The organism is Streptomyces sp. PL-25 (assembly GCF_058344915.1).
In genome coordinates this window covers 3,420,662-3,535,226 of the sequence record NZ_CP136997.1, presented here as the reverse complement: position 1 = coordinate 3,535,226, position 114,565 = coordinate 3,420,662, and the positions used below count along the sequence as shown (strand labels likewise).

Genomic DNA, 114,565 nt, shown 5'->3' with positions numbered 1-114,565 from the left:
CGGATGTGGCCGCTGCGCCGGTCCTGTCCGGGCATCGCCCTCGATCTGGGCAGCGCCCGCACCCGCGCGTGGGTGGCCGGGCGGGGCCTGGTCCTCGACGTGCCGACGGTGACCTTCCCGGGCACCGGAGCGGCGTACCCGATCCAGCGCGGAACCATCGTCGACACCCCGGGTACCGCCCGTATGCTGGCCCGCCTGCTCGTGCACCGGCTGCCCCGGCTCACCCGCCCGCTGGTCGTGGTCACCGCGCCCGTGCTGGACGGCGTCGCCTTCCGCGCCGAGGCCCGCACCGCCGTCCAGGTGCTGCGCCCGCGCGGGGTGCTGACCGTCCCCGGGGCGCGCGCGGTCGCCCTGGGCGCGGGCGCCGACCTGTCCCGGCCGCTGCTCGTCATCGACATCGGCGCCCAGCTCACCGAGGTGGTGCTGCTGGTCGACGGCGCGGTCGTCGACGCGCGCCGCACCGCGCTCGGCACCGGCGACCTCGACACCGCCGCCCCGGCGGACCTCGCCGAGGCGGTGGCCGCCATGGTGACCGCGATGCTGCGCCAGGACCGTACGACGCTCACCCTCGACGCCCTGCACCGGGGCGCGCTGCTGGCCGGCGGCGGCGCGCTGCGCCCGGACGTCGTCTTCCAGCTCACCGGCCGGCTGCACACGCCCCTCAGGCCGGTGGCGGCGCCGCACACCGCCGCCGTGCGCGGCGCCGCCACCCTGCTGCGCTCGGCCCGCGCCCACCCGTCGGCCGGCGGCCCGCCCGCCCTGCGCGGCGCCCGCTGACCGCCCGCCCCGATCCGCCCGCCCCGATCCGCCGGAGCCGATCCGCCCGAGCCGAGACGACGAGACGAGACGACGAGACGAGAGGAGACCAGGGCTCATGCCCGGCGGCATCCCGCACGCCCAGCCACCGCCCGTGCCCGTCCCCGCGGACCTGCCGCGCGTCCGGTTCTGGCGGCTGCGCCGCAACCCGCTGCGCCGCCGCACCGACCTGCTCCAGGCGTGGATCGGCCTCGGCCTGCTGCTGACGGCCCTGGCCGCCTCGCCCACCGCGATGTTCCTGGCCGGGGACGCCGCCCACCGCCACTACGCGGACACCGCCGCACGCCAGGAGCGGACCCGCAGCCGCACCACCGCCGTCCTCGTCCACGACGCCCCGCGCCACCCGGAGCCCGGCTCCCCCGAGGCGAGGCGGACCCGCTACCGCGTCGAGGTCCGCTTCACCGACCCCGAGGGCCGCTCCCGCCTCGGCCACACCCGCGTACCGCCCGGCCTGCGCGCCGGCAGCGCCGTGCCGATCTGGACGGACCACCACGGCCGCGTCACCGCCGAGCCCCTGACCACCGCCCAGATCCGCAGCAAGTGCATGGGCTGGGCCCTCCTCGCCTCCCTGACCGTCACCGCCCTGACCGCCGCCGCCCACACCACCACCACCCGCCTCCTCCTGCGCCGCAACCTGACCGCCTGGGACGAGGCCTGGGCGGGAACGGGACCGCGGTGGACGGCGTCCAGGTGAGCGAAGGGGCCCAGGAGGGCCGGGAGGAGGCCGTCGGCCGCGGAAAGGGGCCTCTTCCATGACACCGTCACCGCGTCAAGGGCCCATGCGCAATCTTGACGGCCCTTTGACGGCCCCCAAGGTCGCACATCGGCATCGAAGCACCCCCGAACATTGCCGGGAACCGGCAATGCGCCAGGCGGGGATGAGCGGGCATCATGTCGGCGGGGAGCACTACGGACGGTTTCCGGTGCCGGACCCCGGCAGGGGCCGGGCCGGTCCGGGGGCCGTACGGAGGCTGCTCGGGGGACGGGGGACGTCCGGGGGACGTACGGGGCACGGGGGAGACGGGGGTACGGGGGATGCACGGAACGAGGGGGACGGGATCGATGGCCGGGGGGCGCAGGGCCGGCGGGCGGTGCCCGCGGGGGGACGGGGGCGGCGGACGGTTCCGTCCGTTACCCGGAGCCGCCCGGCCGCGTCCGCACGGGGCCCGGCAGCCACATCGGTTCCGATGGCCCGACGGTCCGGATGACCGGCTCATGAACGGGACCGACCCGCGCATGAGCTGACGGACGGCCGGCCGATCCGGCCGGCGCCCGACACCTGACGCTCGGCGCGCGACGTCCCGGAACGGGGCGCCGCAGCGCCGGGCGGCGGCTGCCAGGCGCCGGGCACTCGCCGGGAACGGCCCGCCGCGCACGGCGCGGGGGCCGGAGACCGGCAGCGGAGGCGGACCGCGGGAAACCGGCCGCGGGAACCGCGGGCGGACCCGGAACCGGAGATCGGCCGGACGGCGTCAGAACCGACACCGAGACACCGGATCCGACGACCGGCGGGGCCGCCCGCACGCCACAACTTCTTTGATTCAGGGGACGTTTGCCATGGTTGTCATCGGCTCGCTCGTCGCGGCCTGCCTGATTCTGGTCCTGCTCCTGCTGTTCGTCTTCTCCCAGCTCTTCCGCAAGGTCGAGCAGGGCAAGGCGCTGATCGTCTCCAAGACGCGGAAGGTCGACGTCACCTTCACCGGGCAGGTCGTGCTGCCGGTCCTGCACAAGGCCGAGGTGATGGACATCTCGGTGAAGGCCATCGAGATCACCCGCTCCGGGCGGGACGGCCTGATCTGCCGGGACAACATCCGCGCGGACATCCGGATCTCGTTCTTCGTGAAGGTCAACAAGACCGCCCAGGACGTCATCAAGGTCGCGCAGGCCGTCGGCACCGCCCGCGCCAGCGACCAGAACACGCTCCAGGAGCTGTTCCACGCGAAGTTCTCCGAGGCGCTGAAGACCGTCGGCAAGCAGATGGACTTCACCGACCTCTACACCAAGCGCGAGGAACTGCGGTACCAGATCATCGAGTTGATCGGCGTCGACCTCAACGGGTACCACCTGGAGGACGCGGCGATCGACTACCTGGAGCAGACGCCGCTGTCCCAGCTCGACCCGGCCAACGTGCTGGACGCGCAGGGCATCCGGAAGATCACCGAGCTGACCGCGGTGGAGCACGTGCGCACCAACGAGGCGCAGCGCACCGAGGAGAAGGAGATCACCCGGCAGAACGTCGACGCGCGCGAGGCCATCCTGGAGCTGGAGCGCCGCCAGGCGGACGCCGAGATCAAGCAGAAGCGCGAGATAGAGACCTCCCGCGCCCGCGAGGAGGCCGAGACCGCCCGGGTCATGGAGGAGGAGCGGCTGCGCGCGCAGAGCGCCTTCCTGCGCACCGAGGAGCAGCTCGGCGTGCAGCGCGAGAACCAGGCCCGCGAGGTCGCCGTCGCCGCGAAGAACCGCGAGCGGGTCATCGCCGTGGAGAACGAGCGCATCGAGAAGGACCGGATGCTGGAGGTCATCGCCCGCGAGCGGGAGACCCAGCTGACGAAGATCTCCGCCGACAAGGAGGTCGAGTCGGAGAAGCGGGAGATCGCCGAGGTCGTGCGCGAGCGGGTCGCCGTGGACCGCACGGTCGCCGAGCAGGAGGAGTCCATCAAGAAGCTGCGCGCCGTGGAGGAGGCGGAGCGCGAGCGGCAGGCCGTCATCATCGCCGCCGAGGCGGAGGCGCAGGAGAAGCTGGTCAAGGACATCAAGGCGGCGGAGGCCGCCGAGCAGGCCGCCACGCACCGCGCCGCCGAGTCGCTGACCCTGGCCGAGGCCAGGCTGAAGTCCGCCGACCTGGAGGCCCGCGCCAAGCTGCGGATGGCCGAGGGCATCCAGGCGGAGGCCGCCGCCGAGGGCCTGGCCGCGGTGCAGGTCCGCGACAAGGAGGCCGAGGTCATCGAGAAGGCCGGCCGCGCCGAGGCCGAGGCCACCCAGGCCCGGATGCTCGCCGAGGCCGAGGGCACCCAGGCCCGGATGCGGGCGGAGGCCCAGGGCACCGAGGCGCGGCTGCGGGCCGAGGCCGAGGGCGCCCAGGCCAAGGCGGTCGCCGAGGCGACGGCGATCGGCGAGAAGCTGAAGGCGGAGGCCGCGGGCCTGACCGAGAAGGCCGCCGCGATGGCCGCCCTGGACGACGCCTCGCGCGGGCACGAGGAGTACCGGCTGCGCCTCCAGGCGGAGAAGGAGATCCGGCTGGCCGGGCTCGACGTGCAGCGCCAGGTCGCCGAGGCGCAGGCCACGGTGCTGGCGACCGGCCTGGAGAACGCCGACATCGACATCGTCGGCGGCGAGTCGGTCTTCTTCGACCGGCTGGTCAACGCGGTCTCGCTGGGCAAGGGCATCGACGGCTTCGTCGAGCACTCCGGTACGGCGCAGGCGCTGGCCAAGCCCTACCTGGACGGTTCGGCGAGCATCGCCGACGACCTGGGCCGGATCCTCGGCTCGGTCTCCACGGCCGATGTGCAGAACCTGACCGTCTCGGCGCTGCTGATGAAGCTGATGAACTCCGGCGGCACGCACGCCGGCCAGTTCCAGCAGCTGCTGGACCGCGCGGGTGAACTGGGCCTGGCCGACGCCCCGGTCACCGCCCTCAACGGCGCCGTCAGGGTCTGACGCGCCGGGGCCGCAGCGCCGCCGTACGGGGGTCGGCAGCGCGGCGGCCCCCGAACCCCGGTGACGCGGCGGCCCCTGAACCGCGGTGACGTGGCGGCCCCTGAACCGCGGTGACGTGGCGGCCCCTGCACCTCGGTGACACGGTGGCCTCTGTATCCCGGCGGTGCGGTGGCCCCGGCACCCCGGCGGTGCGGGGCCTCGGCCCCCCGGGCGGCCCTGTAACCAGGCGGCCCGGCGGCCCCGCGTCCCGCTCCCGCTCCCGCTCCCTCGCTCCGCCGCGGCAGGGGGCGGCCCGGCGGCCCCGCACCGCCGCCCCTCGCTTCCGACGCCTTCCCGAACGAAGGGACGCATGTCCATGGCCACCGCCCAGGAGACGGGTTCGTACGACGCCGTGGACAGCGGCACCTACGAGGTGCTGCGCGACCGGCTCACCGCACAGGCCGCCGAGCTGGCCCGCGGCGCCGAGGCGCTCAACGCCCGCCGGGCCGCGGAGTTCGGCGCCACCCGGCTCGACCTCACCGGCACCGGCCGGCTGCGCACCGAGCACCCCGCTGTCCCCCGGGACGTGGTGGCCGTCGGCGAGCGGCTGCTGTTCGGCCGCAACGCCGCGCACGCCGGACCGGACGACGGCACCCGGCCCGAGCCCCGGGTCGGCGACGTCCTCGCCCTGTACGACCGGGAGCTGAACCCGCTGCCCGAGGACGCCGTGCCCGGCCTCCTCGACGACCCGGCGTTCGTCCGGGAGTTCGGCGCCCTGCACCGCTACTACCGGCAGGCCAGGCTGCTGCGGCTGCACCGCGTGGAGGGCCGCCTGCTGGCTGTCTTCCGCACCGGCGAGAAGGCCGACGACATCCGCGTCCTGCGCTGGAACCTGACCGACGACGGACGGGCCGCCTTCCTCGACGCGCGCGGCGAACGCGACCATGTGCTGCCGCCCGCCCACGACTTCACCTGGACCGCGACGACCCGCGAGGACCACCGGCTCGGCCGCCACCCGCACGTCTCGGTCCGCGACGAGCTGTACGTCTCCACCGTCGGCGGCGCCCTCACCGTCAAGACCGAGGACGACACCGAGACCGGCGACGGCATCCACAGCGAGCCCGTCGACGAGCCGCTCCAGGCGCTCGCCGACGCCGACATCGCGTACGCGCGCGTGGGCGCGCTGATCCTGCTGCGGGTCCGTCCCTACAAGGAGGACACCCACCGCCACCTGGTGTTCAACACCCTCACCCGGTCGGTGGTCCGCCTCGACGGCATCGGGCAGGCGTGCCGCCGCCTGCCCGAGGACCAGGGCATCGTCTTCCCCGGCGGCTACTGCCTGGCCACCGGCGCGTACAAGACGTACGAACTCGACACCACGGGCCTGGAGTTCGAGCGCGAGGTGCGCTCTCCCTACGGCGAGGACGTGCTGTACGCCTTCCACGCGCGCGCCGAGGGACGCGGTCTGCTGCTGTCGTACAACACCATCCGCGAGGAGATCGCCACCCCGCTGACCTGCCACGGCTGGGCGCTGTTCGAGGACGGCGCGCTGCTGGCGCTGCGCGCCGACCCGGCCGGGGCGGCGACCGAGCCGGCCCGGGTGCACCCGATCCAGGTGTGGACCTCGCCGTACGTGTCCGACACGCACGCCGCCGCCACCGCGGGCACCGGGCCGCTGGCCCGCGTCGGCAACGCCGACCTGGTGCGCGGCATCTCCGACTGCCTGTCGATCAGCCGTGCGGTCGCGGAGACCAGCCCGACCGTGGAGGTGTACGAGGCGCTGGCCGCCGCCTGTGTGCGCGCCGCCGACACCCACCACTGGCTGGGCGAGGCCGACCTCGGCGAGCTGCGCACCCCGCTGGCGGCGGTACGGGACACCGCCGAGCAGGTGCTGACCGAGTTCCGCACCGTGCAGAGCCTCACCGAGCGGGCCGCACGGGCGCTGGAGGAGGCCGCCGAGCGGATCGCGGCGGTGGTGCGGCGGCTGCGCGGCGAGGCACCGCGCGGCGCCGCCGCCTGGGTGGGCGGCCTGACCGAACTGCGCCGCGCCCAAGGCCATCTGCTCACCCTCAAGGAGATGCGGTACGCCGACACCGCCCGTATCGACGCGCTCGCCGCCGACACCGGCACCGACCTGGCCGCCTTCGGCAAGCGCGCGGTCACCTTCCTCGCCCGCGAGGACGCCTTCGCCGACCACCACCAGGACGTCGAGCGGCTCGCCGCCGACGCCGAGGCCGTCGAGTCGGTGGCCGCCGCGCGCCCGGTCGCCGAGCGGCTCGACGAACTGACCGGCACGCTGGGCACCGTCACCGAGGTCGTGGCGGGCCTGGACATCGCCGACGCCACCGTGCGCACCTCCGTGCTGGAGCGCATCGCCGAGGTGCTGGGCGGGGTCAACCGCGCCCGCGCCCTGCTGGAGGCGCGCCGCCGGGAGCTGGCCGAGCGCGAGGGCCGCGCCGAGTTCGCCGCCGAGTTCGCGCTGCTCGCGCAGGCCGTCACCGGCGCGCTCGCCGCCGCCGACAGCCCCGAGAGCTGCGACGAGCAGCTGTCGGGCATGCTGGTGCGGCTGGAGAACCTGGAGTCGCGGTTCGCGGAGTTCGACGACTTCCTCGGCGAACTGACCGACAAGCGCACCGAGATCCACGACGCGTTCTCCGCCCGCAAGCAGTCCCTGCTGGACGCCCGCGCCCGCCGGGCCGGACAGCTCGCGGCGGCCGCCGACCGGATCCTGGCGACCGTGGCCCGGCGCGCGGCCACGCTCGCCGACGCCGACGAGGTCAGCACCTACTTCGCCTCCGACCCGATGGTCGCCAAGGTCCGCCGCACCGCCGAGGACCTGCGCGCGCTCGGCGACCCGGTGCGGGCGGACGAGCTGGACGGACGGCTGAAGGCCGCCCGCCAGGAGGCGTCCCGCGCGCTGCGCGACCGCACCGACCTGTACACGGACGGCGGCCGGACCATCCGGCTGGGCACCCACCGCTTCTCCGTCACCACCCAGCCCCTCGACCTCACCCTGGTCCCGGACGGCGACGGCCTCGCCTTCGCGCTGACCGGCACGGACTACCGCGCCCCGGTCACCGACCCGCGCCTGGCGGCCGACCGCGCGTACGGGGACCGGCAGCTCCCCTCGGAGTCGCCCGAGGTCTACCGGGGCGAGCACCTGGCCGCCCGGCTGCTGCGCGAGCACGGCCCGGCCGCGCTCGCCGCCGCCGACGACCTGGGCGCCCTGGTGCGCCGGGCCGCCGAGGAGGCGTACGACGAGGGCTACGAGCGGGGCGTCCACGACCACGACGCCACGGTGATCCTCACCGCGCTGCTGCCCGTGCACGAGCGGGCGGGCGTACTGCGCCACGAGCCCGCCGCCCGCGCCGCCGCCCAGCTGTTCTGGGCGCACGGCAGCACGGCGGACGAGCGCGCCGCCTGGACCCGGCGGGCGCTCTCCCTGGCCCGCGCCCGCGACACGTTCGGCCCGGCGGCGGCGGGCGCCGTGGGCGAGCTGGAGGAGGAACTCGCGGGCGCGATCGGGACGTGGACGGCGGGGAGCGCGCTCCGGCTCCCGGGGGCGGCGCCCGCCGGCACCGGCGCTGCCGGGGCCGATGGCGTGAACGGCCCCGCCGCCGTGGCGGGTCCGGACGCGCGGGCCGCCGCCGCGTACCTCGTCGAGGAGCTGACGACCGGACCCGACGGCTTCGTGCTGGCCGCCGCCACCCGCACCCTGCTGGACAAGTTCCGGCACACGGTGGGCGGTTCGGCCTACGACGAGGACCTGGACGCGCTCGGTGACCTCGCCGCGCGGGCCCAGCTCGCCGGGGCGTGGCTCGCGGCGTTCACCGACTCCACCGGAACCGGGGCGACACCCGGTGACCTGGCCGAGGCGGTCGCCGCCGAGCTGTGCCCCGGCCTGCCGCGCCATGACGCGGACGTCTCACCGGTGGCGGTGGCCGAGGGGCTGCTCGGCGCCCATCCGCGCATCGGCGGGCGCCGGCTGGTGCTGCGCCTGGACGAGTTCCTGGCCCGCACCGACCGCTTCGCCCGGGACGACGTGCCCGCCTTCCGCGCCCACCAGCGGCTGCGCACCGAGCTGGTCGCGGCCGAACGCGCCCGGCTGCGCCTGGACGAGCACCGCCCGCGCTCCATGGCGGCCTTCGTCCGCAACCGGCTCGTCGACGAGGTGTACCTGCCGCTGGTCGGCGACAGCCTGGCCCGTCAGCTCGGCACGGCGGGCGAGAGCCGGCGCACCGACACCGGCGGACTGCTGCTGCTCGTCTCCCCGCCCGGCTACGGCAAGACGACGCTGATGGAGTACGTCGCCGACCGCCTCGGCCTGATGATGGTGCGGGTCAGCGGCCCCGCGCTCGGCCACGCGGTCACCTCGCTCGACCCGGCCGAGGCGCCGAACGCCACCGCCCGCCAGGAGATCGAGAAGATCAACTTCGCGCTGGCAGCCGGCAACAACACGCTGCTGCACCTGGACGACATCCAGCACACCTCGCCGGAGCTGCTCCAGAAGTTCATCCCGCTGTGCGACGCCACCCGCCGCGTCGACGGTGTGTGGAACGGCGAGCCGCGCACCTACGACCTGCGCGGCAAGCGGTTCGCGGTGTGTATGACCGGCAACCCGTACACCGAGTCGGGCGAGCGCTTCCGGGTGCCCGACATGCTCGCCAACCGCGCGGACGTGTGGAACCTCGGCGACGTCCTCACCGGCAAGGAGGACGCCTTCGCGCTCAGCTTCCTGGAGAACGCGCTCACCTCCAACCCGGTGCTCGCCCCGCTGGCCGGCCGGGACCGCGCCGACCTGGAGCTGCTGGTCCGGCTGGCCCAGGCGGACCCCGCGGCCCGCGCCGACCGGCTCACCCATGCCTACGCCCCGGCCGAGCTGGAGCAGATCACGGGCGTACTGCGGCATCTGCTCACCGCGCGCGAGACGGTCCTCGCGGTCAACACCGCCTACATCGCCTCCGCCGCTCGCTCGGACGAGACCCGGACCGAGCCGCCGTTCCTGCTCCAGGGCTCCTACCGCACCATGAACAAGATCGCCCAGCGGATCCGCCCCGTCATGAACGCGGCGGAGGCCGGCGCGGTCGTCGAGGACCACTTCACCGCCGAGGCGCAGACCCTCACCAGCGGCGCCGAGGCCAACCTGCTCAAGCTGGCCGAGCTGCGCGGCACCCTCACCCCGGAGCAGGCCGGCCGCTGGGCCGCCCTGAAGACGGCGTACGCCCGCACCCAGGCGCTGGGCGGCCCCGCCGAGGACCCGCTCGTGCGCGCCACGGCCGCCCTCGGGCTGCTGGCGGACCACATGGCCGCGATCGAGGCGGCGCTCACCGGCGGCGGCACGGCGAGGGCCCGCCACGCGGCGGGCCCGGCCGAAGGGGGAGCGGACGGGAGGACTCAGGGCGTCTGAGCGGCGAGCAGCGGCCGCAGCGCCCCCGCCCGCAGCCGCTGCACCAGCGGGGTGCAGTACCGGAAGGCCAGCAGCACCACCAGCACCGAGACCAGGCTGCCGACCAGGGCGCCCACGCCGACGTCGTGCGGATAGTGGGCGCCGACGTACACCCGGGAGACGCCCATCGCCACCGCCGCGAGCAGCGCGACCGCGCCCAGCCACCGGCTGACGATCAGCAGCGCGACCGCGAACGCGAAGGCGACCGTGGTGTGGTTGCTGGGGAAGGCGTAGTCGTCCACCGGCGGGCACGCCTCGATGAGGAAGTCGTGCGGCAGCGCCCGGCAGGGCCGCGGCTCCTCGAAGACGTCCTTGATCCCGGTGTTGGCGGCATAGGCGATGACGACCGCGAACGGCGTCGCCAGCACGGCCGCCATCACCGAGTTCCCCTGCCGACGCGCCCCCCACCAGGCCCCCAGCAGCAACAGCACGAACACCCCCATGCCCACCTCGGAGTACGCGGCGGCTGTCCCGTTCAGCCAGTGGGTGTCGCGGGCGAAGTCGGTGACGGAGGTGTAGAGGCCGCCGTCGATGGACGCGCCGTCGAGCGCCAGGGCGGCCGGGGAGGAACTCGTCATCAGGTGGATCTCCGGGCAGTGTCTCGGTACGGGTGCGCCACGGTGGACACGCGTGGACGCGGGGGTGGACTCCTGGTGAAGTCGGATCGTCCGACAGATGAACGTCTACAGGTTGGTAGACGTTAGCAGCCGCCGGTTCAGTTGCCTGGGGGGTGGGATGAGACGGGGGACACAGCCCCGGTTCCCGTGACGGCACCCGGCTGCCCGAGCTGAATACGGTGGGCCGGTCGCTGGTCGCCGTACCAGCGCGGCCGATCTCGCCGTTGCCCACCCGACCGCCGTCGCTGCCTGAGACCATCGGGCCCATGGGCAAGCACTCCCGTCCCGGACCGCCGAACCAGCCGTCGCGCGCGTTCCCGAGCCCACCCGCCGACGACCGGCTCGCCGCGTACGACAAGCGGCGCCGTCCGCCGCTCGACGTCTGGCGCCGGCACCGCCCATTGCACGGCGGTGGCGGTCATCTCCGCCCGGACGAGCCGCGTGCGCTGGAGGCGTGGAACGGATTCTCGTACGAACCCGCGGGCACCGCCGCGAACCTCGCGGAGGCGCGGCGGTGGGTGACGAGCGGCTGCACGTGACGCTCACGGCGCACGGTGACTCCCACAGATGAACGGATGCAGGCGTTCTGTGGACCGGCCTGGGGAACTGGTCCCCGCGGGCGGTCCGTTCGCGGTCGGGCGAGGCGGCGGGTGCGAGTCGTACCCCACCACATACCGCTTCCGCGGGAGCGGTATGTGGTGCGGGTTCTCGTCGTGGCCGTGCCGCGGTGCGGTCACGGCGCCTTCACCTCCGCCCATACGGACTTGCCGAACGGCGCGGGGGTGACGCCCCAGGCGATGCACAGGGCATCGAGAATGACCAGGCCGCGCCCGCGTTCGCGGTCGTCGGACTCGGGGCGCGGCCGGGGCCTGCGTCGCACAGGGTCCTGTACCTCCACTCGGGTACGGACGTGGTCGGCGTCGAGCGTGAGCCGGATCGAGTCGCCGGGCTCCGTGCCGTACCGGATCGAGTTGGTGACCACTTCGCACGCCACCAGCACGACGGTTTCGACGTACTCCTCGGAGGCATCCGGGAGGTTGGAGGCCATGAACTCCCGTACGAACGCGCGTGCCGAACCGGCTGACCGGGGTTCGCCCTCCACGGTCAGGACGGCGGGTGAACCGATGAGAGGCTTGCAGCGGGCGGGCGGGGTGCCCCGCCGTCGTTCGATCACGCTTCTCCCCTTGTGGACGTTGTGGACGGGCTGCCGGGGTCCGCTCGGCGGACCGGCTGGTTCTCCGACTCAGGCAACATGCGAGGCGGCATCGGCGGTACCGTCGTGAAGGGTGTCGAAGGGTGTCGAAGGGTGTCGCTTTCGCTACCCTCCGTCGCGAAGGGGCTAGGGATGAAGGCGCTGAACGACAAGCTCGCACAGCGGTTGGAACGGTCCGGGATGAGCCGTGGGGAATTAGCCCGCCGTGTGAAATCCAAGGCCATCCAGTGGAATCAACCGCATATTTCACCGGACGCGACGCGCGTTCGGTGCTGGCTCCAAGGCGAGACGCCGCAGGCGCCTGTGCCGGACATCCTCGCAGCGGTGTTCTCGGATCACTTCGGATACCGGATCACGACGTACGACCTCGGCCTCGGCGACAGCGGGTTGGCCGACGCCGGTCTCGTGTACAACTCCAGTTACGCGGCTACGGTGGAAGTCGTCGCAGACCTGGGGAGAGCTGACGTGGATCGACGGAAGTTCCTTGCAGCCGCGCCGTTCGCTGCCGTCGCGGGGGTGGGACCCTCGCGGGACTGGTTGCTGAACACCCTTGACCAGGAACCGGTGGAGGGGCCGCGGGTACGCCTCGAGGACGTGTCCGCGGTGAAGAACATGTTCACGACCTTCCAGCGCATGGACATCTTCCAGGGCGGCGGGTCGGGACGGCTGGTGCTCGCCGACTACATGAACGCGCACGTGTACCCGCTGCTGCGCCGGGCCCACGCCGAGGACGTCCGGCGCGCGCTGTGCGAAGCGGCGGCCGAACAGACGTACCTCCTGGGCTGGATGGCTTACGACAATGGCGAACAGAGCGTCGCTCAGCGGTACTTGATCCAGTCGCTGCGCCTTGCCGAGGAGTCACGCAACCCGGCTCTCGGCGCACATGTGCTCGCGGGTATGGCCGATCAAGCGACGCTGCTCGGGAACCCGTCCGAGGGGCGGCGCCTCGCACAGGCCGGCCGCCAAGGGCTGTCGAGGACCACGTCGGCGGCGTGTCTGGCGGACCTGTGGTGCCTTGAGGCGCGCGCCCTCGCGCTGCTCGGCGAGAAGGCGGCTGCGGCGCACGCGGTCACCCAGTCGGAACGGGCGTACGAACACGTCGACCCCGACGGCGAACCGGACTGGGCGGAGTTCATCGACCCGGCGTACCTTCATGGTGAGCATGCGAACACCTTCCGCGACCTGGGCGACGCCGCGTCGGCGGAGGAACACGCCCGCCGGTCCATCGGCCACGCGCACCTGCAGAAGCGTGCCCGCCGCGGCGCGATGTCCCATGCGGCCCTTGCGGTGTCCCACCTGCAACGACGCGACCTCGAGGCCGCGCATGCCGCAGGTGTGCGGACACTCAAGCTCGCCGGACAGGTCAAGTCGTCGCGGGCCGTCGAGGCGGTCGGGGACCTCCGGCGGCGCATGCGGCCGTTCGGGCAGCACCGCCTCGTCGCGGACTTCACGGAACGGGCACGCGAGCTGGGGGCCGCCGCTTGAGCCCGCCGACCGACGTATCGGCAGGTCTGGTCACCAAGGCAGAGGAGAGCCGCATGACCGACGTTGACGACGCCTCCACCCTGCCCGTGGCGTGGTGGAAGTCCACGTACAGCGACAGCGGGGCACAGTGCGTGGAGTGCGGCATCGTAGGCGCCGAGGCGGTGGCCGTCCGGGACAGCAAGACCCCGCACGGGCCCGCGCTGCTGTTCACGCGCGCGGCCCTGTCGGCATTTGCTGCGGCTGCCGCCACGGACGGGCTCGGCGCCACGGAGTAAGGGAGCCACACACCCCTTACGCATCCGGCCATGAATGATCAGGCGTGGGGCGCGCTGTGTTCGGTGAAAGGCTGAGAAAGGCTTCCAGTTCGGCCACGGCCGTGTTCTCGTCGGTCACGTGGACGGTGGTGATGCCCAGCGCGGCGGCCGGCGGGAGGTTCACCGCGTGGTCGTCCGCGAAGACGCACCGTTCGGCGGGCAACCCGATCCGCTCCAGGGCGAGTCGGTTGCGCCGTGCGCGACCGCGACATCGGGGCCGTCTTCCGCCTGACCCGCCGGCACGGCGTCAGCTACTACCGGATCGGCGCGGCCTGCGGCCTGAGACCCGACCGGGTGTCACGCATCGCAAAGGGCGGTGCCACGGTCACCGCCATCAACACGATCGAGCGCATCGCAGATGGACTCCGTATCCCTGGTGACCTACTGGGGCTTGCTGCGCGACCCTGGGAGAAGGCCTCCTCGACTCATCTTGCGGAGCACGACCAGGGAGACGATCCCATGAACCGCCGTCAGGTGCTGGGCACCGTCGCCGTCGGCCTGACCGGACCGGCGCTCGCCGCTCTCACCGACACCCGCCGATCCCTCGATCTTGCCCTCACCCCTGACACCGCACCCGCCGATCTGGCCGACCTGGAGGCGGCGGCCGAAAAGTACGGCAGCGGCTACCACGGCCAAGCACCCACCGAGTTCCTGGCCGAACTCGCGGCAGACTTCCATGATCTGCGGCCCTACCTGGACAGTCCTCGGTCGGTCGGCACGCGCATACGGGTGTCCCGGGCAGCCGGACAGATGGCAGGCATGGCCGCGATCGTGCTGCACGACCTCGGTGCCCGGCGGGAGGCGCGCGCCTGGTTCGCAACGGCCGCCGTCGCTGCGCGCGAGTCGGGTGACGCCCAGTTGCACGCGTGGGTGCTCGCCCGCGAGGCGATGGTGCCGATCAACTGGGGCGCCCCTGCCGCCGCCGCACGCCTCGCCGAAGAGGCCAGGAAGATCGCAGGTCCCCGGCCGACCGCCGCGGCAACTCTCGCGGCCGCGGTCGCCGCTCGTGCCTACGCCCTGTCGCATCAGCCCGAGGCGGCACGCGCCGCTCTGGCGGACGCAGACCGGTACATGGACCGTCTCGAAGGCGGCGCACGCCGTGACACGTGGCTCACCCACGGCGAGCAGAAACACCACGTCCACCTCAGCCACGCGCTCACCGCCCTCGGTGATACCCGCCGGGCACGCGCCAGTCAGCAGCGGGCCCTGGAGCTGTCGGCGCCGACCAGCACCATGACCCGATCTCTACTCACCATCGATGCCGCGACCTGCGTGCACCAGGACGGCGACACCGAAGAGGCGTGCCAGCGCACGGTGGCCGTCCTGTCCGGTCTCCCGGACGCCTACCGCACCGGCCTCGTCCACCGCCGCGCGCTGGACCTGTACCGCTCGATCCCCGCCCAGCACCACCGCGAGCGCTCCGTAGCCGAACTGCGCAACACTCTCACGACCTGACGTCGCGACTCACCTCGTGGTCTCGCTGCGGCTGTGGCACTGATCGGCGATGACGGCTGTGCCGTGCTGCTTGTTCGAGACCTCGGGCGGCAGGTCGGACAGGTGGTGCACGGTGCCTCCTCTCGGACCGGCCGGGGCCGGTGCCCCGGCCGGGAGGTGCGGTCATCGGACTACTCGAAGCGCAGGTCCGCGATGGCCTCGAGGTCGATGCCGTACCGGTGGTAGACCTTGGTGGTGTTGACGGACGTGAGGTCGGCGCGCTCCAGTCCCAGGGCTTCGGCGGCTTCCCACACCGCCCGCTCGCTGTCGCCCTCGATCTCCAGGTACGGCGGGATGAGCGGCCACTCGTCGATCTCCAGCCGTACTGCTCCGAGTGCGTACGAGGTGCGCCGGTTCTCCTGGTAGCCGCGCGGCGTCAGCCCGGCGAGCCGCAGAAGTTCGGCGGCCTCCTCGAAGTCGCCGACGGTGACCTCGGTCTCGCGGGTCCCGTCTACCTCGTCGGTGGCGGTCTGCTTGACGCACAGCGTGGCTCCGTCCCCGGTGTCACGGAGCCTGACCCACCGTCCGGCGACGGCGGGAACGGTGTCGTACACGTACCGCCGCATCAACCGCCGCCCGGTGGTCTCGACCCCTCCTGCGGCGAGGATGCGGTGTGCGATGTCGGACGGGTCGATGCCGAGTGCCTTCGTCTCGTACTCGATGGCTGCCACAGGTGGTCTCCCACTTCCGCTTCGACGGGGGTGCAGTGCCTTGTGCTCGACGCCGGACGCCACTCGGGGCGGGCCTCATGCGAGCAGGAGGTGTCCGTGGTCGGCCAGGATTTCGCGCACCTCAGGCACGTCTTCGTGCTCCCGCAGGCGGCGGAGGACGACACGGGCGCGCTCCACCGCGCGATCCGAAGACATTGCCCCCGCCATGTCGACGACCCGGCGGCCCTCTTCTGCGGCTTGCTCGGGCTCGTTGGCGTCCGCCAGTGCCACCGCGAGCCATGACCGGTACAAAGCCATTTCGCGAAGGTGCGTGGCGTCGTAGCGCCCCAGTACGTCACGCAGCAGCGGCACGGCGCGCAGCGGGCGGCGCAGCTCGGTGAACACCCGGGCGTCCATGATCTCCAGCTCTTCGCGGCTGACCCAGTAGGCCCAGGCCGGGGCGGCGGGCCCGGTGGAGCCGGCCAGGGCCTCGTGAGCCTCCCCGAGTGCCCGGAGAGCCGGTTGCACCTCCCCGACGCGTGTGCAGGCCCAGGCCACGCGGTCCAGGAACAGCGCGCGCGCGGGCGCAGGCGCGTCCGGCCCGGCCTCCGCCACGGCCGCCCTGGCCAACTCCAGGCCCTCGCGCTCCCGGCCGGTGTTCGACAAGTGGTAGCCGAGGCTCCCCGCCAGGTTGGCCACCAGCGTGCTGTCACCGGCCTGCCGTGCGGCGGAGATGCCGAGCCGGTAGGCGCGTTCCGCGTCCTTCCCGCGGCCGCCGTCCGAGGCGATCCACCCGGCGATCTGCCCCAGCTCACCGATCTGGACAAGAAGCTGCCGACGGGTGTTCTCGGAGTGGTCGGACTCCTTGAACAGCCTTACCACCGAGCGTAATTCGCGGAAGGCGGGCGCGATGAGGTCACCGCCCGACAACACGTCGTCGGCGAGCCGTAGACCGTGCACACGGGCCGCCAGCTCGTCCACCGCGGTGCTACCGATCCGACGTCCGCCCGGGGCTTTCAGGGCCTTCAGTACGTCCCCGTCGGGCACCAGATCCGCAAGAGTCGCCGTCACGCCTGGGAGCGTCGTCCGCGCGCCCCGCGCGTATGCGGCCGCCTGCTCCAACTCATGCGGCGGTACCCCGAGTACGTGCGCGAGGCCGGGCAGCCACACCTCCGGAACGCGGCCTCCGCGCTCCCACCGGGAGACCTCGTTGCGCGTGATCGACTCCGTGCCGAAGGCGGCACACAGCAAGGCGGCGAGTTGCCTCTGCGAACGTCCGGCGTGGTGCCGCAGACCGGCGAGGTACGCGCCGAACTGCTTGCGTCGGTCAGTGCTGATCACGGCGTCTCCCTTCGTATCCAGTGTGGCCCCTCCCTGGCCCCCCGCGTGGCTCCTTCGCGCGATCACGTTCGCCGGTTACCTGAACACGAAGTGTCCCGGCGGCCGTGCGACCGGCCCCGGGACTTGGCCGACCTGAGAGAGCGGACCGACATGCCGCAACCCACAACCCGGACCCGCCCCGCAGGGCACCCCGGCTACAGCGAGACTCTGCCGCGCGAGCCCGAGAGCGCCGCCTTCGCGCGGCGCCTGGTCCGTGTCTCTCTTTCCGTCTGGGGGCTGGACGACCTGACCGAGGACAGTGCCGCGGTCGTCTCCGAGCTGGTGGCCAACGCCGTGCGGCATGCCCGGCGGGGGTCGATCCGGGTGACGGTCGAGCGGCTCGGGGAGGACCGCGTACGCCTCGGCGTCGTGGACTTCTCGCACGAGCGGCCGGTGCGCGGGACGGCGGGGACCGAGGACGAGAGCGGGCGTGGTCTGGCGCTCGTGGAAGGGCTGGCGGCGGACTGGGGGACCGAGCCGCTGCCGTGGGGGAAGCGGGTCTGGGCGGAACTGAAGGGGAGGGGCGGGGTATGAGCGAGCGGGACGTGGGCCATGGGAGGCGCGCGTGGGTGGGAGATCTGGTCCGCGACGAGGAGACGGACCGGCGCGGAGTCGTGACGGATGTGCGGGGCGGTGCCCTGTGGGTGCTCCGGCCGGAGCACGGCGGCGGGCAGTGGACCTCGCGGCGTCCCGAGCGCCTGACCGTGGTGGTGCCGCGCGCGAGGATGCGTGACCGGCTGTAGGGGGCGCGGGGAGCCGGGCGGGTGTCAGGCGGCCGGTGCCGCGCACGCCTCCTGCGGCTGGGCCGGGACGGTCGCTCCTCGCCGTGCGTCCTCCCGCTGCTGCGCCAGTACCGAGTCCACGTACACCGCGATCGCGTCGCGGCTGCGGATCAGGCATGCGATGCGCTGGGTCATGCTGTCGCGTTCGCGGACCAGGGTGGCGATGGTCTCGGGGGTGGCGTCGGCGACCTGGATGGAGCGGGGTTCCTTGAGGCAGGGCAGGATCTGCTTGATGACGCGGGTGGGGAGTCCGGAGTCCAGCAGGCCGCGGATCTGGAGGACGCGGTCCACGCTGCGTTCGCAGTAGTCGCGGTAGCCGTTCGGGGAGCGGTCGGGGACGAGGAGGCCCTGTTCCTCGTAGTAGCGCAGCAGCCTGGCCGGGGTGCCGGTGCGGGCGGACAGCTCTCCGATGCGCATGTGACCCACCTCATACGGAGCCGGATTGACCTTCACATGTATGTGAGGGTTGAACCCTAACAGGCATGTCGATGTCGCAGACGCCGTGCACCGGACGGCCCACGGACGCACCCGGCCCCGCACCCACGTCCACCCGCCCGGACACACCCCCGAGCCCGCCCCCGGACGCGGAGCCGCGCGGGAAGCTCCCCCTGTCCGCGCTGCTCGCCCTCGCCACCGCCGCCTTCATGGCGATCCTCACCGAGGCGCTGCCCGCCGGGGTGCTGCCCGAGATGGCCCGTGACCTCTCCGTCGGCGAGTCCGCCGCCGGGCAGACGCTGACGGTCTACGCCATCGCGACGGGCCTGTCCGCCCTGCCCGTGTCGGCGGCCACGGCCGGCTGGCGCCGCAAGCGCCTGGTGCTGGTGGCCGTGGTGACCTTCGCCGTGGCCAACACGGTCACCGCGCTGTCCTCGCAGTACCTGCTGACCATGGCGTTCCGGCTCGCCGCCGGGGTCGCGGCGGCCGTGGTGTGGGCCGAACTCGTCGGCTACGCCCGCCGCCTGGCGCCCCCGCACCTGGTGGGCCGGGCCATCGCCATCACCATGGCGGGCGTGCCGCTGGCCCTCTCCCTGGGCATCCCGGTCGGCACCTTCCTGGGCGGACTGGTCGGCTGGCGGGCCACGTTCGGGCTGGTCACCGCGGTCTCGGCAGGGCTCGCGGTCTGGATCGCGGTGTCCGTGCCGGACCATCCGGGGCGGCGGCCGGGCAAGCGCGAACCGGTGCTGGGCGCGCTGCGGCTGCCCGGTGTCGTGCCGGTGCTGTTCGTCGTCGCCGCCTATGTGCTGGCGCACAACATCCTCTACACCTACATCGCCGCGTTCCTCGACGCGCGCGGCGCGGGCGGCTCCCGGGACACGGTCCTGCTGGTCCTCGGACTCGCCTCGGTGGTGAGCATCGTCGTCACCGGCGTCCTGGTCGACCGCAGACTGCGCACCCTGACGGTCGCGAGCACCGCCGTGTTCCTGGTGGCCGCCGCGCTGCTGACCGTGCCGGGCGGCGGGCAGGCCCTGGTGTATCCGGCGGTGGTGCTGTGGGGCCTGGGCTGGGGCGGGGTGTCCACGCTGCTCCAGACCGCGGTGACCGCGGCCGGCGGCGACCGCGCGCAGCCCCTGCTGGTCACCACCTGGAACTCGTTCATGGCGGTCGGCGGCGCGGCGGGCGGCGTACTGCTGGACGCGGCCGGGCCGGGCTCCTTCCCGTTGACCGTCCTCGCCCTGCTGGTGCCGGTGCTGCTCGTCGTGGTGGGCGCCCGCAGGCACGGCTTCCCGGCACCACGCGCCTCCCGCTGAGCCGCAGTAGAACCAGTAGAACCAGTAGAACCAGAAGAGAACCAGTAGAGAGCCGGGAGAACCGGAAGAACAGAAGAGGGGCGGGGAGCGGAGGTGCGGCGCCTCCGCTCCCCGCCCCTCGGTGCGGGGCCCGCGCTCAGCGCAGGCGCAGCGCCTCGCGGACCGTGGTGAACAGGTCCGTCTGGTTGGTGACGCCGAGGACGCGGAAGGCCTGCGGGCCCTGCGCGGCGATACGGACCTCGGTGCCGGTGTGCTCCTGCGACTGGCCCGGGGTGTTGGTCGAGTAGTTGACCTTCAGCTGCTGGCCCTCGTCGGTGACCAGGGTGGAGGACAGGCCGGGCGGCATGGCGTCCACCGGGACGATCTGGCTGCTGTGGCCGTGGTCGGCGGTGGTCACCACGAGGGTGTCGGGGTGCTTGGCCGCGTAGTCGCGGGCCACCTTGACCGCGCGGTCGAAGGCCGCGGTCTCACCGATCTGGCCGCACGGGTCGGCGGCGTGGTCCTGCTTGTCGATCGAGGCGCCCTCGATCTGGAGGAAGAAGCCCTTGTCGGAGCGGCCGTGGCCGTGCTTCTGCTTGGCCTCCAGCAGCTGGATCGCCTTGGTGGCGGAGTCGGCCAGGCTCGGAGTGCTCGCGGGACGCGAGCTGTTGGAGGTCACGCACCGCTGCGGGGCCGTACCGCCGACCGCGGCGCCCTTGCCGGTCCACTCCACCGGCACGTTCTCCTTGGCGAACAGGCCGAGGACCGGCTTGCCCGGCCGGGCGGCCTTCAGGGACGCCTTGTCGGTGACGACCTGGTAGCCGAGCTTCTGCGCCTGCTGGGTCACGGTCAGGCCCTTGTACCGGCCCTCGGTGATCTTCTGGTCGAAGCGCTGCTTGCCGCCGCCGAAGAGCACGTCGACCTTGTGGTTGACGGACTGCTCGGCGATGGAGCCGGGGCCGCCGGCCTTGACCGTGTCCTTGGGGCACTTGGCCATGTCGGCCGGGCCCTGGCAGGAGCGGTCGGTGACGTGCGAGGCGAGCACCGCCGGGGTGGCGTCGGTGAGCTCGGCGGTGGTGACGCTGCCGGTCGCGTAGCCGTTCTTCTGCGCCAGCTCCAGGATGGTCGGGACGGCCTTGTCCGAGCCCGGCGTCTTGGAGATGCGGCCGTTGACCGTCTTGTGCCCGGTGGCCCAGCCGGTGCCGCTGGCGGCGGAGTCGGTGACGTAGTCCGGCGTGCCGTCGGCGTGCACCGCGTACGTCGTGTACGCGCCGGTCAGCGGGAACTTGTCCATGTTCAGGCGCCCGTCGGCACCCACCGTGTAGTCCCGGGCGAGGGTGATCTCGGAGTCACCCATGCCGTCGCCGATCAGCAGGATGACGTTCTTCGCCTTGCCGCCCTGGATGGCGTGCTGGGCGTGCTGCTTGCTGTCCGAGGCGCCGGCCACCGTGGTGGCGGTCAGGGCGGCCGCGGTGGTGACGGCCAGCGCGGTGGCGATCGTGAGCTGACGACGGGTGGGTCTGTGCATGGGAGCGACTCCTTGGAAGGTCCGTACCCGGGCGCCCGTACGTCGGGTACGGGCGTCGTACGGCTGCCGACGGAGTGCAGCCCACCAGCCCTTGGTGAACCACTGGGAAAGTCGTGACCCGGTCTTGGTTGCGCGGGCATGACGGCCGTACGCCCCCGAGGGGGGCGCGGCCGACACCTCGTGCGGGCGCGCGCACCGGCGCGCTCAGTCCGTGAGGCCGGGCCCGTCCTCCGGCTCCGCGCCCGCCAGGACGAGCTGCGTGAGCGGGGTGCCGTCGCCCGAGTCGAGCACGACCCGGTACAGGCCGGGCGCCGGTACGGTCACCCGCCCGGCCACGATGTCCTCGTCGCCGTACTCGTCGGCCTCCAGCGCGGCCCGCGTACGGAAGCCGCCCGGCGCGCCCGTCCCCGCGACCTCCTCGACCGTGCACTCCAGCCCCGCCGGGCCGTCCGCGCCGTGCACCCGCACCGTCCAGCGCGCGCCGGGCGCGACCAGGTCCGGCACCCGCAGCCCCAGACCCGCGGCGGCCTGCGGGGGACCCAGGTGCTCGTCCTCCTCCAGGAACGCGGTGACCGCCTCCAGCGCCGCCTCCCCCTTGGCCAGCGCCCCGTGCTGGAGGGCCAGCGGCACCGTGGCCCGGCTCAGCACGGCGGACTCCCGGTGCACCGTCCCGTCACCCGCCACGTCGAAGCGGCGCGGCGCGCCGTCGGCGTCCCGCATCAGCTCGCCGTCGCTGTGCTGCCGGAAGCTGTGCTCGTACGGCTCCACGACCCCCTGGCGCAGCGCCAGCGACTGCACCGTGCGCTGGCTGATGCCGACCACCGCCCGGTGTCCGGGCAGCGTCCGGCCGCGCAGCCGCTCGTGGAACGCCAGCGACTCCTGGGCGAGGTCCTTGTCCCCGCCCAGGTCGGCGATGTCCACGGTGGTCAGCCGCCGTACGTTCAGGCCCTCGTCCAGGCACGGGAACGTCGGCAGCAGGTCGTGCAGGCCCGGCAGGGTCACCGCGAGGTCGCGCAGCCGCCCGTGCGGCAGCGGCACCGGCGTGCCCCGGCCCGTGTTGAGGATCAGCGCGGCGGCGGCCGACCCCTGGAACGGCGTCCCGAGCGTGCACACCCCCCGGGTGTCCCGGGCCAGTTCCTCGCCGTCCGGCCCGTCGCCCAGCGCGGCGTGCACGAGCAGTCCGCCCATGGAGTGGGCGACGAACACCAGCCGTCCCTCGCGCTCGTCGACCCGGTGCCTGCGCGCCTGCGTGTGCGCCGGGTGCGCGCGCCAGCGTTCGAGGTGCGCCCGCGCGGCGGCGGCGAGCAGCCGCGCGTTCACGGCCACCGGCAGCCGCCAGTCGTACGGGAACTCCAGCACCGCCTCGGGCGCGGCCACGCTCCGCGTCACGGCCGCGACCAGATCGGTGTACGGCTCCACCCCGCGCAGCACGGGACTCCAGGCGGGCGTCGTCAGCAGCCGCCGGGCGCGGATGCGGCCGAGCCGCCCCTCGCGCTCGTCCGGCGTCAGGTGCAGCGGCCGCAGCCCCCCGGGCGTGGTCCAGGCGCGCACCAGCCACCCGGTGTTCGCCAGGCCCCACACCACCCGGTCCCGCTCCGCGTCGTACAGCTCGCTGCCCATGATGCCGGGGACGACGACCACCGCGTCCTGCGTCGTGTTGGGTGACAGAGCGGGCAGGCGGTAGGGCCGTTCGGGTGCCGGATACTGCTGCGACGGTTGGCTCATGAGGGAAGAATAGGGAGCATGCAGCGGGGGGCGGGAGCACTTGCGGGGAGCGGTGACACATCGCCGGACGCGCTGCCGGGGCAGGGGCGGGCAAGCGGCCCGGAGGACCGCGGACAGAGCCCCGAGCGCGTCCTGGTGACGGTCGCGGTCCGCGACTACGACGACGGGGACACCGAGTTCACCGAGGGCATCGACGAACAGCTCGCCGTCCTCGACGAGTGGTGGTGCTCGCCCGGCTCCGCCGAGCCCTTCCACAAGGTCCCCCAGCCCGAACTGCGCGAACGCCACGACGTGGAGCGCTTCCTGTACGAGGCCGGGGTGCGCGAGAACCGCGGCAAGGCCCTGGTCCTCTTCATCACCGGCCACGGCAGGATGGGCTCCTCCCGCACCCACTTCCTGCAACTGCCCGGGACGGACCCGAAGCGGCAGCTCGCCACGGCCGTGCGCACCAGCGACCTGGTCGCCGCCGCCCTCGACTCCCACGCCGAGAACGTCCTCGTCATCGTCAACACCTGCTTCGCCCAGGGCGTCGCCGGTGAACTCCTGCCGCTGTTCGGGGAGATCGCCGGGCGCCGCCGCCGGGGTGCCCAACTCGACGTCGTCGCCACCTGCGACCAGGACCAGCTGGTGCAGGTACGGCGCTTCCCCTCGGTGCTGCGCCGCGTCCTCGACCGGCTGCGCACCAGCGCCCAGATCACCCACGAGCGGCTGAGCGTCACCCAGTTGATGACCGAGTTCGAGAACGAGCTGGGCTCCGACCCCGAGCGGCGCAAGCACCGGCTGCACCGGGTCATCGACGGCTCCGGCTCGACCGTCCCCTCGCCCTGCCTGCCCAACCCCGGGTACCGGCCGCCCCGCGAGGTGGTCGCGCCCGCCCGCCGCCCGGTGGCCACGCCCGCCGCCGACATCGACGTATGGCTCGCGCGGGCCAGCGGGCGGCCGCACGCGGACGACCCCGGCTGGTACTTCAGCGGGCGGCGGCGCCTGAACACCGCGCTGGCCGCCTTCCTCGGCCGGCCGGGTGGCGTCCTGCTGCTGACCGGCACCGCCGGGAGCGGCAAGTCGGCGGTGCTGGGCCGGGCGGTGACCCTCAGCGACCCGCTGTTCCGCGCCAACCCGCGCTACCAGGACGCCGTCGGCTCCGCGCCGCCGGAGACCGTACCGGCCGAGGAGGCCGTCTCCGTGGCGGTGCTCGCCCGCCGCCGCACCGCCGCCGACGTCCTCGGGGAACTGCTGCGGGGCCTGGGCGTCGACCCGCCCGCGCCCGGCCCCGCCGACGACCCGGTGGAGCGGTGGACGGCCCTGCTCGACGCCTACCTCGGCGAGCCGGGGGACCCGGTGACCGTGGTGCTGGACGGACTCGACGAGGCCGCCGAGCCCTTCCGGATCGTGCACGGCGTCCTCGCCCCGCTCGGCGCGCACTGCGTGCCCCCGCCCGGCGCGCTCCCGCCCGGCGCCGCCCTCCCCGGACCGCGCCGCTCCGACCCGGGCACCGGCCGCCGCCGCCTCCGGCTGGTCATCGGCGTACGCAGCAGCCGGCCGGCGACCGGCCCGGGGGAACCGGGGGAGGCGGGGGAGGCGGACTCCGTCGTGCCGGGCGCGGTGGCGGAGGCGGCACCGGCTGCCGGACGGCGGGAGACCGGACTGCTCGGCGCGCTGCGCGAGGTCTTCCCCTCGGCGACGGTCCTGCGCACGGACGGACGGGGCAGCCGCGCCGACATCGCCGACTACGTGGAGGCGCTGATCGGTACGGGGACGAGCCCCGGCACGGAGGACGGCGAGGCCGCGGGTCCGGCCGCGGGAACCGCCGGAACGGCCCGCCGGGCGGCGGCCGTGCGCGAGGCCGCCGAGACGGTCGCCGCCGAGGTGTGGCCCTCGTTCCTGGACGCCCGGCTCGCGGGCGAGCAACTGCGGGCCGCCCCCGACCCGGCCGCCCTGGTCGCGAGCCCGCGGTGGCGGGAACTGCTGCACACCGGCACCACCGGGCTGCTCCGCCGCGATCTCCACCTGGCGCGGACGGAGGGACTGCCGCCGGACGTGGCCCTGGCGCTGCTGCGGGCCGGTGCGTTCGCGCTCGGCGCGGGCATCCCCTGGTCCACCGTGTGGCCGGCGGTGGCCGGTGCGCTGCTGGGGCGGCCCGTCGAGGAGCCGGACCGCATGATCGGCATCCTGCTGCGCGGCCGCCTCTCCGGGTATCTGGCCCACGACCACGAGGACGACCGGATCGTGTACCGCCCGGCTCATGAACGCCTGGCCGAGATCCTCCGGAACCAGCGGCAGAACCTCCTGCCGGACCGGGGCGACCCGCCGGCCCCGGCGGACGCGGGGGACGTGAAGGACGCGGCGGACGTGCGGGACGTGCCGGACGTGCGGGACGCGCGGGACGTGAAGAGTCCGTCCGGTCCGCCCGTCCCGCCTGGCCTCCGGGAGCGTACGGGCCCGCGGGCCGCGGCGGAACCGGGCCGGGCCGCCCTCCCGGACCAGACGGCCCGCAGGCGGTCAGGCCGTACCGCACCGGGCCGCCCCACCCCGGTAGTCCCCGGAGTCCCCGGAGCTTCCGGAACCCCCGGAACATGGACCACCCGTGCCGAGGCCCACCGGCTCATCGCCGAGGCGCTGGCCGGGCTGGTCGCCGAGGACGCGACCGTCCCGCCGCACCCCTACCTGAGCCGCCATCTCGCCGCGCACGCCGCACGCGGTGACGTCCTCGACGACGCGCACGTACCGCGCGCCCTGCTGCCCTGGGAGACGAGCGGCAAGGTCCGCACCCTGCTGCGGCAGACCGGCACCGGACAGCGGCAGGAGTGGCTGGAGGCATGGGCCGCCATCGAGCCGTTCCTCGGCGACGCCGATCCGGAGTCCCGGCAGGCCGGCCTGCACCTCGCGCACCACGCGGCGGCCCACCGCCGTGTCCCGCTGTCCGAACTGCCCGCTCAGGAAAGGCACTTGACGGGCTCGTGCCTCACCCCGCTGTGGACCGACTGGACGGCGACGGACAACGTCCTGGCCGTCACCGACACCGTCGTCGAGTCCCTCGCCCACACCGTCACGTCCGACGGCAGACCCCTGCTGGTCACCGGCGACAGCCACGGGACGCTGCGCCGCTGGGAGACGTACGGCGCCCCGGTCGGCGCGCCCGCCCGCACGCAGGGCGGCGCCCTCCAGCACCTGCTGCCGCTCCCTGACGACCTGCTGGTCTCCGGCGGTACGGACGGGACCGTACGGGTGTGGGACAGCACCCGCGGCCGGCTTCTGGGCGAGGCGCTGCGCCGGCCGCACACCTGGGTCAGCGGCCTCACGCTCCTCACCCCGGCGGCAGGGCCGTCCCGCGTCCTCGTCGCCCACAGCGACGGCCGCCTGACGGCCCTCGACCCGGTCACCTTCCACACGGTCGCCACCTCGGACCCGTCCGGCCCCTCGGATCCCTCTGACCCCTCTGACCCCTCGGACCTCGACGACACCGCCGGTTCCACCAGCCCCAGCACTCCTGCGGCCTCCGCACATGCCGATACCGATACCGATGCGGATGCCGAAGCCGAAGCCGATACCGAAGCCGACGTCGACGCGGACGAGACGGCGGCGGAACCGGCCGCCGATCTCCCGGCGCTCGACCCCGCACCGGCGATCCTGGCCGGTGTCCGGCTCGGGCCGGGAGAGGGCATGGCGCTGGCCGTCGCCCAGGGCGGGCGGGTCGGCGTGTGGCGGCCGGGAAAGGGGCTCGTCCCGCTGGGCGAGCACCCGGACGAGGTGCGGGCCGTGGTCGGGCTGCCCGCGCCGAACCGGTTCGCGACCTGCGACGACTCCGGGCACCTCGGCTTCTGGGACGCGGCGGAGGGCGGCGGTGAGGTGACGGCGGGACCGCCGCCCGCGCGGTCGGCCACGGCCCTGGCCGCCGTACCGGTGGACGGGGAGTCCGCCGTGGTCTGCGCCGGGAGCGACCATGTGCTGCGGGTGTGGGACACCGGCACGCGCCGCCCGCTCGGCGGCCCCCTCGAAGGCCACACGGCCACCCCGCTCGCTCTGGCCGCGGTACCGGGCGCCGTCCCGTCCGTCGTCTCCGCCGGCGGCGACCGCACCCTGCGCCGCTGGCTGCTCACGGGCCACGGCAGCCGCCCGGCGCCGGCCGTCCGCCGCTCGGTCGTGGCCGCCGCGCTGCCGGGCCGGGACGTGACCGGCGGGCCGCTCCTCGTCGCGGTGGCCGACGAGGAGGAGGCCACGCTGTGGAACGCGGACACCGGAGGCCATGTGCGGCTGCCCGTCGGCGACTCGGCGGTGACGGCCTTCGCGTGGACCGCGACCGCCGACGGGCCGCTGCTGGTCACCGCGCACAGCGACGCCAGCGTGCAGTTGTGGTCGGTGGGCGCGGGTGCGGGCTCCGACCTCGCCGGTGCGCCGGTGCGCCGGGGCACGCTGGTGAGCCACAGCCTGCCCGTGCAGACGATGGCCGCCTTCCCGGACGGCACCGGACGGACCCTGCTCGCCACCGGCGGCGCGGACGGCTCCGTCCACCTGTGGGACCTCGGGCGGCAGACCCGGCTCGCCTGCTGGGACGACCACCGCCTCAGCGTCCGCGACCTGGCCGTGCTCACCACCGGACACGGTCCGCGCGTCGTCTCGGCCGGCGCGGACGGCACCCTGCGGAGCTGGGATCCCGCCACCGGTCCGGCCGGGCCACCCGTCCACTGCGGGCAGCAGGGCGTCCACGCCGTGGCCGCGGTGCCCGCCGGGCCCGGTGAGCGTCCGCTGCTGGCCTCGGGCGGCGAGGACGGGACCGTACGCCTGTGGGACGCGGAGACGCTGTGCCCCGCCGGCGCGGCACTGGACGCCGCCGACGGCCCGGTCACGGCCCTCGCCTGCTTCCCCGCCCCGGCCGGCCGCCCCCATCTGGCGGCCACCGGCCCCGGCGGCACCGTCCACATCTGGGACGTCACCACCGGCGCCCGGGTCAGGCGCGTCGTCACCGGCAGCCCGCTGGGCGTCCTCCGGGCCCGCCCGGCGGACGGCGACGGCACCCCGCCGGGCCACCCCGTACTGCTCGCGGCCGGAAAGGCGGGCCTCAGCGTCTTCGAACTGGACCTGGGTCCTTACTGAGGCGGCGAAGCCGACACCGGGGACCCCATGACCGTCCGGTCCCGCTCCCTCCCGTCCTGTCCCGCCCTCCAGCCCCGTCCCGCGCCCCGGTCGGCCGGGCGCCCCGAGCCGGGCGTGCGCCCTCCGGATGCCTCAGCGCCTCTCCCGCGCGCCCCCGCGCGCAGGCCGAAAAACGCCCCCCTTCACAGCGGTTGCGGGACAATGATCGCTCGAATGTCCCGTCGGCACATGCACCAACCGGTACCACCCCACCCGGCGGAACACCGGTGGAACACCAGGAGTACGCACTCCGCCGGCCGGGTCTCCCGGACTCCGGCCGTGTCGTCCGCCGGCCAACAGCGGCCCAGCAGCGAGGGTGTATGAACGACACGACCCCGGCGGCGCCCGCCGCCGCCGGAAAGGCACGCGTGTGATGCGGTCGGCCGACGAACCTCCCGTGGCGCTCGTCTCCGCCCCCGAGCGGGGGATGTGGCGCCTGGGCAAGCGCGGGCAGCCGCTGGCGTACAACAGGCTGGAGCCCGAGACGAGCCAGGGCTCCAGCGCCGGCCGTTTCAGCCTGGCCACCTACGGCATGCTCTACTGCGCGAGCGATCTGGCCGGCTGCTACGCGGAGGCGCTGGCGCACTTCCGGGTCCACCCGAAGATGCGCGCCCTCATCGGCGGCGACTGGGACCGCGAACCCAGCACGATGCGCCTCGGACACCTGGCCTCCGGCTGGCGCGAGGACCATGTGCTCGTCCGGCTGCTGCCGCCCGGGGACGCCCGCTTCCTCGATGTGGACGCCGCCGCGACCCGCGAGGTCCTGATGAAGGAACTGCACAGCGAACTGAGCGCGTGGGGCGTGGAGAACGGGCTCACCGACGAGCACATCCACGGCCGTGACCGCAGGATCGCCCGGCAGATCGCCGCCTGGACCGTGGCCCAGCGCAACCGGACCGGGCACCGCCTGGCCCAGGGCATCGCCTACCGCTCCGGCTACGGTGGCCGGCAGTGCTGGGCCGTCCTCCAGGACGTCGACCTCGCCCACGCCGAACGGCGCCCCATCCGCCTGGAGGACCAGGCTCTCCAGGAAGTCGCCACGGAGTACGGCCTGCGCCTGTTCTGACCACCGCGCAGGCGGCCCGCCGCAGCTCCGGCCTGCTCCCGGCCCGCCGGTCAGCTCACCCGCCGACCCGCCGGCCAGCCCGCCCGCCGGGTCGTCACTGTCGGATCATCGGCCCCGTCACCTCCGCCACCCGGCCGCCCCCTGATGGGATGACACTGCCCCCGTCCGGGTCGGCCGAAACCCCCGTCCATCCACCCCGGTTGGCGGCGAAAATCCCCTGGTCACGCCTTTCCGAGCGATCCTGAGTCCGTTTCATGTACTCTGTCCGGGAAGGGCCTGGGTGGGATTTCCAGGGGATTCCCAGGGGGAAAGTGGTGGAGTAGCCGACGGGACAAGGGGTAGACTTGTCCCAAGACACCCATGGGGGGAGCGATGTTGACCAGGCGTCCGTTACCCGCTGACGCGCCACGGCCGACCGTCGAACGGTCGGTCCGCGTGCCCGCGTCCCTGTCCGCGACCGCCGTCACCTCCTCCCGCACGCATGCCTCCCCGCGCCCCGCCGCATCAAGGCTGACGTTCGCGCGTCCTGAGGCAGCGCCACACACCACCCTCCGCCGCGCCGTCCCGGACACCGGACGGTGCGCCGAGGAATCGAGGAGAGCATGAAGACCCTGACCGACCGATCGACCAGGACCGATCCTGGTGGCGAGACCGTCGCCCACGCGGAGATGGTTCAGGCCTCCGCGTCGGCCATCGCGCGTTTCCTCCAGGAGAACTTCGGCCAGCGGCTGACCGCCTTCATCGCCGGTATCGAGGACCCCAAGCAGGTGGGCAAGTGGTGCAGCGAGCAGAACAGCCCGCGCATCGACTCCGAGCTGCGGCTGCGCGCCGCTTATCAGATCTTCCAGATGATCTCCTTCGAGGAGAACTGCCACACCGCCCGCGCCTGGATGATCGGGATGAATCCGCAGCTGGAGGACGACTCCCCGATCCAGGCCATCGCCGAGGACCGGCACAAGGACGCCATGGCGGCGGCCCGTTCCTACATCAAGGGCGATCTCTGACCACGCCGTCCCGGCACCGGTCACCCCGCCCCGCCCGTCTGTACGACGCCCGCCCGTGCTCCGGCCGAACGCCCCCGGAGCGCGGGCGTCGCGCGTAGGGCCACTGCAAGGAGACTGCAAGGAAAGTGCCCGGCGCACCGGGAAACCCCTCGTCGACCGCTGTAGGCCGAGATGAGCGATGGGGGATCGCGTGTCCGTCGGATTCACGAGACCGGCACTGATCGAGCGAGGACACTGGCTCACCGTACGGGACTGCAAGCGGGTGCTGGTGGTCGTCCACACGGTGACGTTCGCACAGCGCCTGAAGGAAGTGTTCGAACTACTGGAGGCCGACCTGCGCGTGCAGGTCGCCTTCACCACCGCACCGCACGCCTTCGGCACCGGGGTCACCCGGTACCTGGAGGCGCAGGGCATCACCACCGTGCCCTGGAAGGAAGCCCGCCGCACCGAGTTCGACCTGGCGCTGGCCGCCGGTTCGCGCGGAGTGCACGAACTGCGCACCCCGGTCGTGCGGATCTCGCACGGCGCCGGGCACATCAAACCGCTCACCGACACCACGTCCCTGGCCCCGGGCGAGCACCGGCCGCCCGGGATGCTCAGCCGCCGGCACCTGCTGCACGAGGGCCGGGTGGTGCCGAGGGCGATCGTCTACGCACACGACCGCGACGTGGCGGAGCTGGCCCGCTCCTGCCCCGAGGCGCTGCCCGTGGCCCATGTGGTGGGCGACCCCTGCGTCGACCGGATCACGGCCGGCCTGCCGCTGCGCGGGCACTACCGCCGCGCACTGGGGGTCGAGGACGGCCAGCGCCTGGTGGTCGTCGCCTCGACCTGGGGGCAGGGCTCCACGTTCGGGCACCTCGACGCGCTGCTGCCGCACCTGGTGAGCCGTCCGCCGGACGACCGCCACCGGATCGCCCTGCTGATCCATCCGAACGTGTTCGCCGGGCACGGCACCTGGCAGGTGCACCGCTGGCTGGCCGGGTGCCGCGACCGGGGCATCGCGGTCGTGCCGCCGGAGGCCGACTGGCAGCCCCTGCTGATCGCCGCCGACTGGATCATCGGGGACCACGGTTCCCTGACGGCCTACGGCACGCTCACCGACGCGACCGTGCTGCTGACGCACGGCCCGCGCCGGGAGGTGTCGGCGTCCTCCCCGGCGGCGCTGCTGGCCGCCGCCGCACCCGTGCTGTCCTCCGCCCGGCCGCTGGCCGAGCAACTGGAGTACGCGGCGCACGAGCGCGGTCCGGGCCAGTACGAGCAGGTGGCCGCCTCGCTGACCTCGGTGCCGGGGCAGTTCCACCGGCGGATGCGTGCCCTGGTCTACCGCCTGCTCGACCTGGGCGAACCGGCCCACCCCCTGCTCGTCGCGCCACCCGCACCGCCGCCCCCACTGCGGCGGTGGGAGGTCTCCGCGGGCCCGGGGGCCGGACGATGAGGCAGCGGACCGGGACGCGCCGACACGGCCGGCGGGAGGCCCGGCCGACCGCACCGGTCACCGAGCCCCCGGCGCCGCCTCCGCCGCCGCGTCCCGGCCCCGGCACGGCCTGGGTCACCGTCTGCTTCGGTGCCCCGGCCCTCACCGCCACCCCGGGCGCCCCGCCCGGCGGTGGCCGCCCTCCCCGGCCCCGGCCGGACGAGGACACCGCGCCCACGCCCACGCCGGCCCGGGACCGGTCACAGGACCGGGACCGAGCGCGGGACCGGGGAGAGCCGGAGGACTGGGGACCCCCGGACGCCTGGGAGCCACCGCACGGCTGGGAACGGCTGCACGCCTGGGAACGGCTGCACGGCTGGAGGCGGCTCGCCGTCCTGCGGCGGCTGACCGCCCTGGGCCGGTGGGACGGTTCGGGGCGGCCGGCCGCTTCCGGTCGCCCGGCCGTTCCGGGTCTGCCCGGTGCCTCGGGGCCCCCTCGGGATGTCCGGGGCGGGCCGGACGTGCCGAGTCCGCCGGGGAGCCCCGGCCCGGCGGGTTGGTCGGCCGTGCTGTGGCGGTCGGACGTGTCCCACGGACGGGCCTTCGTCCGTGCCGACCCACCGGCCCGCGCCCCGGACGGACGGCTCGCGCCGGTGCGCCCGGCCTGCGGTCATCCGCCGTCCGGCGGCCTCGCGTCCGGCGGTCTCCCGTCCGACGGCCTCGCGTGCGATGTGCACCTGCGCGCGGATCCGGACGCACCGGGGCGGCCGGAACTCGCGGAGCACGCCGATGTGCTGGTGAGCCGGGTGCCGCTGCCCGCTCCGGCGGCCCGTGCCCGGGTGGACGACCTGCTGGCCCGTCACCCCGGCTGCCTGGTCGCAGCGGTGCCCGGTGTCGGCACCGGGTACGTGCTCGGCGTACGCGGCGTGTTCGGCGTGCGGGGCAGCCCGGCGGACGGCCCTGGGACCCGGCGCACAGGGCCCGCGCCGTACGGCACGGGACGCCATGAGCCGGGGCCGTACGCCGCCACGGACCTGGCCGCCTCCGTGCTGCACGCGTGGCTGGCGGCGGGCGGGGCGCGGGAGGCCCTGCGCGCCGTCGTCCCGCTGGACCACCCGTGGTCCGCGCGGTACTCCACCGGCGGCGGGTGACGGGAGGACGGCGCGGGGGAGCGACCGGCAGCGGCACCTCTCACAGGTGCCGCAGCCGGTCCTCCAGGCGCTCCGCGTCCGCCGGGTCCAGCCGCCGCGCGAGCTCCAGGGCACCGGCGTACAGACGGGCCGCCCCGGCCGTGTCGCCCTGCGCCTCGGCGGACCGGCCGAGCCATTCCAGACAGCGGCCCTCCCAGTGCTCGGAGCGGGCGTCACCGGACCGGAAGGCGGCGAGGGCGTCCCGCAGCAGCGGGACGCCCTCCGCGTCCCGCCCGTCCCGGCACAGGACGTGCCCGAGCAGGGCCCGTACCCGGGTCGCCTCGTACGTCTCGTCCAGCGCGGTCAGTTCGTCGTGGGCGCGACGCAACTGCTCGGCCGCCTCGGTGAGTTCGCCGAGGGCCAGGGCGGTCTGGCCGAGCCGCCGCCGGGACAGGGCGGCGCCGCGCCGGTAGCCGACGGCCTCCCGCAGCCGCAGTGCCTCCCGGAAGTGGTCGCGGGCCTCGGCCGGGCGGCCCGTCTGCAACCGGATGTGCCCGAGCCCGCTGACCGCCTGGGCCTGCTGGCGTACGTCGCCGTCCTCGACGGCCTTCGCCAGCGCCCACCCGTACCACTCGCCCGCCTCCTCGTACTCCCCGGCGTCCCGCAGGCCGATCGCACCGGAGGTGAGCATCCGGCCCTCGCCCTCCCGCGAACCGCAGCGGCGGGCCGCGTCGAGCCCGAGGCGATGCGCCTCCAGCCACATCGCGGACGGACGGAGACGGAGGAAGAGGGGCCACATCAGGTCGACCAGGCGCCAGCAGCTCGTGTCCCAGCCCGCGTCCGCGCAGTGCCGTACGGCGCCCATCAGGCCGTTGCGGTGCGTGTCGAGCCAGGCGAGCGCCTCCTCGGGGCCCGCCAGGGGGGCGGGGGCGACGCCCGGTGCGTGGACGTCGTGGCCGGGCAGCCGGTGACTGGGGGTCAGGACGAGTTCGGCGGCGCCCGCGGTGACCAGGCACCAGTCGACGTACCGGCGCAGCACGGCGGCCCGGTGGGCGGGGTCCTCGTGCTGCTCGCCGAGGCGGCGGGCGTGCGGCAGGACGAGATCGTGGAAGCGGTGGGTCTCCGGGCCGGTCTCCTCCAGGAGGTTGGCCTCCACCAGGGCGTCCACGGCGGTGTCGACGGCCGTGTCCTCGCCGTCGCTCCCGTCGCTCGTGCCGTTCGCCACGGCCGCCAGCATCGGGAGGTCGTGCCGGTCGGTGGGCAGCAGGCCCATCCGGCGGTAGAGCACGGCCGCGTAGGCGGGCAGCAGGGCGTACGACAGGTCCAGCGCGGTCCGCATCACGGCCTCGCCGTCGATGCGGAGCGAGCCGAGGGCGCCCTGTCCCCGGGAGAGGCTTTCGGCCAGGGCGGCCACCGGACGGTGGGGCCGCAGGGCGAGCTGGGCGGAGGCCAGGCCGACCGTCAGCGGCAGCCGGCCGCAGAGCCGGACCACCTCGTGCGCGGCGGCGCTCTCCCGGGCCACGCGGTCCCCGCCGCCGACCGCGAGCAGTTCGACCGCCGAACGCGTCGGCAGCCCTTCGAGCCGGTGCAGCGACGCCCCGTCGACCCGCAGCCCCGTGAGGCTGTTCCTGCTGGTCACGACGGTGAGCCCGGCCGGGCTGCCGAGCAGCAGCGGGCGTACCTGGGCGGCCGTGAAGGCGTTGTCGAGCAGCACGGCGAGCCGCAGTCCGGCGGTCACGGAGCGCCACAGCGCGGCCCGCTGGGCGGTGCCGACGGGTACCGCGGAGACGCCGAGCGCGACCAGGAAGCCTTCCAGGACCGTGCCGGGGGAGGCGGGCCCGCCGCCGTCCCGGGGGCCGGTCTCCTCGGCGGTGTGGCCACCGAGGTCGGCGTAGAGCTGGCCGTCGGGGAAGCCGTCCGCCTGCTCGTGCAGCCAGCGCACGGCGAGGGTCGTCTTCCCGACCCCGGGCAGGCCGCTGACGACCAGGACCTGCGGGGCCCCGGCCGGGCGGGCGGCACGCAGGGCGTCCAGCGCGCGGCGGTCGTCCTCCCTGCCGACGAAGCTGGCGGTGAGGTACGGGAGTTGGCGCGGTACGGGCGGCCGGGGCGGGGGAGGGGGCGCCGGTGCGGGCTGGTGGAAGTGGATGCCGCCGCTGACGCTGCGGGCCTGCACGACGGGGCCTTCGAGTACGGCGTCGCCGCTGATGACGTTGCTGGTCGGGGCAGGTGATGCGGGGGGCTGCTGTGGGGGCGGGGGCGGGGGTCCGTGGCGCCGTAACCAGTGGGTGAGGGCGTCGCGCGTGGCGGTGTCGCGCAGGGCCAGCGCGGACAGTTCGCCCGCGAGCCGGTGCCAGGCCGCGGCCCGTGCGGCGCGGTCCGAGGGGCCCGCCGCCGGGGCCCCGCGGCCCGCCGTCCGCAGGACATGGAGCAGTTCCTGCCAGGCGGCGGAATCGCGGTCGTCGGCACAGGCGGCCATGGCCGCCGACAGCTCCTCCACTCCGTCCGGTCGTGGAAAACGCATGCAGGCCCCTTTCGGAAGATCGTCTTCACCGCGGCCAAGAAGGGAACAAGAAGAGAAAAGGATGGACCGTTAATCGCTCAATTTCGGTCTCGTTCGGTGGGCATATAGCCATGCATGGCAGGCCCATGACACCCTCGGACGCCCTGGAAGCGCAAGGCCGCCACCCTGGTCGGGGAGGTCGCTGGTGGAGTTCGAGATTCGTCTTTCCGGAGCGGTCGAAGTGCTGGTCGGTGGTCGACGCAGTGATCTCGGATCCATAAAGCCGCGCATAGCGCTCGCGGCGCTGGCCTGGGACGCGGGGCGGACAGTAGGGGTAGACACCCTTATTCACCGTATATGGGACGAGAACCCGCCGGTCAAGGCCCGGGAGACGCTGCACGCCCACATCTCCCGGATCCGCGCCGCCCTGCGCGGTGCCGACGAGGACGCCGCAGTGATCGTCAGCCGGACGAACTCCTATGTGATGCGCGTCGACCCGGACCGCGTCGACCTGCGGCACTACACGAGCTGCGTCGACCAGGCCCGCGCGCTCAAGGGCACCGACGACGAACGGGCGGCGCTCGACCTGCTGGACCGGGCCGACGGGCTCTGGCGCGGTGAACCGCTGGCCGGGATCAGCGGCTCCTGGCCCGGCCATCTGCGCACCACGGTCGCCGAGACACGCCTGGTCGCCGCGATCACCCGGGCCGAGATCCTGGTCGGCGCCGGGCGGTTCACGGACGCCGTGCCGGTGCTGCTGCCCCTGGTGGCGGAACGCCCCGTCGACGAGGCGCTGGTGGAGCTGCTGGCCGTGGCGCTGCACGGCAGCAGCCGTACCGCCGAGGCGGCCAGGCTGCTCCAGCGGACCCGGCAGCGGGTCATCCGCGACAGCGGTCTGGACGCGGGCCGCCGGCTGCACCGCGTCCAGGAGGGGATCCTGGCCGGGACACCGATGGTCGCGCTGCTGCGCGAGGTCGGCGTCACCGGCGGGACGGCGCCCCGGCCGCCGGTGCGGATCCCGGACAACCTGCCGCGCGACGTCCCCTGGGTCGGCCGCCGGGAGGAACTGCACCGCCTGACCGAGGCGCTGTCCGAGGGCACCGGGGACGCGGCGCCCGTGGTCACCGTGGAGTCGATCTCCGGCATGGGCGGCGTCGGCAAGACGGCGCTGGCCGTCCACCTGGCCCACCATGTCCGCCACCGCTATCCGGACGGCGCCGTCTTCGTGCACCTGGGTGGGCACGCCTGCGACCGGGCGGCCGTCGCGCCCCGGCGGGCGCTCACCGAGATCCTGCGGCTGCTCGGGGTGCCCGGTACGGAACTTCCGGAGAGCACGGACGAGTTGACGGCGCTGTGGCGTTCCATGGCCCGGGACCGCCGGATGCTGGTGATTTTCGACGACGCGGCCGACCCCGACCAGGTGCGCCGGCTGCTGCCGGGCGCCTCGCCGACCGCGGTCGTGGTGACGAGCCGCAAACGGCTGCCCGGACTGCCCGGTGTGCGGCCGGTGTCGCTGGGCGTGCTGCCGCCGCAGGATGCGAAGGCGTTGTTCCTGCAACGCCTCGGGCCGCGCGGCGGCACCACGGACCAGGAGGTCACCGACATCGTCCGCATCTGCGGGCATCTCCCGCTGGCCGTCGAGATCGCCGCGAGCCGCCTGCTCGCCCACCCCTCCTGGACCACCACCGACCTGCTGGCCCAGCTCGCCACCGGCGACGGACACCTGGACGAGCTGCGCGACGGCGAGCGCAGTCTCACCCACGTCTTCGACCTGTCCTACGACGCCCTGACCGTGCGGCAGCGGCTGGTCTTCCGCCGGATCGGGCTGCACCTCGGCGCGGAGTTCGGACCGTACGCGGTGGCCGCGCTGACCGGCCTGGACCCTGGCACCGCCGAACGGGTGCTCGAAGAATTACTGGCCCATCATCTGGTCTCCGAGCCTGTGCCGCATCGTTTCACTATGCATGATCTTCTGCGCGGGTATGCGCGTTCGTTGATCGGGACCGATGTGAACGGACCGGAAGAGCAATCAGATTCGATCACCGGACGGCTGGTCGATTTCTATCTCCGCGCGGCGGACGCGGCCGACCGGCTGGCCTATTCCTTCCGCTCCCGCACGGCATTCGCCGGCGCGGGTGACGAGGCCGGGCGGCCCGCGATTCCGGAATTTTCCGGGACCCGGGCGGCCGAGCAGTGGCTGAAGTCCGAGAGCGCGAATCTCCTGGACTCGCTCGACTGGATCGCGGAACACGGGACGCCGCATCAACTCGCTTGCGCAGCACATGTGTTGGCCGGGTTCCTGGACATGCAGGGCCATCTCGCCACGGCCGAGCCGCTGCACCGGCGGGCCGTCGACCACTGGTCCGCCGCAGGCGACAGCGCCGCGCTGGCCCGCGCCCTGCTGGACCTCGGCACGGTCCGCACCCACCGCTCCCGCTTCGAGGAAGCGATAGCGGCGGCCCGCGAGGCCCGCGAACTCGCCCGCTCGCTCAGGGATCCGGAACTGGAGAGCGAGTGCGTGCACCAGATGTCGATCGCCCTGTGGCAGACGGGGCGGTACGCATTGGTTCAGTCGCTCCAGAAGCAGGCGTTGACTTTCCTTACGCAAATCAAAGACTCGATGCGTCTCGCGCGCTGCTACAACATGCTCGGCGTGGCACTTCTCCATTTGGCGGAGCACGACGAAGCGCTTGACTGCTTTCATTCCGCGCTGGATTTCTTCACCGAAGTGGGAGACGAGCGCGGGAAATACAGTGCGTTGAACAATACGGCCGAATTATTGACCAGGACGGGAAATCCGGAGGCGGCCGAGCGCGCTTATCGGGAAGCCATGGGGCTCGCCGCGGGCGTGACCGACCGCAGGGAGCAGGCCACGGTTCGGATGAACCGCGCGAACGTCCTGGTCGTCCTCGGCAGGACGGAAGAGGCTTTTGCCCTCTTCGACGAGATCCTGCCGGTGTTCCGCCAGGTGGGCGACCTGAGGGGCGAGGCCATCGCCCTCAACGGCACCGGCCGCGCGCATCGCTCCGCCGGCCGTCCCGAGCAGGCCATCCCGCTGCATGTCGCCGCGCTGGCGGTGGCCCGGCGCATCCACGCCGTGGGCGAGGAGATCGAGGCGCTGTACGACCTGGCGCGTGCCGAACAGGAAACGGGCCGCGCGGCTCAGGCCGTTGCGCATTACGAGGAGAGCCTCGCGCTGAGCCGCCGGATCGGTGCTCCGGCGGAGGAGGGGCGGGCCGCGCAGGCGCTGACTCGGCTGCGTGCGCAGGCGCGTTGACGCTGTGCGTGTGATCCGAAGGTCACGCTAATATGCCGCCACGGCGCCGTACCCATCTCAGTCTCACGATGTCAGGGATTTCCATGCTGGAACTGTCCCGGGCATATGCCAGCAGCAAGGATGAAATGAGAACGACACTCTTTTCGGCGGCCATGCTCACCCTCACCTGCATTGTGTTCGCGATAGCGAACTCGCCGAGCGGTACCTTCCCCGGCGCCTGACGGGCCGAGGCGGCCGGTGCGGGCACCCTCCCTCAGGGTCCCGCACCGGCCGTCCCCCGCTCAAGCCCCCTGCACAGCCCCCTACTTGATCCCCGTCACAATCTGCCGGATCGTCTCCAGCGGCAGCTTCGGGGAGCCGTCGGGGAAGAGGAGGCCATTGGTCTCCTGGGCGGTGTCCATGAACTGGGTGTAGCAGAAGCCCGCAACGACCGGACTGTCGCGCAGCGCCGCGAACAGCTCGCCGAGCAGGGCGGCGTACTGGGTGTCGGAGCTGGTCCGGGTGTAGGAAAAGGAGCCCTCGTCGGCCCGCAGCGAGAGCCCGCCGAACTCGGTGATCATGAGGGGGGCGTCCCCCGCGGCGTACCGGGCGAGCTGGCGCTCGGTGACCGCGAGCACCCGCCCCTGCGGGCCGGGCCCGGCCAGGACCGCGTCGACGGCGGCGGCGTCACCGTAACGCCGGGTGAGTTCGGCGGGGTCGGCGGAGTAGTCGTGCACACCGAGGATGTCGCTGTCGGTGTGCTCCCAGCCCTCGTTGGACAGCACGGGCCGGGTCGGGTCGAGGGCCCGGGTGAGGTGGGCCAGCGCGAGCGAGTAGTGCCGCTGCGCGCTCTCGTGCGGGATGTCGGAGGCGCCCCAGCTCTCGTTGAGCGGCACCCAGGTCACCACGGACGGGTGGCTGCGGTCGCGCCGTACGAGGTCGAGCCACTCGCGGGTGAGCAGTTCCACCGCCTCGGTGCCGAACTCGTAGGCGGCGCCGGTCTCGCCCCACACCAGCAGGCCGAGCCGGTCGGCCCAGTACAGGAAGCGCGGGTCCTCCGCCTTCTGGTGGACGCGGACCGCGTTGAAGCCCATCGCCTTGATCAGCTCGACCTCGCGGCGCAGTTCCTCGGTGCCGGAGTTCGCGATCAGCGTGTCGGTCCGGTACCCCTGGTTGAGGACGGAACGCACGTAGTACGGGCGGTCGTTGAGCAGGAACGCGCCCCGGCCGACCCCGGTGCTGCGCAGGCCGACGTAGCTGTGGACGGTGTCGAGGACGGTGCCGGTGCCGGCGTCGCGCACGGTCATCCGTGCGTCGATCAGCGTGGGCCGCTCCGGGCTCCACAGCAGGTCCTCGCGGTCGATGCCGTTGCGCAGCGCGGGGATCACGACGTCGACACGGCTGCGCGGGGTGCCGGTCTCGGTGGTGCTCCGGGCCAGCACCGCGCCGTCCAGGCTCAGTTCGATCTCGACCGACAGCGGGGCGGCGGGCGTGGCGGCGAGAGTGATCTCGGCGAGGACGCCGCGCGCGGGATCGGGCAGCCAGGCCAGGTCGGTGACGCGCTGGGCGGCCACCGTCTCCGTCCACACGGTCTGCCAGATGCCGGTGGTCCGCTCGTACCAGACGGCGTGCGGCCGGTCCTGCCAGTCCTGCTTGCCGCGCGGCTGCGCCAGGTCGGCGGGGTCGTCCTCGGCGCGCACGACGAGGACGTGCTCGTCGGCGCCGGGCCGCAGCGCGTCGGTCACATCGGCGGTGAACGGGGTCTGCCCTCCGACGTGTTCGGTGACCAGACGGCCGTCGAGCCAGACCTTCGCGCGGTGGTCGACGGCGCCGAAGTGCACCAGCGCGCGCTCGCCGGGACCGGCCGCGAGGACGTCGTGGGAGATACGGCGGCGGTACCAGACCACCCGGTGCGGCGCGGTCTCGCCGATCCCGGAGGCGGGCGCCTCGGGCGGGTACGGGACGGTGATCTCCCGGTCGAACGCGCCGGCCCCGCCCTCGGCGTACCACGCGTCGCGCTCGCCCGCGCCGGTGTCGTCGTACCCGAACTCCCAGACGCCGTCGAGGCTGTGCCACCGCTCCCGCCGCAGGATCGGCCTCGGATACGTCCCGTCCTGCTCGCTCGCCCTCACGAGTCCTCCCTCTGCCTTTTCCGGCATGCCGGTGTCGGCCGATTTCAACGTTTCTATAATCGGAGCCCTGTCATCATGAGTGATCGTTTGCATCGATGCAAGAGCGGGTGGAGTGCGGCGGCACGGTGCCGCCGCCGGTGCGGCAGACTCGGGGGCCGACTCGACGGAAGGAGCCCCTCCATGGCCAGGGTGCGGATGCGGGACGTGGCCGAGCACGCCGGAGTGTCGGTGCGGACGGTCTCGAACGTGGTCAGCGGCTATCCGCACGTCAGCCCGGACACCCGGGCGCGCGTGCAGCGCTCGCTGGACGAGCTGGGCTACCGCATGGACTACATGGCCCGTGGCCTGCGCTCGGGCCGCACCGGGTTCATCGCCCTCGCGGTGCCCTTCCTCGCCGAGCCCTACTTCGCCGAGCTGGCCCAGGCCGTCATCCGGGCCGCCGGCCGGCGCGGGACCACGGTGCTGGTCGAGTCGACGGCGGGCGACCCCGAGGTGGAGCGGCGCATCCTCGACGGCGGTCTGACCAACGTCGCCGACGGCGTGCTGCTGAGCGCCCTGACCCTGCCGGCCGCCGACGTCGCCGCGGCCCGTCCGGACTTTCCGCTGGTCATGCTGGGGGAGCACAGTGTCGGCGACCAGTTCCCGAGGGTCGGCATCGACAATGTGGCCGCCGCCCGAACCGCCGTGGAACACCTGCTGGAGCAGGGCTGTCGGCGCATCGTCGCGCTCGGCCGCAACGGCAGCGAGAACGGCCGCCAGCGCACCGAGGGCTACCGGCAGGCGATGGAGGCGGCCCGGGTGCGCCGGGTGAACTGGCTGGTGGCACCGGTCGAGGACTGGACCAGGGACCAGGGCTACGCCGCCGTACGCGAGCTGCTGGAGGGCGACGGGCCGCTGCCGGACGCGGTGTTCGCGTTCAACGACGCGCTGGCCGTGGGGGCGCTGCGGGCCCTGGACGCCTCCGGGGTGCGGGTGCCCGAGGAGGTCGCGGTGGTCGGCATCGACGACATCCAGGAGTCGGCGTACACCCACCCGCCGCTCACCTCCATCGCCCCTGACCTGGACGTTCTCGCCGAACGCGCGCTCACGCTGCTGGAGGAGCAGGGCGGGCGCCGCACGGGCGGCCCGGCGGGGACGGAGCCCGAGGGCGCCGCGGCCGAGGCGGCAGCCCAGGAGGCGACCCCCTTCCGTCTGGTCGTCCGCGAGTCCTCGCTGCGTCGGCGCGGCCCCGCGGGGGACTGAAGCCGACGCGGGGGCGGGCGGGCACGCGTCGCACCCGCCCGCCCCCGCGGACCGACCTCGTCAGCCGTCACGCAAGGCGACTTTCCGCCGATCTATTGCATCGTTGCAAATCGTGTGCCAAGGTCGCGCCATCGAGTTCACATCGCGTTAACGAGGTGAATACCCCTATGAGCGGAGCGATGGCACGCCGGCGGTTTCTGGCCCTCGGCGGCGGCCTTGCCCTGACCGGAGGGCTCGCGGCGTGCTCCTCCCCGCTCGCGTCCGGTCTGACCGGCTCGCAGCCGGACACCGCGGACGTCATCTTCTGGAACCTCTTCAGCGGCGGCGACGGCGCCAACATGGTGCTGATGGAGGACGCCTTCCGGAAGGCCAGTCCCGGCACCTCGGTCGAGGCGACCGTCCTGGGCTGGGGCAACCCGTACTACACGAAGCTGGCGCTGGCCACGGCGAGCGGCACGCCCCCGGACGTCGGCATCGCCCATCTGTCCCGGCTGCCGCTGCTGGCCGCCGCCGGACTGCTGGAGCCGGTCGAGCGGACCGGGCTGCCCGAGCTGGGCGTCACCGCGGACCGCTTCACCCCGGCGGCCTGGCAGAAGGCCACCGTGGACGGCACGGTGTACGCGGTGCCCCTGGACACCCACCCCTTCGTGCTCTACTACAACGTCGACCTGGCCCGAAAGGCCGGTCTGCTCAACGCCGCCGGTGACGGCCTCGTCCCGCTCAAGGGCAAGGACGACTTCCTGGCCGCGGTGAAGGCGATGAAGGAGACCGCCGGCGCCCAGTACGGCGCGGCGATGTCGATCACCGCCGACCCGTCGACGGCGTGGCGCTGCTTCAGCATGATCTACTCCGGGCTCGCCGGTCCGGTCGTCACCGACTCCGGCACCAGGATCGCCCTGGACGCCGAGGCGGTGCAGGAGACGGTCGCCTTCCTGCAGAGCCTGACCGCCGGCGGCCTGATGCCGAAGAACCTCAACGGCTCCGGCGCCAACGCGCTGTTCAGCACGGGCAAGGCCGGCTTCCTCTTCGACGGCGAGTGGCAGATCCCCTCGTACCGCCTGGTCAAGAGCCTGCGCTTCAACGTCGTGCCGTTCCCGGCGCTGCTCGGGCCCAAGCCGGTGGCGTACGCCGACTCGCACGCGCTGGTCGTGCCGCGCAACGACCGGCGCCCGGCGGCCCGTACCCGCGACGCGGCCCGGTTCGTCAAGAGCCTCCTGGACCACAGCGCCGTCTGGGCCGAGGGCGGCCACATCCCCGCGTGGCTGCCGACCCAGCGCAGCAAGGCGTTCCTCGACCAGTCGCCGCAGCGCAACTACGTGCGGGCCGCCTTCGACGCCCAGTACGACCCCGCCGCCTGGTACACCGGCGCGGGCTCGGACTTCCAGAGCGTGGTGGGCGGCACGGTCATCGAGGCCATCGCGGGGCGGCTCGCGCCCAGGGCGGCGGTGCCGGCCCTGCGCTCGGATCTCAAGCGGTTCACCACGGCCCGACCGCCGGTCACGATGAAGTAGGAGGCAGTCACCCATGACGACCGTCGTCTCGACGCGACCGGCGGCCCCGGCGTCCGCAGCGGGCCAGCGGGCCGACCGGCCGCCCCGGCCCGAACGCCGGGCCGGGCTGCTGCTCACCGCCCCCTTCTTCGTGATCTACCTGCTGTTCCTGGTCGGCCCGCTGCTCGTGGGCGTGGTGCTGAGCTTCTTCAACGCCACCACCGTCAAGAGCGGCCTGGGCGACTGGGTCGGCCTGTCCAACTACCGCGAGGTGGTCACCGACCCGCTGTTCTGGGACGCCCTGTGGCACTCGGTGCTCTTCACCCTGCTGACCACGCCCCCGCTGGTCGTGCTCGCCCTGGTCGCCGCCGTCCTCGCCGCGCGCGTGCGGCGCGGCCGGCTCTTCTACCGGCTGGCGTTCTTCGCGCCGTACGTCGTGCCGTCGTCCGTGGTCGCGCTGATCTTCCTGTGGATGTACACCCCGGAGATCGGACTGATCCCGAAGGTGTTCGGGGCCGTGGGACTGCCGGTGCCCGACTTCATCGGCAGCACCTCGGGCGGCTGGACCGCCGTGACCCTGATGACCCTGTGGTGGACCTTCGGCTTCAACTTCGTCCTGTACACCGCCGCGATCCAGGACGTCCCGCCGGACGTGTACGAGGCGGCCGCGATCGACGGGGCGAGCCCCTGGCAGCAGATCCGGCACATCACCGTGCCGCTGCTGGGCCGGACCACCAGCCTGGTGCTGATCCTCCAGGTCCTCGCCTCGCTGAAGGTGTTCGACCAGATCTACCTGCTGCTGGCCGGCGGTCCCAACCAGTCGACGCGGCCGGTCATCGAGTACATCTACGACACCGGCTTCACCTCCTACCGGGGCGGCTACGGCGCCGCCGCCACCATGGTCTATTTCGTCATCATCGTCGCGATCTCGGCGGCCTGGTACGGGCTGCGCCGCCGCCGTGCGGCCGGCGCCGCGGCCTGAGCGGAGCACCCATGACCACCATCACCCCGCCCCGGCCCACCGCGGCGCAGAGCGCGCCCTCGGTCAACGGCGCGAAGCTCTTCAACCGGCTGTGCGCCGTGTGCCTGACCCTGTTCGCGCTGATCTGGCTGGTGCCCTTCTTCTGGGCGCTCGCCACCTCGCTGCGCTCGGACGGGTCGATCACCGAGCACCCGACGTCGCCGTTCGCCGGCGGCTGGTCCCTGCACGCGTACTCCTACGCCTGGGACAACTACCCGATCGGCTCCTGGTATCTGAACAGCCTGGTCATCTCGGTCCTCGCCGTGGTGTTCACGCTGGCCTTCGGCTCGATGGCGGGCTTCGCGCTGGCCTTCCTGCGCTACCGCGGCCGCGGCGCGGTCGTCGCGCTGGTCGCGGCGGGCCTGATGCTGCCGAGCGAGGCGCTGGTGCTGCCCCAGTTCATCGAGTACCGGTCCTTCCACCTGCTCGGCACGTTCTGGGCGCTGATCCTGCCCTCGGTCGCGGCCCCGCTGTCCGTCTTCGTCTTCCAGTCGTTCTTCCGCGGCATCCCCGTGGCGCTGATCGAGGCCGCCCGCATCGACGGCGCGAGCTGGTGGCGGGTCTACGCGACGGTCTGCATGCCGCTGTGCCGGCCGGCCCTGTCCACGGTCGCCATCCTCACCTTCATCACCTCGTGGAACTCCTTCCTGTGGCCGCTGCTGGTGCTCAACCAGACCAAGTCGCAGACCATCCCGGTGGGCCTGGCCTCCCTGGTCAACAACAGCAACATCCAGTACGCCGAGGTCATGGCCTCCTCCGTGCTCGGCTTCCTGCCGCTGATCGCCGTCTTCCTGGTCTTCCAGCGCCAGATCGTCCAGGGCATCGCGACCACCGGCATCAAGTGACGGCACCGCGCGGCGGGGACGGGTTCACGCCGGGACGGGACGTCCGTCGGCGGGGCGGCCGAGCAGCCGGGTCATGGCCTCGGCGGCCCGCACGGCGGAGGTCCCGCAGCAGTTGTTGAAGAGCACGTGCAGCCGCTCGACCCGTCCGGCCAGGGCGCGCAACCGGGGCAGCCAGGCGCGCAGTTCGGCGTCCTGGTACGCGTACCGGAAGCGGTCCTCCTTGCTCCCGGTGCCCCAGGCGGCGCTGCGGCCGTGGAAGCGCACCACGGACAGCCGGGGCGAGGTGACCGGGGTGACGGGCGGGACGGAGACCGGGAGCGCCTGGGTCATGTCCACGGCGACGGCGGCCATGCCGTGCCGTGCGAGCAGCGCACGCGTGGCCCGCTCCTGCTCGCCCTGCCACCACGCGGGGTGCCGGAACTCCACGGCGAGCGGCCAGCCCGCGGTCCGCTCGGCGGTCCGCTCCAGGAACTCCTCGGCCCGCGCCCCGGGCCGGAACCACGGCGGGAACTGGAACAGCACGGCGCCCAGCCGCCCGGCCTCGCGCAGCGGCTCGGCCCCCGCCGCGAAGCGCGCCCACACCTCGTCCAGCACCCGCGGGTCGCGGGCATCGGCCGGCAGCCCGTCCGGCAGCAGCGCGGCGCGGGTGGGATGGCCGGTGAGCAGCGAGAACGCCTTCACGTCGAACACGAATCCGTCCGGGGTGCGCTCCGCCCACAGCCGGCTGTTCCGCTCGCCGGGCAGGGCGTAGTAGGTGGCGTCGACCTCCACCACGGCGAACCGCCCGGCGTAGTGCCGCAGACGCCCCTCGGCGTCCCGCCGCCCCGGCGGGTACCAGCCGCTCCCGGTCAGCTCCCGGTCCGTCCACGAGCACGTGCCCACAAGGATCTCGCCCATGGGGGCGCGGATACCCGGCGGCGCCGCGCCCAGTCGGACCCGGTGCGCACGGCCGGGTCCGGTACGGGTACGGCGGCCGCGGCGGTCCGGGACGAAGGCGGGCGACGAGCGATGAACGACGAGCGACGAGCGACGAATTGCGAGTGACGAGCGACGAGTCGCGGGTCACGAGCGACGAGTCGCGGGTCACGAGGGACGCGTACGGACGGCAGGGGCCGCCCGGCGGCCGGGAGGGCTTAGGATTCCGGGCCATGGGCCTGACCGTGGACGACGTGGACCGGTTCGAGGCATCCAGGCCGCGCCTGGAGGCCATCGCCTACCGCCTGCTCGGCTCGGCGAGCGAGGCCGAGGACGCCGTGCAGGACACGTTCCTGCGCTGGCAGGCCGCCGACACCGGCCGTGTCGAGGTCCCCGAGGCATGGCTGACCAAGGTCCTCACCAACCTCTGCCTCAACCAGCTCGCCTCCGCCCGCGCCCGCCGCGAGACCTACGTCGGCCAGTGGCTGCCCGAACCGCTGCTCGCCGGTGACCCGATGCTCGGCCCCGCCGACACCGCCGAACAGCGCGACTCCCTCTCGTACGCGGTCCTCGTCCTGCTGGAGCGCCTCTCCCCGGCCGAGCGCGCGGTCTATGTGCTGCGCGAGGCGTTCGGCTACACGCACCGCGAGATCGCGGCGATCCTCGACCTCACCGAGGCCGCCAGCCAGCAGACCTTCCACCGGGCCAGGAAGCATGTCGCGGACGGCAGGCCCCGCGCCGAGATCGACGGCGCCGCCGCCCGGCGGGTCGTCGAGGAGTTCCTGGCCGCGGCCACCAGCGGCCGGACCGAACCGCTGGTCCGGCTGCTCACCCAGGACGCCGTCGCGGTCGGCGACGGCGGCGGGAAGGTGCCGGCGCGGGCCACGGCGTTCGAGGGCGCCCGCGCGGTCGCGACGTTCATGCGCGGCCTGTTCAAGGCCGGCCCGGCCAAGCGCGCCCTGGCCGGCGGCTCGCCGGAGGTGTACATCGGCACCGCCAACGGCGGCCCCGCCGTGGTCGCACTCGTCGACGGGCGGGTCATCGGCGTCATCTGCCTGGAGATCACGGCCGAGGGCATCGCCGCGTTCCGCAGCCAGGTCAACCCCGACAAGCTGGAGCGCGCCACCCGGCAATGGGCGCAGGAGGACCACGAAGCGCCCCTCTTCCGCGCCTACTGACCCCTCCCGAGGGGATGTGAGGTGCTTCACATCCCCTCCCTGTCAGGAAACGGCGGCCCGCCCGGTTCAAGGGGCGAACCCGCTCAAGACAGGAGCATGGAGATGCAGCACCGCATCATCGTCCTCGGCGCCGGATACACCGGAGCCAGCGCCGCCGGACGCCTCGCCAGGCGGCTGCGCCGCGAAGACGTCGCCATCACCCTCGTCAACGCCGAACCCGACTTCGTCGAGCGCGTCCGGCTGCACCAGCTCGCGTCCGGCCAGGACCTCGCGCCCCGCCCGCTGCGGAAGATGTTCGAGGGCACCGGTGTCACCCTGCGGATCGCGCGGGTCACCGGCCTCGACGCCGACCGCCGGACCGTGACCGTCCGCGACCCGGACGGCACCGGCGAGGCCGAGGAACTGACGTACGACACCCTCGTCCACGCCCTCGGCAGTGCCTGGGACGGCCGCGGTGTGCCGGGCGCCGCCGAGCACGCCCACGAGGTCGCCTCCCGCGCCGGGGCCCTCCGGCTGCGGGAACGCCTGGCCGGGCTGGCGGCGGGCGCGCCCGTGGTCGTCGTCGGCGGCGGGCTCACCGGTCTGGAGGCCGCGACCGAGATCGCCGAGGCCCGACCGGACCTCGACGTCGCCCTCGCCGCGCGCGGCGGACTCGGCGAGCCCCTCTCGCCCAAGGCGCGCCGCCATCTGCGGAAGGTCTTCGACGGGCTCGGCATCACCGTGCACGAGCACACCGCCGTCACCGCCGTCGAGGCCGCTCGCGTCCGCACCGGCGACGGCACGCCGATCCCGGCCGAGGTCACCGTCTGGACCGCCGGGTTCGCCGTCCACCCGCTCACCGGGGACACCACCCTGGAGGTCTCCGGCACCGGGCAGATCGTGGTCGACGCGACCATGCGCTCGCTCTCCCACCCGCAGGTCTACGCCATCGGCGACGCGGCCCTCGCGGCGGGCCCCGGCGGCAAGCCGCTGCGCATGTCGTGCGCCACGGGCATCCCCTCGGCGTGGCAGGCCGCCGACGCCATCGCCGCCCGCCTGACCGGCACCAAGCTCCCGAACGTGCCGCTGCGCTACTTCAACCAGTGCGTCTCGCTGGGCCGCAGGCAGGGCCTGATCCAGTACGTCACCGCCGACGACCGCGCGGTCCGGGCGGCCCTGACCGGCCGGACGGCCGCCCTCTACAAGGAGGTCGTCTGCAAGGGAGCCGCCTGGGGCGTCGCCCACCCGACGTTCGGACTCCCGGTCCGCCGCCGCCCGGTCCTGCCCGCGCCCGCCGGGACGGACCCGGCGGCCGGGGCGGAGGCGGCGGTCGAGGCGGGCGCCGCCGCCGAGTCCACGGCCTGAGCGGCGCGAGTCCCCGGCCCGAGCGGCGCGGCGGGGCCGCGCGCGCTCAGCCGGACGGCGGCGCGTCGCGGTCCCCGCCCCGCTCGCGCGTGGCACGGCGGTACTCCGCGTTGATGCGCTGGGCCTCCTCCAGCTGGTCCTCGAGGATGACGATGCGGCAGGCGGCCTCGATGGGGGTGCCCTTGTCGACGAGTTCGCGGGCCCGCGCGGCGATCCGCAACTGGTAGCGGGAGTAGCGGCGGTGGCCGCCCTCGGAACGGAGCGGAGTGATCAGACGGGCCTCGCCGAGTGCGCGCAGGAACCCCGGGGTGGTACCGAGCATCTCGGCGGCCCGCCCGATCGTGTAAGCGGGGTAGTCGTCGTCGTCCAGTCGATCGTTGAGCGGATTGCCTGCTGTCATGTCACCTCGTTGCGCAACGCTTCGAGGGAAATTGAACACCATGCGCCCGCTCCGCCGCCCGGCCAGGTCGGCGGACACCCGTGCGATCCCGGCCGCGGTGGGATCACCGCGGCCGGGTTCAGCGCTGCTGGGCCGTCCGCGGCGACCCGGACGACGACCGCCGTGCCCCGCGGCGCGGCGCCTCACCGGCGGACCGGCCCTGGGCGCCGCCGCCACGGCGGCCGCCCCGCGACGACGCCGGAGCGGAACGTTCCGCCGCCGCGCCCGCAGCAGCGGAACGGGAGGGGGAAGCACCGGAACGGGAGGGGGCGGCGGCGCCCGACGCCGTGCCGGAGTCCGCCGCCGCGCCCGACCGGGACGAGGACCGGCGCGACCGGGAGCGGGAGGAGCGCCCGGACCCGGACGACCCGGACGCACCGGACGTACCGGACGACGACCGGCCGGAGCGGGGACCGGCCTGCGCAGGGACCGGCGCCGTGACGACCACCGGGACACCGGAGGGCTCCTGGGCGCCCGTGATGCGGTGCAGCTCGCTGTCGCCCGCGCGCACCGGGGTGATCCGCGGGGTGATCCCGGCCGCGGCCATCAGCCGGCTCACGTCCCGGCGCTGCCCGGGGGTCACCAGGGTGACGACGCTGCCGGACTCGCCGGCCCGCGCCGTACGCCCGCCGCGGTGCAGGTAGTCCTTGTGGTCGGTGGGCGGATCGACGTTGACGACGAGGTCGAGGTCGTCGACGTGGATCCCGCGGGCCGCGACGTTGGTCGCGACCAGTACGGTCACCTGCCCGCTCTTGAACTGGCCGAGGGTCCGGGTGCGCTGCGGCTGGGACTTGCCGCCGTGCAGCCCGGCCGCGCGGACACCGCTCTTCAGCAGGTGCTTGGTGAGCCGGTCCACCGCGTGCTTGGTGTCCAGGAACATGATCACCCGGCCGTCGCGCGCCGCGATCTCGGTGGTGGTCCGGTGCTTGTCCTCGTCGTGCACGTGCAGCACGTGGTGCTCCATCGTGGTGACGGCACCGGCCGAGGGGTCCACGGAGTGGACCACCGGGTCGTTCAGATAGCGGCGGACCAGCAGGTCGACGTTGCGGTCGAGGGTGGCCGAGAACAGCATGCGCTGCCCGTCCGGGCGCACCTGGTCGAGCAGGGCGGTGACCTGCGGCATGAAGCCCATGTCGGCCATCTGGTCGGCCTCGTCCAGGACGGTGACGGCGACGTCGTCCAGCCGGCAGTCGCCGCGGGTGATGAGGTCCTTGAGCCGCCCCGGGGTCGCGACGACGACCTCGGCCCCGGCCCGCAGCGCACCGGCCTGGCGGCCGATCGACATCCCGCCGACCACGGTGGCGGGCGGCTTGAGGCCCACGGAGCGGGCGTACGGGGTGAGGGCGTCGGTGACCTGCTGGGCCAGCTCGCGGGTGGGCACCAGCACGAGGCCGAGCGGGCGCCGGGGCTCGGCCCGCCGGCCCGCCGTACGGGCCAGCAGCGCGAGTCCGAAGGCGAGGGTCTTGCCGGAACCGGTGCGGCCCCGGCCGAGCACGTCCCGGCCGGCCAGGGAGTTCGGCAGCGTCGCGGCCTGGATCGGGAAGGGCGTGCTCACGCCCTCCCGGCCGAGGGTGGCCAACAGCTCCGGAGGCAGGGCGAGCTCGGCGAACGACTCGACCGCGGGCAGCGCGGGGGTGCGGGTGCGGGGCGGGGCGAAGTCGCCCCGGGCGGCGGCAGGGCGGCGTACGCGGCTCTGGGCGCGGCTCATACGGGAACCTTCCTTGATGCGACACGTATCAAGGAATTCCCGCAGCGGTGGAGCGGCGCGGAGAATCGCGAGAACGGGCCGAAGAGGCGAAGGGTGAAGGGAGAAGGTGACGCAGGGTGAAAGCTGGAAAGGCGCGGGACGGAGGTCGGGAGGAAATGCGGACGGTAAAGCGGTCGGGCACACCTGACACTGCCCAAATCAGTCTCAACACCGCCCGGACGGCAGAAATTCCCGTGCCGCCCCCGGAAACGCAGCGAGCTGGGGCCCGCACCTCACGGTGCGGGCCCCAGCTGCGAAAGTACGCGTCTGCGCGGGTGGGCGTCAGGCGGGAACGATGTTCTCGGCCGTCGGACCCTTCTGGCCCTGACCGATGTCGAACGACACCTTCTGGCCCTCCAGCAGCTCACGGAAGCCGGACGTCGCGATGTTCGAGTAGTGGGCGAAGACGTCGGGGCCGCCGCCGTCCTGCTCGATGAAGCCGAAGCCCTTTTCCGAGTTGAACCACTTCACGGTGCCGGTAGCCATTTGTTTCTCCTTCGGGACGGTGCTCGGAGTTCCGCCCTGTGCGGACTCCGGTCGCCGTGATGATCACCCCGTCGAGAAAACGGTCAGGCAACCACAACTGCAACTGCTGTCGAGACTAGCACGTCCCTCACCTGCCCGCGCGGGGTCCATAATTGCCTTCCGCGCACCGCCCGGGAATACTTCCCGGGCGGCATGGCAATTCCTCACCCGGCCACCACAGATATTGCGCCGCCCCGGCCGCAGGGTCGCGGCGGGAGCGGGGCGGTCACAGAACGCGGACGTCGATCGCGGTGTCCCAGAGCATGTCGCCCATCGGGGCGTCGACGGAGCCCTTGCCGTTCCCGTGATAGAGGAAGAGCTGGTAGCCGACGGGCCGCATGATGTCGGACCGTCCGTCGCCGTCCACGTCACCGGTCGCGATGACCGGCATGTCGGCGGGCCAGGCGTACGGCAGCTTCTTGCGCGCGCCCAGGCCGCCCTTGCCGTCGCCCGGGTAGAGCCACAGGGTGCGTGACCCGTCGCGGGCGAGCAGGTCGGCCCTGCCGTCGCCGGTCATGTCACCCGGTGCGGCGAGCTGGTTCATGGAGTTCCAGCCGCTGGTGCCGATGATCCTGCGGGTGCCGAAGCCGCCCTTGCCGTTGCCCGGGTACAGCCACAGCTTCCCGGTGGTGTCGCGGGCCAGCAGGTCCCGGCGTCCGTCACCGGAGAGATCGCCGGCCGCGCTGATCTCGCGCATGCTGTTCCAGCCGCTGCCCGCCTGGACGCGCTTGCCGAAGGTGGCGTCGCCGCGGCCGGGGTAGAGCCAGAGGTTCCCGGCCTTGTCCCGGGCGTACAGGTCCTCCTTGCCGTCCCCGTCGTAGTCGCCGTGCCGGACCAGCTGGATCATGCTGTTCCAGCCGCTGCCGACGAGCTTGCCCTTGGTCACCGTGTCGGCGTTGCCGATGCCCGACAGGAACCACAGCCGGCCGTCGGCCGCGCGCTCCAGCAGATCGGCGCAGCCGTCGTCGTCCAGGTCGCCGAAGCGGGACACTGCGGGCAGCCCGGCGGGCCGCCGGTACTCCGCCCTGCGGTACCAGTCCATCCAGGGAACGCCCTGGGTGACCTCGTACTCGGTGGTGGCGACCCGGATCGAGCTGATCGTGTTGTCCAGACGGCCGTCGAACGCGCCGTCGCTCAGGTCGACGGGACCGTTGTGCGGGGTGATGAGCAGCATGTCACGGTCGCTGCCGCTGTACTTGGCCCCGGGGAACGCCATGGCGTACATCGAGCTGTTGTTGACCAGCGACGAGGTCGTGTTGTCGAACCCGCGCAGGGTGGGCTGGCTCGACGAGACGATCCTCATCGCGCCCTTGTAGCCGCCGTACTGGAACAGGCACAGCTGACCGGAGGGGCAGCGGGCGGAGTCGTCGGCCGCCGCCTGCGGGGCGGTGGTGACCAGCGCGGCCACGGACGCGGCCAGGGCGACGGCGGCGCCCAGGACGCGCCGGGCGGCGGTGCGCCGGCTCGGCCGGGGCGAGCCCGGGGCTCGTCGGCTCCGGGAAGTGCGAAGCATGGATGGGTCTCCGTTCGGTCAGGAGGTTGCGGGTCCGGGGGCGCGGGGGCGAGAGGGGGCGGGGGACGCGGGAAGTGCGCGAGCAGGGAGCGCCGTCGGAGGTCGGGGCCGGTCAGAACGCCAGGACGTCCGACGGGAGACCGGCGAGGTCCTTCGGGGCCTTGAGGCCGCCGTCGGACGCGCCGGTACCCGGGTACACGCGCAGCGAGTGCGAGCCGGGAGCGTGGGCGACCAGGTCGGGGCGCCCGTCACCGGTGACGTCGCCCACTCCGGCCAGTCCGGTGACCGAGTTCCAGCCGCTCTTGCCGACGAGCCGGCGCGTGCCGAAGGAGCCTCTGCCGTCGCCGGGGTACAACCACAGCCTCCCCGCGGTGTCGCGGGCCACCAGGTCCGCCCGCCGGTCGGCGTTCATGTCGCCCGCGCCGACGAGTGCGTTCATCGCCTTCCAGCCGCTGCCAGTCTTCACGCGCGCGCCGAAGCCGCCCTTGCCGTTGCCCGGAAACGTCCACAGGGTGCCCGTGCCGTCGGCCGCGAGCAGGTCGGCCCTGCCGTCGCCGGTCAGGTCACCGGCAGCGGTGATCTCGCGCATGCTGTTCCAGCCGCTGCCCGCCTGGACGCGCTTGCCGGGGCCCGCTTCGCCGCGTCCGGGGTAGAGCCAGAGGTTCCCGGCCTTGTCCCGGGCGTACAGGTCCTCCTTGCCGTCCCCGTCGTAGTCGCCGTGCCGGACCAGCTGGGCCATGCCGTTCCAGCCGCCGCCGGCCAGCAGGTCCTGGCCCGCGCTGCCGTGGCCGTGCGAGACCCACAACTGGCCGAACTTGTTGCGGGAGACGAGGTCGGCGTACCCGTCGCCGTTCATGTCGCCGAAGGCGCCGAGGGCGGTGGTCGCCGCGGGCCGGTGCCTGGGCGCGTTGTCCCACTGGAAGGCCGGGTAGCGGCTCTCGCTCCCGCAGAACCAGTCGGCCTCGGGCCCCAGGTCGAGGGAGCTGACCGCGTTGTCCAGTTCGGGTGTGGCGCTCTCATCGAAGGAGCCCTGGCTCGGGTACGCGTGGACGGCGCCCTGCCGCGGGTCGAGACCCGGGGCGAGGGTGAAGCACACCGGCCAGTCGGTGTGGTTGGCGTAGGAGCTGATGCGGTTGTCCCATGAGCCGAGGCCCAGCATGCTGCCCTTGACGACCAGCATCCGGCCCTGGCCCAACGGATCGCTGAAGACGCAGAGCTGACCCGACGCGCAGCGGTCGTATCCGCTGGCGGCATGGGCGGGCGCGGCGGTCGCGGTCCCGAGGAGCGCGGCCGCGGCAGCAGCCGTCAGCGCGCCGCGGAGGACGCGCGAAGAAGTCGGACGCACTCGGATCCCCACAATGTGCGCGATGTCCGGGACATGACTGTCCCGGACCTGTGAATGTTATGTGCATGATATAGACCCGGTGTTTGTCTCAAACACACGTGCGCCGGGGGGAGTTCTAACCGCTGCGGCCGGTCAGGCCGTCCTCCCAGCCCAGCGGGAAGGGCTCGCCGGTGGGGGCGGAGGGTTCGCCGCCGGCCTGGTTGAAGGCGGCCAGGGCGTCGATGAGGGCGGTGCGCTGGGCGGGGTCGAGGCGTTCGACGATGGCGGCGATCTCGGTGCGGCGTCGTGCGGTGACGTTCTCGACGGTGCGGCGGCCCTCGTCGGTGAGCTGGAGCAGGGTCTCGCGGCGGTTGACGGGGTTGGGGCGGCGGTCGGCCAGTCCGGTGGCGATGAGCCGGTCGATCATGCGCATGGCGGTGGAAGGCGCCACCTGGAGCAGTTCGGCGAGGGCGACGAGTTTGGTGGCGCCGCGGCTGGAGAGTGCGACCAGCATGCGGAACTGGGGGAGTGTCACCCGGTCCTCGACCTCGGCGAGCGAGCGGGCGGAGACCGCGACCAGCAGCCGGGAGGCGGTCAGCACCGCCCGGGTGACCGTATCGACATCGTCCGTCGTCCCCGCGGGGGTCTCACGCTCCGGCATGCCTCCTTTCTACCGTGGACCCTGCCGAAGACCCTCCCCATGGACGAACACAACCTTTAGACTGTGCAAAGGTACGGGGCTGAAGCATCACCGTAGACGGCCGGGGTCCCCGGCCCCGACCTCATCCGTCCGACCAGCGGAAGGCGCCGATGGCACACCCCAGCTCACCGGAACCGCACCGCCCCCGGCTGCCTTCCGGCCCGCGGCGCCTGGTCGCGCGCGCACCGATCCTTCTGTTCCGCGCGGGGCTCGGGTGGGTGTTCGGCGGGCGGCTGCTCCTGCTGCACCACACCGGCCGCGTCAGCGGACTCGACCGCCGGGTGGTCCTGGAGGTCGTGCACCATGACGCGTCGGGCTGGATCGTCGCGTCGGGTTTCGGGCCGCGGGCCGCCTGGTACCGCAACCTGCGCGCCCAGCCGAAGACCGTCGTCCAGGCAGGCAACCGGCACCACGCCGTCACCGCCCATTTCCTCACGCCCGACGAGGGCGCCGCCATCATGTCCCGCTACGCCGCCCGCACCCCCCGGCTCGCCCGCCGCCTCTGCGCGTTCATGGGCTTCCACGCGGCCGACGACGAGACCCTGTTCCGCGAAGCGGGCCGGGCCATCCCGTTCGTGCACCTGACGGCTGATCCCGGACGCGCGTCTGACCGCTGATCGCGATCCCGCGTCACCGCCCGGGGAGCCGCCGGTAGGTACCGGGTGCGGGGTGCGGGGCGCGGGCTGCGGGGTGCCGGGTGGTGGATCTGAGGGGCCCCGGCCCGGGGCCCCGTCGCCCGTGCGGGTCCGCGGGTGTCACCAGCCGAGCGGGTCCTTGTCGGTCCCCATGAGCCCGGCCGACGCGGACGGAGCCGCGGGCGCGTCGTGGCAGGTGAAACCGAGCCGGGTGAGGGCCCGGCGCATCTCAAAGGTCGTGAAGTCGCGGCGGTTCTGGCGGGTGATCACTTCACCGACCTGCATGACGGGGTAGACCCGGCGGCCGATGGTCACGGACACACCGGTGACGGTCTCGGGGGTGATCCCGCTCATGGACTGCTCGACCTCGCTCTTGAGCAGGTCGAACGGGAAACGGGCGATGACACAGCGCATGGATGCCTCCACAGGGGATGGGGAAGGCCGCCGGGGCGGGCGGCCGTGTGACGGCGGTCGGAAGGGGGCACGGACCCGGACCGGGAACGGTCCGGAGGAGCGGACCGGGCCGGGCCCGTGCGGGGACCGGCGGGCGGTCAGGGGGTGAGCGCGAGGACGCCCAGGGCGTAGCCGTGCTCGTCGACGACGGGGGACGCGTCCAGGGTCCTGCCCCGCATCGTGGCCTCCGCCTCGCTCAGGGACGACCGGGACGGAGTGAACGGCCCGCGGTCGAGCGGGATGTCCCGCAGCCGCGTCCGGTCGCTGAACCACGAACCGCCGCGGTGACCGGCGAGCTGCGCCCGGGTGACCAGCCCCGCGCAGCGCCCGTCCTCGTCCCGCAGGAGCAGATGCTGGACGCGTGCGCCGATGAGCACGGACAGGGCCACGTCGACCGCCATGTGGTCGTCGACCTGCGGCCCGACGGCGTGCATGGCGTCACGGGCGGTCAGGCCGGTGCCGTCGTCGTGGCCGGCCCGCTGGGTGCGCGGCGGAAGCGGGAAGGACGTCAAGGGCTTCTCCTCTTCGACTTCGTCGGACGGGTCGTTCGTCTTCGTCTTCGTCTTCGTCTTCGTTGTTCGTCTTCGTCGTACTCGGTACTCGCGCGTACTCGCGGTACTCGTTGCTCGTTCGTCTTCGTCGTGCCGGGGCGTGCCCGTGCCGCACGGCGCGGTCTACGCGATGTTCCCCCGCGCGGCCCCGCGGACCTGCCCGGAGACCCGGCCGCTCCCGCCCCGCCCGGTACCGCGGCCGCTGCCTCGCGCCCCGCCCGTACCGCGCGCTCCGCCGCGCCCCCTGCGGTGGCGCCCGGCGGACCCCTCGTCCTCGCGCCGGCTCTCGGCCGGTGCGGCGAGGATGACGGGGACGCCGGAGGGGGTCCGGGCGCCGGTGATGCGCTGCAACTCGTCCTCGCCCGGACGGATCCGGGCGGAACGCGGCGCGATACCGGCGTCGGCCATCAGCCGGTCCATCGCGCGCCGCTGGTGCGGGAGGACCAGGGTGACGACGGTGCCGGACTCACCGGCGCGTGCCGTACGTCCGCCGCGGTGCAGGTAGTCCTTGTGGTCGCCGGGCGGGTCGACGTTGACGACGAGGTCGAGGCCCTCGACGTGGATCCCGCGGGCGGCGACGTTGGTGGCGACCAGCGCGGTGACCTGGCCGCCCTTGAACTGGGCGAGCGTCCGGTTGCGCTGCGGCTGGGACTTGCCGCCGTGCAGGGCCGCGGCGCGCACGCCGACGGACAGCAGGTGCTTGGCGAGCCGGTCGGCCGCGTGCTTGGTGTCCAGGAACATGATCACCTGACCCTCGCGGGCGGCGATCTCGGTCGCGGCGGTGTGCTTGTCGGCGTCGTGCACGTGGAGCAGATGGTGCTCCATCGTGGTGACCGCTCCGGCGGACGGGTCGACCGAGTGGACGACGGGGTCGTTCAGGTAGCGGCGGACCAGCAGGTCGATGTTGCGGTCCAGGGTGGCCGAGAACAGCATCCGCTGGCCGCGCGAGGGGACCTGGTCGAGCAGGGCGGTGACCTGCGGCATGAAGCCCATGTCGGCCATCTGGTCGGCCTCGTCCAGCACGGTGACCGCGACCTGGTCCAGCCGGCAGGCGTCCCGTTCGATCAGGTCCTTGAGCCGGCCGGGCGTCGCGACGACGACCTCGGCGCCGCCGCGCAGCACATGCGCCTGGCGGCCGATCGAGACGCCGCCCACCACGGTCGCGAGCCGCAGGCGCAGCGCACGGGCGTACGGGGCGAGCGCGTCGGTGACCTGCTGGGCCAGTTCCCGGGTCGGTACGAGGACCAGCGCGAGCGGCTGGCGGGGCTGGGCCCGCTGTCCGTCCAGCCGGGCCAGCACCGGCAGCCCGAAGGCGAGCGTCTTGCCCGAGCCCGTACGGCCCCGGCCCAGGACGTCCCGGCCGGCCAGCGTGTTCGGCAGCGTGGCCGCCTGGATCGGGAAGGGCACGCTCACGCCCTCGGCGACGAGCGCGGCCGACAGCCCCGCGGGCAGGTCGAGTTCGGCGAACGTCTCGACGGCGGGCAGCGGTTCGGTGAGGGTGACCGGGAGGGCGAACTCCTGGCGGCGCGGGGCGCTGCGGGCACTCTGCCGGGCCGGTCGCCCGGTGCCCGCGCGGGGAGCCTGGCGGCCCGATCCCTGACCGCGGAAGCGACTGCCGGAAGAAGAGCCGGACGAGCCGGACGAGCCGAATGAGCCGGACGAACCGGAAGAGCGAGAAGCACCGGACGTGCCACCGGTGCGGCGGGTGCGGTTCATGGAGGAACCTTCCTCGATGCGGCGTATCGAGGAATTCCGTCCAGCGGCGTCGGCCGCACGAGGATTCGCAAGAATGAGCCGAAGAAAAAGAAGAGCCGGGCCTCGTGGCGCTGAAGGCCGGGACGGCCGGCGGTCCGGGGCGATCCGGACGGGAAAAATCAACGAGCTGGGACCCGCACCCCAAGAGCGCGGGCCCCAGCCACGTGATGCGCGGGCCCTGGGCCCGCGACGATGCGCGTCAGCGTCAGGCGGGAACGATGTTCTCGGCCTGCGGGCCCTTCTGGCCCTGCGTGACGTCGAAGGTAACCTTCTGGCCTTCCTGAAGCTCGCGGAAGCCGGAGGTGGCGATGTTCGAGTAGTGGGCGAACACGTCAGCGCCGCCACCGTCCTGCTCGATGAAGCCGAAGCCCTTTTCCGCGTTGAACCACTTCACGGTGCCAGATGCCATATTGAATCTCCCTTGAGGGGCAGTGCCGGACTCCGCACTTTACGAAGGCCGAGTCGCCGCGATGATCACCCCTCCGGAAAGATCCCGGAAAGCTCTGCAAAGAATGAATCTCTGGCAACCAAAACTGCAACTGCTATCACGCTAACACACGTCCGTTGGCGGCGCCCATGCCTTTTCCGTGGTGTCCGCGAATTCCTGCCATGCCCCGGCGGGTAATCCTGTGCTCGACGCGGCCGGTAATCCTGTGCCGACGGCGGCAGGTTTCCGCGCCGCACGCACCCAGTTTTCCGGCGCGCGGGGAGGCTCGCGCGCGCGGGCCTCTCCCCGCCCTACGGCAACGCCACCTCCGCCCCGCGGCACCGCCGCCCCCGGTCCACGGCCCCGAAGCCGCCGCCCCCGCGCGGAACATAGATCTGTCGACCCCGAAAACCTGCCGCAGCAACAACAGATTTCCGACCCCGGCAGGACGCCCGCACGGTCGAGGGGAGAGGCCACCCCGCCCCTGCCCTGCCTGCGTCTCCCCGGCCCTCAGTTGGCTCTTGGTCCTTGGCCCTTGGCCCTCAGGTGCGCTGCATCACCACGAGCAGCACCACCAGCGCGATCAGCAGCGCACCGGCCACCGACGCCAGGGCGATCTTCGCCGCGCTGTACGGCCGTTCGCCGATGACCTCGCCGGTACGGGCGTTGACCATCACCGGCCACGCCCTGCCCGCGTGGAGATAGGTCAGGAACCAGACGGGCAGCAGCACCAGCTTGTAGGTGAGACCGCTGTAGGAGGTGGACATCGAGTGCACCCGCTGCTCGTCGCCGCCGATGTCCCGCCGGCAGTCCGCGCGGATCACCGGCTCCATCCGCGCCTTCGCCGACTCCAGGCCCGCCTCCGGCTCGACGTCGTAGCGGACGGTGCGGAAGCCCGCCAGGTACTCCTCCTGGTACGGGACCGTCTCCGCCAGCGGCCAGGGCGTCAGCCTGTCCAGTTCCGCCACCGGGACCTGGCCGCTGCCGGGCACCAGCACATCGTCGAAGAACCGCTCGACCGTCCCGGAGGTGTGGTGCCAGCGGGTGTGCCGCACCTTCCGGGTCTGACCCTCGGAGTCCTGCTCCTCCACCCAGTAGTACTCGCCGCGCTCGCCGCTGTAGTGGGTCGTCGTCTGCGCGTCGTACGTCCAGTGCGGGAGGTAGCTGCCCCGGAAACTCTCCGCCTCGGTGACCTTCTTCAGCTCGCCGGGCGCGAACCAGCGGGACCTGGTCCACTTCGCCAGCGCCTCACGGGCCTGCTCGCGGCCCACCCCGAAGGGCAGCACCGCCTCGGGCACCACGCGCTCGGTGCCGGAGGCGTCCGCGACCAGCGGGGTCGCGCAGAACTGGCACTTGTCGCTGAGCGTGTCGCTCTCGGTCACCGCGTGGCAGCCGGGGCAGGTGTACACCTTCACCCGGTCCGGCGCGACCGCCCGGAGGGGCAGCGCGGCCAGCTCCTCGAACGGGTGCTCGGTCACCTGCCGCGGCACCGGCGTGATGCCCTGCTCGTGCCGGCAGTACGGGCAGCGCAGCGCGTACGTCCCGGGCGCGTACTCGCTGACCCCGCCGCACGCCTCGCAGTGGAACGCCCGGTCGGGCGCCGGGACGACGTCCTGATCCGTCAACTCACTTCTCCTTGTGACCTGTTGCCGGAGAATTCCGGCAGGCGTGACGGATCTCAGCCCTGCGGGGGCAGCGGGGGCAGCGGCGGCGGGACGTCGGCGAGCAGCGGCGCCAGTTCCGGGATCTGGTCCGCGGGCTGCCAGGCGGCCTGCCCGTTGCGCCAGACCAGCGTGGTCCGGTTCAGGTTCCCGGCCGCGACCTGCCCGGCCAGCGCGCTCTCGTCGTACGGGCCCTGCTGCTGCCCGCCGACCGCGAGGAACCAGCGCGGCGCGGTGGGCAGCGGCGGCGGGACGCCGGGCCCGGCGGGCTGCGCCGGGGGCGGGGCCGGGGCCACCGGCGCGGCGGGGGCCTGCGCAGCCGCCGTACCGGCCGCGGTGCTCTGCACGATCCGCTGCCCGAGCGCCATGCCGACGCCCAGTCCGAGCGCCTCGCCGCCGGTGCCGGGGTTGGCCGCGGCGATCGGGATGGCGTCGGCCGCCTGGAGCTTGGCGTAGTCGTCGAGGTTGCCGGTGATCGTCATCCGGGAGCGGGTGTCGATCGCCGCCTCGATCTCCGGCGGGACGCTGATGTTCTCGATGTAGAACCGGGGGATGGCGATGCCGGTGGAGGACAGCTCCAGGGTCAGCGCCTCGGCCAGCTGCCGCCCGATGCCGTCCTGCCGCGCGGCCAGGTCCAGCAGCGGTACGCCGGACGAGCCCAGCGCGGAGCCCAGCTTGGAGACGATCAGCTGCCGCAGGTGCTCGCCGACCTCCTCGGTGCGGAACTGCGGGTCGGTGCCCACCAGTTCGCGCAGCAGCGCGGCCGCGTCCACCACCTTGGCCGCGAAGGTGCCGAAGGCACGGACCCGGACCATGCCGAAGTCGGCGTCCCGCAGGATCACCGGATTCTGGGTGCCCCACTTGAAGTCGGTGAACTGCCGGGTGGTGACGAAGTAGACCTCGGCCTTGAACGGTGACTCGAAGCCGTGCTTCCAGCCCTTCAGCGTGGACAGCACCGGCATGTTCTGCGTCGTGAGGGTGTACGTGCCCGGCTGGTACACATCGGCCAGCCGCCCCTCGTTCACGAACACGGCCACCTGCGACTCGCGCACCACGAGCCGCGCGCCCATCTTGATCTCGTTCTCGTACCGCGGAAACCGCCACACGATCGTGTCCCGGCCGTCGTCGGTCCACTCGATGATGTCGATGAACTCACCGCGGATACGGTCCATCAGCCCCACGACAACCCCCCACTCCCCGCGCCTCCCACGACCACCGCCCTCCCCGGCCGGTCCCGGGGCGATGACTGCACGGCGACTGCACGGCGATCAGAGACCAGCCGACAGTATGCCCACCCCCCGAACACAGCAAAAAGGCCCAGGTCTCTGACCTGGCCCTCGACGGACCGGCCGCCCACACCGACCCATGCCCGCTGACAGCACCACGCGGATGGGATCTGTAAGTGCCGCTCGCCGTTCTCCTCGCCGGCCCGACCGGCTCCGGCAAGACCACCGTCGCCCAGGCCCTGGCGGCACGTGGCTTCACGCGGTTGTCCGTGGACGAGGAGGTGCACCGCCTCCACGGCAGGTACGGCGTGGACTACCCCGAGCGCACCTACTTCGAGCGGGAGCGCCCCGTCGTCGAGGCGATCCGGCAGAGGCTGATCAAGGAGGTCCAGGCCGCCCTCTTGTCATCCACCTCCCCGCCGACCGCGACGAGCTGCTGCGTCGCCTCGTGGTGCACTTGGCCGTCCGCTATGCCATTTCCAATGGCATACTGGGAGCGTGACTGATGACGATGTGGACTTCCCGCCCGGCGACGGCCCCGCCAGCGGTATCTCCGTCACCCTGACCGCTGGAACCCTGCACGCAATCCGTGAGCGGGTCGGAAAGCGGGGCGTCTCGGCCTACCTGGAGAAGGCAGCCCAACGGCAGATCGAGCGGGACAGCCTGGGCGAGCTGATCGCGGACTTCGACAAGGTGCACGGCCCGGCCGATCCCGAGGCCGTGGCGGCCAAGCGCGCCCGGCTGACCGGGGGCGATTCACAGGCTGGGACGGCTGCATGAGCGGTGTCCTGGTCCTGGACAGCGAGGGCCTGGCGAAGGCCGTGCAACGCGATCGGGAAATCCACGAGTGGCTTACGGCGGCTCGCGACGCGGACTTGCCCGTGATCACCTCGGCGGCCGTGTTGGTCGAGGTGATCCATCCGAAGATCAACGACGCCGCACTGAAGTGGACCCTGTCCCGCTTGGGCGTCGAGCCCGTAACCCAAGCCGTCGCGCAATCCGCTGCCGCCTTGCTGCGGGCAGCGGGGCTGCACGGCCACAAGTACGCCATCGACGCCATGCTGTGCGCGACCGCCCTCCAGCATCCCGGCCGGGTGACGATCCTGACTTCCGATGTGGAAGACATCGGCCTGCTCACCGCCGAGCATCCGCGCCTGAGTGCCGAGAAGGTCTGAGCCGCGACACCGCGACGCCGCGACGCCATTGGTAAGCCGCGCAAGCAGTTCCTGCGCTCGACCGCCGAGGACCTCGGGTCGGCCCCGATCCTGCCCCCGATCATGTAACTGAGTGGTGCGGTGGGGCGTAGTTATGCGCTCATGGTGCGCCACCCGCCCACTGGTCCAGACAGCAAAGAACCCCCGGATCACTGACCTGGGGGTTTCTCGTGGAGCGGGTGACGAGAATCGAACTCGCGCTCTCAGCTTGGGAAGCTGATGTTCTACCATTAAACTACACCCGCGTAAGACGCCGACGGAGTCGGTGTCCGGTGCTCGCTCACTCTACCCCATCGCTGACCCCCGGCGCCGTCGTGCCGGGGGTCGGTGGTGTTTCGGGTGGGGGCAGGAGGGCACCGGTGGGGCGGAGTTGGGCGTACGGTGGAGGTGTGGGGGAGGGTGCCGGCGGGGCCGGAGTGCCGCCTGGTGGGTCGTCTCCTGCATCCCGTAATGTGGCTTTTGTCGTCAGGTGGCAGAAGGCCAGACGGGGTTCTGGGGAAGGGACTTGAGGGCTTGATGGAGCGCACCGTCGTCCGTTGTGCCGAGGGGCACGTGTTCAGCACCGCTTCGTTCCCGATGCAGCAGGCCGAGCGGCTCGGCCCCGGGCGGCTCGTGCGGTGCCCCCGGTGTGCCCGGCTCCGCAGTGCGGTGCCGGTGCCCGTGCTGCTCGGGAAGCAGTAGAGGGAAAGCAGGAGCGAGCGGCTGAGCCGGGGCGTGGGTCCGTCCGATTGCGGGGGGTCCGCGCCCCTTGCGTATCCTCGGGGAGTGCTTCTCTCAGACAAGGACATCCGGGCCGAGATCGACGCGGGCCGGGTGCGGATCGATCCCTACGACGAATCCATGGTGCAGCCGTCGAGCATCGACGTGCGGCTCGACCGCTACTTCCGGGTGTTCGAGAATCACCGCTACCCCCACATCGACCCCTCGGTCGAGCAGCCGGACCTCACCCGGCTCGTGGAACCGGACGGCGACGAGCCGTTCATCCTGCACCCCGGTGAGTTCGTCCTCGCCAGCACGTACGAGGTCATCGGTCTGCCCGACGACCTCGCCTCCCGGCTGGAGGGGAAGAGCTCGCTCGGGCGGCTCGGGCTGGTGACGCACTCCACCGCCGGGTTCATCGACCCCGGCTTCTCCGGGCACGTGACGCTGGAGCTGTCGAACCTCGCCACCCTGCCGATCAAGCTGTGGCCGGGGATGAAGATCGGGCAGCTGTGCATGTTCCGGCTGACCTCGCCCGCCGAGGCTCCGTACGGCAGTGAGCGCTACGGGTCCCGTTACCAGGGACAGCGCGGTCCGACCGCCTCGCGCTCCTATCTCAACTTCCACCGGACCCAGGTCTGAGCCGAGGGGCACCACCACATGAGCGACGTACGAGAGAACCTCACCTACGAGCGGTTCGGCACCGCTGTCCGCGAACTCGCGCAGACCATCGCCGACGACGGGTTCCGGCCGGACATAGTGCTGAGCATCGCCCGCGGCGGGGTCTTCGTCGCCGGTGGGCTCGCTTACGCCCTGGACTGCAAGAACATCCACCTGGTGAACGTCGAGTTCTACACCGGGGTCGGCACCACGCTCGAGATGCCCGTGATGCTCGCGCCCGTGCCCAACGTGATCGACTTCTCCGACAAGAAGATCCTGATCACCGACGACGTCGCCGACACCGGCAAGACGCTCAAGCTGGTCCGCGACTTCTGCCTCGACACCGTCGCCGAGGTGCGCAGCGCCGTCGTCTACGAGAAGTCCCACTCGCTCGTGAAGTGCGAGTACGTCTGGAAGCGCACCGACGACTGGATCAACTTCCCGTGGAGCGTCTTGCCTCCAGTACATAGGTCGGGCGAAGACCCCAAGGTGAACAAGGAAGCGCTCTAGCGTTTCAACGACTAGTGGCTGGCGCAAGTCCGTAGGGGGAGATGCGAGGCTCACACTTGTCAGAGGTGAGCGGTCCCGGGTTCGCATTGAGACGTTGGGACCGGTCAGGCTTAACCTTGACGACCTCCAAGACCTGAGAACCCTGATCGCTGATAAGACAGGGGAGCCGTTCAGGTGTCAGTTGGTCGATACGACGCCGATGAGGTGTTTGATCTGACGGATGCCAGCGATGCTGGTCTAACCGAAGTCCGTCTCTCAGCAAGGTCAAATTCACTTAACGTGCATCTCACTCCGGACGGTACCGCCGTACTGTGCGAGTCTCGCAGGCAGGATTTGCTAGACCTTGCTGGCGACATCAAACACTTCGTAAACGGGCGCCCTCTTGCTTGGCGGATCGTGTTTCCAGCAGAAGCTGTAATCGCTCTACTGGCACTGTGGGGGGTGGTCGCTTGGGTTTCGCTGTGGTTCGCTATTGCAGACGATAAACCGTTCGGGTATGGGATCCTCGCGGCTTCCAGCGTCATATGGGGCGTGAGTTGACGTGGTGGCTGAATGCAATACTTCCGGATTGCTTCGTAGGTGGATCGGGCCGGTCCGGAATCAGTGGAGAGGCGCTGGATCGCAAGACTCTCGCGGATTACGTACATGCCCACGCGGACCATAGAATAAGAACGCATGTCACGGAATGGGATCGCATTGATGCCATTCTTGCCTTGAAGCGTGCCATGCAGCTACGCGCGTCGGCGCAGCGCGGGCGGAGCGGGCCGAAGGCAGGAGCGGCGCCCGCAGCGGAGCCGGGAAGCGCGCCCGGCGGAGCGGAGCGCAGCCGGGGCTTGATGAGTAAGGACGTCAAGCGGCCACAGTCCCGGAAGGACACGGGGAAGTCCGAGGTCATGAGTACAGATGAGTGGATCCAAATGCATCTGCGTCGAGCCCCTGAGCGTGACGAAGAGTGGGTACGCCGGGCGCTCGTGTTGCAGGGGCGGCTCTGATCGTCAGCGCCAGACTGGTTCGATCAGGCTGGGGTCGAACTTGCGTCGCCCTCGGCCGGCCGGATGGATGATCACAGCGGAGAGGCTGTGCAACACGATCTCTTGTTGGCGTTCGACGGGCAGAGCCAAGAACTCATCGACGGTCACGTTTGTCGTGTCGTTCTTGGCCTCTGCCTGCTTCTGCTCCTTGTAGAAGCGGGCTCGCTCCAACTTCAGCTCGTCGCGCTCTCGCTCCTTGGGGGGGCAAGAGTTGCAAGAGCGTGGTCACGGTGATCTGCTTCGACCTCTCGGCCGCGACGAGCTGGGCAATGTCTTCATTGATCTGCCGCAACTCCGCCTCCCTCGACCATCGTTGGTCGACAGGTACGGCAGTTACTGCGGCTCGCGCGCGTTGTTCCTCAAGAACAAGTTGAGCTATCAGCCTGTCGACCGGATCACCCACGCGTCCGACCTTGCCGCAACCGCCGTTCACCACGGAGCACTGATAGGTGAAGCGTGCAGCCTTTGAGCCCGGTTGCCACTTTTGGTTGATCTGGCCTCGGATCTTGGTCTTGCACAGTCCGCAACGGGCGATCCCTGAGAGCAGGTACTTCCGGGCGAGCGTCTTGCCAGGGTGCTTCCTCTTGCGCTCGGCGACCGCCGCGCACACCGCCTCCCACTCCTCAAGGGCGTTGATCGGCTCCCACTCGCCCATGACGGGCCGACCGTCTTCTCCGTGCAGGATCTCGCCGTGGTAGGTCCGGTATCCGACCAATCGCGGGTTCGTCAGGATGTGTTCGACGTGGTGGTGGGCCATGCGCTTCGTGCCTGCCCGCGGGTTGCCCAAGCCTTGTTCCTGCCACCTGGTCCGGATGGTTCCGATGCGGACGCCGGCCAGGATCTCCCGCTGTGCCTCGCGGATGGCCTTGGCCGCGTCCGGGTCGACCTTGGTCCGGTCGTCCTTCCGCCATCCATACGGTGCCGGTCCGCCGCTGTCCTTGCCCTGCTGGGCCAGCTCCAGGTGCTTGCGCTGGATGCGGCGTGAGGCGTCGTGCGACGACTTGTTGGCGAACGCGACCATGATGCGCGCCATTGTGCGGCCGTCCGGCGTTCCGATGTTGATGTCGTTCGTGACAGTGGCGAACTCCAGGCGCGGGCGCTCGTCGTAGATCTCGATGAGCCGTTCCAGGTCGCGCGGCTGTCTTGCGAGCCGGTCAAGGTCGTACGCCACGATGCCGTCGATCAGGCCGGCTCGGAGGTCCCTCAACATCAACTTGAACTCGTCGCGGACGACGTTGCGCTTGAAGGCGGAGACGTCATTGTCCTCGTAGACCTTCAGGGCCTGCCAGGACCGGAGATCCGCCAGACGCTCGCAGTCCTGTCGCTGTCGTGCGACGCTGAGCGCTTCGCCTTCGTCGTCCCGCGAGATGCGGGTGTAGATCCCCACCCTGCGTGCCACGTCCGGGCCTCTCCTGCCTCCAGAGCAGGCGCCAGACTACTACGTCATGCAGTCAAGTCAGCCTGGAGCGTCGAGCCGCCCGTCGTGCGCCGGGCCGGACAGGTCCTCGACGCCTGAGAGGGCAGACAAGAGGGGGGGGTGGTGTCCGGCGCGGTCGCCGGGTGCCACCCCCTCTCATGTCCGCGGTCTCACGTCTGCGGCCTAGAACGTCCCCAGCTTCACGATCGACAGCAGTGCGATCAGCTGGATCGCCGACGCGCCCAGGGCCTTCGGCCAGGGCAGGTCGTGGGAGCGGCTGACCATCAGGGTCAGCAGGGCGCCGCCCGCGACCCAGGTGGCCCAGCCCAGGAGCTGGACGAAACCGGCGTCGCCGCCGAGGAACATGGCGAAGACCAGGCGCGGCGCGTCCGTGAGGGACATGATCAGCATGGACAAGCCGACCGTGGGCTGCCAGGCGCCGTCGCCGCCGAGCTGGCGGGCCAGGGTGTGGGTGACCACGCCCAGGACGAACGCGCTGACCATCATGGCCACGGCCGTGATCAGGACGATCGGGACCGCGTTGGAGAGGGTGGCGTTGATGGCGTCCGCGCGGGCTCCGTCGAAGCCGAAGACGGCCAGCAGGCCGTAGAGGAACGTCACGACGAGGGCAGGGCCCCACATCGTGTAGTCGCGCATCTGGAGGAACGTCCGGTTCGGCGCGACGACGATCCCGCGCAGCAGGTCCTTCCAGTGCAGACGCGGTCCGATCGGGCCGGCCGGGGCCGAGCCCGCCCGGTACATCTCGCCCTGCGAGTACGGGTCCTCGCCGATCGCGAACGCCTGGGTGCTGCCCGGGTTGTCGGCCGCGTACGGATCGGGTCCCGAGCCCGCGGGACCCGCGCCGTCACCGAAGTACTCCGGCTCGCCGTGACCGCCGTGGCCCCCTTGACCTCCGTACCCGCCATGACCGGCGTGGCCGCCCTGTCTTCCCTGTCCGCCGCGTCCGCCGTGACCGGCGGGGCCTCCGGGGGCGCCGTAGCCGCCGCCGTTCGCCGCGGGCCAGCCGCCGCCCGCGCCGGAGCCGGCGTGCGGGGGACGGCCGTACTGCGGTTGCTGCTGCGGGTACGGCTGTGGCGCCGACGGGTAGCCGTGCGACGGCGCCCGGGGCGGCGTCTGCTGTCCGTACGGGGGTTGTTGAGGGCGCGCTTGCGGGGCCCGGTCGTCCCGGCCGCCGCGTCCGATCCTGAATCCAGCCACGTCGTCGAACGTACCCGCTCCCGGCGAACGGCGTGCGGGGGCCGGGGTGTACGGGCCGGGTTTGCGGCCGAGCTGTGACATCCCCTAGGGGAGGCACCGGACGCCTCTCAGGGGGGCGTCGGGGGCGCACGGAGAGACCCGCGCGGACCCCGCGCCCCCGGCGCGCGGGCGCTGCGCGGGGTGCCGTGGACCGCTTCCGGCCGCCTTCCGTGGGGCGCGGGCGGTCCGGGGTGCGGGAGGGGCAGGATGGAGGTATGAGCGTAGTCAAGATCAACGTACTGACCGTGCCCGCCGAGCAGCGGGAGACGCTGGAGAAGCGGTTCGCCTCGCGGGCGCACGCCGTGGAGAACTCCGACGGGTTCGAGTGGTTCGAGCTGCTGCGGCCCGTCGAGGGGACCGACACCTACCTCGTCTACACCCGGTGGCGGGACGAGGAGTCGTTCAAGGCCTGGATGGAGGGGCCGATGAAGGCCGCGCACCAGGGCGGCGGGGAAGGCGGCGGCGCGGGCGGCGAGCGGCCGCGCCCGGCGGCCTCCGGGTCGACCCTGTGGTCCTTCGAGGTGGTGCAGCAGGCGGCCCCCAGGACCGCCTGAGTCCGGAAGTCCGGAAGTCCGGAGACCGGAAGACCGGAGACCGGCCGGGAATCACTCGACGGACCCCACGACGAAACAGACGACGAAACACACGGCGGCGCCCCCCTGCCTGTGCGGGTCAGGGGGGCGCCGCCGTGTCTGTCCTCTTCGGTGGCGAGCCGTCACTTCACCGGTTCGGGCTCCGGCGCGTTCTCGCTCTCCGCCTCGCCGGCCGGGTCCACCGGCGTCCTGACGGAGTCCAGCAGCAACTGGGCGACGTCGACGACCTGGATGGACTCCTTGGCCTTGCCGTCGTTCTTCTTGCCGTTGACCGAGTCGGTCAGCATGACCAGGCAGAACGGGCAGGCGGTGGAGACGATGTCCGGGTTGAGGGAGAGGGCCTCGTCGACGCGCTCGTTGTTGATGCGCTTGCCGATGCGCTCCTCCATCCACATCCGCGCGCCGCCGGCGCCGCAGCAGAAGCCGCGCTCCTTGTGGCGGTGCATCTCCTCGTTGCGCAGGCCCGGGACGTTGGCGATGATCTCGCGCGGCGGGGTGTAGATCTTGTTGTGGCGGCCCAGGTAGCACGGGTCGTGGTAGGTGATGATGCCCTCGACCGGGGTCACCGGGACCAGCTTGCCCTCGTCGACGAGGTGCTGGAGCAGCTGGGTGTGGTGGATGACCTCGTAGTCGCCGCCGAGCTGCGGGTACTCGTTGCCGAGGGTGTTGAGGCAGTGCGGGCAGGTGGCGACGATCTTCTTGGCCGACTTCGGCTTGCGGGACTCGTCGGTGACCTTGCCGTCGTCGTCCATCTCCTCGCCGAACGCGGCGTTGAGGGACATGACGTTCTCCATGCCCAGTTCCTGGAACAGCGGTTCGTTGCCCAGGCGGCGGGCCGAGTCACCGGTGCACTTCTCGTCGCCGCCCATGATCGCGAACTTGACGCCCGCGATGTGCAGCAGCTCGGCGAAGGCCTTCGTGGTCTTCTTCGCCCGGTCCTCCAGCGCGCCCGCGCAGCCGACCCAGTACAGATACTCGACCTCGGACAGGTCCTCGATGTCCTTGCCGACGACCGGGACCTCGAAGTCGACCTCCTTGAGCCACTCCAGGCGCTGCTTCTTGGCCAGACCCCAGGGGTTGCCCTTCTTCTCCAGGTTCTTGAGCATCGTGCCCGCCTCGGACGGGAACGCGGACTCGATCATCACCTGGTAGCGGCGCATGTCGACGATGTGGTCGACGTGCTCGATGTCGACCGGGCACTGCTCGACGCAGGCGCCGCAGGTGGTGCACGACCACAGGACGTCCGGGTCGATGACGCCGTTCGCCTCGGCGGTGCCGATCAGCGGCCGCTCCGCCTCGGCGAGCGCGGCGGCCGGGACGTCCTTCAGGGCCTCCTCGGACGCCTTCTCCTCGCCCTCCGCGTTCTTGCCGCCACCGGCCAGCAGGTAGGGGGCCTTGGCGTGCGCGTGGTCGCGCAGGGACATGATCAGCAGCTTGGGGGAGAGCGGCTTGCCGGTGTTCCAGGCCGGGCACTGGGACTGGCAGCGACCGCACTCGGTGCAGGTGGAGAAGTCCAGCAGGCCCTTCCAGGAGAAGTGCTCGACCTGGGAGACGCCGAACACGTCGTCCTCACCGGGGTCGGTGAAGTCGATCTCCTTGCCGCCCGAGGTCATCGGCTGGAGCGCGCCCAGGGCCGTACCGCCGTCGGCCTCGCGCTTGAACCAGATGTTCGGGAAGGCCAGGAACCGGTGCCAGGCCACGCCCATGTCCGTCTTCAGGGCGACGGTGATCATCCAGATGAACGACGTGGCGATCTTCAGGCCGGCGAAGAAGTACGTGAGGTTCTGGAGGGTGGAGACGTCCATGCCGCGCAGCCAGGACACCACCGGGTAGGAGATGAAGAACGACGCCTCGTAGCCGCTCACGTGGTGCTGGGCACCCTCCAGGGCGTGCAGCATGAAGATGCAGACGCCGACGATGAGGATGACGGCCTCGACGAAGTACGCCTGGCCGAAGTTGGAGCCGGCGAAGCGGGACTTGCGGCCCGGCTTGTCCGGCCGGCTCAGCTGGCGGATCCCGATGAGGACCAGGATGCCGAGCACGGTCATGGTGCCGATGAACTCGACGAAGACGTTGTACGGCGCCCAGTCGCCGATGACCGGCAGGATCCAGTCGGCCTTGAACAGCTGCCCGATGGCGTTGACGATCGTCAGCAGCAGGGAGAAGAAGCCCACCGCCACGAACCAGTGCGCCACGCCGACGATGCCCCAGCGGTTCATCCGGGTGTGGCCCAGGAACTCCTTGACCACGGTGACGGTGCGCTGTGCGGGGTCGTCGGTCCGGGTCCCGGCGGGTACGGACTGCCCGAGCCGCAGGTAATGGAAGATCTGGAGGACGGCGCGGCCGAACAGTGCCACGCCGACCACGATCAGGACCAGCGACACGATGATCGCGGCGAGTTGCATTGGGGCTCCTGTGAGGCGGCCTCGACATTACTAAGCGGTAACTTATGCAGTCCGTCTGAGACTACCCCCATCCTCCGTCGCAATGTAGCCGGGCGCGGGGTGATCTGGGTCGCTGAGGGTCACCTGAGAGCCGCGCGGGATCGCGCGGGCTGCTCGGGGGCGGTCCGGTGCGGCCGGGGCCTGTTCGGAGGGTACCGAGCGGGGGGCGTGCGAGGTGTGCGCGGGGCGTGCGCGGAGGGGTCTTCGAGGTGCTTCCGGGGGGTCTCCGGGGGTTTTGATTCGGTCAGGTTCGCATCCGATCGTGTTATTCACACCCAAACACCCGATATGCACCTAATTTAAGAACCGTGCTCTACGGGATCGCCACCGCCACCGCCGCCCTGTTCCTCGCCGCCGTGCTCTCCGCCCTGCTGCGGGTGCCCGCGCTGCGGCTCGGGCTGGTAGACCGCCGCAGGCTCCGGCCGGTGCCGCTGCTCGGCGGGGTGGCCGTGGTGGGCAGCACCTGCCTGGTCGCGGCGGCGGGCGGCTGGACGGGCGCCGCGCCGCTGAGCGACGGCGTGGGGAGGCTGCTGGCGGCGGGCGCCGGGGTCGCCGTGCTCGGCCTGGTCGCGGACGTGTGGCGGCTGAAGACCGTGCTGCTGCTGGTGGGAGCGGCCCTGGCGGCGGCGTGCGTGGTGCCGTACGACGAGACCGGGGTGCCGGGCGGGATCGCCGCGGTGGCCTGGATCGCCTGTGTGGCCGTCGCCTTCCGCGGGCTGGACCACGCCGACGGGCTGGCCGGCACCGTGGGGGTGCTGATGGCCTTCGGGGCGGGCGCGTGCGCGGCGGCCGAGGTGATGGACGACCTGGCGGTGCTGCTGAGCGTGCTCGCCGCCGCCCTCACCGGCTTCCTCATGCACAACTGGCATCCCGCGCGGATCGCCTTCGGCGCCTGCGGCTCGCTGTTCACCGGCTTCGTGCTGGCCACCTCCGCGGTGCTCGTCCGTACGGGGTACGAGGCCGGGTCCACCGCCGCCGTGCTGTTCGCGCTCACCGCCACGGTGACCGCCGACGCGGTGCTCGTCGTGCTCTCCCGGCGGCTGGCCGGGCGTGCGGTGGCGCGCCGCGGCCCCGACCACCTCGCCCACCGGCTGCGCAGGCTCGGCCTCACCCCGCCGGGCGCCACGGTCGCGCTCGGCACCCTCACCTTCGCGACGGTGCTGGTCGGCGTCCTGGTGCACGGGGGCTGGCTCACCCCGACGAGCGCCCTGTGGGCGGCGGGCGCGCTGCTGCCGGTCGTCCTCGGGCTGCTGCGCGTACGGGTGTACGGGCCGCGCCGGGGCACCGGGCCGCACACCGGCGTCACCGGCACGCACACCGGCATCACCGGCACGCACAGGACGGGCGCGTACGCGACCGGTGCGTACGCGGCCGGGGCGGGTACCCGCGCCGGGACGGCCACCGGTGCGCGCGCCAGGGCGGGGGCACCGGCAGCCGCGGACGCGGGTGCGCGCGGGCGCGCGGGGAAGGCGGGTGCGGGGGCGGGTGCCGCGCTGGGTTTCCTGCGGGCGCTGGGCGGCGGTGTGCGTGGGAGCGTGCGCGGCCTGCGCGCCTCCGGTGGCACCGGTGGCTCCGGCGGTTCCGGGCGGGCGAGCCGGGGCGGCGGCGGGGCTTCGGCGTCCGGCGCCCGGGGCGCCCGCACGGCCGCGCCCGGTCCGCGCGGTGCCCGTACGGCGGCGGCCGTGGTCCGTGCGCCACGGGCGCCCTCGGCCCCGCGCGCCACGCCGCCCGGAGGGCGCTACGGGCCCAGGAGCGGGGCCCGTCCGGCCTTCGGATATCCGGTTCCTCCGCCTCAGCAGACGGCGTCTCCGCAGGTCAGGGAGGCATTGCGTGTAAGGGATGGATAAGACTTGAGCCTGCTGGACTCAGGTCTGTTGACCCCGGCGCCGTCGTCGTGCACACTTGAGTCCGTTGCACTCAAGTCAGCTGGAGGAACTCACCATGGCACGTGCGGTCGGCATCGACCTGGGCACGACTAACTCCGTCGTCAGCGTTCTGGAGGGCGGCGAGCCCACCGTCATCACCAACGCAGAGGGCGCCAGGACCACGCCGTCCGTCGTCGCCTTCGCGAAGAACGGCGAGGTGCTCGTCGGCGAGGTGGCCAAGCGCCAGGCCGTCACCAACGTCGACAGGACCATCCGGTCGGTCAAGCGCCACATGGGCACCGACTGGAAGATCAACCTGGACGGCAAGGACTTCAACCCGCAGCAGATCAGCGCCTTCGTGCTGCAGAAGCTGAAGCGGGACGCCGAGGCGTACCTGGGCGAGAAGGTGACCGACGCGGTCATCACCGTCCCGGCGTACTTCAACGACGCCGAGCGCCAGGCCACCAAGGAGGCCGGTGAGATCGCGGGCCTCAACGTCCTGCGCATCGTCAACGAGCCGACCGCCGCCGCCCTGGCGTACGGCCTCGACAAGGACGACCAGACGATCCTCGTCTTCGACCTCGGCGGCGGCACCTTCGACGTGTCCCTGCTGGAGATCGGCGACGGCGTCGTCGAGGTGAAGGCCACCAACGGCGACAACCACCTCGGTGGTGACGACTGGGACCAGCGCGTCGTCGACTACCTGGTCAAGCAGTTCCAGTCCGGCCACGGCGTGGACCTGTCCAAGGACAAGATGGCCCTCCAGCGCCTGCGCGAGGCCGCCGAGAAGGCCAAGATCGAGCTGTCCTCGTCCACCGAGACCTCGATCAACCTGCCCTACATCACGGCCTCCGCCGAGGGACCGCTGCACCTGGACGAGAAGCTCACCCGCGCCCAGTTCCAGCAGCTGACCGCGGACCTGCTGGAGCGCTGCAAGACGCCGTTCCACAACGTCATCAAGGACGCCGGCATCTCGATCAACGAGATCGACCACGTCGTCCTGGTCGGCGGCTCCACCCGTATGCCCGCCGTCGCCGAGCTGGTCAAGGAGCTGACCGGCGGCAACGAGGCGAACAAGGGCGTGAACCCGGACGAGGTCGTCGCCATCGGCGCCGCCCTCCAGGCCGGTGTCCTCAAGGGCGAGGTCAAGGACGTCCTGCTGCTCGACGTCACCCCGCTGTCCCTCGGCATCGAGACCAAGGGCGGCATCATGACCAAGCTGATCGAGCGCAACACCACGATCCCGACCAAGCGCTCGGAGATCTTCACCACGGCCGAGGACAACCAGCCGTCGGTGCAGATCCAGGTCTACCAGGGCGAGCGCGAGATCGCGGCCTACAACAAGAAGCTCGGCATGTTCGAGCTGACCGGTCTGCCCCCGGCGCCGCGCGGTGTCCCGCAGATCGAGGTCGCCTTCGACATCGACGCCAACGGCATCATGCACGTGACCGCGAAGGACCTGGGCACGGGCAAGGAGCAGAAGATGACCGTCACCGGCGGCTCCTCGCTGCCGAAGGACGAGGTCGACCGGATGCGCCAGGAGGCCGAGAAGTACGCGGAGGAGGACCACGCCCGCCGCGAGGCCGCCGAGACGCGCAACCAGGGCGAGCAGCTCGTCTACCAGACGGAGAAGTTCCTCAAGGACAACGAGGACAAGGTCCCGGCCGAGATCAAGACCGAGGTCGAGGAGTCCGTCGCCGAGCTGAAGGAGAAGCTCAAGGGCGAGGACAGCACCGAGATCCGCACCGCCACGGAGAAGGTCGCCGCCGTCTCCCAGAAGCTCGGCCAGGCGATGTACGCCGACGCCCAGGGCGCGCAGGCCGCCGGCGGTGCCGGTGAGGCCGGTGGCGCCTCCCAGGCGAAGGCCGACGACGACGTGGTGGACGCCGAGATCGTCGACGACGAGCGCAAGGACGGTGCCGCGTGACGGAGGAGACCCCGGGCTTCGACGAGCAGCAGCCCGACGTCCCCTCCGGCGCCACCTCCGACGACGCCGAGCCGAAGGACGCCCCCTCCGCCAAGGAGGAGGGGGCGGCCCCGGCCGGGGACGCCGCTCAGACGGCCGGTCTGACGGCCCAGCTGGACCAGGTCCGTACCGCGCTCAACGAGCGCACCGCGGATCTCCAGCGGCTCCAGGCCGAGTACCAGAACTACCGCCGCAGGGTCGAGCGCGACCGGGTCGCGGTCAAGGAGGTCGCCGTGGCGAACCTCCTGTCCGAACTGCTGCCCGTGCTCGACGACATCGGGCGGGCGCGCGAGCACGGCGAACTGGTGGGCGGGTTCAAGTCCGTCGCCGAGTCGCTGGAGACCGTGGCGGCCAAGATGGGACTCCAGCAGTTCGGCAAGGAGGGCGAGCCCTTCGACCCGACGATCCACGAGGCCCTGATGCACAGCTACGCGCCGGACGTCACCGAGACGACCTGCGTGGCGATCCTCCAGCCCGGGTACCGGTTCGGCGAGCGCACCATCCGCCCCGCGCGGGTGGCGGTGGCCGAGCCCCAGCCGGGCGCGCAGACGGTCAAGGCGGCGGACGAGTCCGGCACGGACACGTCCGACGGCGAGGCCGACGAGAAGGACAGCGGTGGCCCGGACGAGGGCTGACGCTGCGGCAGGCATCGACGCAGGAGAGGAGGGACGTCGGGGTTGAGTACCAAGGACTTCATCGAGAAGGACTTCTACAAGGTCCTCGGCGTCCCCAAGGACGCCACCGAGGCCGAGATCAAGAAGGCGTACCGGAAGCTCGCCCGCGAGTACCACCCGGACGCGAACAAGGGCAACGCCAAGGCCGAGGAGCGCTTCAAGGAGATCTCCGAGGCGAACGACATCCTCGGCGACCCCAAGAAGCGCAAGGAGTACGACGAGGCCCGCGCGCTGTTCGGCGGCGGCGGGTTCCGTCCCGGTCCCGGGGCGGGCGGCGGCTCCTTCAACTTCGACCTGGGCGACCTCTTCGGCGGCGGCGGCCAGGCCGGCGGGACGTCGGGCGGTTTCGGCGGCGGCATCGGTGACGTCTTCGGGGGCCTGTTCAACCGGGGCGGCGCGGGCACCGGACCGCGCACCCAGCCGCGGCGCGGCCAGGACATCGAGTCCGAGGTCACGCTGAGCTTCACGGAGGCCATCGAGGGGGCCACGGTCCCGCTGCGGATGTCCTCGCAGCAGCCGTGCAAGGCCTGTTCGGGCACCGGCGACAAGAACGGCACGCCGCGGGTGTGCCCGACCTGTGTCGGCACCGGACAGGTGGCGCGCGGCTCCGGCGGCGGTTTCTCGCTGACCGACCCGTGCCCGGACTGCAAGGGCCGCGGGCTGATCGCGGAGAACCCGTGCGAGGTCTGCTCCGGCTCCGGGCGCGCCAAGTCGTCCCGGACGATGCAGGTGCGGATCCCGGCCGGGGTCAGCGACGGCCAGCGCATCCGGCTGCGCGGCAAGGGCGCGCCGGGCGAGCGCGGCGGTCCGGCGGGCGACCTGTACGTGGTGGTGCACGTCGGGGAGCACGCGGTCTTCGGGCGCAAGGGCGACAACCTCACCGTCACCGTGCCGGTCACGTTCGACGAGGCCGCGCTCGGCGGCGAGGTGCGGGTGCCCACGCTGGGCGGCCCGCCGGTGACGCTGAAGCTGCCCGAGGGCACGCCCAACGGCCGGACGATGCGCGCCCGCGGCAAGGGCGCGGTCCGCAAGGACGGCACGCGCGGGGACCTGCTGGTCACCGTCGAGGTGAGTGTTCCCAAGGACGTGTCGGGGAAGGCTCGTGACGCGCTGGAGGCGTATCGCGAGGCGACCGCGGGCCAGGACCCGCGGGCCGAGCTGTTCGAGGCCGCGAAGGGAGCATGAGGGAGATGGACGGCCGCCGTCGCAACCCGTACGAACTGACGGAAGACACACCGGTGTACGTCATCTCCGTGGCGGCGCAGCTGTCCGGACTGCACCCGCAGACCCTCCGTCAGTACGACCGGCTGGGCCTGGTGTCCCCGGACCGCACCGCGGGCCGGGGCCGCCGGTACTCCGCCCGTGACATCGAACTGCTCCGCCAGGTGCAGCAGTTGTCGCAGGACGAGGGCATCAACCTGGCCGGCATCAAGCGGATCATCGAACTGGAGAACCAGGTCGCCGCGCTGCAGTCCCGGGTCATGGAGCTGCAGTCGGCCCTGGAGGGAGCGGCGGCCACCATGCGCCAGCGCGAGGCCGCCGTGCACGCCTCCTACCGGCGGGACCTCGTCCCGTACCAGGAGGTGCAGCAGACCAGCGCGCTGGTCGTCTGGCGGCCCAAGCGGCAGCAGTCCCCGGACTGACGCCCGCGGCGCGCAGGCGCCCGCGGCGAAGCCGTCTCCCGTGCGACGCGAAGGGGGCCCGGATCACTCCGGGCCCCCTTCGCTTTGCCGAATGGTCCGGACCAAGTGCCCGTAAAAGGCAAGTTCGGTGCGGATTGCGGTCGTTACCGCAAAGTTTCCGTACAGAAAGCGGAACGTGGTGTTGTCATCTCGTTAGCCGGTTCCGCTTGACGCCGGCGGGGGCCGCCGCGTTGGCTTTTCTGGCACCTGGGCCGCAATGCTGCGCCCTCGTCCGGAAGGCACCAGAAGTGAGTACCTCGATGCGCCGTACCACCCTGGCCGTGGCCGCCGCCACGCTGACGTTGCCGCTGACCGCCTGCGGGGCGTTCGGAGGGACGGGCAGCAGCAAGGCGAGCCCGGCCAAGGGCGACGACGTGACGGTGGGCCTGCTGCTGCCGGAGACGGCGAACACGCGCTACGACCGGTTCGACGCGCCCGCCCTCAAGAAGAAGGTCGCCGAACTGACCCACGGCAAGGGCCGGGTCACCTACGCCAACGCCGGGGCGAGCGCGAGCAGGCAGGCGAGCCAGATGCAGCAGATGATCGACGACAAGGCCGACGTCATCGTGCTGGACGCCGTCGACTCGCACGGCATCGCCGGACAGGTGAAGAAGGCCAAGGCCGCCGGTATCCCGGTCATCGCCTACGACCGGCTCGCCGAGGGCCCGATCGACGCGTACATCTCCTTCGACAACGAACTGGTCGGCGAGGTGCAGGGCCGGGCGCTGCTCCAGGCGCTGGGGTCGGACGCCACCAGTTCCGCCAAGGTCGTCATGATCAACGGCTCGCCCACCGACCCGAACGCCAAGCAGTTCAAGGCGGGCGCCCTGGCCCAGCTGAACGGCAAGGTGACGATCGCCAAGTCCTACGACACCAAGGACTGGAAGGCGGAGATCGCCCGTTCGGAGACGGCCGAGGCGATCGAGGCGCTGGGCAAGCATGGCATCGACGCCGTGTACGCCGCCAACGACGGCATGGCGGGCGGCGCCATCGAGGCGCTCAAGGCCGCGGGCGTGACGAAGCTGCCCCCGGTCGTCGGCCAGGACGCCGAACTCCCCGCGGTCCAGCGCATCGTGAGCGGCGAGCAGTACATGACCGTGTACAAGTCCTATCCGACGGAGGCCGAGAACGCCGCCGAGATGGCCCTCGCCAAGGTGCAGGGCAAGGACATCCAGTTCGACTCGCTGACCCGGGACCGGGTCGACAGCCCGACCACCAAGGGCATTCCGTCGCAGCTGGTCTCCGTGGTCGCGCTGACCAGGACCGACATCAAGGAGACGGTGATCGCCGACGGCGTCTACAAGGTCTCCGACATCTGCACGGCCGGCCACCGGTCGGACTGCACGGCGGCCGGGCTGAAGTGACGGGCCGGGAGTGACCGGACGGCGCCCGCTTCGGAGCGGGGTCCCCCGTACGGGTCGTACCGGAGTGCCGCACCTGCCCCCAGCTTGTTGCAAGGGGTGCCCCGGAGGCCCGTACATACCGGGTGGTAACGGTGTATTCCGCCGCCCGGCCGGAGCGGACCCGTGTTGCACAGGCGGTCCCGGCCGCGCATAGTTGCGCTGCGGAACCACGCGGAAACCGGGGGTGTGATGAGCCATGGCCGGGCACGGGGCGCAGCAGCATCCTCACGGCGCCGACCGACTGTGCGAGGCCGGGGATCGGGTGTATTCCCGGGCCGTACGGCGCGGCCGGGTGCCGCGCGGCGACGCCGATCCGGTGCCCTGCCTGCTTGAACTGGCCCTGCTGCACCCGGATCCGGACGACATGGACTTCCTGGTGCCGACCGCGCCGCAGGAGGTCATGACCCGGCTGCTGCGCGGGATGTACGACGAGGTCAGCGAGAGCCACCGGCGGGTCGGGTCGGCGGTCGCGGCCTTCGAGCGGTACGCGGGCCTCGGCGGCCCGGTGCGGATGCCCGCCGCGGGCGCCGAGGGCGCCGCGATCCGGGTCCTGGACGGACTGGCGCGGATCCAGGCGGCGATGGACGAGGCGACCCAGGTGTGCACCACCGAGGTGCTGACCGTGCAGCCGGGCGGGATCCGCCGGGAGCACGAGCTGTCGGAGGGGCTGCCGCGGGCGCTGGCGCTGCGCGCCCGCGGGGTGCGCATGCGCGACCTGTACACGCATGTGGCCCGGCACGGGCAGGGCCTGCTCAACTACATGGAGCTGATGGGCGAGGCGGTCGAGGCGCGCACCCTGGACGAGGTGATCGACCGGCTGATCCTGTTCGACCGCACGGTGGCCTTCATCCCGGCCAACGCCGATCACACCATGGCCCTGGAGCTGCGCCACCCGGCGCTGGTGGAGTACCTGGTGACGGTCTTCGAGCGGCAGTGGCGGCTGGCGATCCCGCTGTCCGCCGCGCTGCCCGACACCGGGATCGAGGGCATCTCGCACCGGGAGCAGTCGATCGCGGCGCTGCTGGCCGACGGGCACCAGGACGCGGTCATCGCCGAGCGCCTGGGCATCAGCGTGCGCACCTGCCGGGCGCACATCGCCCGGCTGTCGGAGACGCTGGGCGCGGCCAGCCGTACGCAGCTGGGCGTGCGGATCGCCCAGGCGGGCCTGGACGGGCCGCCGCGCGCGGTGGGGGCGGCCGTGGTCAGGGTTCCCGGGGCTCGGGGTCCAGGATCCCCGACCGCCCGATGAGATAGCCGAGCTGGGCCCGGCTCTCGCTGCCCAGGGTGGCGGCGAGCTTGGCTATGTGGACGCGCGCGGTGCGGACGTTCATGCCGAGCCGGTCGGCGATCACCGAGTCGGTGTGGCCCTCGACGAGCAGGCCCGCGATGGCCCGCTGGCGGGCGGTGATGCCGCCCGGGGAGGGCTGCTGGACGGCCGTGGGGTACATCGGGGTGGCCAGCCGCCAGAACCGCTCGAACGTGGTGACGAAGTACGAGACCAGCGCGGGGTGGCGGACCTCCAGGGCGAGGGTGCCGTCCGGGTTGGCGGGGACGTAGGCGACGGTGCGGTCGATGACGACGAGCCGGTCGGTGACCTCGTCCAGGGAGCGGGCCTCGACGTCGCCGTCGAGCTGCTCGTAGCGGGCGTGGGCGAGCGGGAGGTGGCGGTGGGTGTGCTGGTAGAGGGTGCGGATGCGGCCGCCGCGGTCGAGCAGGTCCTGGTCGCGGACCATGGCGATGGCCTCGGCCGCCTCGGCGCGCTCGTGGCTGACGCGGCGCACCGGCGGCTGGACGCACAGGCTCTCGCGGGAGGCGGCGGCCATCGTCTCGGTGATGGCCCGGTTGATCCGCTCGGTGCCGCTGAGCAGCCGTATGGAGGCGCTGTCGGCGGGGCGCGCGGGGCGGTCGTCGATGCGCATCAGGGGCGCGAAGCTCTCGGCGAGGCGCTCCTCCCGGCGGCGTTCGTCGGCGATGCGTTCGGCGGTGGCGCGCAGCAGCCGGTGCAGCGCGGTGGCCGGGGCGACCGGCTCCAGCCGGCCGGGGTCGTCGACCGCGGGGTGCAGCAGGCCGAAGTCGACCAGGCAGGGGGCCTCGTCCGCGGCCTCGGCGGGCAGCCGCCCGTCCCGCAGGGCGCGTTCGTACAGCGTCGTGCCCGCGGAGCACAGCTCGGCGGCGCCGTGCTCCGGGTGCGGTGCCGGGCTCACTGGGTTTCCTCCCGTCTCTTTCAGTGTCCCTGCTCCAGGATCCCGGACTGCGCGATCAGGTAGCCGAGCTGGGCCCGGCTGCCGCTGCCCAGGGCGGTGGCCAGTTTGGCGATGTGGGCCCGGCAGGTGCGCACGTTCATGCCGAGCCTGCGGGCGATGGCCTCGTCGACATGGCCCTCGACGAGGAGCTTGGCGATGGAGTGCTGGATCTCGGTGATGCCGTCGGGGGCGGTCTCGTAGGGGGTGCCGGCGCTGAGCGGGACGGCGCGGCTCCACATGAACTCGAAGACCTTGATCAGGTAGCGGACCAGGCCGGGGTGGCGCAGTTCCAGGGCGACCTGCTGGTCGTCGCGGGTGGGGATGAACGCGACCGACTCGTCGCAGACGATCAGCCGTTCCACCAGTTCGTCGATCGAGCGGTACTCGACCTTGCCGTCGGCGAGCTGGGCGGCGTAGGCCAGCTTCTCCTGGCTGTAACGTGCGGTGTGCTGGTACAGGGTGCGGATGCGGACGCCGCGCTCGATCAGCGGGCGGTCGCGTTCCAGGCCGCGCAGCACGCTGCGCTCCGAGACGCGGTCGCTGGGCTGGACGGTGAGCATCTCGGTGCGGCACTGGGCGGTGGCCAGGTTGAGCGCCGTGTTGATCCGCTCGCCGCCCTCCAGCACCGTGATCGAGTCACCGCCGGAGGTGGTCTGCGCGCTCAGCGCCATGAACGGCTCAAAGGCGTCTGCGAGGTCGCTCGCCGCGCGGCGGCGTTCGGTGATCTCGCGTTCGATGGGGTTGAGCCGCTGGGCGAGGGCGAGCGCCGGGGGTACCGGACGCAGCCAGTCGGGGTCGTCCGGATCGGGATGGAGCAGGGCGAACTCCATCAGACAGGGAGCCGGTTCCGCGTCCGTTCGGGTGATACGTCCCGCGCGCAGAGCGGCCGCGTAGAGGCGGCTGCCGTCCCCGCACAGCTCGTTCATCGCATGGGGATGTGTCGGATTTATGTGATTCGTTGTCAAATCTCCACCCCCCAGGGTCCTGAACATGCAGGAACATGATGCACCGATTGTGTGGCCATGACGTGCCCGAATGAGCCATCGTCGTACGTGACGGGGGAAAAGGGGACCTTCAAGTGAGGACGAAGCCGATTATGGGTAACAGACTGCTTCGCTCGGTGCTTGTCGCCGCCTTCTCCGCCGTTGTGGCCCTCGGCGCGCTGAGTGGCATCCACAGTGCGAAGAGTGATGTTCAGGCGAACAGCACCTGGCCGTCGGTGGCGGTGAACTCCGCCACCACCGGTGAGCGCGCCGCTGCTGCAGATGGAGCCGGGAGTTGATGTGACCACACCACCCGACGACCGTTCCTTCCGCCGTGAAATGGCCACCGCCTACCGCTCCGGCTGGCACTTCATCGACCTGGTCACCGCCATCCCCCACAGCGGTGACTCGCTGATGGTGACCGTCTTCGGAGAACCGGTCGTCGTCACGCGGGACGAGGACGGGGACGTACGGGCCTACCGGTGCCTGCGGCGTCCTCGGGGGGCGCCGCAGCCCGTACGGTGTGCCATCCGCTACGGAATGATCTTCGTGAATCTGGACCAGCGGGATCACCGGCAGGTGGCGCCGGAGCCCGCCGACATCAGGACCATCTCAGCCACCCCCCGCAGTGCCTGACGCGATTCCCCCGTCGTAACAGATCGCTCAGGCGCTTCCCCCCGCAGCGGCGTCACCGTGACCTGAACACGGTGACGCCGCTGCAGTTTCGGGACGATTCCTCCGGATACCGCCGCCTTGATGCTCTGGCCGGAAACAGCCGCTCGGGGCGCGCGGGCTCAGCCGCGGCCCAGCGCCCGGGTCAGTTCGATCTCGATCACCACGCGCTGCGGGTTCGGCCGCGGCGCCCGCCGGTAGCGCTCCGTGTAGCGGCGCTCCGCCTCCGCGACCCGCTCCGGCTCCGTCCGGACGCGGGCCCGCCCCTCCAGCGTGGCCCATCGCCTGCCGTCCACCTGGCACACCGCCGCCACCGCCCCCTCCTCGCCGGCCGCCAGCACATTGCGCGCCTTGGTGCTGGTGCTGCTGGTGATCACCCGTGCCAGCCGCGCCTCGGGGTCGTATGTCACGCCGACCGGCACGACGTGCGGGGTCCCGTCCGGGCGCAGGGTGGTCAGGGTGCACACATGCCGCTCGCGCCAGAAGCTGAGGTACGGCGCGTCGGGAACCCCCGGGTCGAGGGCGTACGTCGTGGTGGCCATGGCAAAAATGTAGGCGCCCGGCCTTGAGTGGAATAGACTCAACTTTGTGCACGTTGATTGAGTCAGTACTGGGAGACGTGGCAGACCGCTGACGCCGAGGAGGAGAGAAGCGACCGTGGACGCCGAGCTGACCAACAGGAGCCGGGACGCCATTCAGGCGGCCGGGAACCGGGCCGTGACCGGGGGGAACCCGGATCTGACCCCTGCCCACCTGCTGCTCGCGCTGCTGGAGGGCAAGGACAACGAGAACATCATCGACCTGTTGTCGGCCGTCGACGCCGACCAGGCGTCGGTCCGCGCGGGCGCCGAGCGGGTGCTCGCGTCGCTGCCCAGTGTGACCGGGTCCACCGTCGCGCCGCCGCAGCCGAACCGCGAGCTGCTGGCCGTGATCGCGGACGCGCAGAACCGGGCGCGGGACCTGGGCGACGACTACCTGTCCACCGAGCACCTGCTGCTCGGCATCGCCGCGAAGGGCGGCGCGGCCGGCGAGGTGCTCACCGGGCAGGGCGCGAGCGCGAAGAAACTGCAAGAGGCGTTCCAGAAGGCGAGGGGAGGGCGCCGGGTGACCACACCCGACCCCGAGGGCCAGTACAAGGCCCTGGAGAAGTTCGGCACCGACTTCACGGCGGCGGCCCGCGAGGGCAAGCTGGACCCGGTCATCGGCCGGGACCAGGAGATCCGCCGGGTCGTCCAGGTGCTGTCACGGCGTACGAAGAACAACCCGGTCCTCATCGGTGAGCCCGGCGTCGGCAAGACCGCCGTCGTGGAGGGGCTCGCCCAGCGGATCGTCAAGGGTGACGTGCCCGAGTCCCTGAAGGACAAGCGGCTGGTCTCCCTGGACCTCGGGGCGATGGTCGCGGGCGCGAAGTACCGCGGCGAGTTCGAGGAGCGGCTGAAGACGGTCCTGGCCGAGATCAAGGACTCCGACGGCCAGATCATCACCTTCATCGACGAGCTGCACACCGTCGTCGGCGCGGGCGCCGGCGGCGACTCCGCGATGGACGCGGGCAACATGCTCAAGCCGATGCTGGCCCGCGGCGAGCTGCGCATGGTCGGCGCGACCACGCTCGACGAGTACCGCGAGCGGATCGAGAAGGACCCGGCCCTGGAGCGCCGCTTCCAGCAGGTGCTGGTCGCCGAGCCCAGCGTCGAGGACTCCATCGCCATCCTGCGCGGGCTCAAGGGCCGCTACGAGGCCCACCACAAGGTGCAGATCAACGACTCCGCGCTGGTGGCCGCCGCGACCCTGTCCGACCGGTACATCACCTCCCGCTTCCTGCCCGACAAGGCCATCGACCTGGTCGACGAGGCCGCCTCCCGGCTCCGTATGGAGATCGACTCCTCGCCGGTCGAGATCGACGAGCTCCAGCGCGCCGTCGACCGGCTGCGGATGGAGGAGCTGGCGCTCGACAAGGAGACCGACGCGGCCTCCCGCGAGCGGCTGGAGAAGCTGCGCCGCGACCTCGCCGACAAGGAGGAGGAGCTGCGCGGCCTGACCGCCCGCTGGGAGAAGGAGAAGCAGTCCCTCAACCGGGTCGGTGAGCTGAAGGAGAAGCTGGACGACCTGCGCGGGCAGGCCGAGCGCGCCCAGCGCGACGGCGACTTCGACACCGCCTCCAAGCTGCTGTACGCCGAGATCCCGGAGCTGGAGAAGGAACTGGAGGCCGCCTCGCGCGCCGAGGAGGAGGCCGCCAAGGACACCATGGTCAAGGAGGAGGTCGGCCCCGACGACATCGCCGACGTGGTCGCCTCCTGGACCGGTATCCCGGCCGGCCGGCTGCTGGAGGGCGAGACCCAGAAGCTGCTGCGCATGGAGGACGAGATCGGCAGGCGGCTGATCGGTCAGGGCGAGGCCGTGCGCGCCGTCTCCGACGCGGTGCGGCGCAGCCGCGCGGGCATCGCGGACCCGGACCGGCCCACCGGCTCGTTCCTCTTCCTCGGCCCCACCGGCGTCGGCAAGACCGAGCTGGCCAAGGCGCTGGCGGACTTCCTCTTCGACGACGAGCGGGCCATGGTCCGCATCGACATGTCGGAGTACAGCGAGAAGCACAGCGTGGCCCGGCTGGTCGGCGCCCCGCCCGGATACGTGGGGTACGAGGAGGGCGGCCAGCTCACCGAGGCGGTACGGCGCCGCCCGTACAGCGTGGTCCTGCTGGACGAGGTGGAGAAGGCGCACCCGGAGGTCTTCGACATCCTGCTCCAGGTGCTCGACGACGGGCGGCTCACCGACGGCCAGGGCCGCACGGTCGACTTCCGCAACGTCATCCTGGTGCTGACCTCCAACCTGGGCAGCCAGTTCCTGGTCGACCCGGTCACCAGCGAGGCGGAGAAGAAGGAACAGGTCCTGGAGGTGGTCCGGACCTCCTTCAAGCCGGAGTTCCTCAACCGCCTGGACGACCTCGTGGTCTTCTCCGCGCTGACCAAGGAGGAGCTGAGCCGGATCGCGAAGCTGGCCATCGACCGGCTGGCCAAGCGGCTGGCGGAGCGGCGCCTGACGCTCGACGTCACGCCCGAGGCCCTGACCTGGCTCGCCGACGAGGGCATGGACCCGGCCTACGGTGCCCGGCCGCTGCGCCGCCTGGTGCAGACCGCCATCGGCGACCGGCTGGCCCGGGAGATCCTGTCCGGCGAGATCAAGGACGGCGACACGGTCCGGGTGGACCGGTTCGGTGAGGGGCTGCTGGTGGGACCGGCGACGGGCAAGACGCTGTAGGCACCGGCGCGGGATCCGGCCGCCGAGCCTGCTCGGAGGGTGCGCGGATCCCGCTCAGACGGTGAACGCCGTGAAGGTGACGAGAGCCCGGTCCGGGCCCTCGTACACCACCTCCACCTGGACGGCGGCGGCGCCGAAACCGGGAGCGGCGCTGCCGGGGACCCGCCCGGCGTGGTTCCCGTCGCCCTCGGTGAGGTCCAGGTCGAGGCAGAGGTCAGCGGGGCCCGCGGAGTCCGCGGAGTCCGTGGAGTCCGTGGAGTCCGGGACGCAGGACGCCGTCCCGGACTCCGGCGCGTCCGGGTAGGTGGCGCGCAGCCAGCCGCGTACGTCGCGGCGCGGCATCCGGAACACGGCCTCGTACTCGGTGTCCAGCCAGGTCCGTACGGTGCACCGGGCGTCGTGGGCGCCGGCCGGGAGCCTCGCGCCGCCGAAGGCGAGCGCCTCGGCGCAGTCCGCCTGCCGGGGGTCGCCGGGCTCGTCCCGCGCCTCGCCCGCCGCTGCCGCGACGAGAACACCCAGGGCCGCCAGGGCCATCACGATCGGCACCGCGAGGACCGCCGCGACCGGCCACCACAGGCGCCCGCGCGTTCCGTTCCGTCCCGCCGCCGCGCCGGGTCCGCGTGCCATGCCGTCCCCCGTTCCCCGTACGGTGTCACCCCGTGGGCCGGATCATGTCAGCCCACGGCTGACAGGCCCCGCCGGGGCTTGCCACCCCCCTCCCCGCATGGGGGAGGATGGCAGGATCCGTACGAAGGGAAAAACACGGTGAGCATCGACCCGTCCTCGATTCCGAACTTCGGGGGCCAGCCCGAGCCGCAGCCCCAAGGACCGGCGGGCCCCGTCGTCCCGGATCAGGATCTCGTGAAGCAGCTCCTGGACCAGATGGAACTGAAGCACCTCGTCGACGAAGAGGGTGACCTCGTCGCGCCGTGGGAGCAGTTCCGCACGTACTTCATGTTCCGCGGCGAGGACGACCAGCAGGTCTTCTCGGTGCGGACGTTCTACGACCGGCCGCACAAGATCGACGAGAAGCCGCAGCTCCTGGAGTCCATCGACGACTGGAACCGGCGCACCCTGTGGCCCAAGGTCTACACCCACACCCACGACGACGGCACCGTCCGCCTCATCGGCGAGGCGCAGATGCTGATCGGCATGGGCGTCAGCATCGAGCACTTCGTCTCCTCGACGGTCAGCTGGGTGCGGGCCGCGCTGGAGTTCGACCGCTGGCTCATCGAGCAGCTCGGCCTTGAGGGCGAGTCCGGCGAGGCCGCCCAGCCCGAGGAGGGCGACGGAGAGGCGTGACCACCGCCTCTCCTTCGGCGAACGAGAGCCCGGCCGGGGCGCGGACCGTCACCGACGGACGCGCCGGGGCCGGGCTCTCGCCGTGTGCGGCGGGGACCGGGTCCGCGCACCGCTCGTCCACAGGCTGTGGAGAACCCGCGTCCGCGCGGGGCCGGCGGGAAGGGGCTCAGCCCGCGAGCTTCCTGAGCCTTTCCGCGGCCTCCTGGAGGACCGGGACCTGCTTGCAGAAGGCGAAGCGGACGAAGGGTGCGCCCTCGTCGCGGTGGTCGTAGAAGACGGCGTTCGGGATGGCGACCACGCCGGCGCGCTCCGGCAGGGCGCGGCAGAAGGCGAAGCCGTCGCTCTCGCCGAGCGGACGGATGTCGGTGGTGACGAAGTAGGTGCCCGCGGGCCGGAACACCGTGAAGCCCGCCTTGGTGAGCCCGGCCGTCAGGACGTCCCGGCGGGCCAGCATCTCGGCGCGGAAGCCGGTGAAGAACGACTCGGGCAGGGCCAGCGCCTCGGCGATCGCGTACTGGAAGGGGCCCGAGGCCACGTACGTCAGGAACTGCTTGGCCGAGCGCACCGCCGTGACCAGGCCGGGCGCCGCGGTGATCCAGCCGACCTTCCAGCCGGTGAACGAAAACGTCTTTCCGGCTGATCCGATCGTGACCGTGCGCTCGCGCATGCCGGGGAGGGTGGCGAGCGGGATGTGGACGGCGTCGTCGTAGACCAGGTGTTCGTACACCTCGTCGGTGATCACGAGCAGATCGCGTTCCACGGCGAGTTCGGCGACGGCCGTCAGCTCCTCGCGGGTGAGGACCGTGCCGGTGGGGTTGTGCGGGGTGTTGATCAGCAGCAGCCGGGTGCGGTCGGTGACCGCGGCGCGCAGTTCGTCGAGGTCCAGCCGGAACGCGCCGTCGTGCGGGCGCAGCGTCACCGGCACGCGGCGCCCGCCCGCCATGGCGATGCAGGCCGCGTAGGAGTCGTAGTACGGCTCCAGGGCGACCACCTCGTCACCGGGCTCCAGCAGCCCCAGCAGCGCCGCCGCGATGGCCTCGGTGGCGCCCGCCGTGACCAGCACCTCGGTGTCCGGGTCGTAGGAGAGGCCGTAGCGGCGCAGCTGGTGGGCGGCGACGGCGGTGCGCAGCTCCGGGACGCCGGGGCCGGGCGGGTACTGGTTGCCGCGGCCGTCGCGCAGCGCCCGCACGGCGGCCTCGCGGATCTCCTCGGGGCCGTCGGTGTCGGGGAACCCCTGCCCCAGGTTGATGGAGCCGGTCGCGGCGGCCAGGGCGGACATCTCGGCGAAGACGGTCGTCCCGAACTCGGCGAGCCGGCGGTTGAGCAGGGGGCGTGCGCTGGAGGTCATGCCGGCCATCCTGCGCCCAAGCTCTGGACTTCCTCAAGTGTGCTTTGGGCCGGGCGGTGGCCGGGCATCTCCCGGGCACGCAGGGAGCGGAACGCCCACGGGGGGCCGTTTCGGGGGACCGCGGGCGCCGCCCGCGGGATCGGAAGGGAGCGTGGAGCCCATGGGGGGTGCGGTGATTCTGGTACTGGTCGCGGCGGTGTTCGGCGCGGTCCTGGTCGGGGCCGTGCGCCGGGGCCGCGGGCGCGGGCGGAGGGTCGCGCTGTCCAAGGGGCGGCGCGTACGGCGCGGGGTGAGCGGGGGCGGCGCCGGGGGAGCGGGGTGGTGGGCGTCCTCGGACGGCGGCTCCGGCGGGGACTCGTCCTCCGGGCACCACTCGGGCGGCCATCACTCGGGCGGTCACTCGGGTGGCCACCACTCCTGCGGGGGCCACTCCTCGTGCGGCGGCGGGTCCTCGTGCGGCGGGGGTTCGTCCTGCGGTGGCGGGTGCGGGGGCGGCTGACGCGCGCCGCCGGAACGGGAGAAGGACCGCGCCTCGGCGCGCGCCCTGTGCGCGCCGAGGCGTACGCCGTGGTTGAACAGTTGAGCAGGTAGGCCCTCTGAGGGATGGAAACCCTCCGAAGTTGGGTAAAAAGGCTGTGGCGGCACCGCCGTTCATGGTTCGCTCTACTCGCCGACGCAGCCCCCAGGACATCCTGCTCACACCTCTTCCGAACTGGTTTCTGGACCGGTTTCCGAACTGGTTCCGAACCGGGGTGGCCGGGCCGACCTCCTCGTGTCGACCGGGGTGCGCCGGGCCCCAAGCCTTCTTTCTTCTGCGTGCTAGCGGAGCCGATCCATGCTCACGACCCTGAACACCTCCTACACCGATACGAGCGCCGCCGACCTCGCCTGGGCCCTGGGGCGCGAACCACTGCCCGCCCTGGCCGTGCTCGACCTCGAAATGGCCGAGGCGAAACTCCAGTTGAGACTTCTCGGCGCCTCCCACCAGGTCCTCCTGGAGGAGGAGCGGGGCGCGTGTTCGGAGACGGTCGCGTGCATCGCGGGCTCCAGCACGCCCCTTCCGCTCGGCGTGGCCAAACGCGTGGGCGACTGGGAGTACGAGTTCGCGGCGCGCGTCGAGGAACTCACGCCCGGCTCGTTCGCGGGCCGCGCCCAGGAGTTGCTAGCCCTCGTCTCCGACCATCCGCACGGACTGGCCGGCGTCTTCCCGGGCAGCCCGCACGCGTTCACCGCGATGCTGGCGCAGCGCCAGGGCGGCCAGGTCCACTGGCGCACCTGGCACGCCTATCCGCAGGACGGCCAGTTGGTGGCGACCCGCACCCGGGTCGGCGCCCGCCGCCGGGCACCGGTTCCGGTCAGGTGAGGGGGTCCGTCAAACGCGGGGGGCAGCCACAACTCCGCTTTCCACACGTATGGGTGACGGTATGTGATGGATCTGTGACGTAACGTCACAGCTGTGATCGAACCGCACGCCCCGGCACCGCCCGGTCCGGCCCCGCCCCCCTCAGCCCTGCCTCCCTCGGCTCTGCCCTCCTCGGCTCTGCCCTCTTCGGCCTCCTCGGCTCCGACCCGCGCGGCTCCGGGCCGCCGTCCTGACCCGTCCCGTCCTGACTCGTCCCGTTCGGACCCGTCCCGTTCGGACTCGCCCCGCCCGAAGCCGCCAGGCGCCACGGCGTCCGGCGCGAAGGCGTCCGCCGTCAAGGCATCCGGTCCGAAGGTGTCCGGCGCCGAGGCATCCGGTCCCAAGGCGTCCGGTCCCAAGGCGTCCGGTCCGAAGGTGTCCCGTCCGGCACCTTCCAGGAACTGCGCCGATCCCGTGTGGCTGCCCGTGCGGCCCGGCACCGGGCGGTTCCTCGTCCTCGCGGGCGTCTTCGTCTGCGCCGCCTGCGGCCTGGTGTACGAACTCGAACTGGTCGCCCTCGCCTCGTACTTGATCGGCGACTCGGTCACCCAGGCGTCCGTCGTGCTGTCCCTCATGGTGTTCGCCATGGGGATCGGCTCGCTCGCCGCGAAGCGGCTGCGCCGGCACGCCGCCGTCGCCTTCGGCGCGATCGAGGCGACGCTCGCTCTCGTCGGCGGCCTGAGCGCCATGGCGCTCTACGCCGTGTTCGCCTGGACCGGCGCCTGGGGCGGCCTGTGGACGAACGGCCCGCGCTGCCTGCTGGTCGCCTTCTCGCTGGCGATCGGGCTGCTGATCGGCGCCGAGGTGCCGCTGCTGATGGAGCTGATCCAGCGGATCCGCCGCCAGGACGCGGGCGGCGCCGTCGCCGACCTGTTCGCCGCCGACTACGTCGGCGCCCTCGTCGGCGGCCTCGCCTTCCCCTTCCTGCTGCTGCCGCTGCTGGGCCAGTTGACCGGCGCGCTGCTCACCGGCGCGGTCAACATCGTGGCCGGGGGCGCCCTCGTGCTCGGACTGTTCCGGCGCGACCTGAGCCGCCGCGCCCGCTGGCTGCTGCTCGCCGTCAACCTCGCCGTGCTCGGGCTGCTGGCCTCGGCCGCCGTCCTGGTCGACGACTTCGAACAGGCGGCGCGGCACGCGGTGTACGGCGACGACGTGCGCGTGGCGGCGCAGAGCGACGTCCAGGAGATCGTCCTCACCGGCGGCACCCGGGGCCGCCCGCTCGACCTGTTCCTCGACGGGCGGCTGCGGGTCGGCGGCCAGGACCAGCGCCGCTACCACGAGGCGCTGGTCCGCCCCGCGATGAGCGGTCCGCACGCGCGCGTGCTGATCCTCGGCGGCGGCGACGGCCTCGCCGCCGCCGAGGTGCTGCGCCACCGGGGCGTCGAGCGGGTGGACCTCGTGGAACTGGACCCGGCCGTCGTCCGCCTCGCCCGCACCGACCCGGCGCTGGCCCGGCTGAACGGCCACGTCTACCGCGACCGGCGCCTCCATGTGACCACGGCCGACGCCTTCGGCTGGCTGCGCGGGGCACCGGCGGCGGCATACGACGTCGTGATCGAGGACCTGCCCGATCCGGGCATCACGGCGAGCACCAAGCTGTACGCGCAGGAGTTCTACGGCCTGGCGCGGCGCACCCTGGCGCCCGGCGGGCGGCTCGCGGTGCACGCCGGGCCCTTCTCCTCCCGTCCGCGCGTCTTCTGGACGGTGGACGCCACGGTGCGCGCCGCCGGGCTGCGGACCGTGCCCTACCGGGTGACCGGCCGCGACTCCGGCTTCGCCGCGGGTCCCGACCGGACCACCGGCGCGGCCCGCGCACCCCGCGACTGGGGCTTCCTGCTGGCCTCGCGCACCGCACCCGTCCTCACCCTGGACCCCGGGGCGCCGCGCGCGAGCACCCTCACCGCCGGCGCTCTGGCCGCCGACGCCCGCGCCGCGGCCCATGCCCGGGTCCCGGATCTGCCTCCCTCGACACTCGTCCACCCGCGGTACGCCGACTGAGGCAACGTTCCTGCGGAACGGGCGGCGACGCGCGGGGGCCGGCGCGCGGGGGCTGTGGAGGCCGTGGGGCCCAAAAGGAGACCCGGGGAGAGACCCGGGAGGAGAGAGGGGAGCGGGCCGGGGGGCGTGGCGGGCCGTCCCCCTCTCCCCCCGGGAGCGGGACGGGCCGCCGTACCCCCAAGCGCCTCCCCCGTCGGACGGCACCCCGCGGTCCCGCGTACGTCCCCGGTACGTCCCGTACGTCCCCCGTACGTCCCGCGTGACGCCGTCGCCGCACGAACCTACGGGCCGCCACGGGCCCCCGCATCCCGCCAGGGGTGGAGGCGCCGTCAACCTGTGCGGTACTCCCGCCGTCCGCCTCCACCTTCCGCGGTACGGCGCAGGGGTGACGCCGCGGCCCGTGCACGGGGTCTACGCTCCGGCGATGCGGATCCACCCCCGCGCGGTCGACGGCCTGACGGCCCTGGTGGCGACGGCCGTGGCGGGCCTGCTCGGTACCGAGGCCGCCGCCCAGGGGTGGCCGCCGTTCGACCCCGCCGCCTGGGCCCTCGTCGCCCTGGCCAATCTGTCGCTCGCCCTACGCGGCCGGGCCCCGCTCGGCGTTTTCCTCTTCGTTCATCTGTGCTGGATCGCGTATGTGGCGCTCGGCCACTGGCCGGTGGTGGACACGCCCGCCGCCATGGTCGCCCTCTACACGGTGGCCGCCACCCGCCCCGCCCGGACCGCCGCCGTCTGCGCGGTGCTGCTGGGCGGGACCTGGGTCTACGCCGGAGTGGTCAGCCACTCCGACACCATGGCGTCCGTCGTCGGCCAGGCCGTCGGCTATCCGCTCGTCCTGTGGCGGTTCGGCCAGGTCGCCCGCCGGTCCGCCGAGCTGACCGTGCGGCTGCGGGCCGAACAGGTCGAGCGGGCCCGGCGCGAGGTCGCCGGGGAGCGGGTGCGGATCGCGCGCGAACTGCACGACGTGATCGCCCACCACATGGCCGTGATCACCATTCAGGCGGGCCTCGCCCGGTTCGTCCTCGACACCGACACCCGCACCGCCCGCCAGGCACTCAGCACCATCGGCGCGGCGGGCGGCGAGGCTCTGGCCGAGCTGAGACGGATGCTGGGGCTGCTGCGCGCCGAAGGAGCTGAAGGCGTCGGCGGGACCGGCGGAGCCTGCGGCCTCCGGGAAGGCGGCCCCGCCACCGAGCCCGCCCCCGGCCTCGACCGGCTGGAGGAGCTGGTGGAACGGGTCCGGGCCGGGGGCGTGCACGTCGGGGTACGGATCCGGGGCACCCCCCGGCCGTTGCCCCCGGGCGTGCAGCTGTGCGTCTACCGGGTGGTCCAGGAGGCCCTGACGAACGTGCTGAAGCACGCCCCGGGCGCCCGCGCGGACGTCGAACTCGTCTACCGAACCGACGAGTTGGCGGTCTCGGTGACCGATGACGGAGGAAATCGAGCCAGAACGGCCGGGACCGGCGGCCATGGCTTGATCGGTATGCGCGAGCGCGCCAAGCTCTACGACGGGACGATCGCCGTCGGACCGCGGCGCGAGGGGGGATTCGGCGTGCACCTGACCCTTCCGACACCACCGCCGGAACAGGCCGCACGCCGGGGAGGCGCCGTCACGGAATGATCCAAGTGCTGGTGGTGGACGACCAGTTCCTCGTCCGCAGCGGACTGGCCGCGCTGTTGCGCGCCGCCCCCGGGATGGAGGTCGCCGGGGAGGCGGCGGACGGCGCCGAGGCCGTGGCGCTGGCCGCGCGGATCCGCCCGGACGTGATCCTCATGGACATCCGCATGCCCGGCACGACGGGCATCGAGGCGACCCGCAGGATCCTCGCCGAGGCGCAGGGCCCGGCACCGCGCATCCTGATCCTCACCACCTTCGACCTCGACGAGTACGTGTACGACGCCCTGCGGGCCGGCGCGTCGGGCTTCCTGCTGAAGGACGCGGGGCCCGAACGGCTGCTGGCCGCGGTGACCGCCGTGCACGGCGGCGACTCGCTCTTCGCGCCCGGCGTCACCCGGCGCCTGGTGGAGGCGTTCACCCAGCGCCCTGACACCCCGGCCGAGCCGGCCGACCCGCCGTCCCGGCTGGGCGCGCTGACCTCCCGGGAGGTCGAGGTGCTGCGCCTGGTCGCCCGCGGCCTGACCAACACCGAGGCCGCCGACCGCCTCTTCATCAGCGAGGCCACGGTCAAGACGCACCTCAACCGCACGATGACCAAGCTCGGCCTCGCCAGCCGCGCCCAGGCGGTGGTGCTCGCCTACGAGACGGGGCTGGTGCGGCCGGGGAGCGAGACCTGACCGTCGGAGGGTAATCCGGCGCGCCACTGGGTAACCTCGGCTGACATGGAGCACGAGGTGTTCGTTCCGGTTCCGGCCCGGCGGCTGCGGGCGGTGCTCGCCGATCCCGCGCGGGTGGCCCGCGCGGTTCCCGGGCTTCAGCAGGAGGCGGGTGCCGAGCCCGTCGCCGGCCGGCTGAAGGTGCGGATCGGCGGCCACTCCATCACCTACCGGGGCACGCTGCGCGTCCGCCCCCGCGACGACGGCGGGTACGCCGTCGAGGGCGAGGCGACCGAGTCCCGCGGCAGCGGCGCGGTGAAGATCGGGCTCACCCTCGGCCTCCGCGACACCGATGAGGGCACCGCCCTCGTCTTCGGCGGCACCGCCTCCGCCGGGGGCCGGGCCGCCGGCCTGGCCCCGGACGCCGTACGGTCCGCCGCGATCCGGCTGCTGCACCGCTTCGCGCACAATCTGGCGGCGGGCGCCGCCGAGACCGCCCGCTCGCTCGCCACGGAGGATTTCACCCCGGCGGCGACCGGTGACTTCGAGGCCGGTCCGGACGCGGACGACGCCCCGGTGCCCCCGCCCGGCCCGGACGCCGGGGAGGGCATGGACACGGCCGCCGCCGACCGTATCGACCGTACGGAACCCGCCGGACCGTCCGGGCACCGTTCCGTCTTCGACACCGAGGTCCCGCCGTCGTCCCTGGACCCGCTGGCCGACGACGAGGGCACCGAGAACGCTGAGAACGCCAAGAACGCCGAGGACATCAAGGACGCCGATGGCACCGACGTCACCGACGCGTCCGATGTCACCGACGACGACATCGACGGCATCGACCGCATCGACGACACCGACGAGGACGCGGCCGAGGACCTGGGCCAGGATCCCGGCGAGGGCCTGGAGGCGAGCGGGGGCGCGGCGGCAGGCGGCGGGACCGACCAGGGCCTTCCCGCCGTCGGCGGCGGGCTGTCGGCCGACGACGACCTCACCTCGGCCGGCACCCCGCCGGCCGAGGCGGCGCACGCCCGGCGCACGATGATCGGACGCAGCGCGGAGGAGGTGGACCACGCCCCGCCGCGCGGTCGCTACGCCCCCGTGCCCGCCCCCCTCACCGTCTCCGCCAGCTCCACCCTGCGCTGGGCCGCCCCCGCCGCCGCCCTGGTGGTGGCCGGCGCGATCGTCGTGGGCCGGGCACTCAGGCGGCGCCGCTGACCCGGCGTGGCGGGGGCCGCCGTACGGATGCCGCTGCGCCCCCGGTGCGGGCCCGGGGCGGGTCAGGTGCGGGCCCCGGCGCGCGTCGGAGGGGCGGCCGGTAACGGCCGTGTTCCTCCCGACCGGCCCAGTAGCCTCGTCGCGTGAGCGACGACGACATCACGCTGACCGCGGGCGACGCGGAAGCGACCGTACGGCCGGGGCACGGCGCCCGCATCGGCGGACTCCGGGTGGGCGGGCTCGAACTGCTCCGCCAGGGCGACCGGTTCGGCTGTTTCCCGATGGTCCCCTGGTGCGGCCGGATCCGGGAGGGCAGGTTCCGGGACGGCGCCACCGTCCATCAGATGCCGCTCAACTCCCCGCCGCACGCCATCCACGGCACGGCGCGCGACGGCGTCTGGAAGACGGCCCGCGTGTCGGAGAACGAGGCGGTGCTGACGTACGACCTCGGCGACCCGTGGCCCTACCCCGGCCGGATCACCCAGGTGGTCGCGCTGTCCGAGGACGCGCTGACGCTGTCGATGGCCGTGGAGACGTACGACTCGTCGTTCCCGGCGCAGATCGGCTGGCACCCGTGGTTCAACCGCACCCTGGACGGGCAGGACGTGCGCCTCGACTTCACGCCCGCCTGGCAGGAGGAGCGCGGCGGCGACCACCTGCCCACCGGCCGCCGCATCGACCCGCTGCCCGGTCCCTGGGACGACTGCTTCGGCATGCCCGGCGGCGTCGGCGTCACCCTCACCTGGCCCGAGCGGCTGGAGCTGGAGGTGACCAGCCCCGAGGAGTGGGTCGTGGTCTACGACGAGCAGGAGGCCGCGGTGTGCGTGGAGCCGCAGACCGGTCCGCCGGACGGGCTCAACACCTGTCCGCGCCTGGTCACGCCCCTGGAGCCGCTGGAGGCGACGACGACCTGGGCCTGGCGCCGCCTTTAAGCTGGCTGCCATGAGCGACGTTCGCGGCGAGCTGCTGCAGCAGATCAAGGACAAGGCCGTGGTGCACGGCAAGGTGACCCTGTCGTCGGGGAAGGAGGCCGACTACTACGTCGACCTCCGCCGCATCACCCTGGACGGCGTGGCGGCCCCGCTGGTCGGTCAGGTCATGCTCGACCTGACCGCCGACCTGGACTTCGAGGCGGTCGGCGGCCTGACCCTGGGCGCCGACCCGGTGGCCACGGCGATGCTGCACGCCGCCGCCGCGCGCGGCAGGACGCTCGACGCGTTCGTCGTGCGCAAGGCGGGCAAGGCGCACGGCCTCCAGCGCCGGATCGAGGGCACCGAGGTGGCGGGCCGCCGGGTGCTCGCCGTGGAGGACACCTCCACCACCGGCGGTTCGGTGCTGACCGCCGTGGAGGCGCTGCGCGAGGCGGGCGCCGAGGTCGTCGCCGTCGCCACGATCGTGGACCGGGCCACCGGCGCCGCCGAGGCGGTCGCCGAGCAGGCGGGTGTGCCGTACGTGTTCGCGTACTCCAAGGACGACCTGGGCCTGGACTGAGGCGGCTTGGGCCTGGACTGAGACGGCCTGGGCCTGGACTGGGCGGGCTGGGCCTGGACCGAGACGACCTGGGCCTGGGCCCTGGACCGAGACGGGGCCGGGACGCCCGCCGCGACCCCGCGTGACGGTTGTCCACAGGCGGGGCGACCCGGTCATCCACAGGCTGGACAGGGTGTCCGAACCATCCGGCTCCGTCTGCGAAGATGGGGCCGACGATGACGTCACTCCCTAGGTCAGGGCCGTAAGTACGCAGAACGCACCCCGCACATACAAGGAGCGGACAGATGCCCATCGCAACCCCCGAGGTCTACAACGAGATGCTCGACCGGGCGAAGGCAGGCAAGTTCGCCTACCCGGCCATCAACGTGACGTCCTCGCAGACCCTGAACGCGGCCCTGCGCGGTTTCGCCGAGGCGGAGAGCGACGGCATCGTCCAGATCTCCACGGGTGGTGCCGAGTTCCTGGGCGGCCAGTACAGCAAGGACATGGTCACCGGTGCCGTGGCCCTGGCCGAGTACGCGCACATCATCGCCGAGAAGTACCCGGTCAACATCGCGCTGCACACCGACCACTGTCCGAAGGACAAGCTCGACGGGTACGTGCGTCCGCTGCTCGCGCTCTCCAAGAAGCGCGTCGAGGCCGGTCTCGACCCGCTGTTCCAGTCCCACATGTGGGACGGCTCCGCGGAGACCCTCGCCGACAACCTCCAGATCGCGCAGGAGCTGCTGGAGCAGGCCCGCGCCGCCAAGATCATCCTGGAGGTGGAGATCACCCCGACCGGCGGCGAGGAGGACGGTGTCTCCCACGAGATCAACGACTCGCTGTACACCACGGTCGACGACGCGGTCCGCACCGCCGAGGCGCTGGGCCTGGGCGACAAGGGCCGCTACCTGCTGGCCGCCTCCTTCGGCAACGTGCACGGTGTGTACAAGCCGGGCAACGTCGTCCTGCGCCCCGACCTCCTCAAGGAGCTGAACGAGGGCATCGCCGCCAAGTACGGCCGCCCCGCGGGCAGCAAGCCGTTCGACTTCGTCTTCCACGGCGGCTCCGGCTCCACGGAGGACGAGATCCGCACCGCGCTGGAGAACGGCGTGGTCAAGATGAACATCGACACGGACACCCAGTACGCCTTCACCCGTCCGGTCGTCGACCACATGTTCAAGAACTACGACGGCGTCCTCAAGGTCGACGGCGAGGTCGGCTCCAAGAAGACCTACGACCCGCGCACCTGGGGCAAGCTGGCCGAGGCCGGCATGGCCGCGCGCGTGGTGGAGGCCTGCGGCAACCTGCGCTCGACCGGCACCCGGATCAAGTAGCCGACCGGGGCGGCCCGTTCCGCGCACCCGCCCCCGACGCACCAGCGAGCCCGCGCCTCACGGCGCAGGGCTCGCTGTGCGTAGGGGGGTGTCCCGAGGGTGGTGTCCCGGGCGGGTCAGCGCTTCAGCTCGGCGTACGCCTCCGCGCTGCTGTCCTGGAGGAACTGCCGGCACCGCTCCGCCTCGTCGGTCTCCTCGATCTCCCCGGCGGCACGCGCGAGGGCGGCGAGGCAGCGCAGGAAACCGCGGTTGGGGCGGTGGTCCCAGGGGACGGGGCCGTGCCCCTTCCAGCCGGCCCGGCGCAGCTGGTCGAGACCGCGGTGGTAGCCGGTGCGCGCGTACGCGTACGACTCGACGACCCGCCCCTCCTCGAACGCGTCGTCGGCGAGCATCGCCCAGGCCAGCGAGAACGTCGGATGCTTCGCCGCGACCTCGGCCGGCGAGCGGGACTTCTCGCCCAGTAGGCGGTAGGCGTCCTCGTTCTCCGGGAGGTAGGTCGGCTCCGGGCCGCCCAGCAGGTTCTTGTGCGTGGTCATGAAAGCAGTCTGCCACTCGGTGCTCGGCCACCGGGACGCTGCTGCCCGGTGCTCGGCCACCGGGACGCTGCTGCCCGGCGCTCGGCCACCGGGACGCTGCCACCCGGCGCTCGGCCACCGGGGCGCTGCTGCCCGGCCGGGTACGGGGCGCTGTCGTCCGGCCGGTACGGGGAGGCTGCGGGTCGGCCGGTCCGCGTGTGCGGGCGCGCGTGTGTGCGGGTGGGGTCCGCGCTGGTGCCGGACGGGGGCGGACGGTGCCGGACGGGGGCGGGCCGGGTGCCGGACGGGCGGGCCGGGGGCGCCGGCCGGCCTTGCGATCCGGCCTTGCGATCTGTGCCGATGCTGCGCAGGATGCGGGTGGGGACCGGGGCCCCCGTGCCGGCATCGGCAGGGGCGGACCGCTACCCGGAGCACATGCAGGAGACAGCGATGTCCCACCAGGCTCGACCGACCCCACGGCCCGCCGAGGCAGCTGAGCCCGAGACCCCGCATCTCGACTTCGAAGGCACCACGCCCTACGAGGACTACGTCAGGGCGGACGTCCTCACGCACCTCCAGCACACCCTCTCCGACGACCCCGGCGAGATGGTCTTCCTGGTCACCTCCCAGGTCATGGAGCTGTGGTTCACCGTCATCGTCCACGAGTGGGAGACCGCGGCCCGCGCGCTGCGCGCCGACGATGTCCCCACGGCGACCGCCGCGCTGAAGCGGTCCGTACGCGAGCTGGAGGCGCTGAACGCCTCCTGGAAGCCGCTCGGCCAGCTCACCCCCGCCCAGTTCAACAGCTACCGGAGCGCTCTCGGGGAGGGCTCCGGGTTCCAGTCGGCGATGTACCGGCGCATGGAGTTCCTGCTCGGCGAGAAGTCCGCGTCGATGCTCGTCCCGCACCGCGGCGCCCCCCGCGTCCACGCCGAGCTGGAGAAGGCGCTGCACGAGCCGAGCCTGTACGACGAGGTCCTGCGGCTGCTCGCGCGGCGCGGGCATCCGGTCCCGGACGCCGTCCTGCACCGCGACCTCACCCAGCGGTACGAGCCGTCGCCCGAGGTGGAGGCCGTCTGGACGGCGCTCTACGCCGGTGACGAGGCCGATCAGCTCGCCCGCCTCGGCGAGGCGCTGACGGACGTGGCCGAGCTGGTGTGGCGCTGGCGCAACGACCACCTGGTCGCCACCCGGCGCGCGATGGGCGCCAAGTCCGGCACGGGCGGCTCCGCCGGGGTGGCCTGGCTGGAGAAGCGCGCGCAGAAGAACGTCTTTCCCGAGCTGTGGACGGCGAGGTCCCATGTCTGAGATCCGGGTGTCCGAGACCCAGGTGGCTGAGGTTCAGGTGGCTGAGGTTCAGGCGCCGGACGGCGCCCTCGCGGGCAGGGCGGAGAAGCTGGACGCGGCCGACGCGCTGGCCGCCGTGCGGGAGCGGTTCGTCCTGGACGACGTCGTCTACCTCGACGGGAACTCGCTGGGCGCGCTCCCGGCGCACGTACCGGACCGGGTCGCCGACGTCGTCCGCCGCCAGTGGGGCGAGCTGCGCATCCGCTCCTGGGACGAGAGCGGCTGGTGGACCGCGCCCGAACGGATCGGCGACCGGATCGCTCCGCTGGTCGGGGCGGCGCCGGGCCGGATCGTGGTGGGCGACTCGACGAGCGTCAACGTCTTCAAGGCGCTGGTCGCGGCCGTGCGGATGGCCCGCGAGACGAGCGGGGGCGACGGGAGCGGCCAGGCCGGCCAGGCCGGCCAAGGCGACCAGGGCGGCCAGGGCGGCGAGGGGTCCGGGCGGGACGAGATCCTGGTCGACGCGACCACCTTCCCCACGGACGGGTACATCGCGCGGTCCGCGGCCCGGATGACCGGCTGCGAGGTGCGCCCCGTGGCGCCCGCCGAGGTGCCGGGCGCCCTGTCCGACCGGACCGCGGCGGTGCTGCTCAACCACGTCGACTACCGCACCGGCCGCCTGCACGACCTGCCGTCGCTCACGGCCGCCGTGCACGCGGCGGGCGCGTACGCCGTCTGGGATCTGTGCCACAGCGCGGGCGCGCTGCCGGTCGGCCTGGACGAGCACGGCGTCGCCCTGGCGGTGGGCTGCACCTACAAGTACCTGAACGGCGGCCCGGGTTCACCGGCCTTCCTGTACGTCCGCCAGGACCTCCAGGAGCGGTTCGACTCGCCGCTGCCCGGCTGGAACTCGCACGCCGAGCCCTTCGGCATGCGCCCGGAGTACGAACCGGCGCACGGCGCGCTGCGCGGCCGGGTCGGCACGCCCGACATCCTCTCCCTGCTCGCCCTCGAAGCCTCCCTGGAGGTCTGGGACGGGGTGCCGATCGAGGCGGTGCGGGCCAAGTCCCTCGCGCTCACGGACTTCTTCCTGGAGTGCGTCGCGGCGTACGTACCCGCCGGGCGCGTGGAGTGCGTGACCCCGGCGGAGCACGACCTGCGCGGCAGCCAGATCGCCCTGCGCTGCCCCGACGCCGGGCCTGTGATGAAGCGGCTGATCGAACGGGGCGTGGTCGGCGACTTCCGGCGGCCGGACGTCCTCCGCTTCGGCTTCACGCCGCTCTACGTCGGCTTCGGTGACGCGGAGCGCGCGGCGCGGGTGCTGGGGGAGGTGCTGGTGGAGGCATCGGACGAGGGGTAGGCGCGGGCGCCGGCGTCCGGTGAGGTGCGGGCGGCGGGGCGGATCCCCGGCGGTCCTCGGGCGGTGAGGGTGGCGGGACGGACCCCCGGCGGTCCTCGGGCGGTGCGGGCGGCGGGGCGGATCCCCGGCGGTCCTCGGGCGGTGCGCGCGGGGGCCGCTGCCGTCCTCCGCCACCCTCCGCGCGCACCTCACCGAGCGTGACATCCGTGTGTAGGCCCACGTCACCGGCCTGATACCGTCCCGGCCAACGGCCGAACACCATTCCTCGTCCGTCTCAAGTACGTTACGCCGCTGAGAGGTTGGAGCATGCCGGACGCCGCCGCACCCCGCGATGCCGCACAGTCGCAGAACACCGCGGGCGGTGCCGCCGCGGACCGTGCCGGGGCCGCTCGTACGGCGGAGGCGCGTGCCGCGGCGGAGGAGGCGGCCCTCCTGTCCCTCCCGGCCGTGGACCCGGACGCCACCGCCGCGTACGGCGAGCATCCGGACCAGGTGATCGACTTCTACGCCCCGCGTGCGGGAGCCGGTGCGGGCGCGGGTGCGGCTGCGGGGGCGGATTCCGGGGCCGGGGCCGGTGCGGTGCCTGGGGAGGCGCCCGGGTCGGCTCCGCTGGTGGTGGTGCTGCACGGCGGCGCCTGGCGGGCGCCGTACGACCGCCGCCACATCACCCCCTTCGCGGGCTTCCTCGCGCGCCGGGGCTTCGCCGTGGCCAACGTCGAGTACCGGCGCGGCAGCGCGTCCGCCGCGCAGGCCGCGGGCGGGGCGGACGCGGGCCCGGTGGCGGGGCGTTGGCCGGACACGTTCGACGACGTGGCCGCGGCGCTCGACGCGCTGCCCGCACTGGTGCGCGAGGCCCTGCCCCAGGCGGACCCGCGGCGCACGGTGCTGACCGGGCACTCGGCGGGCGGCCAGCTCGCCCTGTGGGCGGCGGCCCGGCACGTCCTGCCCGCCGACGCGCCCTGGCGCACGGACCGCCCCGTCCCGCTGCGCGGCGTGGTCGCCCTCGCGCCGATCGCCGACTTCGAGGTCGCCGGGAAACTCGGCGTGTGCGGCGGGGCCGCGCTCCAACTCCTCGGCGGTGCGGACGGGTTCGCCGCCCGCAGGGCCTACGCCGATCCGTCCCTGCTGCTGCCGACCGGCATCGCGACGACGGTCGTGCAGGGGCGGTCCGACGTGGAGGTGCCGCAAGCGGTCGCGGAGTCGTACACGGAGGCGGCGGCCAAGGCGGGCGAGGTGGTGGGCCTGACCCTGCTGGGGGAGGTCGGCCACTTCCCGCTGATCGACCCGGCGGCGGACGCCTGCGCGGTGGTGGCGGAGGAGATCGCCCAACTGGCCTGGTGAGGCGGCCGGGTGCGGGGGCCGGGCACGTTCGCGGTCCTGGGGCTGGACTGGGGCCGGGGCCGGACCCGGTCATACCCCTAGTACCTGAGAGCTACGGCGAAGGACAGCTCCGTGGCGGGACGCGAGCGACGTCCCCCGATCCGTAATTTCCCTTCCAGGCGAGCCCGGTGAGCGGGCCGGGCGGAGGGGGAGACGGGCCATGGGGCTTGAGCCGGGGCGGGGGCGAGGACAGGGACGGGGGCGGGGGCCGACCCTGGGGCCGGGGCGGGAGCGGTCACCGGATGCGCCGGGGACGGGGCCGGTGGCGGCCTGGCCGGTGGCGGCCTGGCCTTGTGCGGATGACGGGCCCCGTACGGCGGGCGGCACTTGCCCTGCGCCGGAGCCGGAGCCGGAGCCGGAGCGGGGTCCGGGGCACGGGCAGGGGCAGGGGCAGGAGGCGGTGGCCCCGCCCCGCCGGAGGCATCGCGCACAGGGGTGGCGTCGCGCCCTGCTCGCCGTTCTCGTCATCGCGGCGGTGGTCGTGCCCCTGTCGGGGGCGGCCCGCCCGGAGATCCCCGCCCCGGCGCCCGCCGTCCTCGCCGCCCCGACCCGGGCCACACTGGAGGCGGACTACGCGGCCAACCGCGCCAACGCCGCCCAGGCGTCCCGCATGGCCGCCGCCCACGGCGACACGCACCGCGCCGCGGTGGACCGGGAGCTGGCCTCGCCCGCCCGTCGGCTGCTGGCCTTCGACGGACGCGGACCGGGCCTGGCCACCGAGGTACTGGGCGACTTGGCGCACGCCGACCGGGTGGCCGTCCTCGTCCCCGGCTCCGACACCTCGCTCGACACCTGGGCCAGGTTCCGGTCCGGTGCGCTGTCCCTGTACGGCGAGCTGACCCGCCGGGCCCCGGCCGGGACGCACCCGGCGGTCGTCGCCTGGCTCGGCTACCGCACCCCGGCCACCGTCAGCACCACCGTCCTGACCCCCGGCCGCGCCGAGCAGGCGGCCCCGCAGCTGAGGCGGCTGGTGCGGGACCTGCGGACGGTCACGGATGCGCCGGGCCGACCGGCCCGCCTCACCCTGGTGTGCCACTCCTACGGTTCGGTGGTCTGCGGTGCGGCCGCCTCCGGCCTCGACGTCTCCGACATCGCCCTCGTCGGCAGCCCCGGCACGGGCGCCGACTCCGTGGCCGCGCTGCACACCCCGGCCCGGGTGTGGGCGGCCCGCGGCGCCGACGACTGGGTGGCGCATGTGCCCCATGTGCGGGCCGACCTGTTCGGCACGACCGTCGGCCTGGGCCCCGACCCCATGGCCCCGGGCTTCGGCGCCCGGGTCTTCCCGGCCGGGGCGGGAGGCCACAGCGCCTACTTCGCCCCCGGCTCCCCGTCACTGACCAACCTGGCCCGGATCGTGCTGGGCACCCCCGTCGACCGGGGAACTCCCGAGGAGAAGCGGTGACCGACACGACCCGTGCGTCCGGCCCTGCGCCCGCCGTGCGCGCCCGCATGACCCTGCCCGACCGGATACGGGCCGCGGCCCGGCGGACCGACGAGGCCACCCCGCCCCGGCGGGACCGGGCGGTGGACGCGCTGCGCGCGTTCGCGATCCTCGGTGTGGTCGCCGGCCACTGGCTGGTCACGGCCCTGGTCGCGGGCGGCGGCACCGGATCGCACCCGACGCTGCACACCGCGAGCCCCCTCCAGCACATGCCCTGGCTGGCGCCCGTCTCCTGGGCCTTCCAGACCCTCGCCGTGTTCTTCCTGGTCGGCGGCCATGTGGCGACCCGCGGGTATGTCTCGGCGCGCGCCCGGGGGGTCACCTACCCGCGATGGCTGAGCCTGCGGCTGTCCCGGCTGTTCCGGCCGGCCGCCGCGGTCCTGACGGTGTGGGCGCTGGCCGCGGGCGCCCTGCTGCTGACCGGTGCGGACCCGCTCACGGTCCGCGCCCTCGTCAAGCTGGCGCTGTCCCCCATGTGGTTCCTCCTGGTCTTCGCCGCGCTGACGGCCGCGACCCCGCTCGTGACCCGGCTCAACCCGCTGTGGCCGCTGGCCGTCGTCCTCCATGTGGACCTCCTGCGTTTCGGACTCGGCGCGCCCGGCTGGCTCGGCTGGCTGAACCTGCCCGCCGGCTGGCTGGTGCCGTACACCCTGGGCGCGGCATGGACCCGCGGCGAGCTGCACAGCCGCCGCGCGGCCTGGCTGCTGCTGGCCGGTGGCGCGGCGGCGACCGCGCTCCTCGTCGCGGGTGCCGGATACCCGGCGTCGATGGTCGGCGTCCCGGGCGCGGAGGTCTCCAACCTCGACCCGCCGACCCTGGCCGCCGTCACCTTCGGCCTGGCCCAGTGCGGCCTGGCCCTGCTGCTGCGGGAGCGGCTCGGCCGGGCGATGCGCCGCCCGCTGGCCTGGACGGCCGTGGCCGTGGTCAACCTGTCCGCCATGACGATCTTCCTGTGGCACCAGACGGCCCTCATGGCGGTCACGGCCACGGGCCTGTTCGCGGGCCGCCTCCCCGGGCTGCACACCGTCCCCGACGGCCCGGACTGGATCGCGTCCCGCCTGGTCTGGCTCCCGGTCTTCGCCCTGGCGCTCGGTGTCTGCCGGACCGCGTTCCGCGGCTGCGAACAGGGCCCGCGTCGCCCCCGGAACCGGCCGTCCCGGGTGATCCGCGTGCACCGCGGCAGACATCCGGCTTCCCGGCGGGGGCCGCGCCGTGCCTAGGCTGGGCGGCGTGCTGCGACGCCTCCGTACGACGCTGGGCGACCGCCCGTCACCGCTGTCCCCGCCCCTGTCCCGGTACCGGTGGCTGCGGGGGCTGGTCTATCTGGTGGTCCTCTGGCTCGCGCTGTTCCTGCCGCTGGAGGGCGGCCGGGAGATGGCCCACAACTACCGGTTCACCGCGCAGATCGGCTTCGCTGCGGGAGCCGCCCAGGCCACCGCCGTCGTCCTGGCCCTGTGGCGGCCGGCCTTCGCGTGGGCGCTGTCCCTGGGCGCGGCGGTGGCCACCGCCGCCTGGGGACGCGAGTCCCTGCTGCTCGCCTTCCACCTGGAAATGCCGGCCCCCGCCCCGGCCGGCCTGGCACCGGGCGGCGGTCCGAGCTGGCCGTGGACCATACCGGAACTGGCCGCGCACACCGCCGTGCTGCTCCTGTTCGCGCTGCGGCTGCCGGCCCGGCACGCGGTCGCCGCGCTGCTGGTCACCGGGCTGGCGACCTACGGCCTTGAGGGCGTCCTCGGCGCCCAGGGGGTCGTCACCGGCACCGGGATCGCGGCGTTCGCCGTGTTCGCCGTGGCCGTCCTGGTCGGCAGCGCCCTGCGCGGCCTGCGCGAGGCCCGCTCCCAGCTCGTCGAGCAGACCACGATCACGGCCGAGGAGCGGTCCCGGCGCACCCTCCTGGAGGAGCGCAGCCGCATCGCCCGGGAACTGCACGACGTGGTCGCCCACCACATGTCGGTCATCTCCATCCAGGCGCAGGTCGCCCCGCATCTCACCCCGCACCCCTCGGACGAGCTGAAGGAGAACCTCGCCGGCATCCGGCAGAACGCCTTGGAGGCGCTCGCCGAGCTGCGCCGGGTCCTTGGCGTACTGCGTTCCGCCGACCCGGACGATCCCTACGGCCTGGGTGAGTCCGGCACGAGCGCCGCACCCCGGGCCCCGCAGCCCACCCTCGACCGCCTCGGCGCGCTCGTGGAGAACACCCGCACCGCGGGTCTGACCGTCTCCATGGAGGTCACGGACGCCCGGGACGCCGCGGAGCCCTATCCGCCGGGCGTGGAGCTGTCGGCGTACCGGATCGTCCAGGAGGCGCTGAGCAACGTTCTCCGGCACGCGCCGGGCTCGACGGTCCGCGTGGAGGTCGCCCACGACCGCGACGGCCTGCACCTGAGCGTGATCAACTCCCGTCCGCGGCATCCCGTCGCGCCGTCCCCGGGCGCCGGACACGGCCTGCTCGGCATGCGTGAGCGGGCGGGCATGCTGGGCGGGCACGTCACCGCTACCAGGACGCTGCACGGCGGTTTCGCGGTCTCCGCCCACCTGCCCCGTGACGGCACCGCGCCGGACACCACCCCGACCACCCTCCCGACAAGCGCCGTCACCGTGGTCCATTCGGCCCCGGACGGCCTTCCCGCCGTCTGCCTGGAACTGCCCGCCGGGACCGCCGCCCCCGAGGCCGCGCCCGACCCCGGCCCACCGCCCCGGACAGGAGAAGAGAACCCATGAGCAGCGGCAGCATCCGCGTCCTCATCGCCGACGACCAGCAGATGGTCCGGCAGGGCTTCACCGTGCTGCTCAACACCCAGCCGGACATCGAGGTGGTCGGCCAGGCCGTGGACGGGCTCGACGCCGTCGCCCAGGTCGCCGAGTCCGCCCCGGACGTCGTCCTCATGGACATCCGCATGCCCGAGCTGAACGGCATCGAGGCCACCCGCCGCGTCACCGCGGCCACCCCCGGCACGAAGGTGCTGGTGCTCACCACCTTCGACCTCGACGAGTACGTGTACGAGGCGCTGTGCGCGGGCGCTTCCGGGTTCCTCCTCAAGGACGCCTCCGCCGACCAGCTGGCCGAGGCGGTCCGCGTGGTCGCGGCCGGTGACGCGCTGTTGGCGCCGGGCATCACACGCAAGCTGATCGCCGAGTTCTCCCGGATGAACGGCAGACCCCGCGCCCCCCTGAAGGCCCGTGTCGGCGACCTCACCGAGCGGGAGACGGAGGTGCTCACCCTGATCGCCCAGGGCCTGTCCAACGCGGAGATCGCCGAGCACCTCGTCGTCGCCGAGCAGACGGTGAAGACGCATGTCGGCCGCATCCTGGTGAAGCTGGGCCTGCGGGACCGCACCCAGGCGGCCGTGTTCGCGTACGAGTCGGGGCTGGTCCGCCCCTCGGGGTACTGAGCGCGGGACGCGGCGGCCACCGGCGACCGGAACCCGCCGCCGTGGACCGTACGCGCGGGCGCGGACCGTACCCGTAGTACCTGAGAGGGACCCGGCAGGACCCCTCTCCAAGGGGACGACCGCGGCCCTCGCCGCCGCCTACCGTTCTCATCGTGACCGAGACGACTCAGACGCAGACGGCGCCGGACGGCGCGTTCAGCCCGTACAAACCCCGCAGCCCGGAGTACCGTCTCGCGGCCAACGCGCTGCGGGGGCTGCGCCAGGACCTGTTCCACGACGCCTCCGTGTACCGGCCGCTGCCCCGCATGAGGGTCGACGGCCCGCTGACCGGCCGGCTGCCGGGCCGCCTGCGGGAGTACGCGGCCCACACGCCGCACATCCTGGTGGCGGGCATCGGCGTGCTGACCATGATCTCCGCCTGGCTCGGTGCCCAGGGCGGCGTGGGGGCTCCGTTCTACGCGCTGGCGGTCCTGGTCCCGCCGCTGGTGACCCTCGTCCGTCCGGCCCTGGCCTTCTGGCTGGCGCTGGCCGTGACCGCGTTCTCGTCGGTGCTCTCCGGCGGCTACGGCCTGTGGCCCTGGCAGCCGCCCAACTTCATCTCCTACCTGACGGTGCTCACGGTCGTGGCCATACGCACCCGGCCGCGCACGGCGGCCTGGATGTGGCTGATCACCGTGTTCTACACGGTCGCCGCCGAGTCCGTGCTCGGTTACCACTTCAGCAACAACTCGGCGCCCATGCTGCTGGTGTCCGCCCTTCTGCTGCTGGCCGTCACCGTCTGGCACATACGCAGGGACGCCGAGCAGACGGTGAGCGCCCAGCAGACGGTGACCGCGCACGAGCGCTCGCGCCGCACCCTGCTGGAGGAGCGCACCACCATCGCCCGCGAGCTGCACGACGTCGTGGCGCACCACATGTCCGTGGTCGCCATCCAGGCCGAGGCCGCCCCCTACCGGGTCCAGGACCCGCCACCGGAGCTGGAGAAGGCGTTCGCCACCATCCGGGAGAACGCGGTGGCGGCCCTCACCGAGCTGCGCCGGGTCCTCGGTGTCGTCCGCGCCGAGGACTACGAGGCTCCGGAGGCCCCGCAGCCCACCCTCGCCGACCTGGACCTCCTCCTGGAGAACGTGCGAGAGGCCGGTCTGAGCGTGGAGAAGGCCCTGACCGGCGCGGTGCGTGAACTCCCGCCGGGCGTGGAGCTGTCGGCGTACCGGATCGTGCAGGAGGCCCTGAGCAACACCCTGCGGCACGCGCCCGGCGCGAGCGCCCGGGTCGAGGTCGGCTATGTCCTCGGCGGCCTCGGCCTGCGGATCGTCAACGGTCCCGCGCCCGGCGGGTCCCTGGTCAAGCCCTCGCCCGGCAGCGGACACGGCATCACCGGCATGCGGGAGCGCGTCTCCATGCTGAACGGCGAGATGACGGCGGGGCCGGCGGACGGCGGAGGGTACGAGGTGGCGGTGTTCCTGCCGGTGCCCCGGGAGACCGACCGCCCGGCCGGTGACGGGACCGGCGGCGGGACCGGCGACGGGGCCGCGGCGTGACGGCGGACACGGGGAGCGCACCGGGCGCGGCGGCGCCCGCGGGCCCGATCCGGGTACTGATCGCGGACGACCAGATGATGGTGCGGGAGGGTTTCTCGGTCCTGCTCAACGCCATGGCGGACATCGAGGTCGTCGGCGAGGCCGTCAACGGCCGCGAGGCGGTGCGGCGGGTGCGCGAACTGGCGCCGGACGTGGTGCTCATGGACATCCGCATGCCGGAGCTGAACGGCATCGAGGCGACCCGGGAGATAGTCGCCGCCGACGGCACCGCGAAGGTGCTGGTACTGACCACCTTCGACCTCGACGAGTACGTGTACCAGGCGCTCAGGGCAGGGGCCTCCGGCTTCCTGCTCAAGGACGCCTCGGCACGGCAGCTCGCCGACGGGGTGCGGGTGGTGGCGGCCGGCGAGGCGCTGCTCGCCCCCTCGGTCACCCGGCGGCTGATCACGGAGTTCTCCCGGATGTCCGGGCCACCGCGCCCGGCGGGCGGCGTGCAGGCGGCCTACGGTGACCTGACCGAGCGGGAGACGGAGGTGCTGGTGCTGATCGCGCAGGGCCTGTCGAACGCGGAGATGGCCGAGCGGCTGGTGGTCGCCGAGTCCACGATCAAGACCCATGTGAGCCGGGTCCTGGTGAAGCTGGGCCTCAGGGACCGCACCCAGGCGGCGGTGTTCGCCTACGAGGCCCGGCTGGTCACACCGGGCTGAACGGCGAGTTCGCACCATACGTACTTGCCGCGGTCGCCGAACCTGGAGAGGGGATGCCACCCCCACACGTCCGCGCAGGCCAGGACCAGTCCGAGACCCCGGCCGGTCTCCTCGTCGGTGAGGTCCGCCAACCTCTCGGGCACGCCCGGTGGTTCGGGGTCGGCGTCCCACGCCCCGATCCGCAACACGGTGCCCGACCAGCGCACCCGCAGCGCGGCAGGGCCCTTGGTGTGCAGCACGGCGTTGGTGATCAGCTCGGCCGCGAGCAGTTCGGCAACGTCGACGAGACGGATCAGCCCGTGCATGGTGAGGATCAGGCGGAGGGTCCGGCGGCTGATGGTGACGGCGCGGGGGTCGTTGGGGATGTGGAGGGAGTATGCCCAGGGTTCGTTCGCGGACATGGGTCGACTCCGTTCGATGAGGGAGGAGAGAGGGACGGCCCTTGGGGGCGGTGGCATTGCCGCATCCGTCCTGGCAGGGCGGAGCGGTGCGCTTCCGGCGCCCCGGGGTACCGCTGGGTGCTTGTCGCGTCACTGACGGTATTTCCTATCCTTAGGAAAATGCAACCCGTTGCCGTATTCTGGCGCTCAATCGAGGGAAGCTCGAACGGGAGTTGAAAGCCAGGAGGCCCCGTTGCCGCCGAAGAGGCATCTCACCGCTCGACGCCTGCGGCTGGGCGCGGAGCTGCGCAAACTGCGCGAGACCACGGGCATGACGGCCCGCGAGGCCGCAGAGCTGCTGGAGGCGGACGCCGTCCAGATGAGCCAGATCGAGTCCGGCACCGTAGGTGTCAGCGCCAAACGCGTACGCCGTCTTGCGGCCAACTACGCCTGCGACGACTCGGCGCTGATCGAGGCCCTCGTCATGATGGCGACCGATCGCACGAGGGGATGGTGGGAGGAATACCGGGGCGTGTTGCCTCCGGTGTTCCTGGACGGCGCCGAGGCCGAACATCACGCGGCGTTTCTGCGCGAGGTCGTGATCCACTACGTTCCGGGGTTGTTGCAGACCGCCGACTATGCGCGATCCGTGTTCACGTACACCCGCCCCGAGCTGGTCGAGAGCGAAGTGGCCCTGCGCGTGGAGCACCGGATGAAGCGCCGTGCTGTCATCGAGCGGGAGCCTCCGACTTCGTACGAGACGATCGTGCACGAGTTCGCTCTGCGGGTGCATGTGGCCAGCCGCCGGGCGTCGCTTGCTCAACTGCGGTTCATCCTGGACAGGATCGAGGCGAGCCAGGCCACTGTGCGTGTCATTCCGATCGAGCGGGAAGGGTTCGCAGGCGCGGGAGCCTCCATGCTGTATCTGGGAGGACCGGTGCCTCAGCTGGACACAGCGCTACGGGACGCTCCGACCGGGGTGGCGTACATTGATGCGCACCCCCAGCTGGAACAGCTTCGAACGCTCTACCAGAGAGTGCACGGCGCATCATTGGACCCCACGGCATCGCGTGACTTGATCGTCCGTCTGACGAAGGAGTTGTAATGAACTGGCGCAAGTCCACCTACTCCGGCGGTGGTGACGGAGATGCCTGCGTCGAGATCGCCCCGCTGCTCGCGCAGGTGGCCATCCGCGACTCCAAGGCCCCCACACGGGCAACGCTTTCCGTCCCCGCCGCCTCCTTCCTCGCCTTCATCGAAGAGGTGAAGCGCGACGGGCAGGACGGGGCAGGCGGAGTCAGCCGGTGACTCCCGGTGTCACCAGACCGGGTGCGTAGACGATCGCCACCGCGTGGATCCGGCTCCTGCCGGGACCCGGTGCAGGCCCTGGTCAGACCGGGAAGGCGGGGCTAGCGTCCGTGCATGGCTGTTGCTCGCGTACCGTCCGACGTCGGGTTCGACCCCTGGGACCCGGCGTTCGTCGCCGATCCGTACCCCGTCTACGCCGAACTGCGCGCCCGGGGCCGCGTGCTCCACTACGAGCGCACCGACCAGTGGCTGGTCCCGCACCACGCGGACGTGTCGGCGCTGCTGCGGGACCGGAGACTCGGCCGGACCTACCGGCACCGGTTCACGCACGAGGACTTCGGCCGCACCCCGCCCCCGCCGGAGCACGAGCCGTTCCACGTCCTCAACGACCACGGGATGCTCGACCTGGAACCGCCGGACCACACCCGGATCCGGCGGCTGGTGTCGAAGGCGTTCACCCCGCGCACCGTGGAGCGGCTGAAGCCGTACGTCCACGCGCTGGCGGACGACCTGGTCGCCGCGCTCGTGGCGGCGGGCGGCGGCGATCTGCTCACGGATGTGGCCGAGCCGCTGCCGGTGGCGGTGATCGCGGAGATGCTGGGCGTCCCGGAGCCGGACCGGGACCTGCTGCGGCCCTGGTCGGCCGCGATCTGCGGGATGTACGAGCTGAACCCGTCCGAGGAGACGGCGGCGCGGGCGGTGCGCGCCTCGGAGGAGTTCTCGGCGTATCTGCGGGAGCTGATCGCGGCCCGCCGCGCGGAGCCGGGGGACGACCTGATCTCCGGGCTGATCGCGGCGCACGACGAGGGGGACCGGCTGACCGAGCAGGAGATGATCTCCACGGCCGTGCTGCTGCTCAACGCCGGTCACGAGGCCACGGTGAACGCGACGGTCAACGGCTGGTGGGCCCTGTTCCGCAACCCGGACCAGCTGGCGGCGCTGCGCGCGGACCACTCGCTGATCCCGTCCGCCGTCGAGGAGCTGATGCGCTACGACACCCCGTTGCAGCTCTTCGAACGCTGGGTGCTGGACGAGATCGAGATCGGCGGCACCACGATTCCGCGCGGCGCCGAGGTCGCCCTGCTCTTCGGCTCGGCCAACCACGACCCGGCCGTCTTCACCGCTCCCGAACGCCTGGACCTGGCCCGCCGCGACAACCCCCACATCTCCTTCAGCGCCGGCATCCACTACTGCATCGGCGCCCCCCTCGCCCGTATCGAACTGGCCGCCTCCATGGCCTCCCTCCTCACCCGCGCCCCCGCCCTCACCCCGGTGACACGGCCACGGCAGAAGCCGAACTTCGTGATCCGCGGCCTGGAGGCGCTGGAGGTCCGGACGGACGGGGGCGACGGACCGACCGGGTAACCGACGGCCCCCAGCCACCGGCCGCCCCAGACCTCTTTCCGGGCGCACCGCTCTGGGCTCCGATCCGGTTCCGGCCGGCCACGGCCGCCTGAGCCCACGGACGGCGGGAGGGTCACGGAGCCCCCCCACGACGGCCTATGCCCCGGGCGCAGCCCGGTGGCGGTGGTGGGAGCAGGTACAGCGACGCATGAGCAGCAGACCGCCGCTGTGCGGCAACGGAATGTCCTCAGTCCGGCGGCACTCGTGGTGCAGGTCGTTGTAGTCCGGCTGCTGGGCCAGAGCACACTCAGGGGACATGGCCGAGGTGTCCTCAGGTTTCGTGCTCACTACCAGATCCCCCCGCTGCTCATCGAGTCGGGAGCGCGGGCCCGCTCTCGTATGGTCCCTCAGCCGGTCCGCGTCCACCGGACACCGGTCGGAGCCGCACAGACGGGCCAGCGTGGCCTGTGACGTGACCGGCCTTGTCGCGCGGGGTGTCGATGACCGACGCCCCTCCGGCGGTTCCACCTCCGTCGTCATGCACGGCCTCCTCGCTGAACGGCTCGGGCCAGGCGGGCAGCCACATCGACACGCACTCGCCCCAGTTCGATGAGCCGCAACTCAGGGGACGCAGGGTCGACCCGCAAAGACGGGAAGACGATTCCCGCCTCGGCCAGGGCCGCTCTCAAGGTTTCCACTGCTGTGTACGGAGTCATGTCCGGCTTCTTCGTAGGCATGAACGGGACGCTAGAGGCGGTGGGACGGTGGCCGGTACGCTGTTTTCTTGTATTTGCTCGGCGCGTCACGAAGATTTCCGGTGTTTTCTCCTGGGTGCTGCCTCAGCCCATGGAGCCGAGACGGGGTCCCGGCCACGCTGGTGGGATCAACGCCTTTGGAAGGGAGAGCGTCCATGGCTCGTCAGCTCCGCTTCACCGGCACCGACAGCAAGGTCGATGGCTGCCCCGCTCTGCACGCGGACGAGGGCACCGGTGAGATCATCGTTCAGGGAACGCCCGTCACCGCCCCTGAAGACCTCGTGCAGCTCCAGCACTTCGGGCCGGGCGATGCGGCGGTGGCCGTGCCGCGCGAACTGCTCGTGAACTGGGGGCCGAAGGAGCTGGAGCGGGTGCCGGAACTCGTCGACCGGGTCACCTTCCGGCGTCTTTTCGAGACCTTCCAGCACACCGCTTGGCGGCTGGAGACGCGGCGCGGCTACGCGTCGGACCGGCAGGACCCCGATTTCCGAGCCTTCCTGACCACCGGCTCGTCGCCGTGCGACCCCGACGAGCCCTGGTTCATCAACATCAAGGCCCAGACCGAGGCGCGTAAGACGGTCGGCCGAGTGCGCGTCGCGGACAACCCGCCCACCACCGAGCAACTGTTCCTGCTCGACTACGCACGGCACAACGCGGCGGTCGGCGAGGACGTCAGGTACCTGTGGCGCGCGGACGCCGACCGTGCGGCCCTGCCCGCCGAAGACTTCTGGATCTTCGACTCACGGTTGGTCGCGCTGCTGCACTTCGATGACGACGACAACCTCGTGAACATCGAACTGATCAC

At 72.8% G+C, this 114,565-nt stretch carries 96 protein-coding genes, 1 tRNA gene and 1 pseudogene (1 of these 98 only partly in view); 62 read left to right on the top strand and 36 right to left on the bottom strand.

All coding sequences use genetic code 11. The annotated features are described in order from the left end of the window. The first annotated feature begins 3 nt into the window (after nt 1–3). The 4 genes from R4Z62_RS15725 to R4Z62_RS15710 all read left to right on the top strand — a co-directional run bounded on the left by R4Z62_RS15725 (nt 4) and on the right by R4Z62_RS15710 (nt 9,859). A complete protein-coding gene (locus tag R4Z62_RS15725; protein ID WP_064537531.1) occupies nt 4–777 on the top strand; it encodes a rod shape-determining protein in 774 nt (257 codons plus the stop codon). Nucleotides 778–874: 97 nt separating this feature from the next. After that, nucleotides 875–1,510: an Rv1733c family protein gene (locus R4Z62_RS15720; RefSeq protein WP_355476488.1), complete on the top strand. Its 636-nt coding sequence runs from the start codon at nt 875–877 to the stop codon at nt 1,508–1,510. Between the two features lie 863 nt (nt 1,511–2,373). Beyond that, nucleotides 2,374–4,473, top strand: coding sequence for an SPFH domain-containing protein (locus R4Z62_RS15715; protein ID WP_064534261.1), 2,100 nt, complete (start codon nt 2,374–2,376; stop codon nt 4,471–4,473). 355 nt (nt 4,474–4,828) lie between these two features. Continuing rightward, nucleotides 4,829–9,859, top strand: coding sequence for a DNA repair ATPase (locus tag R4Z62_RS15710; protein WP_491520102.1), 5,031 nt, complete (start codon nt 4,829–4,831; stop codon nt 9,857–9,859). Here R4Z62_RS15710 and R4Z62_RS15705 read toward each other — a convergent pair. After that, nucleotides 9,847–10,476: a phosphatase PAP2 family protein gene (locus R4Z62_RS15705; protein ID WP_491520101.1), complete on the bottom strand. Its 630-nt coding sequence runs from the start codon at nt 10,474–10,476 to the stop codon at nt 9,847–9,849. The two genes, R4Z62_RS15710 and R4Z62_RS15705, sit on opposite strands and share 13 nt — an antisense overlap. Nucleotides 10,477–10,781: 305 nt before the next feature. On the opposite strand from R4Z62_RS15705, the gene R4Z62_RS15700 reads away from it, so the two are divergent. Continuing rightward, nucleotides 10,782–11,054, top strand: a complete 273-nt coding sequence (locus R4Z62_RS15700; RefSeq protein ID WP_398335019.1) for a DUF6087 family protein — start codon at nt 10,782–10,784, stop codon at nt 11,052–11,054. Nucleotides 11,055–11,248: 194 nt separating this feature from the next. On the opposite strand, the gene R4Z62_RS15695 is transcribed toward R4Z62_RS15700, so the two are convergent. Beyond that, nucleotides 11,249–11,689, bottom strand: coding sequence for an ATP-binding protein (locus tag R4Z62_RS15695; protein WP_064534265.1), 441 nt, complete (start codon nt 11,687–11,689; stop codon nt 11,249–11,251). Between the two features lie 171 nt (nt 11,690–11,860). Between R4Z62_RS15695 and R4Z62_RS15690 the strand changes: the two genes are divergently transcribed. Next, entirely contained in the window at nt 11,861–13,213 is a 1,353-nt protein-coding gene (locus R4Z62_RS15690) for an NsdA family TPR-like regulatory protein (RefSeq protein ID WP_491520100.1), read from the top strand. Nucleotides 13,214–13,266: 53 nt separating this feature from the next. Continuing rightward, entirely contained in the window at nt 13,267–13,488 is a 222-nt protein-coding gene (locus tag R4Z62_RS15685; RefSeq protein WP_491520099.1) for a DUF397 domain-containing protein, read from the top strand. A 16-nt stretch (nt 13,489–13,504) separates the two neighbouring features. On the opposite strand, the pseudogene R4Z62_RS15680 reads toward R4Z62_RS15685, so the two are convergent. Beyond that, nucleotides 13,505–13,711, bottom strand: a pseudogene (locus R4Z62_RS15680) (HAD family phosphatase); the annotation flags it as partial. An 11-nt stretch (nt 13,712–13,722) separates the two neighbouring features. Between R4Z62_RS15680 and R4Z62_RS15675 the strand changes: the two are divergent. Then, the gene (locus R4Z62_RS15675) at nt 13,723–14,982 is read left to right on the top strand and encodes an NsdA family TPR-like regulatory protein (RefSeq protein WP_491520098.1); all 1,260 of its coding nucleotides are present in this window, start codon (nt 13,723–13,725) and stop codon (nt 14,980–14,982) included. Nucleotides 14,983–15,152: 170 nt separating this feature from the next. On the opposite strand, the gene R4Z62_RS15670 is transcribed toward R4Z62_RS15675, so the two are convergent. After that, entirely contained in the window at nt 15,153–15,692 is a 540-nt protein-coding gene (locus R4Z62_RS15670) for a class IV adenylate cyclase (RefSeq protein ID WP_491520097.1), read from the bottom strand. 75 nt (nt 15,693–15,767) lie between these two features. Next, nucleotides 15,768–17,012: a helix-turn-helix domain-containing protein gene (locus R4Z62_RS15665; RefSeq protein WP_491520096.1), complete on the bottom strand. Its 1,245-nt coding sequence runs from the start codon at nt 17,010–17,012 to the stop codon at nt 15,768–15,770. Between the two features lie 150 nt (nt 17,013–17,162). Between R4Z62_RS15665 and R4Z62_RS15660 the strand changes: the two genes are divergently transcribed. Beyond that, nucleotides 17,163–17,585, top strand: a complete 423-nt coding sequence (locus R4Z62_RS15660) for an ATP-binding protein (RefSeq protein ID WP_491520095.1) — start codon at nt 17,163–17,165, stop codon at nt 17,583–17,585. Beyond that, nucleotides 17,582–17,794, top strand: coding sequence for a hypothetical protein (locus tag R4Z62_RS15655; RefSeq protein ID WP_491520094.1), 213 nt, complete (start codon nt 17,582–17,584; stop codon nt 17,792–17,794). The genes R4Z62_RS15660 and R4Z62_RS15655 overlap by 4 nt, the downstream gene beginning before the upstream one ends. Nucleotides 17,795–17,818: 24 nt before the next feature. Here R4Z62_RS15655 and R4Z62_RS15650 read toward each other — a convergent pair whose 3' ends face one another. Continuing rightward, a complete protein-coding gene (locus tag R4Z62_RS15650) occupies nt 17,819–18,250 on the bottom strand; it encodes a MerR family transcriptional regulator (RefSeq protein WP_491520093.1) in 432 nt (143 codons plus the stop codon). A 65-nt stretch (nt 18,251–18,315) separates the two neighbouring features. Here R4Z62_RS15650 and R4Z62_RS15645 point away from each other — a divergent pair, with 65 nt between their 5' ends. Next, complete coding sequence (locus tag R4Z62_RS15645) at nt 18,316–19,581, top strand: MFS transporter (RefSeq protein ID WP_491520092.1); 1,266 nt, start codon at nt 18,316–18,318, stop codon at nt 19,579–19,581. A gap of 136 nt (nt 19,582–19,717) precedes the next feature. On the opposite strand, the gene R4Z62_RS15640 is transcribed toward R4Z62_RS15645, so the two are convergent. Together R4Z62_RS15640 and R4Z62_RS15635 are read right to left on the bottom strand one after the other, a co-directional pair. Then, a complete protein-coding gene (locus R4Z62_RS15640; RefSeq protein WP_064534269.1) occupies nt 19,718–21,088 on the bottom strand; it encodes an alkaline phosphatase in 1,371 nt (456 codons plus the stop codon). Nucleotides 21,089–21,292: 204 nt separating this feature from the next. Continuing rightward, a complete protein-coding gene (locus R4Z62_RS15635) occupies nt 21,293–22,813 on the bottom strand; it encodes a lipase/acyltransferase domain-containing protein (RefSeq protein ID WP_491520091.1) in 1,521 nt (506 codons plus the stop codon). A gap of 18 nt (nt 22,814–22,831) precedes the next feature. Between R4Z62_RS15635 and R4Z62_RS15630 the strand changes: the two genes are divergently transcribed. The 5 genes from R4Z62_RS15630 to R4Z62_RS15610 all read left to right on the top strand — a co-directional run bounded on the left by R4Z62_RS15630 (nt 22,832) and on the right by R4Z62_RS15610 (nt 32,578). Next, complete coding sequence (locus R4Z62_RS15630) at nt 22,832–27,904, top strand: AAA family ATPase (protein ID WP_491520090.1); 5,073 nt, start codon at nt 22,832–22,834, stop codon at nt 27,902–27,904. 412 nt (nt 27,905–28,316) lie between these two features. Then, nucleotides 28,317–29,009, top strand: coding sequence for an RES domain-containing protein (locus tag R4Z62_RS15625; RefSeq protein WP_064534271.1), 693 nt, complete (start codon nt 28,317–28,319; stop codon nt 29,007–29,009). 602 nt (nt 29,010–29,611) lie between these two features. Continuing rightward, nucleotides 29,612–30,013 carry a hypothetical protein gene (locus R4Z62_RS15620; protein ID WP_064534272.1) on the top strand — a complete coding sequence of 134 codons (402 nt, stop codon included), beginning with the start codon at nt 29,612–29,614 and terminating at the stop codon, nt 30,011–30,013. A gap of 190 nt (nt 30,014–30,203) precedes the next feature. Next, nucleotides 30,204–31,448: a hypothetical protein gene (locus R4Z62_RS15615; protein ID WP_491520089.1), complete on the top strand. Its 1,245-nt coding sequence runs from the start codon at nt 30,204–30,206 to the stop codon at nt 31,446–31,448. 563 nt (nt 31,449–32,011) lie between these two features. Next, nucleotides 32,012–32,578 carry a hypothetical protein gene (locus R4Z62_RS15610; RefSeq protein WP_491520088.1) on the top strand — a complete coding sequence of 189 codons (567 nt, stop codon included), beginning with the start codon at nt 32,012–32,014 and terminating at the stop codon, nt 32,576–32,578. Between the two features lie 40 nt (nt 32,579–32,618). Here the strand turns inward: R4Z62_RS15610 and R4Z62_RS15605 are convergent, their stop codons facing one another. Beyond that, entirely contained in the window at nt 32,619–35,078 is a 2,460-nt protein-coding gene (locus R4Z62_RS15605) for a tetratricopeptide repeat protein (protein ID WP_491520087.1), read from the bottom strand. A gap of 184 nt (nt 35,079–35,262) precedes the next feature. On the opposite strand from R4Z62_RS15605, the gene R4Z62_RS15600 reads away from it, so the two are divergent. Both R4Z62_RS15600 and R4Z62_RS15595 read left to right on the top strand, forming a co-directional pair. Beyond that, nucleotides 35,263–38,334, top strand: coding sequence for an AfsR/SARP family transcriptional regulator (locus R4Z62_RS15600; RefSeq protein WP_491520086.1), 3,072 nt, complete (start codon nt 35,263–35,265; stop codon nt 38,332–38,334). An 83-nt stretch (nt 38,335–38,417) separates the two neighbouring features. Further along, entirely contained in the window at nt 38,418–38,555 is a 138-nt protein-coding gene (locus R4Z62_RS15595; RefSeq protein WP_491520085.1) for a hypothetical protein, read from the top strand. A gap of 81 nt (nt 38,556–38,636) precedes the next feature. Here the strand turns inward: R4Z62_RS15595 and R4Z62_RS15590 are convergent, their stop codons facing one another. Continuing rightward, entirely contained in the window at nt 38,637–40,445 is a 1,809-nt protein-coding gene (locus R4Z62_RS15590) for a glycoside hydrolase family 2 protein (protein WP_491520084.1), read from the bottom strand. Nucleotides 40,446–40,625: 180 nt separating this feature from the next. On the opposite strand from R4Z62_RS15590, the gene R4Z62_RS15585 reads away from it, so the two are divergent. The 4 genes from R4Z62_RS15585 to R4Z62_RS15570 all read left to right on the top strand — a co-directional run bounded on the left by R4Z62_RS15585 (nt 40,626) and on the right by R4Z62_RS15570 (nt 45,043). Further along, the gene (locus tag R4Z62_RS15585) at nt 40,626–41,687 is read left to right on the top strand and encodes a LacI family DNA-binding transcriptional regulator (protein WP_237305389.1); all 1,062 of its coding nucleotides are present in this window, start codon (nt 40,626–40,628) and stop codon (nt 41,685–41,687) included. A 167-nt stretch (nt 41,688–41,854) separates the two neighbouring features. After that, on the top strand, nt 41,855–43,198 hold the full coding sequence (locus tag R4Z62_RS15580; RefSeq protein ID WP_382852302.1) for an extracellular solute-binding protein: 1,344 nt from the start codon (nt 41,855–41,857) through the stop codon (nt 43,196–43,198). 13 nt (nt 43,199–43,211) lie between these two features. Beyond that, nucleotides 43,212–44,159 carry a carbohydrate ABC transporter permease gene (locus R4Z62_RS15575; RefSeq protein ID WP_382852299.1) on the top strand — a complete coding sequence of 316 codons (948 nt, stop codon included), beginning with the start codon at nt 43,212–43,214 and terminating at the stop codon, nt 44,157–44,159. Between the two features lie 11 nt (nt 44,160–44,170). Continuing rightward, nucleotides 44,171–45,043 (top strand): carbohydrate ABC transporter permease, encoded by an 873-nt coding sequence (locus R4Z62_RS15570; protein ID WP_064534281.1) that lies wholly within the window; start codon nt 44,171–44,173, stop codon nt 45,041–45,043. 24 nt (nt 45,044–45,067) lie between these two features. On the opposite strand, the gene R4Z62_RS15565 is transcribed toward R4Z62_RS15570, so the two are convergent. After that, the gene (locus tag R4Z62_RS15565) at nt 45,068–45,940 is read right to left on the bottom strand and encodes a DUF72 domain-containing protein (RefSeq protein WP_491520083.1); all 873 of its coding nucleotides are present in this window, start codon (nt 45,938–45,940) and stop codon (nt 45,068–45,070) included. A gap of 251 nt (nt 45,941–46,191) precedes the next feature. On the opposite strand from R4Z62_RS15565, the gene sigJ reads away from it, so the two are divergent. Then, the gene (sigJ, locus tag R4Z62_RS15560) at nt 46,192–47,136 is read left to right on the top strand and encodes an RNA polymerase sigma factor SigJ (protein ID WP_491520082.1); all 945 of its coding nucleotides are present in this window, start codon (nt 46,192–46,194) and stop codon (nt 47,134–47,136) included. Nucleotides 47,137–47,238: 102 nt separating this feature from the next. Continuing rightward, a complete protein-coding gene (locus R4Z62_RS15555) occupies nt 47,239–48,480 on the top strand; it encodes an NAD(P)/FAD-dependent oxidoreductase (protein WP_491520081.1) in 1,242 nt (413 codons plus the stop codon). Between the two features lie 46 nt (nt 48,481–48,526). Here R4Z62_RS15555 and R4Z62_RS15550 read toward each other — a convergent pair whose 3' ends face one another. From R4Z62_RS15550 to R4Z62_RS15525, 6 genes are all read right to left on the bottom strand, one after another. Beyond that, nucleotides 48,527–48,880 (bottom strand): MerR family transcriptional regulator, encoded by a 354-nt coding sequence (locus tag R4Z62_RS15550; protein ID WP_018569051.1) that lies wholly within the window; start codon nt 48,878–48,880, stop codon nt 48,527–48,529. A 118-nt stretch (nt 48,881–48,998) separates the two neighbouring features. Continuing rightward, on the bottom strand, nt 48,999–50,627 hold the full coding sequence (locus R4Z62_RS15545; RefSeq protein WP_491520080.1) for a DEAD/DEAH box helicase: 1,629 nt from the start codon (nt 50,625–50,627) through the stop codon (nt 48,999–49,001). A 321-nt stretch (nt 50,628–50,948) separates the two neighbouring features. Next, a complete protein-coding gene (locus tag R4Z62_RS15540; protein ID WP_064534285.1) occupies nt 50,949–51,152 on the bottom strand; it encodes a cold-shock protein in 204 nt (67 codons plus the stop codon). Between the two features lie 265 nt (nt 51,153–51,417). Further along, entirely contained in the window at nt 51,418–52,704 is a 1,287-nt protein-coding gene (locus tag R4Z62_RS15535; protein ID WP_491520079.1) for an FG-GAP-like repeat-containing protein, read from the bottom strand. A gap of 112 nt (nt 52,705–52,816) precedes the next feature. Then, nucleotides 52,817–54,049 carry an FG-GAP-like repeat-containing protein gene (locus R4Z62_RS15530; RefSeq protein WP_491520078.1) on the bottom strand — a complete coding sequence of 411 codons (1,233 nt, stop codon included), beginning with the start codon at nt 54,047–54,049 and terminating at the stop codon, nt 52,817–52,819. Nucleotides 54,050–54,164: 115 nt separating this feature from the next. Beyond that, on the bottom strand, nt 54,165–54,689 hold the full coding sequence (locus tag R4Z62_RS15525) for a MarR family winged helix-turn-helix transcriptional regulator (protein ID WP_064534286.1): 525 nt from the start codon (nt 54,687–54,689) through the stop codon (nt 54,165–54,167). A 149-nt stretch (nt 54,690–54,838) separates the two neighbouring features. Between R4Z62_RS15525 and R4Z62_RS15520 the strand changes: the two genes are divergently transcribed. Then, nucleotides 54,839–55,345: a nitroreductase family deazaflavin-dependent oxidoreductase gene (locus R4Z62_RS15520; protein WP_355476445.1), complete on the top strand. Its 507-nt coding sequence runs from the start codon at nt 54,839–54,841 to the stop codon at nt 55,343–55,345. 138 nt (nt 55,346–55,483) lie between these two features. Here the strand turns inward: R4Z62_RS15520 and R4Z62_RS15515 are convergent, their stop codons facing one another. From R4Z62_RS15515 to R4Z62_RS15490, 6 genes are all read right to left on the bottom strand, one after another. Further along, nucleotides 55,484–55,777: an SCO5918 family protein gene (locus R4Z62_RS15515; protein ID WP_064534288.1), complete on the bottom strand. Its 294-nt coding sequence runs from the start codon at nt 55,775–55,777 to the stop codon at nt 55,484–55,486. A gap of 137 nt (nt 55,778–55,914) precedes the next feature. After that, nucleotides 55,915–56,250 (bottom strand): CBS domain-containing protein, encoded by a 336-nt coding sequence (locus R4Z62_RS15510; protein WP_355476691.1) that lies wholly within the window; start codon nt 56,248–56,250, stop codon nt 55,915–55,917. Between the two features lie 240 nt (nt 56,251–56,490). Then, nucleotides 56,491–58,083, bottom strand: a complete 1,593-nt coding sequence (locus tag R4Z62_RS15505; RefSeq protein ID WP_064534289.1) for a DEAD/DEAH box helicase — start codon at nt 58,081–58,083, stop codon at nt 56,491–56,493. Between the two features lie 244 nt (nt 58,084–58,327). Continuing rightward, nucleotides 58,328–58,531: a cold-shock protein gene (locus tag R4Z62_RS15500; protein ID WP_007383480.1), complete on the bottom strand. Its 204-nt coding sequence runs from the start codon at nt 58,529–58,531 to the stop codon at nt 58,328–58,330. 560 nt (nt 58,532–59,091) lie between these two features. Beyond that, a complete protein-coding gene (locus R4Z62_RS15495; protein WP_385490785.1) occupies nt 59,092–60,174 on the bottom strand; it encodes a TFIIB-type zinc ribbon-containing protein in 1,083 nt (360 codons plus the stop codon). 53 nt (nt 60,175–60,227) lie between these two features. Beyond that, nucleotides 60,228–61,382 (bottom strand): SPFH domain-containing protein, encoded by a 1,155-nt coding sequence (locus R4Z62_RS15490; protein WP_491520077.1) that lies wholly within the window; start codon nt 61,380–61,382, stop codon nt 60,228–60,230. Between the two features lie 230 nt (nt 61,383–61,612). On the opposite strand from R4Z62_RS15490, the gene R4Z62_RS15485 reads away from it, so the two are divergent. The 3 genes from R4Z62_RS15485 to R4Z62_RS15475 are packed head-to-tail and all read left to right on the top strand — an operon-like array spanning nt 61,613 to nt 62,611. Further along, nucleotides 61,613–61,942: a P-loop nucleotide/nucleoside kinase family protein gene (locus R4Z62_RS15485; RefSeq protein WP_491520076.1), complete on the top strand. Its 330-nt coding sequence runs from the start codon at nt 61,613–61,615 to the stop codon at nt 61,940–61,942. Beyond that, complete coding sequence (locus R4Z62_RS15480; RefSeq protein ID WP_064534292.1) at nt 61,935–62,216, top strand: hypothetical protein; 282 nt, start codon at nt 61,935–61,937, stop codon at nt 62,214–62,216. The genes R4Z62_RS15485 and R4Z62_RS15480 overlap by 8 nt, the downstream gene beginning before the upstream one ends. Continuing rightward, on the top strand, nt 62,213–62,611 hold the full coding sequence (locus R4Z62_RS15475) for a PIN domain-containing protein (RefSeq protein ID WP_064534293.1): 399 nt from the start codon (nt 62,213–62,215) through the stop codon (nt 62,609–62,611). Before R4Z62_RS15480 ends, R4Z62_RS15475 begins: the two co-directional genes overlap by 4 nt. Nucleotides 62,612–62,821: 210 nt before the next feature. On the opposite strand, the gene R4Z62_RS15470 is transcribed toward R4Z62_RS15475, so the two are convergent. Further along, a tRNA-Gly gene (locus R4Z62_RS15470) sits at nt 62,822–62,895 on the bottom strand. A gap of 520 nt (nt 62,896–63,415) precedes the next feature. On the opposite strand from R4Z62_RS15470, the gene dcd reads away from it, so the two are divergent. Both dcd and R4Z62_RS15460 read left to right on the top strand, forming a co-directional pair. Next, the gene (dcd, locus tag R4Z62_RS15465; protein ID WP_018569038.1) at nt 63,416–63,991 is read left to right on the top strand and encodes a dCTP deaminase; all 576 of its coding nucleotides are present in this window, start codon (nt 63,416–63,418) and stop codon (nt 63,989–63,991) included. Between the two features lie 18 nt (nt 63,992–64,009). Beyond that, nucleotides 64,010–64,519: a phosphoribosyltransferase gene (locus tag R4Z62_RS15460; protein ID WP_064534294.1), complete on the top strand. Its 510-nt coding sequence runs from the start codon at nt 64,010–64,012 to the stop codon at nt 64,517–64,519. A 995-nt stretch (nt 64,520–65,514) separates the two neighbouring features. On the opposite strand, the gene R4Z62_RS15455 is transcribed toward R4Z62_RS15460, so the two are convergent. From R4Z62_RS15455 to R4Z62_RS15445, 3 genes are all read right to left on the bottom strand, one after another. Next, the gene (locus tag R4Z62_RS15455; RefSeq protein WP_491520075.1) at nt 65,515–65,658 is read right to left on the bottom strand and encodes a hypothetical protein; all 144 of its coding nucleotides are present in this window, start codon (nt 65,656–65,658) and stop codon (nt 65,515–65,517) included. Next, nucleotides 65,645–66,949, bottom strand: a complete 1,305-nt coding sequence (locus R4Z62_RS15450) for a recombinase family protein (RefSeq protein ID WP_491520074.1) — start codon at nt 66,947–66,949, stop codon at nt 65,645–65,647. Before R4Z62_RS15450 ends, R4Z62_RS15455 begins: the two co-directional genes overlap by 14 nt. A gap of 201 nt (nt 66,950–67,150) precedes the next feature. Beyond that, nucleotides 67,151–68,266 (bottom strand): Yip1 family protein, encoded by a 1,116-nt coding sequence (locus tag R4Z62_RS15445; protein ID WP_491520073.1) that lies wholly within the window; start codon nt 68,264–68,266, stop codon nt 67,151–67,153. Between the two features lie 173 nt (nt 68,267–68,439). On the opposite strand from R4Z62_RS15445, the gene R4Z62_RS15440 reads away from it, so the two are divergent. Further along, entirely contained in the window at nt 68,440–68,778 is a 339-nt protein-coding gene (locus R4Z62_RS15440; protein WP_064534296.1) for an antibiotic biosynthesis monooxygenase family protein, read from the top strand. 161 nt (nt 68,779–68,939) lie between these two features. Here the strand turns inward: R4Z62_RS15440 and R4Z62_RS15435 are convergent, their stop codons facing one another. After that, a complete protein-coding gene (locus tag R4Z62_RS15435) occupies nt 68,940–71,222 on the bottom strand; it encodes a (Fe-S)-binding protein (protein WP_064534297.1) in 2,283 nt (760 codons plus the stop codon). A 347-nt stretch (nt 71,223–71,569) separates the two neighbouring features. Here R4Z62_RS15435 and R4Z62_RS15430 point away from each other — a divergent pair, with 347 nt between their 5' ends. The 7 genes from R4Z62_RS15430 (at nt 71,570) to R4Z62_RS15400 (ending at nt 80,100) form a co-directional block, all read left to right on the top strand. Beyond that, the gene (locus R4Z62_RS15430; RefSeq protein ID WP_491520072.1) at nt 71,570–73,108 is read left to right on the top strand and encodes an MraY family glycosyltransferase; all 1,539 of its coding nucleotides are present in this window, start codon (nt 71,570–71,572) and stop codon (nt 73,106–73,108) included. A 94-nt stretch (nt 73,109–73,202) separates the two neighbouring features. Next, complete coding sequence (gene dnaK, locus R4Z62_RS15425) at nt 73,203–75,053, top strand: molecular chaperone DnaK (RefSeq protein ID WP_491520071.1); 1,851 nt, start codon at nt 73,203–73,205, stop codon at nt 75,051–75,053. Continuing rightward, nucleotides 75,050–75,727 carry a nucleotide exchange factor GrpE gene (gene grpE / locus R4Z62_RS15420; protein WP_389596650.1) on the top strand — a complete coding sequence of 226 codons (678 nt, stop codon included), beginning with the start codon at nt 75,050–75,052 and terminating at the stop codon, nt 75,725–75,727. Before dnaK ends, grpE begins: the two co-directional genes overlap by 4 nt. A gap of 42 nt (nt 75,728–75,769) precedes the next feature. Continuing rightward, on the top strand, nt 75,770–76,951 hold the full coding sequence (gene dnaJ, locus R4Z62_RS15415) for a molecular chaperone DnaJ (RefSeq protein WP_064534301.1): 1,182 nt from the start codon (nt 75,770–75,772) through the stop codon (nt 76,949–76,951). A gap of 5 nt (nt 76,952–76,956) precedes the next feature. After that, nucleotides 76,957–77,409, top strand: a complete 453-nt coding sequence (locus tag R4Z62_RS15410) for a heat shock protein transcriptional repressor HspR (protein WP_491520070.1) — start codon at nt 76,957–76,959, stop codon at nt 77,407–77,409. 299 nt (nt 77,410–77,708) lie between these two features. Next, the gene (locus tag R4Z62_RS15405) at nt 77,709–78,812 is read left to right on the top strand and encodes a sugar ABC transporter substrate-binding protein (RefSeq protein WP_491520069.1); all 1,104 of its coding nucleotides are present in this window, start codon (nt 77,709–77,711) and stop codon (nt 78,810–78,812) included. Nucleotides 78,813–79,047: 235 nt separating this feature from the next. Further along, entirely contained in the window at nt 79,048–80,100 is a 1,053-nt protein-coding gene (locus R4Z62_RS15400) for a helix-turn-helix transcriptional regulator (protein ID WP_018569026.1), read from the top strand. On the opposite strand, the gene R4Z62_RS15395 is transcribed toward R4Z62_RS15400, so the two are convergent. Both R4Z62_RS15395 and R4Z62_RS15390 read right to left on the bottom strand, forming a co-directional pair. Then, nucleotides 80,054–81,055, bottom strand: a complete 1,002-nt coding sequence (locus R4Z62_RS15395) for a helix-turn-helix transcriptional regulator (protein ID WP_491520068.1) — start codon at nt 81,053–81,055, stop codon at nt 80,054–80,056. The two genes, R4Z62_RS15400 and R4Z62_RS15395, sit on opposite strands and share 47 nt — an antisense overlap. 20 nt (nt 81,056–81,075) lie before the next feature. Continuing rightward, nucleotides 81,076–82,020 (bottom strand): helix-turn-helix domain-containing protein, encoded by a 945-nt coding sequence (locus tag R4Z62_RS15390; RefSeq protein WP_018569024.1) that lies wholly within the window; start codon nt 82,018–82,020, stop codon nt 81,076–81,078. Nucleotides 82,021–82,377: 357 nt separating this feature from the next. Here R4Z62_RS15390 and R4Z62_RS15385 point away from each other — a divergent pair, with 357 nt between their 5' ends. Next, nucleotides 82,378–82,713: a Rieske (2Fe-2S) protein gene (locus R4Z62_RS15385; protein ID WP_026252727.1), complete on the top strand. Its 336-nt coding sequence runs from the start codon at nt 82,378–82,380 to the stop codon at nt 82,711–82,713. A 158-nt stretch (nt 82,714–82,871) separates the two neighbouring features. On the opposite strand, the gene R4Z62_RS15380 is transcribed toward R4Z62_RS15385, so the two are convergent. After that, nucleotides 82,872–83,291, bottom strand: coding sequence for a pyridoxamine 5'-phosphate oxidase family protein (locus R4Z62_RS15380; protein ID WP_491520067.1), 420 nt, complete (start codon nt 83,289–83,291; stop codon nt 82,872–82,874). A gap of 115 nt (nt 83,292–83,406) precedes the next feature. Here R4Z62_RS15380 and clpB point away from each other — a divergent pair, with 115 nt between their 5' ends. Then, nucleotides 83,407–86,004 (top strand): ATP-dependent chaperone ClpB, encoded by a 2,598-nt coding sequence (gene clpB, locus R4Z62_RS15375; protein WP_064534305.1) that lies wholly within the window; start codon nt 83,407–83,409, stop codon nt 86,002–86,004. A 54-nt stretch (nt 86,005–86,058) separates the two neighbouring features. On the opposite strand, the gene R4Z62_RS15370 is transcribed toward clpB, so the two are convergent. Beyond that, nucleotides 86,059–86,631, bottom strand: a complete 573-nt coding sequence (locus tag R4Z62_RS15370; RefSeq protein ID WP_491520066.1) for a hypothetical protein — start codon at nt 86,629–86,631, stop codon at nt 86,059–86,061. Nucleotides 86,632–86,769: 138 nt separating this feature from the next. Here R4Z62_RS15370 and R4Z62_RS15365 point away from each other — a divergent pair, with 138 nt between their 5' ends. Further along, nucleotides 86,770–87,306, top strand: a complete 537-nt coding sequence (locus R4Z62_RS15365; protein WP_064534306.1) for a YbjN domain-containing protein — start codon at nt 86,770–86,772, stop codon at nt 87,304–87,306. A gap of 166 nt (nt 87,307–87,472) precedes the next feature. Here R4Z62_RS15365 and R4Z62_RS15360 read toward each other — a convergent pair whose 3' ends face one another. Further along, nucleotides 87,473–88,663, bottom strand: coding sequence for a pyridoxal phosphate-dependent aminotransferase (locus R4Z62_RS15360; RefSeq protein ID WP_491520065.1), 1,191 nt, complete (start codon nt 88,661–88,663; stop codon nt 87,473–87,475). 826 nt (nt 88,664–89,489) lie between these two features. Between R4Z62_RS15360 and R4Z62_RS15355 the strand changes: the two genes are divergently transcribed. From R4Z62_RS15355 to fbaA, 8 genes are all read left to right on the top strand, one after another. Beyond that, on the top strand, nt 89,490–90,017 hold the full coding sequence (locus tag R4Z62_RS15355) for a DUF2617 family protein (protein ID WP_018569013.1): 528 nt from the start codon (nt 89,490–89,492) through the stop codon (nt 90,015–90,017). Nucleotides 90,018–90,431: 414 nt separating this feature from the next. Next, entirely contained in the window at nt 90,432–92,054 is a 1,623-nt protein-coding gene (locus tag R4Z62_RS15350; protein ID WP_491520064.1) for a polyamine aminopropyltransferase, read from the top strand. 424 nt (nt 92,055–92,478) lie between these two features. After that, entirely contained in the window at nt 92,479–93,675 is a 1,197-nt protein-coding gene (locus R4Z62_RS15345; RefSeq protein ID WP_491520063.1) for a sensor histidine kinase, read from the top strand. After that, complete coding sequence (locus R4Z62_RS15340) at nt 93,672–94,349, top strand: response regulator (protein ID WP_107440652.1); 678 nt, start codon at nt 93,672–93,674, stop codon at nt 94,347–94,349. Before R4Z62_RS15345 ends, R4Z62_RS15340 begins: the two co-directional genes overlap by 4 nt. Nucleotides 94,350–94,394: 45 nt before the next feature. Continuing rightward, nucleotides 94,395–95,543 carry an SRPBCC domain-containing protein gene (locus tag R4Z62_RS15335; protein ID WP_491520062.1) on the top strand — a complete coding sequence of 383 codons (1,149 nt, stop codon included), beginning with the start codon at nt 94,395–94,397 and terminating at the stop codon, nt 95,541–95,543. A 143-nt stretch (nt 95,544–95,686) separates the two neighbouring features. After that, entirely contained in the window at nt 95,687–96,475 is a 789-nt protein-coding gene (locus tag R4Z62_RS15330; RefSeq protein ID WP_064534311.1) for an aldose epimerase family protein, read from the top strand. 10 nt (nt 96,476–96,485) lie between these two features. Further along, nucleotides 96,486–97,034, top strand: coding sequence for an orotate phosphoribosyltransferase (gene pyrE, locus R4Z62_RS15325; protein WP_018569007.1), 549 nt, complete (start codon nt 96,486–96,488; stop codon nt 97,032–97,034). A 284-nt stretch (nt 97,035–97,318) separates the two neighbouring features. Then, nucleotides 97,319–98,350, top strand: coding sequence for a class II fructose-bisphosphate aldolase (gene fbaA, locus R4Z62_RS15320; RefSeq protein WP_064534313.1), 1,032 nt, complete (start codon nt 97,319–97,321; stop codon nt 98,348–98,350). A gap of 116 nt (nt 98,351–98,466) precedes the next feature. Here the strand turns inward: fbaA and R4Z62_RS15315 are convergent, their stop codons facing one another. Then, the gene (locus R4Z62_RS15315) at nt 98,467–98,886 is read right to left on the bottom strand and encodes a DUF3151 domain-containing protein (RefSeq protein ID WP_491520061.1); all 420 of its coding nucleotides are present in this window, start codon (nt 98,884–98,886) and stop codon (nt 98,467–98,469) included. Between the two features lie 429 nt (nt 98,887–99,315). Between R4Z62_RS15315 and R4Z62_RS15310 the strand changes: the two genes are divergently transcribed. From R4Z62_RS15310 to R4Z62_RS15270, 9 genes are all read left to right on the top strand, one after another. After that, nucleotides 99,316–100,173, top strand: coding sequence for a tryptophan 2,3-dioxygenase family protein (locus R4Z62_RS15310; protein WP_064534315.1), 858 nt, complete (start codon nt 99,316–99,318; stop codon nt 100,171–100,173). A 7-nt stretch (nt 100,174–100,180) separates the two neighbouring features. Continuing rightward, nucleotides 100,181–101,512, top strand: a complete 1,332-nt coding sequence (kynU, locus tag R4Z62_RS15305) for a kynureninase (protein WP_491521883.1) — start codon at nt 100,181–100,183, stop codon at nt 101,510–101,512. A 306-nt stretch (nt 101,513–101,818) separates the two neighbouring features. After that, a complete protein-coding gene (locus tag R4Z62_RS15300; RefSeq protein ID WP_491520060.1) occupies nt 101,819–102,853 on the top strand; it encodes an alpha/beta hydrolase in 1,035 nt (344 codons plus the stop codon). A gap of 439 nt (nt 102,854–103,292) precedes the next feature. Next, entirely contained in the window at nt 103,293–104,294 is a 1,002-nt protein-coding gene (locus tag R4Z62_RS15295) for an alpha/beta hydrolase (RefSeq protein ID WP_491520059.1), read from the top strand. Between the two features lie 47 nt (nt 104,295–104,341). Then, complete coding sequence (locus tag R4Z62_RS15290; protein WP_389596735.1) at nt 104,342–105,553, top strand: acyltransferase family protein; 1,212 nt, start codon at nt 104,342–104,344, stop codon at nt 105,551–105,553. Between the two features lie 10 nt (nt 105,554–105,563). Continuing rightward, nucleotides 105,564–107,054: a sensor histidine kinase gene (locus R4Z62_RS15285; protein WP_382843114.1), complete on the top strand. Its 1,491-nt coding sequence runs from the start codon at nt 105,564–105,566 to the stop codon at nt 107,052–107,054. Continuing rightward, the gene (locus R4Z62_RS15280; protein WP_064534319.1) at nt 107,051–107,725 is read left to right on the top strand and encodes a response regulator; all 675 of its coding nucleotides are present in this window, start codon (nt 107,051–107,053) and stop codon (nt 107,723–107,725) included. The genes R4Z62_RS15285 and R4Z62_RS15280 overlap by 4 nt, the downstream gene beginning before the upstream one ends. A 152-nt stretch (nt 107,726–107,877) precedes the next feature. Then, nucleotides 107,878–109,266 (top strand): sensor histidine kinase, encoded by a 1,389-nt coding sequence (locus R4Z62_RS15275; protein WP_385490828.1) that lies wholly within the window; start codon nt 107,878–107,880, stop codon nt 109,264–109,266. A 47-nt stretch (nt 109,267–109,313) separates the two neighbouring features. Continuing rightward, nucleotides 109,314–109,973 carry a response regulator gene (locus R4Z62_RS15270; protein WP_257784429.1) on the top strand — a complete coding sequence of 220 codons (660 nt, stop codon included), beginning with the start codon at nt 109,314–109,316 and terminating at the stop codon, nt 109,971–109,973. Here R4Z62_RS15270 and R4Z62_RS15265 read toward each other — a convergent pair. Continuing rightward, nucleotides 109,943–110,374: an ATP-binding protein gene (locus tag R4Z62_RS15265; protein ID WP_491520058.1), complete on the bottom strand. Its 432-nt coding sequence runs from the start codon at nt 110,372–110,374 to the stop codon at nt 109,943–109,945. The two genes, R4Z62_RS15270 and R4Z62_RS15265, sit on opposite strands and share 31 nt — an antisense overlap. A gap of 232 nt (nt 110,375–110,606) precedes the next feature. On the opposite strand from R4Z62_RS15265, the gene R4Z62_RS15260 reads away from it, so the two are divergent. The 3 genes from R4Z62_RS15260 to R4Z62_RS15250 all read left to right on the top strand — a co-directional run bounded on the left by R4Z62_RS15260 (nt 110,607) and on the right by R4Z62_RS15250 (nt 113,026). Next, nucleotides 110,607–111,458, top strand: a complete 852-nt coding sequence (locus R4Z62_RS15260) for a helix-turn-helix domain-containing protein (protein ID WP_491520057.1) — start codon at nt 110,607–110,609, stop codon at nt 111,456–111,458. After that, a complete protein-coding gene (locus R4Z62_RS15255) occupies nt 111,458–111,661 on the top strand; it encodes a DUF397 domain-containing protein (protein WP_491520056.1) in 204 nt (67 codons plus the stop codon). The genes R4Z62_RS15260 and R4Z62_RS15255 overlap by 1 nt, the downstream gene beginning before the upstream one ends. Before the next feature lie 114 nt (nt 111,662–111,775). After that, nucleotides 111,776–113,026, top strand: coding sequence for a cytochrome P450 (locus tag R4Z62_RS15250; protein ID WP_491520055.1), 1,251 nt, complete (start codon nt 111,776–111,778; stop codon nt 113,024–113,026). A 515-nt stretch (nt 113,027–113,541) separates the two neighbouring features. Here R4Z62_RS15250 and R4Z62_RS15245 read toward each other — a convergent pair. Further along, a complete protein-coding gene (locus tag R4Z62_RS15245) occupies nt 113,542–113,742 on the bottom strand; it encodes a hypothetical protein (RefSeq protein WP_382843105.1) in 201 nt (66 codons plus the stop codon). A gap of 173 nt (nt 113,743–113,915) precedes the next feature. On the opposite strand from R4Z62_RS15245, the gene R4Z62_RS15240 reads away from it, so the two are divergent. Then, on the top strand, nt 113,916–114,565 hold the 5' portion of the coding sequence (locus tag R4Z62_RS15240) for a DUF6879 family protein (protein ID WP_491520054.1). Its footprint extends 103 nt past the window's final position; only the first 650 of its 753 coding nucleotides appear in the window; the start codon lies at nt 113,916–113,918; its stop codon lies beyond the right edge, outside the window.

What these genes read in the sequence shown, in the direction of transcription:
- R4Z62_RS15725 (WP_064537531.1), top strand. Translation starts at nt 4, where the DNA reads ATGTGGCCGCTGCGCCGGTCCTGTCCGGGCATCGCCCTCGATCTGGGC.
- R4Z62_RS15720 (WP_355476488.1), top strand. Translation starts at nt 875, where the DNA reads ATGCCCGGCGGCATCCCGCACGCCCAGCCACCGCCCGTGCCCGTCCCC.
- R4Z62_RS15715 (WP_064534261.1), top strand. Translation starts at nt 2,374, where the DNA reads ATGGTTGTCATCGGCTCGCTCGTCGCGGCCTGCCTGATTCTGGTCCTG.
- R4Z62_RS15710 (WP_491520102.1), top strand. Translation starts at nt 4,829, where the DNA reads ATGGCCACCGCCCAGGAGACGGGTTCGTACGACGCCGTGGACAGCGGC.
- R4Z62_RS15705 (WP_491520101.1), bottom strand. Translation starts at nt 10,476, where the DNA reads ATGACGAGTTCCTCCCCGGCCGCCCTGGCGCTCGACGGCGCGTCCATC.
- R4Z62_RS15700 (WP_398335019.1), top strand. Translation starts at nt 10,782, where the DNA reads ATGGGCAAGCACTCCCGTCCCGGACCGCCGAACCAGCCGTCGCGCGCG.
- R4Z62_RS15690 (WP_491520100.1), top strand. Translation starts at nt 11,861, where the DNA reads ATGAAGGCGCTGAACGACAAGCTCGCACAGCGGTTGGAACGGTCCGGG.
- R4Z62_RS15685 (WP_491520099.1), top strand. Translation starts at nt 13,267, where the DNA reads ATGACCGACGTTGACGACGCCTCCACCCTGCCCGTGGCGTGGTGGAAG.
- R4Z62_RS15660 (WP_491520095.1), top strand. Translation starts at nt 17,163, where the DNA reads ATGCCGCAACCCACAACCCGGACCCGCCCCGCAGGGCACCCCGGCTAC.
- R4Z62_RS15655 (WP_491520094.1), top strand. Translation starts at nt 17,582, where the DNA reads ATGAGCGAGCGGGACGTGGGCCATGGGAGGCGCGCGTGGGTGGGAGAT.
- R4Z62_RS15650 (WP_491520093.1), bottom strand. Translation starts at nt 18,250, where the DNA reads ATGCGCATCGGAGAGCTGTCCGCCCGCACCGGCACCCCGGCCAGGCTG.
- R4Z62_RS15645 (WP_491520092.1), top strand. Translation starts at nt 18,316, where the DNA reads ATGTCGATGTCGCAGACGCCGTGCACCGGACGGCCCACGGACGCACCC.
- R4Z62_RS15640 (WP_064534269.1), bottom strand. Translation starts at nt 21,088, where the DNA reads ATGCACAGACCCACCCGTCGTCAGCTCACGATCGCCACCGCGCTGGCC.
- R4Z62_RS15635 (WP_491520091.1), bottom strand. Translation starts at nt 22,813, where the DNA reads ATGAGCCAACCGTCGCAGCAGTATCCGGCACCCGAACGGCCCTACCGC.
- R4Z62_RS15630 (WP_491520090.1), top strand. Translation starts at nt 22,832, where the DNA reads ATGCAGCGGGGGGCGGGAGCACTTGCGGGGAGCGGTGACACATCGCCG.
- R4Z62_RS15625 (WP_064534271.1), top strand. Translation starts at nt 28,317, where the DNA reads ATGCGGTCGGCCGACGAACCTCCCGTGGCGCTCGTCTCCGCCCCCGAG.
- R4Z62_RS15620 (WP_064534272.1), top strand. Translation starts at nt 29,612, where the DNA reads ATGAAGACCCTGACCGACCGATCGACCAGGACCGATCCTGGTGGCGAG.
- R4Z62_RS15605 (WP_491520087.1), bottom strand. Translation starts at nt 35,078, where the DNA reads ATGCGTTTTCCACGACCGGACGGAGTGGAGGAGCTGTCGGCGGCCATG.
- R4Z62_RS15595 (WP_491520085.1), top strand. Translation starts at nt 38,418, where the DNA reads ATGCTGGAACTGTCCCGGGCATATGCCAGCAGCAAGGATGAAATGAGA.
- R4Z62_RS15585 (WP_237305389.1), top strand. Translation starts at nt 40,626, where the DNA reads ATGGCCAGGGTGCGGATGCGGGACGTGGCCGAGCACGCCGGAGTGTCG.
- R4Z62_RS15580 (WP_382852302.1), top strand. Translation starts at nt 41,855, where the DNA reads ATGAGCGGAGCGATGGCACGCCGGCGGTTTCTGGCCCTCGGCGGCGGC.
- R4Z62_RS15575 (WP_382852299.1), top strand. Translation starts at nt 43,212, where the DNA reads ATGACGACCGTCGTCTCGACGCGACCGGCGGCCCCGGCGTCCGCAGCG.
- R4Z62_RS15570 (WP_064534281.1), top strand. Translation starts at nt 44,171, where the DNA reads ATGACCACCATCACCCCGCCCCGGCCCACCGCGGCGCAGAGCGCGCCC.
- R4Z62_RS15565 (WP_491520083.1), bottom strand. Translation starts at nt 45,940, where the DNA reads ATGGGCGAGATCCTTGTGGGCACGTGCTCGTGGACGGACCGGGAGCTG.
- sigJ (WP_491520082.1), top strand. Translation starts at nt 46,192, where the DNA reads ATGGGCCTGACCGTGGACGACGTGGACCGGTTCGAGGCATCCAGGCCG.
- R4Z62_RS15555 (WP_491520081.1), top strand. Translation starts at nt 47,239, where the DNA reads ATGCAGCACCGCATCATCGTCCTCGGCGCCGGATACACCGGAGCCAGC.
- R4Z62_RS15550 (WP_018569051.1), bottom strand. Translation starts at nt 48,880, where the DNA reads ATGACAGCAGGCAATCCGCTCAACGATCGACTGGACGACGACGACTAC.
- R4Z62_RS15545 (WP_491520080.1), bottom strand. Translation starts at nt 50,627, where the DNA reads ATGAGCCGCGCCCAGAGCCGCGTACGCCGCCCTGCCGCCGCCCGGGGC.
- R4Z62_RS15540 (WP_064534285.1), bottom strand. Translation starts at nt 51,152, where the DNA reads ATGGCTACCGGCACCGTGAAGTGGTTCAACTCGGAAAAGGGCTTCGGC.
- R4Z62_RS15535 (WP_491520079.1), bottom strand. Translation starts at nt 52,704, where the DNA reads ATGCTTCGCACTTCCCGGAGCCGACGAGCCCCGGGCTCGCCCCGGCCG.
- R4Z62_RS15525 (WP_064534286.1), bottom strand. Translation starts at nt 54,689, where the DNA reads ATGCCGGAGCGTGAGACCCCCGCGGGGACGACGGACGATGTCGATACG.
- R4Z62_RS15520 (WP_355476445.1), top strand. Translation starts at nt 54,839, where the DNA reads ATGGCACACCCCAGCTCACCGGAACCGCACCGCCCCCGGCTGCCTTCC.
- R4Z62_RS15515 (WP_064534288.1), bottom strand. Translation starts at nt 55,777, where the DNA reads ATGCGCTGTGTCATCGCCCGTTTCCCGTTCGACCTGCTCAAGAGCGAG.
- R4Z62_RS15510 (WP_355476691.1), bottom strand. Translation starts at nt 56,250, where the DNA reads ATGCACGCCGTCGGGCCGCAGGTCGACGACCACATGGCGGTCGACGTG.
- R4Z62_RS15505 (WP_064534289.1), bottom strand. Translation starts at nt 58,083, where the DNA reads ATGAACCGCACCCGCCGCACCGGTGGCACGTCCGGTGCTTCTCGCTCT.
- R4Z62_RS15500 (WP_007383480.1), bottom strand. Translation starts at nt 58,531, where the DNA reads ATGGCATCTGGCACCGTGAAGTGGTTCAACGCGGAAAAGGGCTTCGGC.
- R4Z62_RS15490 (WP_491520077.1), bottom strand. Translation starts at nt 61,382, where the DNA reads ATGGACCGTATCCGCGGTGAGTTCATCGACATCATCGAGTGGACCGAC.
- R4Z62_RS15475 (WP_064534293.1), top strand. Translation starts at nt 62,213, where the DNA reads ATGAGCGGTGTCCTGGTCCTGGACAGCGAGGGCCTGGCGAAGGCCGTG.
- R4Z62_RS15460 (WP_064534294.1), top strand. Translation starts at nt 64,010, where the DNA reads ATGAGCGACGTACGAGAGAACCTCACCTACGAGCGGTTCGGCACCGCT.
- R4Z62_RS15445 (WP_491520073.1), bottom strand. Translation starts at nt 68,266, where the DNA reads ATGTCACAGCTCGGCCGCAAACCCGGCCCGTACACCCCGGCCCCCGCA.
- R4Z62_RS15440 (WP_064534296.1), top strand. Translation starts at nt 68,440, where the DNA reads ATGAGCGTAGTCAAGATCAACGTACTGACCGTGCCCGCCGAGCAGCGG.
- R4Z62_RS15435 (WP_064534297.1), bottom strand. Translation starts at nt 71,222, where the DNA reads ATGCAACTCGCCGCGATCATCGTGTCGCTGGTCCTGATCGTGGTCGGC.
- dnaK (WP_491520071.1), top strand. Translation starts at nt 73,203, where the DNA reads ATGGCACGTGCGGTCGGCATCGACCTGGGCACGACTAACTCCGTCGTC.
- R4Z62_RS15410 (WP_491520070.1), top strand. Translation starts at nt 76,957, where the DNA reads ATGGACGGCCGCCGTCGCAACCCGTACGAACTGACGGAAGACACACCG.
- R4Z62_RS15405 (WP_491520069.1), top strand. Translation starts at nt 77,709, where the DNA reads ATGCGCCGTACCACCCTGGCCGTGGCCGCCGCCACGCTGACGTTGCCG.
- R4Z62_RS15400 (WP_018569026.1), top strand. Translation starts at nt 79,048, where the DNA reads ATGGCCGGGCACGGGGCGCAGCAGCATCCTCACGGCGCCGACCGACTG.
- R4Z62_RS15390 (WP_018569024.1), bottom strand. Translation starts at nt 82,020, where the DNA reads ATGAACGAGCTGTGCGGGGACGGCAGCCGCCTCTACGCGGCCGCTCTG.
- R4Z62_RS15380 (WP_491520067.1), bottom strand. Translation starts at nt 83,291, where the DNA reads ATGGCCACCACGACGTACGCCCTCGACCCGGGGGTTCCCGACGCGCCG.
- R4Z62_RS15370 (WP_491520066.1), bottom strand. Translation starts at nt 86,631, where the DNA reads ATGGCACGCGGACCCGGCGCGGCGGCGGGACGGAACGGAACGCGCGGG.
- R4Z62_RS15360 (WP_491520065.1), bottom strand. Translation starts at nt 88,663, where the DNA reads ATGGCCGGCATGACCTCCAGCGCACGCCCCCTGCTCAACCGCCGGCTC.
- R4Z62_RS15355 (WP_018569013.1), top strand. Translation starts at nt 89,490, where the DNA reads ATGCTCACGACCCTGAACACCTCCTACACCGATACGAGCGCCGCCGAC.
- R4Z62_RS15345 (WP_491520063.1), top strand. Translation starts at nt 92,479, where the DNA reads ATGCGGATCCACCCCCGCGCGGTCGACGGCCTGACGGCCCTGGTGGCG.
- R4Z62_RS15340 (WP_107440652.1), top strand. Translation starts at nt 93,672, where the DNA reads ATGATCCAAGTGCTGGTGGTGGACGACCAGTTCCTCGTCCGCAGCGGA.
- R4Z62_RS15335 (WP_491520062.1), top strand. Translation starts at nt 94,395, where the DNA reads ATGGAGCACGAGGTGTTCGTTCCGGTTCCGGCCCGGCGGCTGCGGGCG.
- pyrE (WP_018569007.1), top strand. Translation starts at nt 96,486, where the DNA reads ATGAGCGACGTTCGCGGCGAGCTGCTGCAGCAGATCAAGGACAAGGCC.
- fbaA (WP_064534313.1), top strand. Translation starts at nt 97,319, where the DNA reads ATGCCCATCGCAACCCCCGAGGTCTACAACGAGATGCTCGACCGGGCG.
- R4Z62_RS15315 (WP_491520061.1), bottom strand. Translation starts at nt 98,886, where the DNA reads ATGACCACGCACAAGAACCTGCTGGGCGGCCCGGAGCCGACCTACCTC.
- R4Z62_RS15310 (WP_064534315.1), top strand. Translation starts at nt 99,316, where the DNA reads ATGTCCCACCAGGCTCGACCGACCCCACGGCCCGCCGAGGCAGCTGAG.
- R4Z62_RS15300 (WP_491520060.1), top strand. Translation starts at nt 101,819, where the DNA reads ATGCCGGACGCCGCCGCACCCCGCGATGCCGCACAGTCGCAGAACACC.
- R4Z62_RS15290 (WP_389596735.1), top strand. Translation starts at nt 104,342, where the DNA reads ATGACCCTGCCCGACCGGATACGGGCCGCGGCCCGGCGGACCGACGAG.
- R4Z62_RS15280 (WP_064534319.1), top strand. Translation starts at nt 107,051, where the DNA reads ATGAGCAGCGGCAGCATCCGCGTCCTCATCGCCGACGACCAGCAGATG.
- R4Z62_RS15265 (WP_491520058.1), bottom strand. Translation starts at nt 110,374, where the DNA reads ATGTCCGCGAACGAACCCTGGGCATACTCCCTCCACATCCCCAACGAC.
- R4Z62_RS15255 (WP_491520056.1), top strand. Translation starts at nt 111,458, where the DNA reads ATGAACTGGCGCAAGTCCACCTACTCCGGCGGTGGTGACGGAGATGCC.
- R4Z62_RS15250 (WP_491520055.1), top strand. Translation starts at nt 111,776, where the DNA reads ATGGCTGTTGCTCGCGTACCGTCCGACGTCGGGTTCGACCCCTGGGAC.
- R4Z62_RS15245 (WP_382843105.1), bottom strand. Translation starts at nt 113,742, where the DNA reads ATGCCTACGAAGAAGCCGGACATGACTCCGTACACAGCAGTGGAAACC.